This window comes from Herbidospora galbida, assembly GCF_005233835.1.
GTDB lineage: Bacteria > Actinomycetota > Actinomycetes > Streptosporangiales > Streptosporangiaceae > Herbidospora > Herbidospora galbida.
Genome location: NZ_SZQA01000009.1, coordinates 111,297 through 200,631 on the forward strand (window position 1 = coordinate 111,297; position 89,335 = coordinate 200,631).

Below are 89,335 nucleotides of genomic sequence, written 5' to 3' on the forward strand. Positions count from 1 at the left end.
ATCCCGCTCGCCGGCCACCTTCACACCCCCGACACGCCGGCATCGGGTCCGCGGCCGGCGCTCGTGGTCGGTCACCCCGGCACCGGCGTAAAGGAACAGACCTCCGGCACATACGCCCGGCTGATGGCCGAGCGCGGTTTCGTCGCCCTCGCCTTCGACGCCGCCTACCAGGGCGAGTCCGGCGGTCTGCCGCGTGGCCTGGAGGACCCCGCCCAGCGGGTGGAGGACTTCAAGGCCGCCGTCTCCTACCTCACCACGCTCGACGAGGTCGACGCCGACCGGATCGGCCTGCTGGGCATCTGCGCCTCCGGCAGCTACTCGCTGGCCGCCACCGGCGGTGACCACCGCGTCAAGGCCGTGGCCACCGTGTCCACCGCCGAGCCCGCTCGCCAGTTTCGTCTGGGCGCCGACGGCACCCAGGATCCGGCTGTCTTCCAGGCACTGCTGGACGCAGCCGCAACGGCCCGCAGCGCCGCCGCACGTGGCGAGGACCCCGGCACGATGACCATGTTCCCGGAGACCGCCGAGCAGGCCCGCGCGCTCGGCGGCCAGCACGGTGCCGAAGGCTTCGAGTACTACTGCACCCCGCGCGGCCACCACGAGCGCTCCGCGAAGACCCTCGCTTGGGAGAGCATCGACAGGATGGCCTTCCATGACGCCTTCTTCGCCGTTCCGTTGATCGGCCCCCGCCCCATCCTTCAGATCATCGGCGAACGCGCCGTCACCGCCTGGATGGCCGTCGAGGCCCACCAGCGCGCCACCGGCCCCAAGGAGATCCACTGGATCAAGGACGCCAGCCACGTCGACCTCTACGACAGGAAGGAGTGCATCGACCCCGTCGTCGACAAGCTCACCGACTTTTTCACCACCCACCTCACCATCGACTGATGAGCGTCGGGGGGTGTTCACACCGCAGGCCGGTGGTTGGGACAGGGCCGCCGAACGGTGCATCAACCAGATCAAAGCCTGGCGCGGCCCGGCCTTCCGCTTCGACAAGACCCCGGCCGGCTACCTGGCCGGACTCCATCTACGCGGAGCCATCCTGTGGATCCGAAGTCTCCCAACCCCGCTGAAGATCTGAACTCCGTACCGGCCCCTAGGAGCCCAGGACGAACCAGACGATCTTGCCGCCGCGCGCCCCCGGCGCGTGACCCCACGACGCGGCCAGGGTGTCCACGATCAGCAGGCCCCGGCCGTCGGTGGCGTCGGGGCGCGGTTCGCGCGGGCGCGGCGGGGTGGCGCCGGTGTCGAAGACCTCGCCGTAGACCCATTCGCGGGTGCCGCGCAACCGGAGCGCGAAGGCGGTGCCCGCGTGCCGGACGGCGTTGGTGACCAGCTCGCTGACGATCAGCTGGCAGTCGTCGACGAAGGAGGAGCAGCCCCGGCTGCTCAGTTCACGCCGGACCAGCCGGCGGGCCTCGGCGACGCTGGCGCCGACGGCCGGGAGGAGGCATTCGGCCGACCAGGTCTCGAAGTCGTCGAGCCCGTCGAGTGCCGTGACGGCGAAAGGGACACTCATGCCCGCGTCCTCCTTCACCGTCCAGATTGGGAGCGCTCCCACTCCTTTACCACGGTACGGCACCCCACCGCTCATGTGAACCAGCGGCGTCGAACTTGTTACATGCCACGACGATCTACCGCTGGACAGGCGAATTGGACGGTGTCCAATCAGATCCGGTTCCCTCGAAAGATTGTGATCTGGGTCACAGTTATAACGACCTGGGGGTTCTATCCGAATCGTCACATGTAACGTCCTTGCCAATCCATTTACTGACGGATGGGGCGCGAGTGACGTCCCACGGCAGAGCAAGGGAGACCCCGCAGTGCAGCGCACCCTCCTCATCGGCAGCACCTTCGCCGGATCCATCGGACTGCTGGCCGCAGCGCTGGTCGCGAGCCCCGCCGCAGCCGCCCCCCAGTACATCGAGAAGGAGGTGCTGGCCGGTTCCAGCGAGGCGCAGGCCATCGCCTACTTCTGGGACAAGGCGCAGCTCCAGGATGCGACCCCCTACAACGTCGAGACGACGGTCGGGGCCAAGCACATCTCCACGGGCGGGCCCACCGCCGACACCAAGGCGGGCACCGTCCCCGCGATCGGCGACGAGAAGAAGTCGACCTCCACCTCGAAGAACGTGAACCTGCCCCGGACGAGCGGCAAGGTCTTCTTCATGGGCGCCGACGGCAAGCCCCACTGGTGCTCGGGCACCTCGCTGCAGTCGAAGTACCGCAACCTCGTGGCCACCGCCGGCCAGTGTGTGTACGACACCGAGAGCAACAAGCCGGTCCTGAACAACTGGGTCTTCGTGCCCGGCTACTACCAGGGCAAGACCCCCTGGGGCATCTACGTCGGCAAGACCGCCTACACCCACTACGACTACGACGTCTACGAGGACGGCGACCGCAACTACGCGTTCGTCACCGTCTACAACGGCGTCAAGCTCACGGGTGACAAGGAGGTCGACAAAAAGGCCTACGACAAGTGGAAAGGCCAGAAGAAGATCCTCTCCGAGGTCGTCACCAAGGAGGAGTTCGAGGCCAAGTACACCGAGGGCGGCCCCTACTGGAAGAAGACCCTCGCGCCCGTGACGGCCCCGGTCGACCCGCCGAAGGCGTCGTTCACCCAGGCCGAGGCCGAGAAGTACTACACCGACGGCGTCGACGGCGTGAAGCTGACCACCGAGTCGGTCACCCAGGCCGCCTACAACGCCGCCCCCACCGGCACCAACGCCATGAAGAACGGCGAGAAGTGCCCGACCTGGTGCGGCCCCGACTCGGGCAAGGAATACCCGATCGACGAGGCCACCTACAACAAGCTGAAGGCCGACACCGCCTTCAAGGGTGTGCTGCGCAAGACCGAGCAGAACCAGTTCTTCAAGAAGGAATGGTTCGTGAAGAAGTGGGTCAAGACCTCGGTGGCCGAGGCCTACTACAAGGACCACTACATCGTCCGCGGCGTCGAGAACGTCGGCCGTCTCGGCGACAACGTCGGTGGTCAGGGCCTGGCCTACAACCAGAAGCTCGGCAAGGCCCACTACGTGTTCGGCTACCCGAGCGGCGCCCACCCCGACGGCAACCGCGTCTTCTCCGGCAACACCCTCAAGTGGTCGTACGGCAAGACCTTCGCCGCCTCCGCGTCGGCGATCAAGGCCCAGGAACTCGTCGGCATCAAGTCGTCGTTCACCGGCCAGGGCGCCATCGGCTCCTCGTGGCTGGCCGGCTACAAGAACACCCGCCGCCTCGGCTACCTGAACGGCGTGACGATCGCGGTCTCCGACCGCGACGGCAACAAGCGCATCGACACGTCGGTGTCGGCCTACTTCGACGGCGAGACCTACGGCGTCTACAAGCAGGCGGCCAACGTCTGGTCCGGCTCCATCCTCTAGCCGCGTTTTAGGGAGCGCCCGTATCCAGGGGGATGCGGGCGCCTCTCGTTTTTGTGACTTCGCATCTCAGGCGGGATCGTGAAGTATGGTCGCAAGCGCGTACCAGACGGGATTAGAGGGGATTCGCCGGATGCCGTTGCGCCTCACCGGGCCGTTCCGTCCGGGCAACGGGCGGCGCCGGGCGGCCGGGGCCCGCACGGCGCTCGCTCTGGCGGTGCTGCCCTTCCTGATGATGCTCCTCGTGTCGGTGCTCGATCTGAGCACGGGCCCCGAGATCGGCTTCCTTCCCCTGCTCGCGGTCGGGCCGGCCTTCGCCTCGCTCACCGGCGGGATCCGGCGGACCATGCTCGTCGGGGTGACGGCGCTGGTGCTGGCGATGGGGCTGGCGGCGTACAACCATCTGGAGTTGCGCAGGGCGTACATCACCATGGGCTCGATCGCCGGCGTGACGGCGGCGAGCGCCCTGGCGACGGTCGGCCGCCGACGCAGAGAACGGGAACTGGCCCAGGTCAGGTCGGTGGCCGAGGTCGCGCAGCGGGTGTTGCTGCGGCCGGTGCCCCGCCGCGCCGGGCACATGCGCGTGGCCGTCTCCTACACCTCGGCCATGGCCGAGGCGCACATCGGCGGCGATCTGTACGAGGTCGTCACCGCCCCCACCGGAGTCAGGGTCATCGTGGGCGACGTCCAGGGCAAGGGCCTGGAGGCGGTCGAGACGGCGGCGCTGGTCCTGGGGGCGTTCCGTGAGGCCGCCCACGACGAGAAGGACCTCGAAGGGGTCAGCGCCCGGTTGGAGAAGGCGCTCAACCGGCGCCTTTCCGGCGAGGAGTTCGTCACCGCCGTGCTGGCCGAGTTCAGCATCGAGGAGACGACCATGACGCTCCTCAACTACGGCCACCCCGCGCCGCTGGTGCTCAGGGCGGGCGGGGAGATCGAGTTCGCCGACCCCGACGAACACGTGCCCCCGCTGGGGCTGGCGGTCCTGGGGCCCGAGGGGCCGGCGCCCTATTCGATCACCTTCGAACCGGGCGACCAGATCCTCTTCTACACCGACGGTGTCATCGAGGCCCGCGACGCCCTGGGCCGGTTCTATCCGCTGGCCGACCGGGTCCCGCTGCTCAAGGACGACGACCCGGAGGCGGCGCTGGAGTCCCTGCGCCGCGACCTGATCGCCCACATCGACGGCCCGCCGACCGACGACGCGGCCATGCTGCTGATGCGCTGCCGGGAACCCGGCCTCGACCTGCTGTAGGGCCGTGGTCCCGCCGAGGAGGACCCCCAACCTCGGCGGGACCACGACGTTCGGGGGCTAGCTGATGGGCGGGTAGGCGTTGGCCAGCAGCTGACGGAACTGGGCCGAGAACCAGTGACCCGACAGCGGAGCATTCGCCAGAGCACCACTCGGGTTGTTCCCGTTACGGTCGTTGCCGCCGTAGGTCGGGTCACACATCCGGTCGAAGCCCTTGCCCTCGTTGTTCGGGATCTCGGTCGAGGAACCGTCGGACTCGCCCGGAGGCTTGACCCACACGTAGGCGTCGATACCGGTGGCCGGGTTGGCCTGCGGACGCTCACCCAGACCCGCGCCGCTCTGGTTGCACCAGTTGCCGGCGTGGACGCGTCGGTCGACCTTGGAGTTGTTGACGAAGGTGTTCAGGTCGGTCGAGGTGCTCGGCGCGGTCGGCCGGTTCGGGCCGCCCCAGCCGTTACGCGAGGTGTCGATCAGCATGCCGATGTTGGAGGAGAAGCCCTCCTGCACCAGCCGCTGACGGAAGGCCTGCGCGAAGGACAACTCGTCGATGTAGAAGTTCCAGTCGACCCACCGCGAAGAGCGGATCTGCTGGCCGTTGACGGTGCCGTTCACGGTGAAGTGCGGCTCCACCAGCGCCGAGTAGTTGGCGGTGTTGGTGATGAAGCCGTGGACGGTGGCCTTGCCGCCGGTGGCCAGGTCGGCGGTGGAGCCGAACAGGTCGGCCGACGGACCGAAGTTGGAGTCCCAGCCCAGCCAGCCGTGGTGACCGGCGTCGACGTAGTTGTACACGTTCGGGATCGCGTACAGCTTGGACAGCGCGTAGGCCACACCCTGCTCATAAGCGCCGGAGTTCTTCGCCTCCTGGCAGGCGGCCAGGTTGAGGTTGGTGACCAGGTTCGGCAGCGAGTCGATCTCGATGATGGCGACGATGCGCAGGTTCCGGTACGCGGTGTCGGACATGATCGAGGCGATCGGGTCGATGTACTCGGTCTTGTACCGGTTGATGCCGTCCTGGGCGACCTTGAGCTCACCGTTGGAGGCCAGGGCCGAGCAGTCGCGGTTGGGCAGGTTGTAGATCACGACCTGGATCACGACCGGGGCGGAACCGTTGGCCGCGTCCTGCTGGACGGCCAGGTCCAGGTGGTCGCGCAGGCCCTTGCTGTTGTTGCCGGCCGAACCGCTGGTGATGGCCGCGATCCGGTCCAGCCAGATGGCCGTGGAGGTGTTGGCGACGGCCGAACCGCCCGGCTCGGAGGCCGCGCTGGCCGACCAGTCGGGGTTCACGTAACCGGTCGCGCCCGCGTAGGGGTTGTCGACGCGGCCCGGGTTGACGATGTCGTCGTCGCCCTCGGTCGCGGTGACGGTGACGCTGGTCAGGCCGGAGGAGGCGACGGTGATCGGCCGGGTGCCGGCCGTCTGGTCGCTGTCCTGCGCCGCCGCCAGGGTGACGGTCTGCGGGGTCTGCCAGTTCGAGGTGGTGAACGTCAGGCTGGCGCCCGAGCTGACGGTGATGTTGGTGTCACCGGAGCCGGCCGTGTTGGTCACGGTCACGTTGCCGCTCGGCGCGGCCTGGAGGCGGACCGTGTAGGAGGCGGTGCCGCCCTCGGGCACGGTGACGGCGGTCGAGGAGACGACCAGCGCCTGGGTCTGCGTCCCGTCGTCGTCGGCCTCGGTGGCGGTGACGTTGACGCTGGTCAGCCCGCTGGAGGCGACCGTGAAGGTGCGCGAGCCGTTGGTCGTGTCGCCGTCCTGCGCCGCGGCGAGGGTCACGTTCTGCGCGGTCGACCAGTTGCTGCTGGTGAACGTGAGGCTGGCGCCCGAACTCACCGACAGGTTGGTGTCACCCGAACCGGCGCTCGTGGTCACGGTCACGTTGGAGCTGGGCTGCGACTGCAGGCGCACCGAGTAGGTGGCGGTGCCGCCCTCGGGGACGCTCACGCTGGTCGGGGTCACGATGAGGGCCTGCTGCGACGGGCTCGGCGACGGCGACGGCGAGGGGTTCGGGCCGTTGCAGACGGTGCCGTTCAGGGAGAACGAGGTCGGGTTGGTGTTGGTCCCGCTGAACTGGCCGTTGAAGCCGATCTGCACCGACTGGCCGGTGTTCAGGGCGCCGGCCCACGAGGGGGCCACGACGGTCACGTTCTGGCCCGACTGGCTCCAGGTGCCGTTCCAACCCTGCTGCACAGTCTGGTTCCCCGGCCACGTGTACGTGAGCCGCCACGGATTCACCGCGTCACCGAGGTTGTTGATCGTGATGTTGGCGCCGAAACCGCTGCCGTTGTCCCACTGCTTGGCGTACGTGACCTGGCAGGCGACCGCTGCGCCCGCCGGGGCCTGCATGACGGCGAGCCCGGTGACGGCCAGCAGCATGGCCGCCGCCGTCATGGCGGCTCTGCGCCAGGAACTCAATCGGGGTCCCATAGCTTTCTCTTCTCCTCGGCATACACGATTGGGAGCGCTCCCAACATGAGTTCGTTTCGCCGAGGTGTACAGCATGTTTCCTGCTTCGACGAGATACGGCCAGGATGCCTATGAAAGATTCAGGGTCCGGGCGGCCAGCCGGTGGAGGTGCCGCCGAAACCGGGCGAGCACCTCGGGGTTCTCCGCTCCCAGACGGTCGCCCGACTCGTCGAGCACCCCGCCCTGGACGAACCCGTGGACGCACCAGATCAGCGTCCACACGCAGTACTCCATGTCGGCCGTGTCGTCGATGTATCCGGCTTCGGCGGCCTGTTCGAGCACGGAGGTCGTCATGGTGATCAGCGGCTGGGAGTACTGCCGCTCCAGCCCGGTGAGGTCGGCCGCGTCGTACAGCCACCGGTGGATCCACAGGGCCGGGAACTCGGGATTGTCGACGCAGAAGTCGATGTAGCGGTCGACGATCTCGTGCACCGCCCCCGCCGCCGTGACGTGGTCGGCCGACATCATGTCGTTGACGACGCCTTCGAGCGCCTCGGTCTCGATCCGGGCGGCCCGCTCGATGACGGCCAGGTAGAGGTCCCGCTTGGACCCTCCGAAACCCTCCTTGGCCGGGTCGAGCCCGGTCGCCTCGACGATCTGCTTCAAGGTCGTGGCGTCGTACCCGAGCGCGGCGAACAGCCGCGTGGCCCCCTGCAGCAGGCTTTCCATCCAGGGCTCCCGATCCCTTGCGTCCTTACCGTCACCAAGTCCAACACCTGACCGGTCACGGGAGGGCAAACGGCACGCTTGACCACGGAATCCCCTTATTTATGGGCGTTTCATGGCTATCTGAGATGTTTTACTGTCTTAGGTTTGCCATGTCATGGTTTGGTGGCTAGTGTCGATTTCGTTGCCAAGTGCTGACCAACCCACGGGACAGCACTTGACCATCGGATCCGGCAGCGGCCCGAGGGGCCCACCGGACACGCCACCCCTGATGACTCGCGTGGCAGTCCTGTCGTCGTACGGAAAGATCTCCCTTTTTCATGTACGCCCTCAAAGGCATCCTGAAGAACAAGACCGCGACCACCGCGCTCACCGCCGTCGGCCTGGCCGTCGTGGGACTGGGCACCACCGGCGCCACCACCGCCCTGGCCGCACCTCCGCACGCGAACCACGTCCGGATCCACACCAAGCCGGCCGCCATCGTCAAGCCCCTGGCGAAGGCTCCCGCGGTGGCCAAGCCCGCGATCAAGGAGCCCTCGTTCGTCAAGCCGGCCGTGCTGACCGGCAAGACGACCGCCTCCTACTTCTGGGACGACTCCTCCGGCCGCGCGGGCGACACGGGTCTGCCCGCCAGCGGCAAGCCGATGCAAAAGGGCATGGCCGCCTCCCCGAGCTGGCCCCTCGGCACCGAGGGCTACGTGGTCTACAAGGGCGTCAAGAAGCCGTTCTTCGTCGGCGACCGAGGCCCCGGGAACCCGTCGTCGCGCGGCGTCATGCTCGACCTCGACGGGCAGACCTTCGCCGAGCTGACCGGCGGCACCTTCGACATGCACACCCTGGCCGTGAAGGACAACGGCGGCGCCGGGCACATCCCGATCGAGTACCACATCACCAAGTGGGGCGACGGGACGGGCCTCAAGGCCGCGCCGGTTCCGTTCTCGGCCGGCGCGTGGAGGCACTGAGCCTTATCGATGTGCGATGGAGGGCTTGGAGCTGCTAAAGTCTTCCTCGCGGGCGCCGCTAGCTCAGTTGGTTAGAGCAGCTGACTCTTAATCAGCGGGTCCGGGGTTCGAGTCCCTGGCGGCGCACCAAGCAGAAGCCCAGATCAGCAAACTGATCTGGGCTTCTTCCGTCTCCGGCTCGTGCCGTTATTTCCCGCCCGTAATTCGGGCCACCATTCCCGGTGAATCGAATAACGTCCTGACACGGTCAGGCATGCGTTCTATCCTGTGGGCCGGTGGCGGATACGGGAGATGAATGTGCACATCACCATGAACGCACCATTGGCTGATCGCGATATCGAGAATTTCATTGCGGCGATGCGGCCTCACATCGAAGAAGACGCCGAAACGATCGGTGTTCCCGCGCGGACGTTCGAGATTCAGGTGCGGCTCCACTTACCGCGCCTCGACCGGGCGGCGCTGGGTTCCCCCGAGAAGGCCTATGAGGCGATCCGCGTACACGCGATCATCAGGGCCGCCGAGGAGCAGCAGTCGGCACGGGAGGCGGCGTACCAGGCGCACGCGTCGGTGCTGCTCAACGTCGACAAGGTGCGCAGGGACCTCAGCCTGTCGTTCACCGACGACTACCGCACCACGCTCCGGTTCGACGACGTGAAGCCCGCCGTCGGCCACCAGATCCAGTCGCGGCTCCACTACCTGCGCAGTGAACGGGCCGACACCCTCTACCAGTTCGGGCTCCACCTGCCCGGGGCCACCATGCCCCTCACCTACGTGGCGTTCTCCCGCTGCGACCGGCAGTACATCATGGACGCCCTGGCCGGGCACGGCCTGAAGGCCCACCACGACGAGATCCTCGTCCTCACCCGCATGCACGGCCTGGCCGGCATCCCGGCCAACCTGATGAGCCTCACCATCGGCAGGGCGGTGCGCGCCATCAAGGAGAGGTCGGACACCCGGTTCGTCATCACGGCCTTCAACCCGATGCTGGGCTTCGAGGGCACGTCGTTCCGGGCCGCCGGATTCCGCGCCATCGCGTCGTCGCCGGTGACCTACGCCTACGACCGGAGAGGCTTCTTCCAGACCCGGCGGATCTCCCGGAAGCTGTTCCCGCAACGGCTCGACACCCCGAACAACGTGCTGATGATCCTGGGCGTGCCGACAGCGGCCAAAACCGAGGTCGCGGCCTTGGACGGGCTGGTCGAAATCCCACCGGAAGTCCATTCACGTGTCGACCCCGTTCACCCTTCCTCGATCGATTTCTCGTCGACCGAATGGCACGAATGGCTGAGCGGCCAACGGGCCCTGCTGGAGAATCACTGGTCGGATTCGACGGCCCATCCGAAGTACTTCGAGATTCCGCGCGAAGAGGCCGATCCGCGTGGCCAGTGCGGAGTGGCGTCGGTGTGGCTGGCGCGGAAACTCCGCACCGATCTGCGCGTCGAACCCACGTACTGTTTCGGTCGGCTCAGCTTCGACGCGGCCGGCGTCGGCGACGTCGACCACCACTGCTGGGTCGAGATCGGCGACGGCGCCGATCCTCGGCGAACGGTCATCGACCTCACCGGCGACCAGGCCCGGGGAAACGACGTCAGGGTGATCACGGGTCCTCATGAAGAACTACGATCCCGGGGGATCCACTACGAGCCCACGTCGCGGCTGCCGCTCGACGCGTTACCGACCGATCGGGTATGGCCGCGATTCCTGGTTCTCGATGACAGGCTCGGGCCGCGGCGTTAGGGTATCGCCGCCCCTTTCAGGATCAACATGAGGAAATCGCGAATGCCCGGCGTCCGCCCCGAGGTGCTCCTGCTGTCGTCGAACCAGAGGCGGAGATACGCCGAGGACATCCTCAGCGCGCTGGCGCTGCCGAGGGGCGCGGTCATCCAGTTCCGTTACGACGCCGAGTACGTCGCCCCCCGGCTGCGCGAGAAGATCGCCGGGCAGACGGTGATGGGCACCCGCTGCCTGATCGCGTTCGTGGCCGACGTCGAGACCGACGATCCCTTCCTGGTGCCCGTGCGGTTCGCGACCGTGGTGAGCGCCGAATCGGTCGCCGACGTGGTGCTGTTCCGGCTGCAGGTCGAGGACTACCCGTGTCTCGACGAGTTCCCCTCGGGCGCCGCCGAGATCAGGGCCGCGGGCAAGCGGTTCGTCGACACGCTGATCCAGCGCAACGCCAAGCACTACTTCCCGGCGGCCAACCAGTTCGCCGACCTCCGCTGCCACGAACCGGCCCAGCCCGAACCCCAGTCGTGGCTGGGAGTGGCCCGACGGCTGGCGCAGCACGACGAGTTCGCGAAGTCCTACTTCGTCCGGGTCGAACCGCCGCGGACCCCCGGCGGGAAGACGATCAAGTTCGACGCCTCGGGGCAGCTGAGCGTGAGTGACCGGCAGCCGGTGAAGATCCGGGTGAACTTCTTCTCCGCCGACTACTCCGAGACGCCCAAGCAGCTCACCTGCGCCACCGACGGCACCTACCTGCGGATCTCCTCCGACGACTCCTACGACGTCGCGCTGCGCTACGACTCGGTGGAGTTCTGGCTGCAGCCGGCCGTGCTCAGCTTCGACGCGCTCGCGCGGGTGACGGTCAAGCTCTCGGCCGACCGGCTGACGACCAACGCCGGGTTCCCGGTGGTCGTGCGGCGGTCGCGGTCGCGGCTGGCCCTGCGGCTCGGGGCCAGCGGGCTGGGGGCGATCCTGGTGGCGCTGCCGGCCGTGCTGGGCAGCACCGTCGCGCTGCAATGGCGGCTGATCCCGGCGATCGCCGGGGCGGTGCTGCTGGCGCTGTCGACCGTGGTCATCTCGCGTGGGGAGAAGTGATCTCACCGGCGAAGAACTCGGGGCGCAGGGCGAACTCGGCGCACAGTTCCTCGAAGAGCGGCAGCAGGGCCGGGAAGGTCGCCCCGATCTTGCCTCTGGCCACCTGCTCGGTGACCTTGTAGGCCTCCCAGGTCGGCTTCACCGGGTGGCGGTCGCCCAGCAGCGTGGTCATGTGGGGAAGCAGCTTGTCGAGGGCGTAGACGAACCTGCTCTCGGGGTCGTCGAGCCTCTTGTAGCGGTAGAGGTCGTCGATCAGCCAGGGGAAACGGTCGCCGAACTCGGCCCGGATGCGCTCCCTGGCCTCCTCTTCGCGTAGTTCCTTCTTCTCCAGGTCGCCCGCGTCGGCGTAGACCGACACGTCGCCGGAGTAGATCTCCGGCAGGTCGTGGATGAGGGCGTACTTGGCGAGCAGGCCCTGGTCGAGGGTCGGGTCGACCAGGGGGGCGACGACGACGGCGACCAGGCCCAGCGCGAAGGAGTGTTCGGCGTCGTTCTCGCGGCGGTCGACCGTTTCGGGGACGACCGACACCCTCGACACGTGGTAGGGCGGAACCGCCAGCTCACGCACGACGAGCCGCAGGATACCGATGTCCATGGCCACGGCTCCACCCTAGACGACGTTGATCGAGGTCAGCGGCCGAACGCGATCGTGCGGCCGTTCCTGACCTGCTCCTTCTTGTACGTCACCGTGTCGATCACCACGTCGTTCGGCCCGACCAGCATGATCGAGTCGCCGCCGTTGTCGAGCCGGCTCACCTTGACGACCTTGACGTCGCCCGCCTCGACCGCGCCCGACAGGCCCGTGCGGTTGCCCGAGGTGTCGCGCAGGTGCCAGCCGTCGAGTTTGATCGGGTCGGGGGTCACGTTCAGCAGGGTGATCTTCTCGGCGCCCGCGTCGGCCCCGGCCGGGTTGGGCAGGGCGGCCACGATGACCAGGTCGCCGGTGACCGCCGAGGGCGGGGTCGTCGGGCCGGTCGCCGGGTCGGGGGCGATGACGAAGTCCTCGGGCCAGACCGTCAGCTCGATCGTGTCGCCCGAGGCGCGCACGACGTCGTGGAGGTTGCCGCGCTCCTGTCTCCCGATCAGCCAGACCGCGTCGTCGCGATGGACCGGGTCGGCGCGCAGCCACGTGTCGAACTGGTCGAAGTTCGAAAAGCCGGCCGCGAAGTAGGGCACCAGCCGCCGGAACAGCTTCGGCCAGATGACCGTCTCGTCGAGGTTCTCCGGGGTGACGGTCGCGGGCCGCCCCGGGTGGCCGTCGGCGGAGGGCCAGAAGCCCGTGGCCGGGCGGACCGCCCGGGAGACGACGGCCAGGTGGTCGCGCAGTTCCGCGGGGAGGGTGGCGTAGTAGGCCGGGTAGGCCAGGCCCTCGGCGAGCAGCGCCCGGTTGGCCGACGCGCCGGCCAGCGTCGGGGTCAGGAACACGGGGGCGCCGTCGGGGGTGTCGGTGCCGCCCGCGTAGACGAACGCGATCAGGCGGCCGTTCGCGTCGACGCCGTTCGAGAGCACGTAGCCGCGGATCGCGTCCTGGTCGGCTCGCCTGACCTTGTTCGGGAGGTCGTCGAAGAACTCCACTCCGGTGAAGCCCAGGAGCGCCAGCAGCCGGTCGCGGGCGGCCCAGGCCCATTCCAGGCGCTGGTGGGTCTCCTCGAAGTGGGTCTCCAGGGCGTCGATCGCCTCCAGGCGGACCGAGATGCCGCGCCGGTTCAGGTCGGGCGACGTGCCCGAAGGGCGCGGGAGCGCCTCGACCAGCGCCGGTGTGTCGGGAAGGAACTTGATCGTGTCACCGTCTGGTTCCGGACCCTGGCGCGGGAGATCGGGATATCTGATCACGAAATTTCCGCGCAATAGCGTATAAGTCATCGCCTATCACCCCGTGGCGAGAATAACCGGGGCTGGAATTCAGATCCAGCCCGCTTCCGTGGCTATGCGTATCGCGTCCACGCGATTCCGGGCGTTCAACTTGGTGACGATTTTGGTCAGATAGTTGCGTACCGTTCCGACCGAAACGTGCATTTGGGCGGCGATCTCCGGGGGTTCCGCTCCCCCGGCCGCCAGGCGGAGCACCTGGATCTCGCGGCCCGACAGGGGGATGTCGCCGACGTCCCACGCGGTCAGCGCCAGCTGCGGGTCGATGATCCTTCTGCCTGCCGCCACTTCCCGTACGGCCTGCGCCAGCCGCTCCGACGGGGTGTCCTTCAGCAGGAAGCCCGACACCGAGACCGACAGCGCGCGCCGCAGCGTGCCGGGGCGGCCCAGGCCCGTGAGGATCAGGGTGCGGCACGAGGGGAGCTTGGCGTGCAGTTCCTCGGCCGCCGACAGTCCGTCGATGACGGGAAGGTCGACGTCGAGGACAGCCACGTCGGGGCGGTGTTCCAGGGCCGCCGGGACGATGTCGGCGCCGCTGCCCACCTGGGCCACGACGGTGAGGTCGGGCTCCATCTCCAGCAGGGCGGCCAGGGCGCCCCGGACGATGCGCACGTCCTCGGCGAGGAGGATCCGTAACGTCAGCACGTCGATTCCCCCGGCCCGTCCAAAAGGTCAAAATGAATCTTGTACCGAGGTTACGCAAATAGGCAATGCCGACATTCTTGACAGAACGTCATTATGGGATGTCGGCTTTTAGCCGGAACGTTCCGGCACTTCGTTCATATTTCAACGAACCCCCGACGGATTCCAGGCGTACGGCCAGGTCATCCAGGGCGGTGCCGGGCTCCGCGGGGGTCAGCAGGGGAATGACGCCGTCGTTCCAGACGGTCAGCGAGCCGTCGGAGAAGGTGATCTCGCAGTGGGCGGCGGCGCTGTGCCGCAGCACGTTCGTCACTGCCTCGCGGAGCACGACCGCCAGGATCGCGTCGAACTCCGGCGGGACGTCGCGGGCTTCGGCCCGGACGCACACCCCGGCCGCCGCCAGGGTCGCGCGGGCGGAGTCGAGTTCGGCGGTGAAGGACATGTGGCGGTAGCCGCTGGCCACCGATCTGACGTCGGCGACGGCGCGGCGGGCCACGTCCAGGACGTCGGCGAGTTCGGCGCGGGCCCGGTCGCCCGAGCCGGGGAGCAGGCGGTAGGCGCGTTCGCTCTTGACCGTCATGGCGGCCAGGTCGTGGCCGAGCAGGTCGTGCAGCTCGCGGGCGACCCGTAATCGCTCCCGGGTGACCGCGCCGCGCGCCAGGTCGTCGCGGGCCTGGTCGACCTGGGCGACGAGGCCGGAGAGTTCGCCGATGCCGTACACGACCAGGCCGGTCAGCAGGGTCGAGAGGGTGAGGTAGGCGGTCCACTCCCCCGCGTCGCCGTGCAGGACCGACAGGGCCGACACGCTGACGCCGACGGCGGCGTAGCAGCCCCAGCGCCAGACGCCCGGCAGGACCATCAGCGCCGTGCCGGCCAGGAAGCCGCCCATGGAACCCCACGGCGCGCCGATCCACAGCAGCGGCAGGTAGGTGGCGACCGCCTGGATCGGCAACGCGGCGCGGCGGAGGAAGCCCAGGGAGAGGGCGATCTGGACGCCGACCAGCACGGCCGCGCAGAGGGCCGACTCCAGCAGGCTCAGCGCCCCCGGGTGCTGACCGAGCACGTTCACGACCATCAGCACTCCGTAGCCGAGCAGCACGACCACCGCGATCGTGCGGGCCACCCGCAGGTGCCAGGGCTGGCCGGTGATCTGCGCGACCGTCCACGTCACCGGGTCGTCGGCGACCGGCGGGGCCGTTCCCTCCGCCGGGACCTCGGCGGTGAAGGTGAACCACTCGCCGTCGAGGCTCGTGGTGCTGACGCCGCCGGCGGCCTCGACGCGGGCCGACAGGTTGTCCAGGCCCGCTCCTCCGCCGGGCGCCGGGCCGCCGACGTCGGCGGCGTCGTTGACCACTCGCAGCACGATGTGGTCGCCCTCCCGCGAGGTCTCGACCAGGCAGTACTGCGCCTTGCTGTGCCGCAGCACGTTGGTCACCGCCTCGCGCAGCACGATGGCCAGAACCGTGTCGACCTCCTCCGGCAAGGGGCCGGGCGCCAGCCGCACCTCGACGTCCATGTCGGCGGCGATCAGCATCGACTCGGCCGAGCGGGCCTCGGCGGCCAGCGACATCGGGCGGCTGCCGCCCGCGACCACCCGCACGTCGCCGAGCGCCTGGCGCGACAGCGTCAGCACGTCGCGCAGCTCGCGGCGGGCGCGTTCGGCCGAGCCGGGCAGCAGGCGGTAGGCCAGTTCGCTCTTGAGGGTGAGCGCGGAGACGTTGTAGCCGAGCAGGTCGTGCAGGTCACGGGCGACCCGCAGGCGTTCCTGGGCGACGGCCACCCCGGCCAGTTCGCCCCGGGCGGCGTGGACGGTCAGCGCCAGTGACGCCAGCGAGCTCACGCCGTAGACCATCAACCCGGTCAGCGCGGTGAAGTAAGCGCCGTAGACGACGTCGACGGTGGCCATGCCCATCCACGTGAGCGCGAGTGACATGGCGGCGGGGACGGCGGCGTACAGGGCCCAGCGCAGCGGACCCGCGACGGCGAGGAGCATCGAGCCGGCCAGGAACCCGGCGAGGGAACCGGCCTGGGGACCGGCCCAGGCGAACGGCGCGAACGTGACGACGGCCTGCGCCGACAGCGTCACCGCCTTGCGTGGCGCGGGCCACGACAGGACGTCGCGGGTCGAGTGGACGAGCTGGAGCCCGAACCCCGCGAGGAGACAGGCCGCGAAGGCGACGAGGGACCAGTCGCGCAGTCCCTCGCCCCAGACGAACATCAGGGAGTTGAAGGTGTACCCGAACAGCACGGCGCCGATGACGGCACGCGCCATCAGTCCGGGCCGTATCCCTAACGACACCACGGGCCCTCACTAACCAGGAAATATCGCCTTATGCGAGAAGGGCGGCGGCCAGCATCGGCCAGTCGGCGTCGTTGACCGGATAGCCGTCGTCCGCCGAGCCGTTTTCTGGGTGGCCGACGGCGTAGCCGCACACGCTCGACTCGGTCCGCCAGTCGAGCCCGAACACGTGCGCCGACGCCTCGATGTCGGGCCCGTCGAGACGGCGTCCGGCGAGCCCCAAGGCCGTCGCGACCAGCGACAGCGTCTGCACCAGCGCACCCGCGTCGGTGAGCACGAGCGAGTAGCCGAGCCCGTTGTACTTCCACGACAGCCGCCGGAACCGCGCGGTGACCATCAGCAGCACCGGCGGAGGGGAGGGCAGGTTGGCCGAGACGAGCAGCTCGTCGGGATCGCCGTCGAGCGGGGTGAGGCCGTGGTGATAGGGGTCGTAGTGGTAGACCCCGCGCGCCAGCCCGGCGCACCGGTCGACGACGGCGTACAGCTCCAGCTCGTGGCAGTCGCCGCTGGTCGGATGGGGGCGGTCGCTCGTGGTGGCCGTCGCCTCGGTCGACGGCGAGCCGGTCAGCGACCGGACCCGGGCGGTGCGATAGAGCAGCGCCCCCAGGTCGGTGAGGGTCATCTCCTCGCCGGAGAACGACCGGGCCGGCCGGTGGGCCTCGACGACGGCGGAGAAGGGCGGGTCGGCGGCCAGGTCGTCCCACGACGGCCGGGGCAGCGGAATGCCCTCGGCCGCCTCCTTCACGACCGGTTCGACGCTGCCGTGCTCGCCGAGCGGATAGGTCACGCCGAAGTCCTGGTCGTGGCGGCCCAGCGTGGAGCGGGTGTGGAACATCAGGTCGATCGGGGTCCACGCGGTCAGCGCGGGATCGCGGTCTTCGGCGAACTCGACCCGCTGGAACGGGTCGCCGGGCACCGCCTCGACGACCATCCCGGCCGCCATCAGGTAGGAGATCACCGACCTGGTCTCCGGCCCCGCCTCCGAGGCCGTGGTCGGGCGCATCAGCGCGCCCAGGTGACCGATCGCGTCGGCGCGGTGCAGGATCACCCGATGCTGCGACAGCGGCGACTCCAGCAGGTAGTTGCCGCCGTCGGTGGTGAGGACGGCGAAGCGCGACAGGCGTACCGGCTGGACCGGCGGCCGCTCCGGCAGGTGGAAGCCCGCCTGCGGGGTGAGCGGCACGACCGAGATCAGCGGCTGCTCCCGGTCGACGCCGAACGACCGCACGACCAGGTGCCCCAGCCGGTCGAGCAGCGCGCCGAGGGCCCGCCGCTCCGCGCCCGACCTGATGACGTTGCCGAGCGAGATCGGCCCCAGGCTCATCCGGCGCATGGCCGCGACGACGGCCGGGGCGGGCATCGGGAGGACGGTGTCCTCCCAGCGCGAGTGCACGACGATCACACCCTGGTCCGGGTCGGGTTCGACGAGGACGTCCTCGCGGAAGGACCACAGGGGAAACGGGGGGAGCGTGTCGTGCATGTCGGCTCCTCTCACATGAACAGGGCGACCGGGTTCAGGTCGTCGTAGGCGGTCGGCCGGTCGAGCCGGCCCAGCGCGACGGGGACGTCGAACAGCCGGCCCGGGGCGAACCTCGGCCAGAAATGCCGCAGCCCCGGCACGACGACCTTGACCACCGGCACCCCGATGTCGGGCCGGGTCTGGTCGAGGATCAACGGGTCGAAGGGCCTGATCAGGTCGATGTCGTCGTTGAGGTCGTCGTTCGGGGTGTACGCACGGGGCGCCGCCACCCCCTCGGGCAGCAGGCACGGATGGCTGGCGGCCGACACGCGCCCCCACCACGGGCGCATGTCGATGTCCTGGGCGGCGGGCAGCAGCTGGCCGAGCTCCGTCAGCGCGCGGCGGGCGGCCGTCGCGGGGTCGAAGTGGGCGCCGAACCCCAGCATGACCTCTTCGCCGCCCTTCGTGGAGACGGCGGCCATGGCCGGGATCCCCAGGTCGGTCGTCAGGTCGAGGACGCGCACGTCACGGCCCAGCCCCGCGTAGTCGGCGCGCAGCTCGGCGGTCCACGGGTCGTCGAGGACGACCTCCGGCTGGCGGGTCCGGTTGTACCACCAGATCCCGACGGCGTCCCGTTCGACCAGTTCGAGGAAGCCCTGGAGGATCGCGTCCTCGATCGACGACCCGGCGGCGTTGCCGTTGGAGTCGGCCTGGCCGCCCTCGGAGAAGTAGAGCAGGTCGGTGGGCAGGTAGCGCCTGCGGCCGTCGAGGGTGAACAGGGGCGTCCACTCCGTCTCGGCGCCCTCGTCGAAGGGGGCGCGCTGGCGCGGGTCGTAGAGCAGGACGTCGTCGGGGTGGACGGCCGCCGCGCCCAGCCCCCGGTAGGAGTCGCGCACGACGTGCTCCTCGCCCAGACGGGAACCGCAGTAGCGTTCGACCGCCTCGCAGAGCGCCCCCACCTTCGCCTCGATCGGGGTGCCGCCCTTGCCGCCGCTGTCGGCCCGCAGGCCGGAGACCGGCAGGGCCAGGTTGCGGCCGGACAGGTAGCTGTTGAGGAATGCGGGCGCGCGCGGATCGCGGCGGACCCGGTCGACGACGCCGGTGACGGGGTCGGTGAGGTGGACGTACCGGTCCCAGGTCTCCTGCGGCCCGGCCGACCGGTGGGCGTGCGCCTTGCGCCTGGACGTGACCTCGACCGGAGCCGGCCGGGTCCGAGGGTCGCCGCAGGCCGGGCACTGCGGCCTCCTGGTGACCCGGTGGTGTGCGGCCTCCAGGGTGAGCGGGTCGAACGTCCAGAGCGTGTCGAGCTCCCGGCCCGCCAGCCACCGCGCCACCTGCAGGGCCGCCAGCTGCGCCCCGATCGACGTCGTCTGCGGCAGGGCGGCGGGCGGCGCGAGCGCGAGCGGGGCCTGCCGCCTGATCCGCAACCGGGCCGCCAGGCACTCCCAGCAGGCCGACTCCCCCGGGCGGAACCCCGGCCCGATCCACAGGTCGGGCCCGTCGACCGCCACGGGCAGCCAGGGCCGGCCGTCGGCCAGGCGATCGGCGTTCACCGACGCGAGCGCCGGATCGAGGTAGTCGTCGCAGACGACCAGCACCGGCCCCTGGTCACCGACGCGCAACCCCAGGTCACGGAGGATCGGACCGATCAGCGACGCGTCGCCGATCACCTCGACCGTGCCGTGCGGCACCCCGAGCCCGGCCAGGTCCCAGTACGCGGCGACCTCGGGCGACGTCTTCTCGTCGGTCTGCGGCGCGACCAGGTCGGCCTCGGCCAGCCGCCCGAGCAGCCGCCCCAGGTCGGCCGCGCCGAGCCCGGTCCGCTCGTGCAGGCCGGCCAGGTCGTGGCTGCCGTCGAGCAGGGGCGCGACCTCTTCGATGTGGTCGCCGTGCAGCGCGACCGTGGCCCGCGCCGAGGTCAGGTAGACCCCGTCACCGGGCACGGTCACCGCACGCCAGTGCCGCTTGAATCCGACCCTCATCCGCAATACGTCCATTTCGCCGACATGAGGGACGGCTTGGTCAGGTCGGCGATCTGCAGGGGGTCACCGCCCGCCGAGAGCGGGGGCGCGTCGTCGGCGCCCAGGTCGATGCCGAACTGGGCCAGGGTGGCGGCCGGGTCGTCTTCGTAGCGGGCGGCCAGGTCGGGTTCCGTCCACGCCCGCATCACCAGTTCGGCGAAACGCCAGTCTTCGTCCGCGTGAGTCATCGTGGTCATGCATTCGATTCTGCGGAGGCGGGCCGGGCGGCCATAGTCATCGATTCACGAGCCGGGTGTGAGATTTTCACATCGGGATCGTGAAACCGGATGAAGACCGTGCGATGTAAGCGCTTCTAGGCTGAGCCGCGTGAATCGCATTCGAATACGCCGGCCCAAGCGGCCGCGGCCCGGGACGGTCCGGGACATCGACACGCGTACGCCGTCAGGCGTCCATCTGCCTTATTGAGGGAAACGCATGTATCACGATCTGCAAATCAATCGGCTGAGGGCTTTGGTGACCGTGGTCGAGCTCGGCGGGTTCCGGAAGGCGGCCGAGGCGCTGCACGTGACCCAGCCGGCGGTGAGCCAGCAGATCCGTCAGCTCGGCGGTCTCGTCAAGGGGCCCATCTTCACCTCGACCGGCCGCAGCCTGGAGCTCAGCACCGAGGGCGAGGAGCTGCTCGGGTACGCGCGCCGGATCGTCGCCCTCAACGACGAGGCGGTGGGCCGGTTCGTGCCGCCGTCGGGCACCGCCCGGCTGACGATCGGCGTGGTCAACCAGCTCGCCGAGGCGCTGCCGGAGATCCTGCGGCTGCTGAACCGGGGGCTGCCGCACGTGCAGGTCGGGGTGCAGACGGGGTTGAGCGAGTCGCTGGAGAACCAGGTGTCGTCGGGGCAGCTCGACCTGGCGCTGCTGCTCCAGTCGGAGCCGGTCGCCGCGCCCGCCCACCAGCTGGGCGAGATGCGCATGGACTGGTTCGGCCGCCCCGCCCACGGCGAGGGCGCGGCGCTCCCGCTGACCCTCTTCACCGAGCCGTGCACGCTGCGGCGGCGCATCGTCGACGCGCTCGACGCGTCAGAGGTGCCGTGGCGGGTGGCCTACGAAGGGCCGGAGCTCGTCGGGCTGCGCGCCGCCGCGAAGGCCGGCCTCGGGGTCGCCTGCCTGGTGGCCAACGGCGACGAGTTGTGGGGGCTGCCGCGCGCGGCGCGCAACGCGCTCCCTTCGGCCCCTGGGCCGCTGCCGGTGACCGTGGCCCTTTCCGCGAACGCGACCGATTCCGAGTATGTGCCGATCGCCGAGAGGGCCTTCCAGCAGGCGTTGCGCGATTATCCGTTCGCCTGATCCGTCGGTACGTGCTGCGATCATGCGGCTCATGTATCGAGAACTGGCCCAATATGCCGAGAGCGCCACTTTCACCTATGTCCGGGGCCTGGCCCCTGCCGACCTCGTCGCCCGCTGGGGTGGCGACATCGCGACCTTCTCTCCCAGAACCTTCGACGATCTGGCATTCACCGGCAGCTATGGAAGGACCACGGCGTTTCTGGCCGTGGCCTCCATCGGTGACTGGACGCTGGCCGTCGACGACCGCGCGATCGGCGTCGACACCGAGATGATCAGGCCCTTGTCGGCGGGCACCCGGGTGGTCTCCCACTATCTGCAGGAGATCACGGGGATCTACGACTTCCGCTGGGCCGAAGACGGCCGGATCGAGTTCGGCTTCTACAGTGAGGACGGCTTCATCAGCGGCGACCCTGACCCGGACCCGGAGAGTGGAGAGCCGCCGACGGGGTGGGGCGTGGTGCCCGAGGCGTTCGCCTCGATCCTGGCCCGCTCCGACGCCCTGTTCCCAGACGGGCCGGAGATCAACGACGGCCCGGTCTTCACGTGGACCGAAGACCTGACCGGCATCACGCTGACTCCCCCGATGCTCTTCGAGCTGCCGTTCGTCGTCGGCCGCATCCCCGTCCCGTCAAATGCCTGAAGTGGCCCGACGGAAGTGGTTCAGCACGTATCAGCAGGTCACGGCGGTGATCGGGCGGTGCGGTCGCCGGATGTCAAGCCGGTCGCAAGCCGACCGGCCGACCGTGCGGGCATGACCTCCTTCAAGAGCGCGGCCGCCGCATTCGGCGTCGCCGTGATCGCCCTCACCACCCCCGCCCTGGCGGCGGACGAACCCGGCAAGCTGACCGCCCGGCTGACCATCACGGGGAGCGGCACCGAGTGCCGGGTCCTCACCGTCGGCAAGATCGGCATGACCAACGCCCAGGCGCGGTATCTGGTCGACAACGGCGCGACGGCCCGCGTCGAGGTCTGGGCCGAGGACGCCGTCTTCGACAACCGCGTCTACAAGGCGCCCAAGGCGACCCTGAGCGCGATCTCCGACCGGAACGGCGGCGGCCTCTTCATCCTCTCCGACCTGAAGCTGTCCTGCGTCAACTACCTCGACGAGGACGACAAGCCCCCGTACGACTACGGCGACGAGATCTACACGAAGATCATTTTCGACGGGCCCGGCTATCCGCGCATGACCAAGAAGTCGAACGTGGTCCACGACAACTTCGGCTTCGGCGAGCCCTGATCGGTCCGGACATTTTTACGTTTTCTTGACGCCCCGCATCCGTGGCATCGACCTGTGTCGTCAGTAGCGTGACCACTCGTCTGATTTGCCCGGATAGCGGAGGTACCTGGTGACCGGCACGCTCCGGCGATGGCTGCTGAAGGGGCTCAAGCGCCCCGAAGGACTGGTCGGCGGGACGCACGACGAGGAGCCGCCCGAGCACCAGCACACCTGGTGGCAGGTCATGTGCCTGACCGGCGTCGACTACTTCTCCACCCTCGGCTACCAGCCGGGCATCGCCGCGCTGGCCGCCGGCGCGCTCAGCCCCATAGCCACGCTGGTGCTGGTGGCGCTGACGCTGTTCGGCGCGCTGCCGACCTACCGGGCGGTGGCCGAGCAGAGCCCGCACGGGCTCGGCTCGCTGTCGATGCTGGAGCGGCTGCTGCCCGGCTGGCGCGGCAAGCTGCTGGTGCTGTTCCTGCTCGGGTTCGTCGCCACGGCCTTCGTCGTCACCATCACCCTGTCGGCCGCCGACGCGACCGCGCACATCCTGCACAACCCGTTCGTGCCCGAGATGCTGGCGGGCTGGCAGGTGCCGGTGACGCTGCTGCTCATCGCCGCCCTGGGCGGGGTGTTCCTGGCCGGGTTCAGCGAGGCGATCTCCGTCGCGGTCGTTCTGGTTGCGGTCTATCTGCTGCTCAACGTGGTCGTCGTGGGGACCGCCGTCGAACACGCGCTGACCTCGCCCGAGAAACTGGTCGGCTGGCAGAACGCGCTGGACTCCGACTACGCCAGCCCGCTGGCGATGGTCGCCGTCGCGCTCTACGTGATGCCGAAGCTCGCCCTGGGGCTGTCCGGCTTCGAGACGGGCGTGGCCGTCATGCCGCTGGTCCGGGGCGACATCGCCGAACGGGTCAGGGGCACCCGCAAGCTGCTGACCACGGCCGCGCTCATCATGAGCGTCTTCCTCATCGCCTCCAGCCTCGCCACCACCGTGCTCATCCCGCCGGCGGAGTTCGCCGAGGGCGGCTCGGCCAACGGCCGGGCCCTGGCCTACCTGGCCCACCTCTATCTCGGCGACTGGTTCGGCACCGCCTACGACCTGTCGACCATCGCGATCCTGTGGTTCGCCGGGGCGTCGGCGCTGGCCGGGCTGCTCAACATCGTGCCGCGCTACCTCCCCCGCTACGGGATGGCCCCCGACTGGACCCGCGCCTCGCGGCCCATGGTGCTGGTCTTCACCGCCATCGCCTTCCTCATCACGGTGGTCTTCGGCGCCGAGGTCGAGTCACAGGGCGGCGCGTACGCGACCGGCGTGCTGGCGCTCATCCTCTCGGCGGCCGTGGCCGTCACCCTGGCGGCGTGGACGAAGGGCCGCACCCGCCCCGCGCTCTTCTTCGGCGTGGTCACCCTGTTCTTCGGGTACGCCACCGTCGCCAACATCATCGAACGCCCCGACGGCCTGGTCATCGCGCTGCTGTTCGTGCTGGCCATCGTGGTCGTCTCGCTCGTCTCCCGGGCCACCCGCTCCACCGAACTGCGGGTCACCCGCATCAGCCTCGACGACGCCGCGCGCCGTTTCGTCAACGAGGCGGGCGAGATCCACCTCATCGCCAACGAGCCGAACAGCCGCGACGCCAAGGAGTACGTCGACAAGGCGCGCGAGGCGTGGGAGCTGCACCGCCTGCGCACCCGGGAGGGCCTGCTGTTCCTGGAGGTGACCGTCCCGGACGCCTCGGAGTTCGCCGGGGAGCTGCGCGTGGTCGGTGAGGAGCGGCACGGGTTCCGCGTCCTGACCATGCAGAGCACGACCGTCGCCAACTCCATCGCGGCGCTGCTGCTGCACCTGCGCGACCTGACCGGCAAGACGCCGCAGGTCTACTTCCACTGGGCCGCGGAGGGCAACCCGATCGGCGCGCTGCTGCGCTACCTGGTCTTCGGCGGCGGCGACATCCCGCCCCTGACCCGCGAGGTCCTGCGCCAGGCCGAGCCCGACCCGTCGCGCCGCCCGGTCGTGCACGTCGGCTGACCTCTTGCCACTCCTCTAACGGTATACGTATGCTTATGCGTATACCGGTCAGGTACTTGCGCCGCCGCTATTCAGCGTTACTATGTACCAGTAGTCAGCATTGCTGAGTAGTCGAGGAGCACACCATGGGCAAGCAGCTCACCGAGATGCTCAAGGGCACGCTGGAGGGCATCGTGCTCGCGATCCTGGCCGGTCGGTCCGCGTACGGCTACGAGATCACGGCGTGGCTGCGCGACCAGGGCTTCTCCGACATCGCCGAAGGCACCATCTACGCGCTGCTCGTCCGGATCGAGCAGCGCGGCTTCGTCGACGTGGAGAAGGTCCCCTCCGAGAAGGGGCCGCCGCGCAAGGTGTACTCCCTCAACGCCCAGGGCCGGGAGTACCTGCAGGAGTTCTGGCGGAACTGGGCCTTCCTCGCCGAACGTCTCGACCACCTCCACAAGGGAGACCGATCGACATGACCCCCGAAACCCCCGAGTCAACCGAAGAGAAGAGCCGCTACCGGCGCTATCTGGAGCTCCTCACCGGCTCTCTCGACGACAAGAAGCGCTACCGGCAGGTCAAGGCCCGCATGGAGCGCCTTCCCGAGAACTACCGCACCGCGTTCGACGCGCTGGAGCGTTACATCATGTACTTCGGCCGGGCCGACGGCCCCGGCGCGCTGGAGATGTACGAGGACCTCGCCGACCTGTTCGAGCAGAGCGCGGCGAACGCGACCCCCATCCGCGACGTGTTCGGCGACGACCCGATCGAGTTCGTCGAGACCTTCATCCAGAACTACCCGGTCGGGCGGTGGATGGCCCGGGAGCGCGAGCGCTTCACCCGCGCCGTCGCCCGCGCCGCCGGCGAAGAAGACCGGAGGGCCTCATGATCCGCGTGCAGGCGCTGGAGAAGTCGTACAAGGACCTGAAGGTTCTTCGAGGCGTCGACTTCGAGGTGGCGCGGGGCAGCATCTTCGCCCTGCTCGGCTCGAACGGGGCGGGCAAGACCACGGTCGTGCGCATCCTGTCGACGCTGCTCAAGGCCGACGCGGGCAGCGCCGGCGTCAACGGGTTCGACGTCGCGGCCCAGCCCGCGCGGGTGCGCGAGTCGATCAGCCTGACCGGCCAGTTCGCGGCCGTCGACGAGATCCTCACCGGGCGCGAGAACCTCGCGCTGGTCGCCCGGCTGCGTCACCTCAAGGACCCGGGGAAGATCGCCGACGACCTGCTCGACCGCTTCTCGCTGACCGACGCGGGCGGCCGGAAGGTGGCCACCTACTCGGGCGGCATGCGCCGCCGGCTCGACATCGCGATGAGCCTCATCGGCGACCCGCCGGTCATCTTCCTCGACGAGCCGACGACCGGCCTCGACCCGGAGGCCCGCATCGAGGTGTGGCAGGCGGTCAGGGAACTCGCCGCCCGGGGCACGACGGTGCTGCTCACCACGCAGTACTTGGACGAGGCCGAACAACTCGCCGACCGCATCGCCATCCTCCACGAGGGCCGGATCATCGTGAACGGCACCCTCACCGAACTCAAGCAACTGCTCCCGCCCGCCAAGGTCGAGTACGTCGAGAAGCAGCCGACCCTGGAGGACGTCTTCCTCACCCTCGTCGGCAAGGACAAACGATGACCAGGCATTTCTTCGGCGACACCACGGCCCTGCTGGGCCGGTCCCTGCGGCACATCACCCGCAGCATGGACACCATCATCACGACCACCGTCATGCCGATCATGTTCATGCTGCTGTTCGTGTACGTCTTCGGCGGCGCGATCCAGTCGGGATCCGACTCCTATGTGACCTACCTGCTGCCCGGCATCCTGCTCATCACGGTCGCCTCGGGCATCTCCTACACCGCCTACCGGCTCTTCCTCGACATGCAGAGCGGCATCTTCGAACGGTTCCAGTCGATGCCGATCGCCCGGTCGGCCGTGCTGTGGGCCCACGTGCTGACCTCGCTGGTCGCCAACCTGATCTCGCTGGCGGTGGTCGTCGTCGTCGCCCTGATCATGGGCTTCCGCTCCTCGGCGGGGATCGGGGCCTGGCTCGGCGTCCTCGGCCTGCTGGTGCTGTTCACGCTGGCGCTGACCTGGCTGGCCGTCATCCCCGGCCTGACCGCCAAGACCATCGACGGCGCGAGCGCCTTCTCCTACCCGCTGGTCTTCCTGCCCTTCCTCAGCTCGGCCTTCGTCCCGACCGACACCATGCCGGGGCCGGTCCGCGCGTTCGCCGAGAACCAGCCGGTGACCTCCATCGTCAACGCCATCCGCGACCTGTTCACCCAGCAGCCGGTCGGCTCGGGGATCTGGGTGGCCATCGCGTGGTGCGTCGGGCTCCTCGTCGTGGCCTACGCCTTCGCGATGTCGACCTACCGCCGCAGGATCGCCTGACCCGTCAGACCGGGAAGGCGCCGCGACGCCACCGCCAGTGGCGGCCGGCCTTCAGATGATCGATGATCGCGCGCTGCAGCACGGTGCCGCGCGGCAGCCGGTCGAGCGGCGTGGTCAGCGAACGGAACGCGAACCGCAGCACCTCGACGTCGGCGTCGATCCCTTCGGACTCCTCATAGGGCTCCAGCTCGAACCTGCGCTGGAACCGGACGATGTTGGAGTCGTCGGGCAGATACTCCGCCAGCTGCGGGTCGAGCAGCCACGAACCGCAGGCGAACGCCGTGTACGTCTCGCCGGGGAAATGGCGCGGGAAGAACGCACGGGCCCGGTCGAGCGAGGCGTCGACCGCCTCAGGGGTCATCGGCCCCGTCTCGGGGATGTGCAGGTCGAGGGTGGCGCCGCCACGGTGGAACTGGAGCCGGCCCAGTTCGTAGACGGCGCCGCGGACGTGCAGCGTCAGCCAGCTCTGCATGACCGGCCAGCCCTCACGGTTCATCCGCCGGTCGATCGCGAGGTTGCGGCCCAGGTCGGACAGGCTCAGCCACGTCACGTCGTCGGGGACGCCGTGGTCGCGGTGGAACTTCAGCGCGACGTCGACCAGGGCCAGGTAGGCGTACACATAGAGGTGCCGCCAGGCGGGCCCGCGGTCGCGGGCCAGTTCCGGGCCGGGCGGGAGCCAGACGTGGCCCCCCAGATCGGCGCGGACCAGGGCGATGGAGCGGTCGAGCAGCCAGCGCAGCTCCGGAGTCCACAGCGGGGAGCCGGGGTCGGGCCAGCCCTCCATGATCTCGGCGGCGTCATCGGGCCGGACGGCGAGCCGGTCGAGGAGCTCCGGCGCGTCGGACGCGGCGGGCAGCGGGGCCGACGGCAGGTCACCGGCGAGCCGGTGCACGCGTTCGACCTCGTCGACGGAAACTCCGAGCCGGGCGGCGATGGCGTCCAGGTCCACGCGGATGATCCTAGGCGAACGACGAGATATGAGATCGAACCATGACTTGACCGCAGCTCAACCTCAATCGCCCGGGGCCCCGAAGGGGGCTACTGGCCGGCCCGCTCGCCGGAGCAGATCTCGGTCGCCGACGTCATCCGGGTGACGGAGGGGGTCGAGCCCCCGCCGCACTTCCCCGGCGTGTCCGGCCCGCCGACCGAGATCCTGGAGAAGGTGCGCGACCGGGAGCAGGCCCAGCTCCGGGAGATCACGCTTGCCGCCGTCGTAGCCTCCTCCCGGCCGCCCGCGCCCGTGGCGTCCGCCCGCTCCCCGGCTGTCGGAATGACCTCGCGGGTCAGCGGAACTGCACGAAGACGGGGTTGGAGTAGAACCAGAGGTCGTCCCAGGGGCTCTCCTTGCCGTCGGCCAGCGGCTCCGCCTCGTCGGTGCTCGTACCGCGGACCCGGGCGTACAGGTCGGTCTGGACGTCGCGCAGGGTGTGGCGGATGACGTACTCCTGGCCCTGGCGGCGCCAGTCGCGGGGGCCGAATCGGGCCTCGACCCTGGTGGTGGGGTTGGTGTCGGAGTCGCGGTCGGTGGCCGGGCCGGTGATCTGGCCGACGATCAGGTCGACGCGGCGGACCTCGGGGCGGTCGCCGTTGCCGTTGACGCCCTGCGGCGGGCGGAACCTGATCTCGATCTCGACGTCGCCGCGGTTGCGGCGGCTGAGCGTGATGGTCTCGCCCATCGCCGCCTCGCGGCCCTGGCCGCGCGCCGTCAGGTCGAGGCTGGTGATCAGGTCGCCGGTGGTGACCCAGATGCGGCCGGCGCGCAGGCCGTCCATGATGTCGGCGTAGTCCTGGCGGGCGTGGACGTAGGTCTTGCTGTACTCGCCGGGCCAGAAGTCGGCGCCGCCGCGCGTCCAGTGGACGTGGGAGTCGGAGGTGGCGGTGATCCACCAGCGGCGTCCCTCGCCGAGCAGCGCGTCCCACAGGCCGCCCACGCGGGCCGTCATCTGGTCGAAGCCGCCGTAGGTGGGGTGGTTGCCGTAACCGCCGCGCGCGCCGCCGAGCAGCGGGGCGGCCTGGTGGCCGGGCGCGCCCTCGAAGCCGACGTAGACGTCGGGGGCGACGTCGTTGCCGTTGCGGAACTCGCGCGGGGTGTCCTGGCCGTAGACGCCCAGGCCGGTCGCGGAGCGCGAGGCGTGGTGGGCGATCACCAGGGGCTTGTGGGGCATGCCCTTGGCGGCCTTGAGGAACTCGATCATCTTGGCTTCGGTGTCGCGCCCGGGGTCGGCGGGGAAGGCGTCGTGCTTGGCGAAGCGCTGCTCCAGCTCGAACAGCTGCTGCGCCTCGTCGCGGTGGTGCGGGATCATCAGCGTGTGGTGGTCCTGCGCGGGCGCGTCGAACTCCATGCCCCAGAACTGCAGGACCTCGGGCACCAGGATGCGCGAGCGCAGCAGGTCGGGGTAGGCCTGCTCGAGGTTCACCTTCGAGTGCGTCGGGCCGCCGTGGTCGGTGCACATGGCCCAGGTGAGGCCGAAGTGCTTGGCCATGATCGCGTTCGTCACGATCGGGTAGACGGCGTCCGCGCCCTTGCGGAACCTGGGCGGGCTGACGGAGGTGTCGAACTCGCCGCTGTACTCCGAGTGGATGTGGTGGTCGCCGGCGCGCCAGATCCGGCCGTTGGGGGTGGCGGGCCGGTCGTGGCCGCGCGCGGCGTCGTCGTCGGCGGCGGCCGTGCCCGTGGTCGCCAGCGGGCTCGCGGCGACCAGGGTCGCGCCGATTCCGGCGTACCTGACCAGCTGGCGGCGGGAGATCGCCCCGCCCTCGGACTCTTCGCTGTGCTTGTCTGTCACGTTCGAGCCTTCCGGTCACTGTTGAGAAGGGTGCGACAGACGAGTCTCAGGCGACCGGCTGAACAGGACACAAATATTGATCAGGCTCATAGAGAACAGAAACCGCCATCATGGACTTCATGGACATCGGGCTGGCGATCGTCGCCGCCCTCGCCCTCACCTGGCTCACGCTGATCGCCGCGCTGGCGGTCCTGCGGCCACGCGGCGGCCTGCTGCGTGAGGCGCTGCGGGTGCTGCCCGACGTGCTCCGGCTCATCCGCCGTCTGGCCGCCGACCGCGACCTGCCGCGCGGGGTGCGGATCAGGCTGGGGCTGCTGCTGGTCTACCTGGCCGTCCCCATCGACCTGATCCCCGACTTCATCCCGGTCCTCGGCTACGCCGACGACGCGATCGTGGTCGTCGCGGTGCTGCGGTCGGTCGTCCGGCGCGCGGGCCTGCCCGCCGTCCGGGCCCACTGGCCGGGCACCGACGACGGGTTCGAGGTGGTGAAGCGCCTCACCGGCATGGGCGCAGCCCGTCCATGAGGAGGTCGAGCAGGCGGCCGGCCTGGGCGCGCTGGTCGGGCTCGCCGGCGATGAGGGAGATGCCGCCCAGCGCCATCAGCACGTCGAGGGCCGCGACGTCGTCGCGGATCGCGCCTTCGGCGGCGGCGGTGTCGAGGAGTGATCCGAGCGCGCCGGTGATCCGGGCACGGACGGCCAGCCGTCGCTCCTCGTCGCCGGCGAGCACGACCTTCAGCGCGTCGGCCATGGCGCGCTTGGCCGCCAGGAAGTCGAGGAAGGTCTCCATCCAGGCGCGCGGGTGCGGGGCCGAGGTCTCGGCCTCCTCGCAGATGCGGTCGACCTCGCCGCTGTAGACGGCCCAGACCAGGTCCTCGCGGGTCGGGAAGCGGCGGTAGAGGGTGCCGATGCCCACGCCCGCCTCCTTCGCGATCTCCCGCAGCGAGGCGTCGGCGCCGCCGTCGCGGGCGAAGGCCCGGCGGGCGGCGGCGAGCACCAGATCCTGGTTGGCCTTCGCGTCGGCGCGCAGGCGGTCGGCCACCTGACCTCCTCGGACTTGCTAAACGGAGCATGCTCCGTTTATGGTCGGACGTATGCGGACGGCGCTCCGCTTATCGCAAGTGTACGAGGAGGACCCATGACGGCATCACTGAGGCAGACCGTCGCCCTGGTGACGGGCGCGAGCAGCGGGATCGGCGCGGCCACGGCGCGCGCCCTGGCGGAGGAGGGGGCCTCGGTGGCGCTGGTGGCCCGGCGCGCCGACCGGCTCGACGAGCTCGCGGCGGAGATCCGGGCGGCCGGCGGCGCCGCGACGGTCGTTCCGGCCGACATCGCCGACCGCGTCCAGGCGCGCGAGGCGGTCGGCCGGGTCGTCGAGGAGCTCGGCCGCCTCGACACCGTGGTCAACAACGCCGGCGTGTGCCTCGTCGGCCCGGCCGAGGCGGCCCCCGAGCACGAGTGGGACCGCATGCTCGCGGTCAACGTCGAGGGCCTCCTGCACGTCACCCGGGCCGCGCTCCCCCACCTCGTCAGGGCGGCGGAGAGCTCGCCCCGGCGGGTCGCCGACCTGGTCACGATCAGCTCCACCGCCGGACGGGTGGCCCGCGCCGGCCAGGCCGTCTACAGCCTGACCAAGTCGGGCGTGAACGCCTTCTCCGAGTCGCTCCGGCAGGAGCTGCAGCCCAAGCGGGTCCGCGTCGGCGTCGTCGGGCCCGGCACGGTCGACACCGAACTCGCCTCCCACCTGCGCGACGGCGTACGCGAGGCCGTCGCCGGCCAGATCGGCGCCATGGAACTCCTGCGCCCGGACGACGTCGCCGACGCCGTCCGCTACATGGTCACCCGCGAGAGGCGGGTCGCGGTCAACGAGATGCTGGTCAGGGCCGGCGAGCAGAGCTGGTGACCGGTCAGGCGACCGAGATCATGCCCGCCGACCGGGTCGCGCCGTCGCCCGGGTCGATCAGCAGGCAGGCGCCCGTGATCCGGCTCTCGGCGTAGTCGTCGACCGCCAGGTCCGACGCGGTGCGCACCACCACGTCGCCGATGTCGTTGACGCCCAGCGGGCCGCCCGTCCCGATCTCCTCCACCACCGCGTGGACGGTCCGGGTGGTGTGCTTGACCAGCACCTTCTCGCCGACCGTGAGGGCCTTCTCGTGCAGGTGGCAGACCGTCGCGCGCAGTTCGCGGGTGGTCTCGGGCGCGGTGGCCGCCGGTGAGATGAGGGCGCCGCGCGACACGTCGAGGTCGTCGGCCAGCCGGACCGCGATCGACTGCGGCGCCCAGGCCGTCGCCACCGGCTCCCCCAGCACGTCGATGCCGGCCACGGTCGTCGTGTGGCCGCCGGGCTGGACGACCACCCGTTCGCCGACGTGCAGGATGCCGCCCGTGAGCTGGCCGGCGTAGGCGCGGCGGCCCCGCGTCTTGATGACGTACTGGACCGGGAGCCGCGCGGGCAGCCCGGTCAGGTCCTCGCCGGCCTCGGCCGTCTCGAGGAACTCCAGCACGGTCGGCCCGGTGTACCAGTCCATGTGCGCCGACGGGGTCACCACGTTGTCGCCGCTCAGGGCCGAGATCGGGATGGCCGTCACCTCGCCGGGGTGGTCGAGGTCGTCGGCGATCGACGCGAAGACCTCCTCCGACCAGCCGACCAGGTCCATCTTGTTGACCGCGAGGACCAGCGAAGGCACCCGCAGCAGCGCGGCCACGGCGGCGTGGCGGCGGGTCTGCTCGGTCACGCCCCTGCGGGCGTCGACCACGAGCACGACGAGCTCGGCCGTCGACGCGCCGGTCACCATGTTCCGCGTGTACTGCACGTGGCCCGGGGTGTCGGCCAGGACGAACCGCCGGCGGGGGGTGGCGAAGTAGCGGTAGGCGACGTCGATCGTGATGCCCTGCTCCCGCTCGGCGCGCAGGCCGTCGGTGAGGAGGGCCAGGTCGCCGGGCGAGGCGATCTTCTCCAGCTGGTCGGACATGACCGACTTGGAGTCGTGCAGAAGACGCCCGACCAGCGTCGACTTGCCGTCGTCGACGGAGCCGGCGGTGGCCAGCCTGAGCAGTGTGGACATCAGAAGTACCCTTCTCGTTTGCGGTCCTCCATGGCGGCCTCGGCCAGCCGGTCGTCGGCGCGGGTCGCGCCGCGCTCGGTGATCCGCGAGGCCGCGATCTCCTCGACGACCTCGCCGGGGGTGCGGGCGGTCGACTCGACCGCGCCGGTGCAGGACATGTCGCCGACCGTGCGGTAGCGGACCGTCCGGCGGACCAGCCGCTCCGACCGCCCGCCCCACGCGCCGGGGCACAGCCACATCCCGCGCCGGTCGAACACCTCGCGTTCGTGGGCGTAGTAGATCGACGGCAGCGCGATGTCCTCGGCCGCGATGTACTGCCAGACGTCCAGCTCGGTCCAGTTCGACAGCGGGAAGACGCGGACGTGCTCCCCCGGGCAGTGGCGGCCGTTGTAGAGGTTCCAGAGCTCCGGGCGCTGGCGGCGCGGGTCCCAGCCGCCGAACTCGTCGCGGAGGGAGAAGACGCGCTCCTTCGCGCGGGCCTTCTCCTCGTCGCGCCGCCCGCCGCCGAAGACGGCGTCGTAGCCGCCGGCCTCGATGGCGTCCAGCAGGGGCGTGGTCTGCAGGCCGTTCCGCTCCGGTACGTCCGGCAGCGCGCCCCGGTCGATGTAGTCCTGCACCGAGGCGACCTCCAGCCGCAGGCCCGCCGTCACCCGGTCGCGGAACTCGATGACCTCGGGGAAGTTGTGGCCGGTGTCGACGTGCAGGAGCGGGAAGGGCACCGGCGCGGGGGCGAAGGCCTTGACGGCCACGTGCAGCATGACGATGGAGTCCTTGCCGCCGGAGAACAGCAGCACCGGGCGGTCGAACTCGCCGGCGGTCTCGCGCATGATGTGCGCGGCCTCGGCCTCCAGCGCCTCCAGATGGGTGGTGGTCGTCATCACGCCGCCCTCCCGACGATCCGGGTCTCGGCGGCGATCCATTCGGCGACCGCCCGCGACAGCACCGCGCGGGCCCGCCGGTATTCGACGGCGTCGAGGTGCTCGTCGGGGGTGTGGTCGAGCTTGGCGTCGCCGGGGCCGTACGCCACCATCGGCACGCCCTGCCACGTCGTGGCCAGCGTGTTCATGTCGCTGCTGCCCTTCTTGGCCAGGAACCGGTTGACCACCCCCTCGGCGCGGAAGGCCCGCGAGAAGGCCTTGACCAGGGGGCTGGTGCGCGCGGTGAGGTGCCCGGGGGTGGCCCGCAGCACCTCGACCTCGACGGGATGGGCGACCTGGCCGATCAGCCGGGTCAGGTCGTCGACCGACAGGTCGGCGGGCACCCGGACGTCCACGACCGCCTCGCCGCGCTGCTCGTCGCCGCCGTTGACGGCGTGGATGCCGAGCACGGCCAGCAGGGCGTCGGGCCCCGCCTCGGCCAGGGCCGCGCGCAGCCGGGCGAGCACGTCGACCATCTGGTCGGCCGCCGTGGTGACGCCCTGGCCCGCGGTGTGCCCGACGGGGTCGGCGACGGCCACCCGGACCTTCAGCAGGCCGTAGTAGCCGATGGTCAGCGCGCCCGCGCCGGACGGCTCGCCGATGACGACGGCGTCGGCCCGGTAGTGGTCGCGGACGAAGAACGCGCCCGCCGAGGTGATCTCCTCCTCGACCGCGCCGACCACCCTGACCTGGGCGTCGGGCGGTACGTCGAGGTCGTGCAGCGTCTCCAGGTAGGCCACCAGGCTGCCCTTGGCGTCGACGCAGCCCCGGCCGGTGATGGTGCCGCCGTCCCAGCGGACCGGCCAGCGGTGCGGGACGGTGTCGAGGTGGCCGAGCATGAGGAGGCGGCGGCGGCCGGAGCCCTTGGAGGCCACGAGGTTGCCTGCCTCGTCGATCTCGGCGTCGATGCCGCGGTCGCGGCACCACGAGACCAGGTATTCGGCCAGCTCGCGCTCGTCGCGGGAGACCGAGGAGATCTCCACGGCCCGCGACAGCAGCGTGAGGTCGTCGGCGGGCGCGGGGGCCCGCCAGAAGCGGGTGCCGACCTCCAGGGAGTGCGGACCGGTGATGGCCACGTCGGCGCTGCCGTCGAGGGCGATCTCGGCCGCCCGCACCTTCTGCCGCATGCGGCCCCGGGCGTGGCGCAGCCCTTCGCCTCGGCCGATGTCGGAGATGCCGGACGTCGGGTCTTCCGCATCCGCAAGTAGCCCGGCCGTCCCCGTCACCAGCCGCAGATGGTCGGCGTCGAGCGCGTTGGCCAGCTCGGCGGCCAGCACGTCGGCGTCGACGTTCAGCGGCGACCCGCCGTCGGAGGCGGCGGCAGGAGGGGCCAGGCAGACGACGTCGAACGCGTCGAGCAACTGCGACAGGCACTCGGTCGCGACCTCCGAGACGGTCCCCGCCCGGTGGTCCCTGACGATGACCGGCCGGTCGCCGGACACGGCGCGCAGCGGCGGGTTGGGCCGGGCCGTCACCAGCGAGCCCGCCTGGGCGGTCGAGGTGAAACCGGTCAGCCCGCGCGCGGCCAGCGCGGCGTGCACCCGGGGCAGGGTGACCCGCTCGTAGGCGGCCACGATGTGGGCCATCTCCTCCGGCGGGCAGTAGCGCGCCGTCGAACCGTTCTTCAACGTGAGCGAGCGCACCGGACGGCCGATGGCCTCGTAGTGGGCCGCGATGCCGGCCGCGCCGCCCGCCACCAGGAGGATCTTCGCGCCGCGCCCGCGCAGGCGGGCCACTTCGTCGAAGACCGTCTCGTGGGCGAGGCTGGCGCTGCCGATCTTGACAACGTAGAGGGCCGCCGTGTGGGTGGTGGCGACCTCACCGAGAACAGACACGATTCACACTCCTCTGGTGTTGCCGCCGTCGGCCACGACGACCGTGCCGGTGACGTAGGCGGCCTGGTCGCTGGCGAGGAAGGCGGCCAGCGCGCCGAAGTCGTCGACGTCGCCGATCCGGCCCAGCGGGATCCGGCTCGCGACGGCGGCGAGTTCCTCCTCCACGGAGGCGCCGAACTGCTCGTCGAGGATCGGGGTGCGGTGGAAGCCGGGGGCCAGCACGTTCACCGTCACCCCGCTCGCGCCCAGCACCGAGACCAGGCCCTTCATGTAGCCGAGCAGCCCGAGCCGGGCCACCGACGACAGGCCGCTCTCGGGGTGCGGCTGCCGGACCGACTCGGAGGCGATCATCAGCAGGCGTCCCCAGCCGTCCTTCTTCACGTAGGGCAGGGCGGCCAGCGTCACGGCGATGTGCGGGATCAGGTTGGCGTCGATGGCGGCCCGGTAGTCGGCCACGCCGAACGCGTCGACGGGGCCGAACGGCACGCCGCCGGAGTTGGTCACCACGATGTCGATGCCGCCGAGCGTGGCGGCGGTGTCGCGGACCCAGGCGGCGGCGGCGTTCTCGTCGCACAGGTCGACCGGGACGCTCAGCACGTCGCCGTCGCCCATGGCGCTCACCTCGACGTGGGCGCGGGCGAGCTTGCCGGGGTCGCGGCCGCAGATGGCCACGCTGGCCCCCTCGGCGGCCAGGGCCTTGGCGACGCCCAGGCCGAGGCCGCTGCTGGAGCAGGCCACCAGGGCGACCCGCCCTTTCAGGCGCAGATCCATGGGATGTCCCCCTCAGGTCAGAATCGGGTAGCCGTAGCGGCCCAGCAGGGGCAGGGCCGGGGCCGTGGCGGCGGCGCGGGCGCGGGCGGAAAGGCCGGTGCGCCAGCGTTCGTCGGCGCGGATGCGCGCCGGGCCGGCCGACAGCCGGTCGGGGTTGCCGGTGACCGTGTGGTTCACGCCGAGCGTGACGTTGCCGTCGGCGTCGGCGGGCGGGGCGTCGTCCAGACCGGCGAACCGCAGCACCCGCGCGAGCGTGCCGCGCGGGTCGCGGCACAGGTCCTCGTGGCGGACCCGCAGGTAGCGGTCGGGGGCGGCGTGGCCGGACAGTTCGGAGGCCAGGTTGAAGCCGGTCCAGAAGCCGCTGCTGCGGGCCGGGCTCATCGGGTCGATGTAGTCCTTGGCCTTCGCGTAGGAGAACGCGGTGGCGCGCGGATCGCGCACCATGTGCAGCACCCGCACGTCGAGGTCGGCGCGGCCCAGCAGGGCCGCCGCCTCAGCCGGGAACTTCGAGCCGTCGACGACGAGCCGCTCGCCGCCGTGCGCGGCGAGCGTCCGGTAGATCCCGGCGGTACGCCCGACCGCCTCGGCCACCCCGGGCGCCGTCGCGACCCGGCCGGTCGACTCGGCGATCCGGTCGCGCGTGTGGCGGGTGCGCAGCAGCGCCCGCTGCTGGAGCGTCATCAGCCGGGCCTCGCCCAGCCGATCGCCACCGGTCGACGTGACGACCTTCGACCACAGGTCGCAGGCCGTGACGTCGGCGCCGCAGCCGCAGGTCGAGTTGGTGCCGGCCTTCAGGATGCCGTTCTGCCACAGGTAGTGCAGCTCGCCGGCGTGCAGCACGCCGGGCAGTTCGCCCAGCACGTTGCCGAGCATGGTGCTGCCGCTGCGCAGCCAGCCGGTGATGTAGAGGACGCGCGGCTCACCCATGCCACTTCACCGCCATCAGGTGCTGCGGCAGGTGCACCGCCAGCCCGATCCTGGACGTGGCCCGCACGGCCCCCGGCAGCAGTTCGATCGACGCGACGCCCGGCATGAGCAGCGTGCAGGCGGCCCGGAAGTCGCCCATGAGCAGGGTGTCCTTCGGCATCATCCGGGTGCGCGAGACGGTGATGCCGGCGTTCTGGAACCGCACCAGCAGGTCGTCGCGGACCATCTTCCAGTACGTCTCCGGGTGCGCCACCACGCCGTCGCACGACCCGCCGGTCTCCTCGATCTCCCCGGCGGCCCGGGTGACCGTGGTCGCCAGGTCGTCGTGGCTCTCGGCCGAGCGGCTGCCCGGCAGGCCCAGCAGTCCGGTGATCGCGCCGTCGGCGGTGCCGTGCAGCAGCGACTCGTTCTCGACGACGGACAGGCGTACCAGCACCCGGTAGTCCACGTACGCGGCGAGCAGCGCCGGGTCGGCGGCGACGCCGTCGGGCAGCGGCACCTCGACGGACAGGTCGGTCAGCGGCGCCTTCATCAGCCGGGGCGCGAACGCGGCCTCCGGGGTGGCGCCGTAGGCGGTGCCGGCCGCCCCGATCCGGCCCTTGGGCGGCTCGTGGACGTAGGACACCGACCCGTCGGCCACGTCGGCGGTCTTCAGCAGGTGGCGGACCGTGTAGCGCGGCCGGGACGCGAACAGGGGGAACGCGGCCGGCAGGTGCAGGCCGAACGGGACCTCACGGGCCCCCGCGGCCACCTCGGCGGCGAACCGCTCCCCCGGCGACGCTTCGTATGACGCTTCGTGCAGGGCTGTCGCTCGCATGAGCCCTCCTCAGGGATATACGACTCCAATAGAGCCTATGAATTCGGCGAATGAATTTCCGCACCAAATCGAGTAGCGCCGCTTATGCTCGGGGAATCACCTGTTTATATGGCCCCCGATAAGCGCGGGAATTCACTTCGATCGGCAAGCCTTATTGGCGGTTCGACGCCGATTCTGGTTACGGTTGAAACGCCGATATTTCCCCGACGACATAGGGACGAGCCATGCAGAAGGTTATGAACGCCCCCGAGTGTCCCGAGTGCGCGGCGCCGGTCTCCATCGACGCCGACGCCCGGGTGAGCGAGATCGTCGAATGCCTCGACTGCCGCAGTGAGCTGGAGATCTCCTCCGTCACGCCGCCGTCCCTCACCCTCGCCCCCGAGGTCGAAGAGGACTGGGGGGAGTAATGCGCTCCGACCACCGTCTCGCCGTGCTCGCGTCACGGGTGCGGTTCGAGGAGAAGCAGATCATGGCCGCGCTGGACCGGCGCGGCGCGACGTTCGTCCACCTCGATCCCCGTTCTCTGGTCGTGGCCGACGGCGTTTCCCGGAAGGATTTCGTGCTGAACCGCGAGGTCGGCCACTACCGGGCCCTCTACGCCGCGAGCGCGCTGGAGTCGGCGGGGGCGACGGTGCTGAACACCGCCGCCGCCACCCATGTCAGCGGCGACAAGTGGCTGACCACCGCGGCGCTCCTGGCCGCGGGCCTGCCGACCCCCCGCACCGCCCTGGCCATGACGCCCGAGGCGGCCGTCGACGCCCTCGACCAGATCGGCTACCCGGCGGTCGTCAAACCGCTGGTCGGCTCGTGGGGGCGCCTGGTCACCGCGATCCCCGACCGGCCCACCGCGACCGCCGTGCTCGAACACGTCGCGGCCCTGCCCTCGCCCCAGCAGCACGTCGTCTACGTGCAGGAACTCGTCGAGAAGGCCGACCGGGACATCCGGGTGCTGGTCGTCGGCGGGCAGGCGCTGGGCGCGACCTACCGGCGCGGCGACGAGTGGCGCACCAACGTTGCCCGGGGCGCCGTCTCGACCCGGTGCGAGCTGACCGACGTCCACGCGAAGCTCGCGGTCGCCGCCGCCGAGGCGGTGGGCGCCGAGATCGCCGGGGTCGACCTGCTCGAGGACGCCGACGGGCACCTGACCGTGCTGGAGGTCAACGACCGCGTGGAGTTCCGCGGCTTCCAGGACGCCCACGAGATCGACGTCGCCGACGTCGTGGCGTCTCACGTCCTAGGGAGGGCACGAGCATGATCCGATGCGCCGTCGTGGGAGGCGCCGGCTACATCGGCGGCGAACTCCTGCGCATCCTCACCGGGCACCCATCGGCCGACCTGGTGGCCACCACCTCACGGCGGCTGCGCGGCCGGCAGATCGACGGCGCCCACCCCAACCTGCGCGGCCGCACCCGGCTGGCCTTCGTCTCCGACGAGGAGCTCGACCAGGACGGCCCCTACGACGTGCTGTTCCTGGCCACGCCCCACCGCGAGACCATGCGGCGGATGCCCGAGTTCCTCGGGCTGGCCGCGACCGTGGTCGACCTGTCGGGCGACTTCCGGCTGCGCGACCCGGCGGTCTACGCCGACTACTACGGCGTCGACCACGCCGCGCCCGACCTCATCGGGAGCTTCACGACCGGCGTACCGGAGCTGCACCGCGAGGAACTCCAGGTCGCGAGCCGCATCAGCGTGCCCGGGTGCATGGCCAACGCCGGCATCCTGGCGCTGACCCCGCTGGCCGAGGCCGGGCTGATCCACGGCGTACTGACCGTGGACGCCCGCACCGGCTCCAGCGGCGCCGGCGCGACCGCCGGGGCCGAGAACCTGCACGCCGAACGCAGCGGCGCCCTCCGGGTGTTCGCGCCCACCCGGCACCGCCACGAGGCCGAGATCGCCCAGGCCACCGGCCTGCCGGTCCGGATGACGGCGACCGGCGTCGAGGCCGTGCGCGGGGTGCAGCTGCTCTGCAAGGCCCGGCTGGCCGAGGGCGCCGACGAGCGCGCGATCCGGTCGGCCTACCGCGACCGCTACGCCGACGAGCACTTCGTGCGGGTGGTCGCCCACCGGCGCGGCCTGCACCGGTTCCCGGACGCCAAGATCCTCTCCGGCTCCAACTTCTGCGACGTCGGCTTCGCCCTCGACGCCGGATCGACCACGGTCACCGTGATCGCGGCCCTCGACAACCTCGTCAAGGGCGGCGCCGGCAACGCCGTGCAGTGCATGAACATCCGCCACGGCCGCCCCGAGCGCGAGGGCCTGGAGTTCGTCGGCCTGCACCCGAACTAGGAGAACCGATGACCACCACCATCGACGCCCCGCCGGCGGCCGGGACGGCCGCCCGGATCAGGGAGCACGTCGTCAACCTGTGCGCCAGCCCCGAGGGCGGCCACCTGGGCGGCTCGATGTCGCTCGCGGAGATCCTCGCCACCCTGTACACGCGGGTGCTGCGGGTCGACCCCCTCGACCCGGCGCGCCCCGACCGGGACGTGCTGCTGCTCAGCAAGGGCCACGGCGGCCTGGCGCTCTACGCCGCGCTGACCGAGGCCGGGTTCTTCCCGGCCGACCGGCTCGACGAGTACGCCCGGCCCGGCAGCGAGTTCACGGCCCACCCCCACGCCGAGATCCCCGGCGTCGAGATGCCCTCGGGCTCGCTCGGCCACGGGCTCGCGCTGGCGGTCGGGTTCGCGCTGGGGTTCCGGCTCGACGGCGCCGACCGGCGCTGCTTCGTCGTCATGGGCGACGGCGAGCTCCAGGAGGGCTCGGTCTGGGAGGCCGCCTCGGTGGCCGCCGCCCAGCGGCTCGACAGCGTCGTCGCGATCGTCGACCGCAACCGGCTCCAGATCACCGGCGCGACCGAGACGATCGACGCGCTCGAACCGCTGGCCGATCGGTGGTCGGCCTTCGGCTGGACGGTACGCCAGGTCGACGGCCACTCCTGCGAGGAGCTGGAGGCCGCCCTCACCGAGGCGCCCGTGGACGGCCGTCCGACGGTCGTGATCGCCCACACCGTGAAGGGCAAGGGCATCCCGTTCGTCGAGGACCAGCCGCGCAGCCACTACGCCAAGCTCGGCGAACGCCAGCACGCCAAGGCCCTCGCCGCGCTGCGAAGGGGGGCCGCCTCATGACCGCCTCCTCACGCGAGGTCTACCGCGACGCCGTGCTCGACCTGCTCCCGCAGGACGAACGGCTGGTCTGCCTCGACTCCGACACCGGCCTGTTCGACGCGGCCGCCTTCCCCGAGCGCTACGTCAACCTCGGCATCGCCGAGCACACGCTGATGGGCGCGGCGGCCGGGCTGGCCAAGTCGGGCCGGATGCCGCTGGTCAACACGATGGCGGCGTTCGCGTCGTCGCGGGCCAACGAGGCCGTGAAGATCGACATCGCGCTCAACGACCTGCCGGTGCGGATCGCCGCGACCCACTCGGGCGTGTCCGCCGGCCACCTCGGGCCGACCCACCACGCGCTGGAGGACCTGGCCGTGATGCGGACCCTGCCCAACATGACCGTGGTCGTGCCGGCCGACGGCCCGCAGACCGGGACGCTGTTCCGGCAGTCGCTCCACGTCAGGGGCCCGGTCTACCTGCGGCTCGGCCGCAACGCGACCCCCGAGTTGCCCGACGCGCCGCCGGTCACGCTCGGCCTGGCCCAGGTGCTCAGAGACGGCCCCGACGTCACGCTCGCGGCCTGTGGGCCCTATCCCGTGCTGGCCGCGCTCGACGCCGCCGACGCGCTCGCCGAAGAGGGCGTCCGCGCGTCGGTGCTGAACGTGCACACCGTGAAGCCCCTCGACGTCGCCACGATCGCCGCGCACGCCGAACGCTCCGGCGTCGTCGTGACCGTCGAGGAGCACTGGCGAAACGCCGGGTTCGGCGCCGCCGTCGCCGAGTCGCTCGCCGAGATCGCGCCCAGCCTGGTGCTCCGGGTTGCGATGCCGGACGCGTTCGTCCCCGTCTCCGGTGGGCAGCGGTATCTGGCCGAACGCGGAGGCGTCACCTCGGCCGCGGTCGCCGCCAAGGCTCGTCTCGCGCTTCGGAGGGATCCGCGATGACCATCATGGACGACCTGCGCGGACATCCGCCCGGCAAGCTCGCCCTGGTCTGCCACCAGGACGGCGGGGCGGTGGAGCTGACGTACGGAGAGCTGCTCGACCGCGTCGACCGGATGGCCACGCTGCTGCGCCGGCTCGGCGTCGGCAGGGGCCAGGTGGTGACGTTGCAGCTGCCCAACTCGTGGCAGCTGGCCGCGCTGATCCTGGCGTGTCACCGGATCGGGGCGATCCCCGGGCCGGTGGTGCCGATCATGCGGCGGCGGGAGGTCCGGTTCATGTTGAACCTGACCGAGAGCCCGGTCTACGTCGCGCGCGCGGAGTTCCGCGGATTCTCGTACCGGGACATGATCGCCTCCGTGGACGCGCCGCACCTGCGCCACGCCCTGTTCGTCGACGACCTCGAACTGCCCCCGGCCGACCTCGACGGGGTCGAGGAGCCGGGTCCCGGCGATCCGGCGCAGGTGGCGTTCACCTCCGGCACGACCGGCGAGCCGAAGGGGGTCGTGCACACCCACGACACCCTCCGGGCGATGAACCGGGCGCAGGCCGAGGTGCTCCACCTGACCTCCGGCGTCGTCACGGCCATGGGGTCGCCGACGACGCACCAGGCCGGGTTCACCTGGAACCTGTTCATGCCGCTGCTGCTCGGCGGGACCGCCGTCCACGTCGAGTCGTGGGACGCCGACCGGATGCTCGACATCCTCCAGGAGCGCGGCGTGACCTTCTTCATGGGTGCCCCGACGTTCCTGTCCGACCTCATCGAGGCGCAGGCCGAGCGTCCGCGGGATCTGCGCAGGCTGGAGACCTTCGCGACCGGCAGCGCGCCGATCGCGCCCTACCTGGTCGAACGCGCCCGCGACGTACTCGGCTGCCGCCTCTACGCCCTGTGGGGCATGACCGAGAACGGCTGCGTCACCATCACCCGGCCGGAGGACCCGCCGATGCGGGCCGCCGAGAGCGACGGGACCGCCGTGCCCGGCATGGAGGTGCGGATCACCGCCGAGGGCCGGTTACAGGTCAGGGGCGCGTCGCAGTGCGCCGGCTACTTCCGGCGCGAGCACGTCTACCGGGCCTGTCTCACCGACGACGGCTGGTTCGACACCGGCGACCTGGCCCGCGACGACGGCCACGGCGGCATCCGGATCACCGGGCGCGCCAAGGACGTCATCATGCGCGGCGCCGAGAACATCCCGGTCGTCGAGGTCGAGGCGGCCCTGCTCCGGCACTCCTCCGTCCGGGACGTCGCGGTCGTCGGCTACCCCGACGAGCGGCTCGGCGAGCGGGCCTGCGCGGTGCTGGTGGCCTCCCCCGGCGTGACGCTCGACGATCTGCGCGTGCACCTGGCCGGGCTCGGGATGGCCAAGCAGTACTGGCCGGAACGGCTGGAACTGGTGCCGTCGCTGCCGCGCACGCCGTCCGGGAAGATCCAGAAATTCGCCCTGCGGGAGGGGCTGCGATGAACCTCGACTTCACACCGCAGCAGGAGACGCTGGCCAAACGGGTCCGCGAGTTCGCCGCCGACCGCGTCGCGCCCTTCCGGGCCGAGAGCGACCGGCGGGCCGAATACCGTCCGGGCCTGCTGGCCGAGATGGCCGCCGAAGGTCTGTTCGGCGTCCGCGTCCCCGAGGAGTTCGGCGGTCAGGCGCTCGACGCGGTCAGCGCCGGCATCGTGCTCGAAGAGCTCGCCGCGGCCGACCTGTCGGTCTGCTACCCGGTGCTCAACGCGGCACTGGTGGGCGGCGTGCTGGCCGCGAACGGCACCCCCGCCCAGCTGGCCCGCTGGCTTCCCGGGATCGCGGCCGGTACGTCGATCGTCGCCCTCGGCCTCACCGAGGCCGGCCACGGGACCGACGCGGCGGCCATCGAGACCGCCGGGGAGCACTTCGCCGACGGCTGGCGGCTGACGGGCGAGAAGACGTCCATCATGGCCACCGCCTACGCCACCCACGGGCTGCTGTTCGCCCGGACCGGCGCGGCCGGGGCCCGTGGCATCAGCGCCTTCTACACCCCGTTGCACGGCGTGCGCCGCGAGCTGCACACCGACCTGGGCTGCCGCTCGGGCGGCCGGGGCCGCTTCTCCCTCGACGGCCTGCGGGTCGCCGACGACGACCTCGTCGGCCGGCCGGGCGCCGGATTCGTGGAGGTGATGCGCGGCTTCGGGGTCTCCCGGGCGCTGATCTCCCTGATGGCCATCGCCGTGGGGCAGGCCGCCCTGGACGAGGCCATGGCCTACGCCGGACGGCGCGAGGCCTTCGGCCGGCCCATCGGGAAATTCCAGTCGGTCGCGTTCCCCCTGGTCGAACACGCGACCATGCTGCACGCGGCGCGCCTGGTCTCCTACGAGGCCCTGGCCGCCGCCGACGCCGGCCGCGATCCTCGGTTACCCGCGAACATGGCGAAGTGGTGGGCCCCCAAGGCCGCCATGGAGGCCGTCCACCAGTCGCTTCTCACGATGGGCCACGTCGGCTGGTCGGAGGACGGGCCGGTGGCCCAGCGCCTCAGAGACGTCATCGGCCTGCAACTCGCCGACGGCACCGCCGCCGCGACCAAGCTGGTCGTCGCACGCCACCTGCTGGGACGGGAGGCGGCACCATGACCTGCGAGATCGCCTCAGGCTCGGACCGGTTCCGCATCGGCGCCATCGCCCACGCGGACGGCGGATCCGCCGGGTGCCGCGTTGGCCGGCCCGGCGGCCGTGCCCCGGCGGTAGGTGCGCATCTTCGCGCGGGCGCCGCAGACGGCCATCGAGCACCAGCGGCTGCCCCGGTTGCGGGAGCGGTCGTAGAAGGCCCATTCGCAGCGGTGCTCCCGGCAGGCCTTGAGCCGCGACCACGAGCCGTCGGCCACGGCGGCGGCGACCGCGCCGAGCAGCGTGGCGAACACGCCGCGCAGGTCGGACTGGACCGGGCGCAGGCCGAGAGTCTCGCCCGACAGGACCAAGGGGCAGTCGCGCGCGACGTGGCCGATCGTCAGCCGGGCCTCGGGGTCGGGGGCGGCGCCGTTGTTCTCGCGGAGCACGGCGCGCAGCGCCTCCCGCAGGGTGACGGCGTCGCGCCGGTCGAGCTCGGCCACCTCCAGCGTGAAGCCGTGGCGGGCCAGCCAGCGCTCGACCCCCTCGGCCGTCGCGAACTCGTCGGGCCCGAACTCCACGTTGACGCTGTTCACGAACGACTGAACGAGCGCCAGCGGGCCCGGCGCGATCTCCCTGTCTCCCGGCTGACCTTTCATGCTTACCAGTAAACGAGTTTCACTGGTAACAAATCAAGTATGAGGAGGAAATCCCATGTTCCAGGAGAACCGCAAGCCGGCCCTGGCACTGCTGTGCATGGCCCAGTTCGTGCTGGTCCTGGACTTCGCGATCGTCAACGTCGCACTGCCCTCCATCCAGCGTGACCTCGGCTTCACCGACAGCGCCCTGCAGTGGGTCGTCGGCGCGTACGCGTTGTTCTTCGGCGGGTTCCTGCTGATCGGCGGGCGGCTCGGCGACATCGTGGGACGCAAGAGGATGTTCGTCGGCGGGCTGGCCGTCTTCACGGCGGCCTCCCTGGTGGGCGGGCTCGCGACCGAGCCGATCGTGCTCGTCGTCGCCCGCGCGCTGCAGGGCCTCTCGGCGGCGGCCGTGTCGCCGGCCGTGCTGGCGCTGATCGCGGCGGGCTACCCCGAAGGGAAGGAACGCGCGAAGGCCATGGGCATCTTCGGCGCGGTCGCCTCGGCCGGGTTCACCGGCGGGGTGCTCTTCGGCGGCATCCTCACCGAGCTGTTCGGCTGGCGGGCGGTCATGTTCGTGAACGTCCCGGTCGGCGTCGCGCTGGTGCTCCGGGCGGTCAAGCGCCTGGACGCCGACCACGTCACCCACCGCACCCAGCGGATCGACGTCCCCGGCGCCATCCTGGTCACGGCCGGCATGTGCGCGCTGACCTACGCCCTCACCACCGCCACCGACCATGGCTGGTCGGCCCCCGGCGTCGTCTACCCGTTGATCGGGGCGGCGGTGCTGCTGGTCGCGTTCTTCGTTCTCCAGACCCGGTCGCGCAACCCGCTGGTGCCGCTGTCGATCTTCAAGATCCGCGGCGTGGTCGCGGGCGACTCGATCGCGTTCCTGTCGGGCGGCGTCATGTCGATCTCGACGTACTTCCTGACCCTCTACATGCAGCACGGCCTCGGTTACTCCGCCATCCAGACCGGCGTCGCGTTCTTCCCGCAGGCGGTCGTCACCGTGCTATCGGCCAAGTTCGTGGCCGACCTGACCGGGCGGGTCGGGCCCCGGCCGGTGCTCATCGGCGGCGCGGCGTTCCTGACCGCCGGTTCGGCCTGGCTGCTCACGGTGCCCGTGGGCGGGAGCTATTGGCTGCACGTGCTGCCCGGCGGCGTCCTGATCGGGCTCGGCGTCACCGTCATGATGATCTCCACCGCGGTGGCCGCCACGACCGGGGTGGACGGGCCGAGAATGGGCCTGGCCAGCGGCCTCTACAACTCGCTGCGCCAACTCGGCGTCGGGCTGCTGCTGGCCGTCGCGGTGACGGCGGCGGTGCCGACCACCGACCCGCAGAACATCGGCAGCTACCACGTCGCGTTCGGGATCAGCACGGTCCTGTCGGTGCTGATCGCGCTGATCGCGGCGGCCGTGCTGCCGTCAGGGAAGCCCGCGCCGGCCAAGCACAAGGAAAAGGTCGACGCCTGAGAAAAGCACGGAAAGGCCGGTCTCCTTTATCGGGAGGCCGGCCCTTTTTATTGCATAACAAGCGCTAATCGAGACGCCATTGTTCGGCCGTAGTTACCGCCATAGCGTGGTAAGCGGTAACAGCGAAAGGACGGACATGGCGAACACACTGATCGCCGGCGGCGGGATCGGCGGCCTGGCGGCCGCGCTCTCGATCGCCCGAGAGGGCAATCGCGTGACCGTGCTCGAACGCGGTGACCGGTTCGCCGAACTCGGCGCCGGGATCCAGCTCGCGCCCAACGCGTTCCGCGCCCTCGACCTGCTCGGCGTGGGCGACCGGGTGCGCGACCGCGCGGTCTTCATCGACGAACTGCGCTTCATGGACGGCACCACGGGCGACCGCGTCGCCGGGCTGCCCCTCACCGGCGCCTACCGGGAGCGCTTCGGCAACCCCTACGCCGTCGTCTCAAGGGGCGACCTCTACCAGCCGCTGCTGGACGCCTGCCGCGCCGACGGCCGCATCGAGCTCCTGCCGGGCCACACGGTCACCGGCTACACGCAGAGCGCCGCCGAGGTCGCCGCCGAGGTCGTCGTGACCGGCCGGGCCGCCGACGGCGTCACGGCGACGAGCTTCGAGGCCGACTACCTGATCGGCGCCGACGGCATCCGCTCGGCGGTCCGGGCCCAGCTCGTCGGCGACGGCCGCCCCCGGGTCTCCGGCCACACGATCTACCGGTCGGTCATCCCGATGGACCGGGTCCCCGCCGAACTGCGGTGGAACGTCGTCACCCTGTGGGCCGGGCCCAAGTGGCACTTCGTGCACTATCCGATCGGCGGCGGCGCGTTCCTCAACCTGGCCGCCACCCGCGACGACGGAGCCGCCCGGGAGGTCGCGGGCGAGCCGGTCGCGCGAGACCGCGTACGGAAGGAGTTCCCCGGTCTGAGCGACACGGCCAGAGCTCTGCTGGAGCTCGGCGACGAGTGGCGGACCTGGGTGCTCTGCGACCGCGACCCCGTCGCGAACTGGGTCGACGGCCGGGTGGCCCTGCTGGGCGACGCGGCCCATCCCATGCTCCAGTACGCCGCCCAGGGCGCCTGCACGGCCCTGGAGGACGCGGTCGTCATCGGCGGGGTCTTCCCCGACCTCGACACCTACGCCGGGCTGCGGCGGGAGCGCACCGCGAGGGCGACGCTGACCGCCCGATGGCTCGGCGAGCACCTCTACCACCCGGCGGGCGAGGCCGCCCGCGACCGGAACGCCACGCTGGCCGCGCTGTCCGGCACGGACCTGCACGACCACGTGGCCTGGTTACACGCCTTCGATCTAGCAGAAAGGATCCCGAGCGATGCGGTTCGATGACATCTGGGTCGCCGGAACCGGCGGCACGCTCGGCGAACGGGTGCCGGTCGAGCGGGCCGTCGCCTCCGGCGACTACTCGGCCGACGCCGCGAAGAGCACCGGGCAGGTCTCGGTCGCCATGTCGCGGCAGGCCCCGCCCGAGATGGCGGTCGCCGCCGGGCGCCGCGCGGTCAAGTCGGCCGAGGACGGCGGCGCGCACGTCGGCCCCGACACCCTCTACCTGCACAGCCACAGCCACTTCCAGGGCGTCGACATGTGGCCGGCCGCCTGCTGGATCGCCGGGGAGCTCCTCGGCACCGAGCTGCGCGGCATGCCGATGTCGGTCCAGGCGGCCTCCAACGGGTCCCTGGGCAGCCTGGAGATCGCGGCCACCATGCTCACGGCCCGGCCCGAGACCCCCTCGGCGCTGATCACCGTCGCCGACCGGTTCGCGCCGCCCGCCGACCGGTGGTACCTGTCGCCCGGCATGGTGTTCGGCGACGGGGCCGCCGCGGCCGTGCTGACGCGCGGAAGCGGGCAGCTCCGGCTCCGCAGCCTGGTGTCGGAGACCGACGCCACGCTCGAGGGACTGTCGCGGGGGGACGAACCGTTCCGCACCGCGCCCCAGCCGGGAGCCGACATGCGCGGCCGGACCCGCGCGTTCCTCGCCCACGGCGGCCTCTCGCTGAAGGACGTGCGGCGGCGGTCGGCCGAGCGCACCCACAGCGTCGTCACCCGGGCGCTCGACGAGGCCGGCAAGAGCCTCGACGAGGTCGACTGGTTCGTCACCCCCTTCGTGGGGCGGGCCCTCCACCACGACAGCTTCATCCGCCCGTTCGACGGCCACACGCCCAGGAACACCCTGCTCGACCTGGGCCTGACCACCGGGCATCTCGGCCCGGCCGACGGCCTCTACGCGCTGCACCATCTGATCCGCGACGACCTGCTCGCGCCCGGAGCCACGGTGCTGGTGCTCGGCACCGGCATGGGCTTCACCTTCTCCGCGGCAGTGCTTACCAGGGAGGACACGCCATGCGTCCGGTGAACGCCCGCATCTCCGCGGTCGAGCCGCTGCTCACCCCGGCCGAACTGCGCGCCGAGGTCCCGGTGACCGACCTGGCCGCCCGCACCCTGCGCAAGGGCCGCGAGGAGGTCGCCCGGGTGCTCGACGGCACCGACGACCGCCTGCTGGTCGTGACGGGCCCGTGCTCGGTGCACGACCCGGCCGCCGCGCTCACCTACGCCGAGCGCCTGGCTCACCTGGCCGAGGAGGTGTCCGACACGCTGCTGCTCGTCATGCGGGTCTACGTGGAGAAGCCCCGCACCCGGCTGGGCTGGAAGGGCCTGGTCAGCGACCCGCACCTCGACGGCAGCGACGACGTCAACGAAGGACTCCGGCTCTCGCGCGAGCTGCTGACGAAGGTGCTGGAACTCGGCCTGCCCACCGGATGCGAGTTCCTCGACCCGACCGTGGCCCGCTACCTGTCCGACGCGGTCTGCTGGGGCGCGATCGGCGCCCGGACCGTGCAGAGCCAGACGCACCGGCAGCTGACCAGCGGCCTGGCGATGCCGGTCGGCATGAAGAACACCACCACCGGCGCGGTCGGCGACGCCATCGACGCGATCGTCTGCGCCTCCCACGGCCACGTGTTCCCCGGCATCGACGACGACGGCCTCGCCTCGGTCATCCAGACCAGCGGCAACCCCGACTGCCACGTCGTGCTGCGCGGCGGCGCGTCCGGGCCGAACTACGGGCCGCTCGACGTCGCCCGCGCGCTCGACGCCCTCGGCGGCGCCGGCCTGCCGCGCCGGCTCGTCATCGACGCCAGCCACGGCAACAGCGGCAAGGACCACGAACGCCAGCCCGTCGTCGTCGCCGACGTCGCCCGCCGCATCGCCGCGGGTGAACGCGGCATCGCCGGGCTGATGGTCGAGAGCTTCCTGGCCTCCGGCCGGCAGGAGCTCGTCCTCGGCGAACCGGGCCGTCTGGTCTTCGGCCAGAGCGTCACCGACGCCTGCGTCGGCTGGGACCGCACGACCCGCATGGTCGCCCAGCTCGCCGACGCCGTCACCGCCGGCCGCGCTACGACGGTTGCCGCCTGAAGCGAGACGCGGACGGCCGAAGGCCGGCCGTGGCTCGCGCTGTGAATCTGCCCAACAGACAGGACTGATCATGGAAACCGCACCGCCTTTTGAAACGACACTGCCCCTGGCCCGTCCCGGCGGTGACCCGGCCGTCACGCACGAGCGCCGGGTCGAGGCCCCGGGCCGCGCCCTCGTCGCGCTGCTGCACCGCTACACCGGCGAGACCGAGATCGCCGGCTCCCACGTCACGGGCGACATGACCGTCGGCGAGATCGCCGCGGACCTGCCGATCACGATCGGCCCGCTGTCGTTCGACGGGACCACTCTGCGGATGCGGGGCTCCGACTTCGACGCCGACGCCGCCGACCAGTACGCCGCCCACCTGGCCCGCTGCACCGACCCTTCGGCGACGGTCCGCGACATGGAGATCCTCACCGCCGAGGAGACCGAGCGCATGCTCGTCGCCTGGAACCAGACCGATGAGCCGGTCCCGGCGCCCTACTTCCACGAACGCGTCGCCGAGATCGCCGAGGCCACCCCGGACGCCCCGGCCGTCGTCTGGCCGGGCGGCACGATCACCTTCCGGGAGCTCGACGCCGACGCCAACCGGCTCGCGAACCGCCTGACCAGGCTCGGCGTGCGGCGCGGCGACCGGGTCGGCACCTGCTTCCCGCGCGGGCCCGAGAGCCTGATCGCCCAGCTGGCCTGCTTCAAGACCGGCGCGGCGGCGATCCTGCTCGACCCCGACTTCCCCGCCGACCGGGTCCAGTTCATGATCGTGGACGGCGAGGCGAAGCTGACCCTGACCATGGACGCCCACCGCGACATGGTCACCGGTCATGTGGTCACCCTCGACGGCGACGACTGGCGGCTGGAGCCCCCGGCCCCGATCAACTCGGTCGTCGGCCCCGACGACCTGATCCACATCTGCTACACCTCCGGCTCGACCGGCAAGCCGAAGGCCGTCATGGTCCGCCACGGCGCGGCCCGGAACCTGATCTACTCCATGCGCACCATCTGCGGCGTCACCCCGTCGTCGCGGGGCACCTGGCTGGCCGCGCCCGGCTACGGCATGGTCGAGGTCGAGTGCTTCTCGGTGCTGGCCGCCGGGGCCCCCGTCCACATCCCCGAGCCGTCGGTCGTGACCAGCCCCGAGTGGCTGCGCGACTGGCTCGTCGGCAGCCGGATCACCCACACGCTGCTCATGAAGGCCATGTGCGAGCGCCTGTGGAGCCTGGACTGGCCGGCCGAGACCGCCCTGCGGAACATCCGCATCTGCGGCGAGCGGGTCCAGTCGTGGCCGCTCGACCTGCCCTTCCACGTCTTCAACCTCTACGGCTCCGCCGAGGCCACCGTCGTGGCGACCTGCGACATCACCGAACTGGGGCAGCAGCTCGGCGAGCGCGAGCGGGCCAGGCGCCTGCCGCCCATCGGCCGCCCGACCCCGAACGTCCGGACCTACGTCCTGGACGAGTCGCTGAAGCCGGTCCCGCCGGGCGTGGTCGGCGAGCTGTGCGTGGCCGGGGAGAGCCTGTCGTCCGGCTACCTGAACCGGCCCGAGGCGACCGCCGAGAAGTGGGTCTCCCACGAGGTGGGCACCCTCTACCGGACCGGCGACCTGGCCCGGTTCTGGACCGACGGCAGCATCGAGATCGTCGGCCGGACCGACAACCAGGTGAAGGTGCGCGGCAACCGGGTGCACCTCGGCGAGATCGAGGTCGTCATCGCCGCCCAGCCCGGGGTCGGCCAGGCGGCCGTGCTGGCCAAGAAGGACGCGTCCGGCGACACCCGCCTGGTCGCCTACGTCGAGGGCGACCCCTCGATCCGCGACCTGCGGCGGACCCTGGCGAAGCTGCTCCCCTCGTTCATGGTCCCCTCGGCCTACGTCGTCGGCCGGTTCCCGCTGACGACCAACGGCAAGATCGACCGCAACGCGCTGCCCGAGCCGCCCAAGGAGCGCCCCGACGTCGACAGCCCCTACGAGGAGCCGCGCACCGACGTCGAGCACACGCTGCGCGAGATGTGGTCGACCACGCTCGACCTCGACGGCATCGGCGTGAAGGACAACTTCTTCGACCTGGGCGGCGACTCGATGCGCGCCGCCGCGCTGACCGACCGCATCAGGGCCAGGTTCGCCACGGACGCCGACATCGACGACCTCTTCGACGACCCGACGATCGAGCGCATGGCCGTGGCCATCGCCGCGAAATGAGGACGGCATGCATTACTTCGAGACCCAGGTCCCCCTCACCGAGGACGCGGTCGAGGTCGCGGCCCGGCTCGCCGGCTCCGGCCTGTTCGCCGACCACGTCGTCTACGAGAACGGCGGCGTCTGGTCCTACGCCGGCGGCGCCCGCGCCGAACTGACCCTCGACCGGTCCGGGGCGCTGCTGCGGCACGAGGGCCGCGCCGACGTCTTCCAGCCGTGGAACGGCGACCCGCTGCACCAGGTCGCCGGGCTGCTCGACACCGTGTCGATCCCCGAATGGCGGGCCTACGGGTGGGCGGCGTTCGAGCTGTCGTACACCGAGGAGCACGTGGGCGACGGGCGGCTGCTGCACCTGGTGGTGCCGCAGGCCGAGGCGCGGCTCTCCGAGGGGCACGCCCGGCTGCGGGCGGCCGACACCGCGACGCTGACGTCGCTGCTGAACGCGATCAACCAGGAGCCGCCGCGGCGGCCGACGCGGCCGACCCCGCTCGACGTCTGGGGCACCGGCGAGGACGCCTACCGCGAGGCCGTGAAGCTGGCCGTCGAGTCGATCAACGCCGGTGAGCTGCACAAGGTCATCCTGTCGCGGGTGGTCGAGGTGCCCGACGAGGTCGACCTGACCGCCACCTACCTGGCCGGCCGGCGCGGCAACAACCCGGCCCGCTCGTTCCTGCTCGACCTGGGCGGGCTGGAGGCGACCGGGTTCAGCCCCGAGATCGTCGTCCAGGTCTCCGCGGACGGGCACGTGGTGTCGCAGCCGCTGGCCGGGACCCGCGCGCTGACCCCCGACGAGGCGGTGAACGCGGCCCTGCGGGCCGACCTCTACGGGTCGGCCAAAGAGGTCTACGAGCACGCCATCTCCGTCAAGGTCGGCACCGACGAGCTGGTCGGCGTGTGCGAGCCCGACTCGGTCGAGGTGCCGGAGTTCATGGCGATCCGCGAGCGCGGCAGCGTCCAGCACCTGGCCTCCCGCGTCTCCGGCCGGCTGTCCCCCGGGATGCGGGCCTGGGACGCCTTCGGCGCCGTCTTCCCGGCCGTCACCGCGTCGGGGGTGCCGAAGAAGGCCGCGTACGAGGCGATCAGGGCGCACGAGCCGGAGGCCCGCGGCCTCTACAGCGGCGCCGTCATGACCGTCGACCACACCGGCGCGATGGACGCCGCGCTGGTCCTGCGGTCGGCCTACCGCCGCGACGGCCGGACCTGGCTGCGCGCCGGGGCCGGGATCGTCGGCCAGTCGACGCCGGAACGCGAGTTCGAGGAGACGTGCGAGAAGCTGGAAAGCGTCGCGCGGCACCTGGTGAGGAGCGCGGCATGAGATTCGAGAACCTCTACCTGGCCGGGGTGGGCTCCCATCTGCCGGAGACGGTCCCCGCACCCGACGACGGCTCCGGCATGGTCAGCGTGATGGTGGCGGGTGACACACCCGCCGTCGACCTGGCGGCCCAGGCCGGAGACATCGCGATGAAGCGCTCCGGCCACGAGCCTGACGACTTCGTCGCCCTGCTGCACAGCGGCAGCTACCACCAGGGCCCCGACGGCTGGTCGGCGCCCCACTACGTCCTGCGCAACACGATCGACCGCCCGATCACCGCCCTCGAAGTCCGCCAGGGCTGCCTCGGCATGCTGTCCGGCCTGCGCCTCGCCGCCGGCCTGCTGCACGACGAGGACGACGCCGTGCTGCTGACCACGGGCGACAACTACGGCACCCCGCTGGTCGACCGGTGGCGGGCCTCCCGGATGTTCCTGCTCGCCGACGGCGGCGCGGCCGTGGTCGCGTCGCGGCGGGGCGGGTTCGCCAAGGTCCTGGCCGCCGGGGCGGTGTCCCACCCCGAGATGGAGGAGCTCCACCGGGGCGGCGAGACGCTGTTCCCGCCCGACCTGTCGCGCGGCCTCAACTTCGAGGAGCGCGTCGCCTGGTGGCGCGACCAGTGGGCCGCCGGGGTCACCCCGCCCATGGGCCACCTGGGCGAACTCGTCAGTGAGGTCGCCTTCCGGACCCTGGAGGAGGCCGGCAGCTCGATCGACCGCGTCAAGCGGGTCTGCCACGTCGGCTTCACCGAGGGCCCGCTGACCGACATCTACCTCGACCCGCTCGGCATCGACGCCGCCAAGGGCACCTGGGAGCTCACCCGGACGACCGGCCACGCCGGCGCCGCCGACCCCTTCATCGGCCTGGAGTGGCTGTGGACGCGGGGCGAGGTCGAACCCGGCGACCACGTGCTGCTCATCGGCACGGCCCCCGGCATGGAGTCGGGCTGCGCGGTCGTCGAGATCACCGAGAGGAGCGCGTGATGTTGCCCGGTTGCACCCCGTGGCCGGAGGACCTGGCCGCGTACTACCGATCCCAGCAGGTCTGGCAGGGGGTCGCCCTGGGCGACCTCCCGTCGGAGTGGGCCGCCCGCTACGGCGACGCCACCGCCCTGGTCTGGCACGACGAGCGCATCTCGTACCGGGACCTGGCGATCAGGGTCGCCCGGACGGCCGCCGGGTTCGCCCGGCACGGCATCCAGCCCGGTGACCGGGTGGTGCTGCAGCTGCCGAACACGCCCGACTTCGTGGTCGTCGCGTTCGCGATGTTCAAGGCGGGGGTGAAGGCGGTCTTCTCGCTGGCCTCGCATCGCTCGAACGAGGTCGGCCACCTGTCCGACACGTCCGGGGCCGTCGGATACGTCGGCCCGAACCACGACATCGCCCACGGGCTGCGGATCAAGCACGTCCTGTCGCCGGAGGACCTCGACGGCACCCCCGTCGCGCATCCGGAGATCGATCCGTCGGACGTCGCGTTCTTCCTGCTCTCCGGCGGGACGACCGCGCTGCCGAAGCTGATCCCGCGAACCCACGACGACTACGCCTACCAGACCAGGACCGTCGCCGACCTGTGCCAGGTGACGTCCGACGACGTCTACCTGGCCGCGCTCCCGGTCGAGTTCAACTTCACCTGGGGCTGCCCAGGCGTCATCGGGACCCTGCACCAGGGCGGCACGGTCGTGCTGGCCGACGACCCCGGCGCCGACGACTGCTTCGCGCTGATCGCCCGGGAGAAGGTCACCGTCACCTCGGTCGTGCCGACGGTCGCGCACCTGTGGCTGGAGGCCCGCGAGTACCTCGACGACGACCTGTCCTCGCTCCGCCTGATGCAGATCGGCGGCGCCCGGCTCCAGCCGGAGCTCGCGGCCCGGATCGAACCGGAGCTCGGCTGCCGGCTCCAGCAGGTGTTCGGCATGGCCGAGGGGCTGCTGTCGATGTCCCGCCTCGACGACCCCGCCGAGCGCGTGATCGCCACCCAGGGCCGGCCGGTGAGCCCGTTCGACGAGATCCAGATCGTCGACGGCGAACTGCTGGCGCGGGGGCCGTACACGCTGCGCGGCTACTACAACGCGCCCGAGCACAACGCGAAGGCGTTCACCCCCGACGGGTTCTACAAGACCGGCGACCTGGCCTCGGTCACCCCCGACGGCGACCTCGTCATCGAGGGGCGGATCAAGGACGTGGTCATCCGGGGCGGCGACAAGATCGCCGCCGGCGAGGTCGAGGGCCATCTGCTGGCCCATCCCGACGTCGACCGGGCGGCCGTCGTGCCGGTGCCCGACGAGTTCCTCGGCGAGCGCATCTACGCGTTCCTGGTCAGCCGCCACGGCAGGCCGTCGCTGCCGGAGCTCAAGCGGTCGCTGCACGAGCGCGGCCTGGCCGACTTCAAGCTGCCCGACCGGGTCGAGTTCGTGGACGCCTTCCCGCTCACCCCCCTTGGCAAGGTCGACAAGAAAGTCCTGGCCGCCGCGGCGGCCGACCCGATGACGGCCCGCGATTGGAAGGAGCGGTCATGACCGTCAAGGAGGAACTCCGCACCACCGTCGCCGGGCTCGTCGGCGCCGACCCGGCGACCGTGTCCGACGACGACAACCTCGTCTTCCTCGGCCTGGGGTCGCTGGAGATGATGCGCCTGGTCACCAAGTGGCGGCGGGCCGGCCTGAAGGTCGAGTTCCGTGAGCTCGCGGCGACGCCCACGATCTCGGCCTGGGCCGCGCAGCTCGAGAAGCTGGAGGAGGCGAGCGCATGAGCCGCCTGCTGGTCAAGGGCGGGACCGTCTACACCGCCGACCCCGCGCACCGGATCACCTCCGGCGTGCTGATCGACGACGGCCTGATCGCCGGATTCCCCGACGAGGCCGCCGACGCCGAGGTGATCGACGCCACCGGCATGCTGGTGCTGCCCGGGTTCGTCAACCCGCACTGGCACGAGATGTTCGCCCTGCGCTACCCGTTCAAGGGGGCCCTGCGGCCCCCGTCCGACCGGGACGACAAGCCGGCCTTCATGGCCCACGGCGGCGACATCCCGGCCATCTCCATGGCGTTCGACCGCTTCCACGGCCTGGTCGACGCCCTCACCGACGACGAGGCCCTGGCCGTCGCCCGCTATTCGCTGTGGACGCAGCTGCGCTCCGGCGTCACGACGCTCGGCGACGTCGGGTCGGTCAACAAGCCGGCCGCGCTGGCCCAGGCCGCCCGCGAGCTCGGGATGCGGCTGTCGGTGTCGGCGTGGGTCAGCGACGCGGTCTGCGGCCGCCGCAGCCGCGACGCCGCCGAGGCGCTCGCGCGCGTCGAAGGGCTCATGGCGCTCCAGGACGCACACGTCCAGGTCAGACCCACCGCCGTGTACGCCACCAACATGACCGACGAGCTCGGATCAGGCCTGCGTGACCTCTGCGAGCGGCACGACCTGCCGTTCGCCGCCCACGTGGGCGCGCTGCGGAACGAGGCGCGGGCCATGGAGGCCTACTTCGGGGTCACCCCGGTACGCCGGTTCGCCGACCTCGGGCTCCTCGACGAGCGGTTCACGGCCGTGCACTGCGCGTTCGCCACCCCCGAGGAGCGGGACCTGCTCGTGCGGGCGGGGGCGCACATCACCCACTCCCCCGCCAAGTACGGCCCCGCCGGGGAGTCGACCCTGACGGAGACCCGGCAGATCCCGGGGCTGCGGGCCGCCGGGCTCGACGTGTCGCTGTCGACCGACGGGGCCTCGCTGCCCGTCCCGGGGATGGCGGAGAACATGACGGCGGCGTGGCAGGCGTACACGGAGATGGCGGCCGACCCGACCGCCCTGCTGCCGACCGACGCCCTCGCGATGGCCACGCGGATCGCCGCGAAGGGGCTCGGGTTCGCCGACGTCGGGTCGCTGGAGGTCGGCAAGCGCGCCGACCTGGTGCTGATCCGCGCCGACGACTGGCGGTACCTGCTCAACCCGCGTCCGCTGGAGGCGTTCCTGACCCTCGGCGGGTCGGCCGACGTCGAGACCGTCATCGTGAACGGGCGGGTCGTCAAGGCCGACGAGGAGACGCTCCGGAACGACTACCTGGAGGCGCTCCGGTCGTTCTCGGTCCGGTGCCTGGGGGTGGAGCTGCCATGATCGCCCTGGTCACCGGGTCGGCGGGCGGAATCGGCTCGGCCGTGTGCAAGCGCCTGACCGACGACGGCTACACCGTGGCCGGCCTGGACGCCGACGTCGACGTCACCTCCTCCGAGCAGGTCGAGGCCTTCGTCGAGCTGGTGGAGGCCTCGGGGCCCATCGGCGCGCTGGTCAACGCGGCGGGAGTGCTGCGGACCGGCCGGGCCGTCGAGCTCTCCGACGCCGACTGGGCCGCCACGCTGGCGGTCAACGCCTCGGGCGTCTTCCACGTGTCGCGGGCGGTCGCCCGGCGGATGATCCCCCGGCGTGCGGGCGCGATCGTGACCGTGGCCTCGAACGCGTCGAAGACCGCCCGCCAGAACATGGCCGCCTACGCCGCCTCCAAGGCCGCGGCCACCGCGTTCACCAAGTGCCTCGGGCTGGAGCTGGCCGAGTTCGGCATCCGGTGCAACGTCGTCGCGCCCGGCTCCACCGACACCCCCATGCTGACCGGCCTCTGGGACGGCTCCGACGCGCTCCGCACCTCGGTCGAGGGGGCGCCCGGGGCGTACCGGGTGGGCATTCCGCTGGGCCGGGTGGCCAGTCCCTCGGACGTGGCCGACGCGGTCGCGTTCCTGCTCTCCGACCGGGCCGCCCACATCACCATGCAGGACCTGACGGTCGACGGAGGCGCCTGTCTGGGCGTCTGAAGCGAGATGCGGACGGCCGAAGGCCGGCCGTGGCCCGCGCCGTGAATCTGCCTGATCGAAAGGAGTTGAACCATGGCGATCCCCGCGATCGAGCCGTACCCGATGCCGACCGAACTCCCCGAGAACATCGCCCCGTGGCGGGTGGATCCCCGGAGGGCGGCGCTGCTCGTCCACGACATGCAGAACTACTTCCTCAGCCCGTTCACCGACCCCTCGGCGCTGCTGGAGAACGTCGCGGCGCTGAAAGACCGGTTCACGGCCTGCGGCGCGCCGGTCTTCTACACCGCCCAGCCCGGCGGCATGAGCACCGAGGACCGGGGCCTGCTGATGGACTTCTGGGGCCCCGGCATGACCGCCGACCCCGCCCACCGGGCCATCGTCCCGCCGCTGGAGCCCTCCCCTGACGACGTGGTGCTGACCAAGTGGCGGCCGAGCGCGTTCTGCCGCACCGACCTGCTGCGCCTGCTCCGCGAGCAGGGCCGCGACCAGCTCGTCATCTGCGGCGTGTACGCCCACGTGGGCATCCTGATGACCGCCCACGAGAGCTTCTCCCACGACATCCAGACCTTCGTCGTGGCCGACGCGATCGCCGACTTCACGCCGGACTTCCACCGCCTGGCCCTCGACTACGCCGCCGCCCGCTGCGCCGTGACGATCCCGACGGCCGGCGTGCTCGACGCTCTGGAGGCGACATGCTGACCCGGCTGCTGGGCGCCGACCCGCCCCCGTTCGCGCTGCTGCACCGCCCGGGCTCGGGCGTGGCCGACATCGACGTGCTGTTCGGCGACGTCGTGCCGCTGGACCGGATCGCCGACATCCCCCTGTCCGACGAGGGCCCTGCGGGCCACGAGACACTGGTGGTGCTCCCCTACCGCCAGATCCGGGAGCGTGGCTACGCCTGCCCCGACGACGCCGCGCCCCTGCTGGCGATGACCGTGACCGACCAGTCGACGCTGTCGGTCGGCGACGCCATGCAGGTCCTCCCCGACGACCCCGTCGAGCTGAGAGACGGCTCCTTCGACACCTCCGACGAGGAGTACGAAGCGGTGGTCCGCCGCGTCCTGGCCGAGGAGATCGGCGAGGGCACCGGCGCCAACTTCGTCATCAAACGCACCTACCAGGCGTCGGTAGATGGCTGGTCCCCCCGCACCGCCCTGTCGTGCTTCCGCCGTCTCCTGGGCCGCGACCCCGGCGCCCACTGGACCTTCGTGATCTGGACCGGCGCCCGGACGTTCGTCGGCTCCTCCCCCGAACGCCACATCACCCTCGACGCCGGCACCGTCGTGATGAACCCCATCAGCGGCACCTACCGCTACCCGCGCGGCGGTCCGGAGCTGCCCGGCGTGCTCGACTTCCTGGACGACGAGAAGGAGGCCGGCGAGCTCTACATGGTCCTCGACGAGGAACTCAAGATGATGGGCCGCGTCTGCGACCAGGGCGGCCGCGCCGTCGGCCCGCACCTGAAACAGCTGGCCCGCATCGCCCACACCGAGTACCTGATCGAGGGCCGCAGCTCCCTCGACGTCAGAGACATCCTCCGCGAGACCCTGTTCGCCCCGACCGTGACCGGCGGCCCGCTGGAGAGCGCCTGCCGCGTGATCTCCAAGTTCGAACCGGAAGGACGCGACTACTACGCCGGCATGGTCGCCCTGATCGGCCGCGACCGCGGCGGGGCCCGCGCCCTCGACTCGGCGATCCTGATCCGCACCGCCGACGTCTCCGCGACGGGCGACCTGCGCGTCTCGGTCGGCGCGACCCTGGTCCGCGACAGCGACCCGGCCTCGGAGGCGGCCGAGACCCGGGCCAAGGCCGCCGGCCTGCTGGAGGCCCTCCGCGGCGGCGCCTGCCGCGACGCCCCCGCCGACGTGGGCGGCCACCCGGCGATCTACCAGGCGCTGATGTCCCGCAACGAGCCCCTGGCCGGTTTCTGGTTCGAGGGCCCGGAGTGCCGCGACCGCCGCATCCCCGAGCTGTGCGGCCGGAAGGTGCTGGTCATCGACGCGGAGGACACCTTCACGGCGATGGCCCGCCACATCATCCGCGCCCTGGGCTGCGAGGTGACGGTGACCCGCTACTCCGACTCCTTCGACGTGGGGGCGTACGACCTGGTGATCGTCGGCCCCGGCCCCGGCGACCCCCGCGACGTCACCCACCCGAAGATCGCCCGCCTCCGGTCGACCACCCGGGAACTCCTCGACCGCCGGATCCCCTTCCTGTCGGTCTGCCTGGGCCACCAGGTCCTGTGCACTCTCCTCGGCCTGGACATCACCCGCAACCCGTTCCCGAACCAGGGCGTCCAGCGGACGATCCCGTTCTTCGGCCGCACGGAACAGGCCGGCTTCTACAACACCTTCGCCGCCCGCTGCCCCACCGACGCCCTCGGTGACATCGCCGTCTCCCGGGAAGGAGACGAGGTCCACGCCCTGATGGGCCCCGGCTTCGCGTCGGTGCAGTTCCACCCGGCGTCGGTGCTGACGAGAAACGGCGTCGAGATCCTGGCCGACCTGCTCACGACCCTGACGAGAGAGGAAGCCACATGCTGAACGTCCGCGAATGGGGCACCGGCCCGAAGACGGCCGTCCTGGTCCACGGGATCCTCTCGGATTCGGGCTGCTGGTGGCGGGTGGGCCCCGACCTGGCCTCACGCGGCTACCGCGTGGTGGCCGTCGACCTGCCCGGCCACGGGCACAGCGCCCGGATGCCCGATGCGACGGTCGAACGGATGGCCGACGAGCTACGCCTGGCGGTGCCGGGCGAGATCGACCTGGCGGTGGCGCACTCAATGGGGTCGTTCATCGCGGGGGCGGCGCTGACGCCTGACCGGGTGGTCTACGTGGACGCCCCCACCGGGGCGGGGCATCGCATGCCGGCGGAGGCGTGGCGGGGGACGTACGAGAAGGCCAAGTCCCGGCGGACGCCGGAGGCCCTGGCGGAGAACCACCCGGGGTGGGACGCCTTCGACCGCGAGGCGGAGGCCGAGGCGGCGAAGCACTTCGACGTCGAGACGGCGGTGGCGTTGCTGGTGGCGTCCGGGGGGAGGGATTACACGCCGGCGCAGCGGGGGCTCGTGATCCGGGCTGAGGGGAGCCGCTTCGTACCCGAGGACACTCCGGGGGCCGTCACGATCAAGGGAGCGGACCACCACGTCTGGTACGGCCACCACGACGAGTTCATGGCCGCCCTCCGCGAGTCCGGACAAAAAAATAGCCCCGCCAATCCAATGGATGGCGGGGAACATTGATTGCAACGTTACCACAAGTGTCCGGGCTGTCGCAGCCCGCTGCGAGCTAAGGCTGGCTCCCGTAGTCCATCGAGTCCCTGACCACGTCATAGCAGGACTTGTCCAGCCAGTGACACCAGATGTTGCCTTCTGGGAGTGTCAGGCGTCGCTTCCGTTTTCCGGGCCTGTACCAGGAGGCGACTTCGACACGAGGACCGCCATCGGAACGCATCTCATGCACCACCTCCAGGGCTGGCGTGAGGTCGGTGTCGGTGGACATGAGGATGCCGACGTCGTAGCGGTCTTCGATTGCCAACCTCACGTAGTCGATGGCCAGTGCGACGTCGATGCCTTTCTCCTGAGGCCTTTCCCCAGGCCCGCATCGGTCGGGCCAGCCTCGCGGATATCGCAGACCGCGAGAGACGAGAGTGACCCGAGGGTCGGCGATCCAGGCCTGTCGCTGCCGGGAGAAGGCACCATGACTTCTGGGATCCCTGCTTGGGTGAGGTTGCCCCCGATAGACGCGGACCTCGGCGAGTGCGCGAGGAAAACTGCCGCTCTCAACGAACCACTGGCCGAGCAGCAAGGGGTTGATGCCGCCGTTGGCGTTGGGGGAGGTCTCCTCTTCGTGGAACGTCGCTCGTGCCGCTTTGTAGACGTTCTGGTAGTCGATGAAGAGGATCACGCGATCGGGCATGGGGGGATGCCTCACATGAATAAGTCCCCGCCGATCCAGCCGCTGAGCCGGATGACGGGGAGCATTGGCTCATTTCTGCCACGCTACCAGCAGTAGCGACGATGTCGCCCAGAGTCGCGACGACCTTCGAACATACGTCGGGGCCGACGCAGTCCCCCAACTGCGCCGGCCCCGACTCCAAGCGGTGCCGCCGAGGCGCCCTCCCCCAAAGGCGTCTGGACGGCTTCCCCCGCTCTCGGGCGCGGTTCCCCCTCCGCGCCCTTATGGGAAAAAGGCTTGTGTGGTGGCTTTCCAGCCCCCTTGACCTGCTTCCACGTTACTGAACCGACCTTAAGGACCACGCAATGGCACTGCCGGTTGTTGGTCTAAGTCTCAGGAGTGCGGCAGGTCGAGCTTGACCTCGGTCCCGGCTTCCAGGGATCGGCTCACGATGCAGTGTCTGTCGTGTACACGCTGGGCTATTTCGTGGAACTTGGCCATCGGCATGCCCTCGGGCAGCTCGATTTCGTAGCTGACCGTCACTTTGCCCAGCAGGGTCGGAGCAGACCTTTCCGCGCTGATCGTCACAGAAAGCTCGGGTAGCCGGAGGCCGCGCTGGGCGGTCAACGGCTCGACGGTCATGGCGTTGCAGGCCCCCACGGCGACCTGGAGCAGTTCGACCGCGCCGAACTCGCCCTCACCGTGACCCAGGGCCACCTGGGCGCCCCTGTCGTTGGTCGCCACGAAACCGGATTCGGTCCGGGTAACCCGTACATCTCCCATGAAAAGCACCCTACGGGAAGGCCAGCTTCACCAGCGTGCCGCCGCCGGGAGCGGGACCTGCGGAAACCGATCCGCCGTGGCTGTCGACGACCTGGCGGACGATGGCCAGGCCCAGGCCGGAGCCGGGCATGGCGCGGGCGGCGGAGGCGCGGTAGAAGCGGTCGAAGACGTGCGGGAGGTCTTCCACCGCGATGCCGGGGCCGTGGTCGCGGACGGTCAGGACGCCCTCGCGCAGCAGGACCTCCACGTTCGCGCCGGCGGGGCTGTACTTCGCGGCGTTGTCCAGGACGTTGCCGACCGCGCGGGAGAGCCGGTCGGCGACGCCCAGGACCATGACCGGCTCCAGGTCGGAGGTGTATCTGGTCAGGGGCCAGTGGGAGGAGGCGCGGGCGATCTCCCGGGAGACGATCTCGTCGAGGCGCAGCGGTTCCACCAGCGCCTGGGGTTCCTCGTCGCGGGCGAGTTCGACGATGTCGGAGACCAGGCCGGTCAGCTCCTCCAGGCCGCTGATCATCGCCGCGGCGACCTCCTCGCGCTCTCCGGCGGGCAGCCGGCCGCGCTGGAGGAGTTCGGCGTTGGTGCGGACCGCCGTCAGGGGTGTGCGCAGTTCGTGCGACGCGTCGGCCACCAGGCGTTTCTGGGCCTTGGCCGAGCGTTCCAGGGCGTCGAGCATGGTGTTGAAGCTGCGGGCCAGGCTGCCGAGTTCGTCGTCGCCGCTGACGTCGATCCGGGTGGTCAGGTCTCTGGTGTCGGTGACCCGCCGGGCGGCGTCCTTGAACTTGCCGACCGGGCGCAGGCCCGTCCAGGCGGCGATCCAGCCCAGGGCCCCCGACAGGCAGAGGCCGCCGAGGGCGATGGCGAAGAAGGGCCAGCCGAGGTCGGTCACCTCGGCGAGGCCGGCCAGCACGCCCGACGGCGGGCGGTAGCCGTAGCTGCCCATGGCCGACTCGAAGCGGTTGCAGGTGATCCGGTAGGCCGCGTAGATGACGACGATCACGCTCACCGCCCCGGCGAGCGCCGAGGCCAGGGCCATCCGCCAGTGCAGTTTCACGAGCGCTCCCGCAGCGCGTAGCCCAGGCCGTGGACGGTCTGGATGAGGCGGGGTTCCCCGTCGGCCTCCGTCTTGCGGCGCAGGTAGCGGATGTAGACCTCAAGGGAGTTCGACCCGGGCGTGAACTCGTAGCCCCAGATCCGCTCCAGGATGAGCTCCCGCGCCAGGACCTGGCCGCCGTTGCGGATCAGCAGCTCCAGCAGGGCGTACTCGGTGCGGGTCAGGTCGAAGACGCGGGTGCCGCGCCGGGCCTGGCGGCGGTCGGGCAGCAGGTGCAGGTCGGCGAAGGAGGTCTCCGGGGGCGGGGCCGCCCGCCGCAGCAGCGCGCGGACGCGGGCGAAGAGCTCCTCCAGGGCGAACGGCTTGACCAGATAGTCGTCGGCGCCGGCGTCCAGACCGGCCACCCGGTCGCCCACGCCGTCGAGCGCGGTCAGCATCAGCACCGGGGTGCGGTCGCCGTTCTTGCGCAGGCGGCGGCAGACCTCCAGGCCGTCCATGTCGGGCATCATCACGTCCAGGACGACCACGTCGGGAGCGTTCCCGGCGATGGCGGCGAGGGCGGTCACGCCGTCGACGGCGCTGGCCACGCGGTGGCCCTCGACGCGGAGCGCGCGGGCGATGGCGGTCCGCACTTCGGGCTCGTCGTCCACGACGAGCACTCGGGTCTCTGGCACAGCGGACATTCTGCCGCCGGTTCATGAAAAGTCGCTGAGTAAAGTAAAGAATCCGACATACCACTTAAAAGGGACGAACGTTCTGAGATTGAATCGTTATCGGGCTTGAACGCGTCCCTGCTCCGGCGCGTATCTCAGCTCGGAGATGAAGGAGTGCGATGACTACCTCTACGGACACCACCACCCGCCGCATCGACCGCTTCCCCGGTGCTCACCGAGCTGAGGACCTGATGGGATCGCATGTCGGGATCGACATCCGTACGGCTCTCCCGCAGCGGGAGCTGCGCCCGCTCCTCGACGACGCGTTCACGTGGCTGCGCTGGGTCGAAGAAACGTTCAGCACCCGGCGGCCCGACAGCCAGCTCAACCGGCTGGCGCGCAAGGAGATCACGCCCGAGGAGGCGGCGCCCGAGCTGACCGAGGTCCTCCAGCGGATCGCCGAACTCGACCGGATCACCGACGGCTTCTTCGGCGGCTCGACCGGCGAGACGGCCGGGGCCGGATACGTGCGCGACTGGGCCCTCGAACGGGTCTCCCGCGCGCTGGCCGCCGCCGGGGCGGTGGACCACTGCGTCAGCGCCGACGGCGACGTCCGCGTCCGGGGATCGGCCCGCCCGGGGGTGCCCTGGCGGGTCGGGCTCAAGGACCCCAGGGAAGGGGCCGTGTCACGGGTCGTGTTCGCCCACGACCTGGCGGTCGCCACCGCGGAGCGGCCGAAGGGCGCGGGCACGCAGGGCGACCTGGCCTCCGTCACCGTCGTCGGTCCCGACCTCGCGACGGCAGGGGCGTACGCCACGGCGCTGCACGCCATGGGCTCGGTCCGGGCCCGCCGGTTCGCCCGGGAGATCGCCCTGCCCAAGGACACGCAGGCGACGCCCTACGACGTGATGCTCACCGGGCTCGACGGCCGGGTGACCAGCACGCCGGGGTTCCTCGTCTACGGGCCCGACGTCAAGGCGAGCTAGTCGTCGAGGTCGTTGTTGTGTTTGGAGAGGTACTCGATGTAGACCGGGCGCAGTGCCTCTCCCAGCTTGCCCTCGCCTGCGGCCATGGCGTCGCTCAGCAGCGCGGAGACCCTGCTCAGATCGTTGGCGGTCTCCTCCTCGTGGCCGCTGGCGCCCTGGGCGGCCGGGATGACCTTCAGCAGGTCCCACAGGAACCCGAAGTCGCCGTGACGCACGGCATACCGGACCGCGCGGTCGTGCAGTTCCTTCGCGGAGAGCTGTTCGAGCTGGTCGACGTTCATGATCTGGCCCACCCCCAAGCGGTGATTTCCCGGGACGATCACCACCTATGCCCAACAACGGGTCAGAGTCACGCGACCTTCGCCCCGACCGGCCCGGACATGCGAGGATCACCCCGTGAAATACATCGTCAAGATCCTCGTGGTCGCGGCGGCCCTGTGGGTGTCGACCCGCGTCGTCGACGGCATCACGGTCGGCGGCGAGTCGACCGCCAAAGAGGTCGGCACGCTGCTCGCGGTGGCGCTGATCTTCGGGGTGATCAACGCCCTCCTCAAGCCGATCATCAAGACGATCGGCTGCGCCTTCTATGTCCTGACGCTGGGTCTGTTCGCGCTGGTCGTGAACGCCGGCCTGCTCCTCCTGACCAGCTGGATCGCCGATCAGCTGACACTCCCGTTCGAGGTCGTCGGATTCTGGGCGGCCTTCTGGGGAGCGATCATCATCGGCGTGATCTCCTGGCTGCTCGACCTGATCTTCGGAATTGACGACTAGGACTGTCCTGCTCGACGGCTCGACCCTGACCTGTGACGAGGTCAGGGCGGTCGGCTACGGCACGGCCAAGGTCGAACTGGGCTCACCGGCCCGGGCCGAAGACGCCTTCGCCGCCGCCCGTGAGCAGACCGGCCCGGTCTACGGCCGCACCACCGGCGTGGGGGCCAACAAAGACGTCGAGGTCCACGAACCGGGCCTCGACCTGCTGCGCAGCCACGCCGGGGGCGCCGGGCCGCTCATCGAACCGGCCCGCGCGACCGCCATGCTGACGGTCCGCCTCAACCAGCTCCTCCGTGGAGGTTCCGGGATCAACCCGGCGCTGCTCCCCGTCTTGGCCGAGGCGATCAACGGTGGGGCCGCCCCGCCGATCAGGCTCTACGGCGCGATCGGCACCGGCGACCTCACCGCCCTGTCGACCACGGCGCTCTGCCTGCTCGGCGAGACGCCTTGGGACGGCCCCCGCTTCCGGCTGGCCTCCGCCGACGCCCTGCCGTTCATCAGCTCCAACGCGCTCACCCTGGCCGACGCCGCGCTGGCCTGCGCCGATCTGGCCCGGCTGCTGGAGGCGTCGGTGCGGGTCGCCGCCCGCACGTGGCGGGCCGCCGGCGCGTCGGTCGAACCGCTCGCGTACGAGGTCCAGCGCGCCCGCCGCCACCCCGGTCAGGCCAGGGTCGCCGCCGCGCTGAGCGCCCTGCTCGACGACCACTCCCCCGCCGGCCGCCTCCAGGACCCCTACGGCTACCGCGCGCTGCCGCAGGTCCACGGCGCGGCGTTCGACGCTCTCGACGTCGCCCGCCGCGCGGTCACCATCGACATGAACTCGGCCGCCGAGAACCCGCTGATCGCCGGCGAGGCGGCCTGGCACAACGGCAACTTCCACACCGCCCCGGTCGCGCTGGCCCTCGACGCCCTGCGGGCCGCGCTGGTGCAGACCGCGTCGCTGTCGACGGCCCGCCTGGCCACGCTGATGGAACCGGCCTACACCGGCCTGCTCCCCTTCCTCGCCGGGTCGCCCGGGAAGTCGGGCGCGCTGATCCTCGAGTACGTCGCCCACGACGCCCTCGCCTCCCTGCGCCAGCTGGCCGCTCCGGTGACCCTGGGCGGCGCGGTCCTGTCGCGCAGCGTGGAAGACCACGCGGGCTTCGGCACCCAGGCGGCCCGCGCCTGCCTGGCGGCACGGGAGCCCTACGAGATCATCCTGGCCTGCGAGCTGGTGGCCGCCGACCGCGCCCTGGCCATCCAGAGCGGCGAGAGGCCGGAAGACCGGTCGCTGGAGGCCGAGGTCGAGGCGGCCCGGTCAGCGCTGGCCGACTGACCCGCGCTCGCGCAGCGTGGGCTTCTGGACGACGCGGCGGCGGCGCAGGGTGCCGTCGGCGGCCCCGAGCACCAGCCGGACCGCCGACCGGACGATCCCTTCGAGATCCCAGCTCACGGTGGTCAGGCCGAGCAGTTCCGACATCGGATGGTCGTCGTAGCCCATGACCGAGACGTCGCCGGGAACCGAGAGACCCAGGTCGCCGGCGGCCTTGAGCACCCCGTACGCGATCGAGTCGGAGAAGCAGAACACCGCGCTCGGCCGGTCCCTGAGCACGGCGCGGGCCGCCTCGGCGGCCGGGCCGAGGCCCTGCGGGCAGGTCTGGACGCTCACCTCGAGGCCGAGCCGCGCGGCCTCGGCGGTGACCAGGCGGTCGGCGGGCCGGTCGGGCGTCTCGGCCAGGGTCGGGGTCAGCACCGCGACCCGCCGGTGCCCGCGACCGGCCAGGTATTCGAGGGCGAGCGTGACCCCGCTCTGGTTGTCGAAGACCACCTCGGCGGCGGTGCGGGCCTCTTTCAGCGCGTCGCCGATCGTCACGAGCGGGATGTTCTCCGCGATTCCCGCCCAGAACGGCGCGGCCGGGTCGACCGGCTGCACGATCAGCCCGTCGACCCCCCGGAGCTGGCGGGCCAGGGTGCGCTCGCGATCGGGGTCGCCGGCGGCGTCGAGGATCAGCCCGTAGTGGTCCTTCTCCCGCAGCGACCGGCCGATGCCGACGGCCAGCGACTGCTGCCAGAGGTCCTCCAGCGAGCCGCAGAGCACGCCGATCATCCCGGTACGCCCGCTGGCCAGCGCCCGCGCGTTGGGATCGGCCTCGTAGCCGAGTTCGGCCGCGGCGCGGCGGACCCGGTGCATGGTCTCCTCGGAGACCTGGAGCCCCCGTAGCGCGTAGCTGACGGCGGCGGTGGACAGGCCGGTCGCCTGAGCCACCTCACGGATCGTCGCTCGCTTCCGTTGGGGCATCGATCCAGCCTACTTGACACATATGGGGTGAAACGGTTCACTGAAGCGAATCAGTGAAGCGGTTCACTAGCCTCAGATCGATATACCTGTATTATGAGTAGGGAATTCGGGTTGGAGGAGGCGGAGATGGCTGTGGACGTGCACCAGCACCTCTGGCCTGCGCCTTTTCTCGACGCCCTCCGCGCCCGGACCGTCAACCCCCGCCTCGACGGCTGGACCCTGCTGCTCGACGGCGAACCGGCCTACGAAGTGAACCCGGCCGACCACGACCCGGCCGCACGGGCCAAGCTGAACTCCACGCTCGATCTCGCGCTCGTCTCGCTGTCGAGCCCGCTGGGCATCGAGCACCTCCCGCCCGATGAGGCGTGGCCGCTGATCGACGCCTTCCACGAGGGCGCGGCGGCCCTCCCCCAGCCCTTCGGCTTCTGGGCGTCGGCGCCGGTGACCGGCATCTCCGTGCCGAAGCTCGAAGAGGCTCTCGCCGCCGGGGCGCTGGGCCTGCAGCTCCCGGCCACGGCGGTCCAGGACGAACAGGGGTTCGCCCACGTCGCGCCGCTGCTCGACGCCCTGGGAGAGCGCCCGCTCTTCATCCACCCCGGACCGGCCTCGGCGCCCGGCACCCCGTCATGGTGGCCCGCCGTCGTGCCCTACGTGCAGCAGATGCACGCCTCCTGGTACGCCTTCCAGGCGTTCGGCCGGGCCCGGCACCCCCGGCTCAAAGTCTGTTTCGCGCTGCTGGCCGGCCTCGCGCCGCTGCACGCCGAACGCCAGATCACCCGCGGCGGCTCGGGCCGCGGCCTGGTCGATCCGTCCGTGTTCGTGGAGACCTCGTCCTACGGCCCCCGGGCCGTCGACGCGGTCGTCCGGGAACTCGGCATCGACGTGGTCGTCAACGGGTCCGACCGCCCCTACGCCGAAGCGCCCGTCCTCGACTTCGGACCGGCCGCCCGGCACGCCATCACCGTGGCGAATCCCGCCAGATTGCTGACACGAAAGGAGCCGTCCTCATGAGCACGCCCACCATCCCGGTGCCCGCGACCTGTCCCACGGCCCCTTTCGAGACGCTGCCACCCAGGGCACTCGACCGGCGTGAACTGCGCGAACTCGTCGACGACCTGGCCGTCAAGCCGGAGCTCTGGCAGGAGCACCTGTCGTTCGAGGGCTCGGAGGACGGCGGCCGCCACTACGCCTCGCTCTACCGCGACGCCTACGTCGACGTCTGGCTGCTGTGCTGGCGGCCCGAAGACGACACGGGCTGGCACGACCACGACGTCTCGTCGGGCGCGGTCAACGTGGTCCGGGGCACGCTGGTGGAGGCCAACCCGCGCATCGGCGGCGAGCACCTGGAGACCAGCGTGAGCGCCGGGACCTCGTTCAGCTTCGGTCCCGACCACATCCACCGCCTCACAGGGGCAGAGCACGGCAGCGTGTCGATCCACGCCTACTCCCCGCCCCTGTGGCGGCTCGGTCAGTACTCGATCAGCGACGACGGCATGATGCGCCGCCAGTCGGTGAGCTACGCCGACGAGCTGCGCCCGCTCGACTAGCCGGGGCTACTTGTCCGAGCTGAGCACCGCGCGGGGCATCGAGGGGTCGTCGGCGAAGATGCCGTCGATCTCCTGCTCGAACAGCGCCGCCGCGAAGCCCATGACGTTCCCGACCGCGCGGGGGAACGCCGGGCTGGCCGGGTTGCCGAACTGGTAGTCGGCCGGGAGCTGCGAGTTCTCGTTGCGCAGCGTCCAGGCGTGCACGATCAGGTCCTCGCGGTGGGCGTCGCGCACCAGCGTGGTCGGCGGCAGGGTGCGGTTGTCGGGACCGACCGGGAGGATCCGGCGGGTGTTGACGCCGATGCCGTTGGCGTAGGTGCGGATCTCGCGCAGGCCCTCACGGGTGACCATCTGGTCGTAGGTGAGGGTCGCGGTGTCGAACGGCTTGCCCGCGGCGTCGATGAGCTGGGCCAGCTTGAGCTTGGTCTTCGGGCGCAGCGCCTTCAGGTTGCCGACCTCGAACGACTGGATGACGACCGGGTCGCCGGAGCGCCGCCAGCCGTACTCGTCGAGGGTGGCCAGGAGCGGCTCCTCCAGCGAGAGGCCGATGGAGTCGAAGTACGTGGGGTGCTTCGTTTCCGGGTAGATGCCGACCTCGTGGCGCTGCGCCAGCTGGATCACCTCCTCCAGGGTGGGGATCTCGGCCAGGCCGTTGAAGGCGGCGTTGTTCGGCCGCAGGTCGGGGATGCGCTCGGTGGCCCGCAGGGTCTTCAGCTCGGCGAGGGTGAAGTCCTCGGTGAACCAGCCGGTGATCGGGCGGCCATCGATGATCTTGGTGGTGCGACGGCCCGCGAACTCGGCGCGGGTGGAGACGTCGGTGGTGCCGCCGATCTCGTTCTCGTGCCGGGCGACGAGCACGCCGTCCTTGGTGGAGACGAGGTCGGGCTCGATGTAGTCGGCCCCCAGGGCGATGGCCGCCTCGTACGAGAGCAGGGTGTGCTCCGGACGGACGGCGCTGGCGCCCCGGTGGCCGATCACGGTGACGTCGCCGAAGCGGCGCTTGGCGGACGCGGGGGTGGTGCCCATCAGGGCGCCGGCGGCCGTTCCGGCCGCGAGCACGGTGATCGCGCCTCTGCGCGTGAGACTCATGGGCCGGACGGTAAAGCGGTGAAGTGAAGATCAGGTGCCGTGCGGTTGACGTGCGGCGAGATAACCCAACACCAATTGCACTCCGCAGACGCCGAGCCCCACGACCAGGGGAACCGTCCAGTTTCCGCTGACCTGGTAGATGGCCCCGATCACGACCGGGCCGATGGCGGCCAGGGTGTAGCCGGTCGACTGGGCGACCGCCGACAGGGCGGTGACCGAGCGGGGGTCGGGGGCGCGCAGCGTGATGATCAGCAGCGCGAGCGCGATCGAGGCGCCCTGCCCGAGGCCGAGCACGATCATCCACAGCCACGGGACGGTGGTCGGCCAGAACAGCACGCCGACGTACCCGACGATGGTGATCACGGCCGCGCCCACGACGTGCGGAACCTGGGACTTCGCCTTCCCCGCGTGAATCGGCACGGTCAGGGTGGCGGCGATCTGGGCGAGGTTGGTGAGCCCGAGCAGGTATCCGGCGTCGTCGGCGCTGAGCCCGGCGTCGGTGAAGATCGTGGGCAGCCAGGCCAGCATGATGTAGAAGCTCATCGACTGGACGCCCATGTACGTGGCGACGTACCAGGTCACCCGGCGCTTCATCAGGGCGCGGAAGGGCCGCGGCGCCTGCGGAGGGGGCGGGGTCGGCGGACGCAGCACCTGCGGCAGCCAGACGATCGCGGAGATCAGGGCGAAGATCGCCGTCGTGGCGGCGGCCCAGCGCCAGCCCAGCTCGTGGGCGAGCGGCACCATCACGGCCGAGCCGAGGGCGGCGCCGCTGACCAGGCTGGTGACGTAGAGGCCGGTGAACAGGCCGACCCGGTCGGGGAAGTGCTGTTTGACCAGGCCGGGCATGATCACGTTCATGAACGCGATGGCGGTGCCGGCCATCGCCGCACCCAGGTAGAGCGTGACGACGCCGCCGGAGCTGCGGATCACGACTCCGGCGATGAGCAGCAGCATGCCCGCCATGAGGGTGCGGTCGAGACCGAGGCGGGAGGACAGGATCGGGCCCAGCGGGCCCAGGAGGCCGAGACACAGCAACATGATGGTGGTGATGGCCCCGGCCGCCGCGGGGGAGAGGGACAAATCGGACATGATCTCGCCCAGAAGCGGCGAGACTCCGGCGAGCGCCGGTCGCAGGTTGAGGGCGGCCAGGACGAACCCGGCGACCAGCAACAACCAGCCGTTCTTTCTCATGACCCCCGAACCTACAAGATCGGTCAAAACGGATAAACGGCGATGTCACCCTGGACGGTCACCCACTGGGTGTGGGTGAACGCGTCGGCGTTCGCGCGGGGCCCGCCGAACCGCGATCCGGTGCCCGAGGCGCCGAGCCCGCCGAAGGGCGCGACCGCCTCGTCGTCGACGGTCTGGTCGTTGATGTGCACGATTCCCGTGGGGATCTGCTCGGCCAGGTGCATCGCCTTCATGACGTCCCGGCTGAGGATGCCGAGCGAGAGGCCGTACTCGCTGTCGCCCGCCAGGGCCACCGCCTCCTCGATCGTGTGGAAGGGCATGACCGGGGCGACCGGCCCGAACACCTCGTTGTCGTAGGCGGGTCCCGCTCCGGCCAGCACCGTCGGGCGGTAGAAGAGGTCCTCGTACGTGCCGCCCGCCGCGAGCCGCGCGCCCGCTTCGACGCTGCCGGTGACCAGGGCGTGCACCTTGTCCCGCTGGCCCTCGGAGATCAGGGGACCGAGGGCGACCTGCCCGGTGAACGGGTCGCCCACGGGCAGGTGGTCGGCCTTGGCGGCGAGGCGTTCGACGTACTCGTCGGCCAGGGAGGCGTGCACGAGGTGGCGGCCGGTGGTCATGCAGATCTGGCCCTGGTGCAGGAAGGAGCCCCACGCCCCGGCCGCGGCGGCGAGGTCGAGGTCGGCGTCGTCGAGCACGATCAGCGCCGAGTTGCCGCCGAGCTCCAGGTGGGCGCGCTTGAGCAGGCGTCCGCAGGCCTCGCCGACCTTGCGCCCGGCGGCGGTCGATCCGGTGAACGAGATGACCGGCACCAGCGGGTCGGCGACCAGCGCCTCCCCCGCCTCCGGCCCGCCGGGCAGCACGTGCAGCAGCCCCTCGGGCAGCCCGGCCTCCTCCAGCACCCGGGCGATCACCACGCCGCCGGAGACGGCGGTCCGGGGGTCGGGCTTGAGCACGACGGCGTTGCCCAGCGCCAGCGCGGGCGCGACCGAGCGGATGCCCAGGATCAGCGGCACGTTGAACGGCGCGATCACGCCGACCACCCCGACCGGGATCCGGCGGGCCAGGCTGAGCCGCTTGCGGTTGGTCGGCAGGATCTCCCCGGTCGTCCCGGAGGCCAGCGCGGCCGCCTCGAAGCACTCCTGCGCGGCGACGTGGGTCTCCAGGCCGGCTTTCGGCGGTACGGATCCGGTCTCCCGGATGATCCACTGGTGGATCTCGTCGGCGTACTGCTCGAAGAGGGCGCCCGCGCGGCGGAGCACGGCGGCGCGCTCCTCGAAGTTGGTCGCCGCCCACTCCTTCTGCGCCTGGGCGGCCTTGCGGGCGGCGGCCCGCACGTCGTCGGCGCCGGCGACGCCGATCCGGCCGAGCTCGCCGCCGGTGGCGGGCTCGACCACGGGCGCGTCACCCGCTTGGGAGGTGACCCACCCGTCGCTGAAGATCCGGCCGGTCCAGAGTTTGGGGTCCAGCAAGGACATCTGACCTCCTAAGGGGTGACTGCTATGTCGAGGAGAAGAGGTTCTGACCGTTCTGTCAGGGTGGGGATGACCCCGTCAAGGGTGTCGACGAGGGTGGCCCGGTCGGTGATCTCGATGGCGTCGCAGCCCTGGGCCCGCGCCAGGCCCGCCAGGCTGATGTCGGGGAAGTTCGAGAGCACCACGAACAGCGCCCCCACGCCGTAGTGGGCGGCGCTCCAGAGGGCCTGGACGCCGTACATGGCCGACCGGTCGCCGACGACAGCCACCACCGGACGGGCCGGGAGCGCCATCCGCAGCCCGGCGGCCGCCGGGAGCGCGAACCCGGGCCCGCCCGTCGCGGCCGAGACCAGCCCGAGCGGACGGCGGGCCGGCAGCAGCCGGTGCAGGTCGGGCCGCGACGACGGGGTCTCCTCGACCACGACCGTCTCCGGGGGCAGCCGTTCGGCCAGCGCGGCGAGCACGTGGGCGGCCCGGAACCCCTCGCCGGGCTCCGGGACGACCCTGTCGACCGGGCGGGAGTCGCGCGGCCGGACCAGCTCGGCCAGCCGCCGGGCGGCCACCCCCGGATCGGCCCGCAACGCGACCTCCGCCCAGCTGCGGTGCAGTTCGGCGGCGTCGTCGGAGACGACCGCGACGGTGGTGCCCGGCTGGGCGAACGGCCCCTCCCGGTAGGGGTGCTGGCAGAAGGCCGCCGCCCCCACCACCAGAACCACGTCGTGGCCGCCGAGCGCGCGGCGCAGCGCCGGGCGGTCGGCCGGCAGCACCCCGGCGAACAGCCGGTGGTCCTGCGGGAACCCGGCGCGGGCGCCGGACGAGTCCTGGAAGACCGGCGACCCGAGGCGTTCGGCCAGCGCGACCAGCCCGGCCCAGGCCGCCGGGGAGTCGGCGCCCGCACCGGCCACCAGCGCCGGTGACCGGGCGCCGTCGAGGAGCCGGGCCAGCGGGGCGAGCTCCCCGTCGCCCACCGCCCTGGTCCTGACGATCTGCTTCGGGGCCGAGACGCCGAGGCCGGAGCCGGGCGCGTCCCAGTCGTCCTCCGGCACGACGACCAGCGCCGGGCCGCGCCCGGTCACCGCCTCGTGGCGGGCCCGCGCGACGGCGCTCGGCACGTCCTGCGCCCGCGCCGGGGTGGTCACCCACACGGCGTGCTCGCCGGGGAGGAACGGTTCGTCCACCAGGTGGCGGCGGCCCGGCCGGCTGACCAGCACGACCAGCGGCGCCCGGCTGACCCGGGCGATGGCCAGCGCGCCGGCCGCGTTGCCGAGCCCGGCCGTGGCGTGCAGCAGCACCAGCGCGGGGGCGTCGCGGGCGATGGCCCAGCCCGTGGCCATGCCGACGACCGCGCCCTCGTGCAGGGCCAGCACGAACCGCAGGTCCTCGGGCCAGCCGGGTGGCCGCGCGGCCCCGGGGGCGGCGCCGTTGGCGAAGACCGTGGTCAGCCCGGTCTCCCTGAGCAGCGCGACGACCTCCTCGCGGACTCCGCGCGGTGATCTGTTCAGGATCAGGTCCTCCAGTCCGGCTCCGACGACCCTGACGACGGTTCGCTATCCGAACGATGGTTCTTCTGGCGAACGATGGCACATTGTTCGCATAGAGAACAATAGTTCGTTATGGGAACGATACGAGGCGCTAGAGTGCCGGACTATGGCTGAGGAATTCGTGCAGTCGCTGGCGCGCGGCCTGGCGGTGATCCGCGCGTTCGACGGGTCCTCGCCCGAGCTGACCCTGAGCGAGGTCGCCAAGAAGACCGAGCTCACGCGGGCGGCGGCACGCCGGTTCCTGCTGACGCTGGTCGACCTCGGCTACGTCCGCACCGACGGCCGGCTGTTCTCGCTGTCGCCCCGTGTGCTCGAACTCGGCTACGCCTACCTGTCGAACCTGTCGCTGCCCGACGTCGCCTTCCCCCACCTCGAACAGCTCGTCAGTGAGGTGCACGAGTCGGCGTCGGTGTCGGTGCTCGACGACACCGACATCATCTACGTCGCCCGGGTGCCCACCACCCGCATCATGCGGGTCACCATCGCGATCGGCACCCGCTTCCCGGCCCACTGCACGTCGATGGGCCGCGTCCTGCTCGCCGGGCTGTCACCCTGCGACCTCGACGCCTACTTCGCCAAGGCCGACCTGGTCCGGATGACCGACCGCACTCTCACCTCGGAAGAGGAACTCCGCGCGGTGCTGGCCGAGGTCCGCGAGCAGGGGTACGCCCTGGTCGACCAGGAGCTCGAAGACGGCCTGCGGTCCCTCGCGGTCCCCGTCCGCGACCGGGCCGGCCGGGTCGTCGCGGCCGTCAACCTGTCGTCGCACGCCAGCCGCACGTCTCTGGAGTCGGCCCGGCGCGACCTGCTGCCCCCGCTGCGCGCCGGGGTGGCCAAGATCGAGACCGACCTCCACGCCACCCAGCGGTGAACTACCGCGCCGGAGTGAGCGGCCGCCAGAGCAGCGCGCCCGACACCAGCACCAGCCCCCCGCACAGGGCGATGGCGTGGTGCACGTCGACCAGTTCGGCGAGGCCGCCCGCCACCACTCCGCCGAGTCCCTGGACGGTCATCATCCCCGACCCCTGCAACCCGAACGCGAGCCCGCGCCGCTCCTCCGGCACCGCGTCGACGAACGGCCGCTGCAGCATCAGCTGGTAGGCCAGCCCGTTCCCCGCGAGGAACGCCAGGATCCCGGCCCACCACGGACCCGGCGCGGTGACGAACCCGATGAGCGGCACGCCCATCAGCGCGACCAGCGGCAGCCCGAGCCGGGCCCGGTTCGCCGGCGACACGAACCGGCCGACGACGAACTCCCCGAAGCCCATCCCGGCGGCCGTCGCGGCCAGCACGAACCCGGCCGCCCCGGCCTGCCCCATCTCGGTCAGATAGGGGATGAAGACGGCCTCGGAGCCGACCATGAACATCAGCGGCAGCCACCCGGCCAGCAGCAGCCCTCGGACGGTCCGGTCGGTCAGCAGCTCCCAGTTGCCGCGCAGCGTGGCGCGGACCGCGCCGGTGCCGTCCTTGACCGCGCGGGCCGGCCGGTTCGCGATCCCGAACCGGATGAGCGGGACGGCGGCCAGCGAAAGCCCGGCCGTGATCAGCAGCGCCCCCTCGGGCCCGGTCAGCGCGAGCATGGCCCCGCCGACCGCGAGCCCGGCGATCTGCGCCCCGGCGCCCGTCATGGTGAACAGGGCCCGCCCGAGCACGAACCGGTCGCCGTCGAGGATGTCGGGCAGCACCGCGTTGCGGGCCGCCATGAACACGGCGGTGGGCACGCCGGTGACCAGCACGAGCGCGAACATCGCCCAGACCGGCAGCCCGGCGAACGCCAGGACCAGGCACACCACGACCCGCGTGAGCTCCCCGGTGACCATCAGCACCCGGGGCCGGACGCGGTCGGCCATCGACGACAGGAACAGGCCGCCGAGCATCATCGGCAGGAAGCCGATCATCCACGAGATGGCCGACAGCCCGGCCGACTCGGTCCGGTCGTAGACGATGACGGAGAACGCCAGCATCTTGACCGACTCGCTCAGCGTCAGCAGCAGCTGGCTGCCGAACAGCGCGCGGAACTCACCGATCCGGAACAGTTCGCCGAAGGTCGCGCCCCGGTCGTCCACCACATTCACCGGGCGATGTTATGACAAACCGGTCTATTGGCCACTGTTTTTCGCGGCCAGCACGAGAGCCCGCTGCAGCTCGGCGACGTCCGGGTTCTCCATGAAGATGCCGACCGCGTCGTTGATGGCCGCCCGCCAGCCGTCGTTGGCGACGACGCCGTGCTGGATCGACCCGGCCAGCTCGTCGCGCGACCACTCGTTCAGGTTCCAGGCCAGATAGTCCTTGTAGAGGGAGGTGTCGACGTCGCGGCGGGCCGGGATCGAGCCCTTCGGCGGGTTGAACGCGTCCTGCCCGGCCTTGCTGGCGGCCACCTTGAGCCAGGCCACCGCGCCCTCGCGGTTCGGGGCGCCGCGCGGCAGCGTGAAGCTGTCGGACAGCCACATGAAGGTGCCCTCGGTGCCCGGCGAGGCGGCCCAGTCGAAGTCGGTCTTCGACTTCTTGCCGAGGCCGCCGTCGGGCTCGTTGTGGAAGTAGCCGTAGGCCCAGTCGCCCATGACGGTGAACGCGGCCTCGCCGTCGGCCACCTGCTTGGCGGCCGGCTGCCAGTCGGCCTGCGGCGGCCCGGTCATCGACAGGATGGCGGCGAAGTCGGTCAGCGCCTTCTTCACCGCCGCGCTGCTCCAGTCGGCGTCGGCGGTCCACAGCTTGTTGTACGCCCGAGTCCCCAGCGACCCCAGCAGCACCGACTCGAAGAGGTGGACCACGGTCCACTGCGGCCCGATGGCCAGCGGAATCCGTCCGGTGTCGCGGACCTTGCCGAGCGCGTCGAGGAACTGCGGGAGGGTCCGCGGGACGCCGTTCACCCCCGCGGCCCTGAGCACGCCGGGGTTGAACCACATCACGTTCGAGCGGTGGATGTTCACCGGGACGGAGTAGATCTCACCGTGGACGGAGATCTGCTCGACGAGCTGGGGCGGGAAGGCGTCGCGCAGCTTCAGTTCGTCGTACAGGAAGTTGAGGGGTTCCAGCTTGCCGGCGGTGATGTAGCCCTGGAGCTCGGCGCCCGCGTGGCCCTGGAAGGTGTCGGGGGGCTGGTTGGCCTGGAGCTTGCTCGCTAACAGGGCGCGGGCCTGGTCGCCCGACCCGCCCTCCACGGCCGCGTCGACGAAGGTGAAGCCGGGGTTCTGCTTCTCGAACAGGGTGCGCATCGCCTTGAGGCCGTCGGCCTCGCCCAGGCCCGTCCACCACGAGAACACCTCGACGCGCTGCTTCGCGGAGGGCTCGGGGGTCTCCGCCGCCTCGCCCGTGCATGACGACGTCACCAATACGAGCAGCGCCGCGGCGACCGCGGTCCATCGTCGCCTCATCGCGGCCGACCTCCGGGTGTGAAATGGCAGCCCATCAACCCACCACCTGAGGCGCCCCGTCAAGCAACGGTTCTATATACGGCGCAGCCCGCGCTTTCCGCACTCGACCACGGCCGCCACCGTCACCCCCAGCTCCCGCCCGCCGCCCGTCACCAGCATCGCGCCCTTGGCGAACGCCAGCCCGCCCAGCACGGCCAGGTCGGCCGAGCCCGACGGCGGCCAGTCGACCAGCACGACGTCGCGTTCGTCGAGGCTGACGTGCCCGTCGAGCAGCGCCATCGCCTCCGCGAAGCCGTCGTGGCTGAGCTCGCCCTCCTCGGCGACGACCGCGGCGCTGCGCGCGTCGGCCACCGGCAGCGGCAGCGGGTCGAGCCCGAGCAGCACGTCGAACTCGGTCGCGCCGTGCCCGCCGCCGAACGAGACGACCTGCCGCACCCGCGACGCCTCGGCCGCCGAGACCGCCTCGGCGGCCAGCCGCTCGCCGGTGAACATCAGCCGCACGTCGTGGGCGAGCAGCTCGGCCGGGTCGGGCACACTCAGCGGCAGCGCCACCCCGCCGGCCGCGACGACGGCGAAAACCGCGGTCAGATACCCGGTCACGCCGTCGGTGCAGACGGCGGCGGTCTGCCCGGGGCGGGTCCCCCTCCTGACCAGCCCCGTGGCAGCCCTCCTCACCGTCGCGGCGAGTGTCTCGTGGCTGACGGCCCGGCCTTCGCCGAAATCGATCAGCGCCGGCCGGTCGGCCCACAGCGCGGATCGGCCGAACACCGCGCCGGTGACCCCTGACTCCATGTCCGTGACCGTACGGGCCGGGCTCCCGGCCCGGAATCCGCATAACTGTGTAGTGGGATGTGTAAGCGAGACGCGCACGCGCATGGGCGGGCCCGGGTCCTGCGCGACCCGGGCCCGCGGGCCACGTGCCCCCGGTCTCGGTCTCCACCCCTCCGAGGTGACCTCGACCGGCGTGACGGACACGCGGCCGTTTCCAGATGCCCCCCCTGACGTCCGGCTTCAGTAGGCATCCGCCCGTGCTGGCCCGGTGACGGCCACGGAGTCGCCGTACCGGACCACGGACTCACCGTAGATCGGCGGGGGTGGCCCTCACATCGGCGAATGTGCGCACGTGGGTGTGTAGAAGGGAGGCCGCCCGGCGGCTGGAGAGCGTCTACACACCGTGCTCGACGACCCAGGTGGCGACCTGGGTGCGCGAGGTGAAACCGAGTTTGGCCAGGATGTTGGCGACGTGGCGGGCCACGGTGGCCTGGCTGATGACGAGCTCGTCGGCGATGGCCCGGTTGCTGAGACCCCGCGCGACCAGCTCGGCGATCTCGCGTTCGCGGGCGGTCAGCGTGCTCTGCGGGACGACCGGGACGGGCGCGACGACGAGCGGCGGGCTGCCGGCCGACTCCTCCAGCGCGAGCGTGACGGCGACGTCGAACGGCAGGCCGAGCCCTTCGGCCCACAGCGCCGCCACGACGGGCTCGCCCAGCGCCTCGCGGGCGGGGGTCAGCACGCTCTCGACGCGGGCCCCCGGCCGTCCGTCGCGCAGCCCGGCGGAGGCGGCGGCCAGCAGCACGGCCCGGCGCGGGTCGCCCTGCTTCAGGTAGAGCGCGGCGAAGGTCTCCAGACGGCGGGCCGACTGCATGCGCAGCCCGGCGTCGCGGCCGAGGCGCAGCGCCTCGCCCAGGCGGCGGCGGGCCTCGGTCAGGTCGCCCGCGTCGAGCGCCACCGACCCCAGTCCGGCCAGGCACGAAATGAGCCACTGCCGGGCGTCGAAGGTGCGCACGATGCGCAGCGCCCGGGTGAAGTGGTGGCGGGCGGCCTGCAGGTCGCCGCGCCGGCGGGCGGTCTGGCCCAGCCCCGACAGGCCGATGACCAGCGCCAGGTGGTTGTCGAGTTCGGTGGCCAGCGCCACCAGCCGTTCGGCCGACCGCTGCGCCTCGCGCAGCCGCCCCTGGGCCAGCGCGAGGAACGCGCGGGTGCCATGGCCCTCGGCCTCCAGCACCCGCTCGCCGATCGCGCGGGCGATCGAGATGGACTCCTCCAGCCGGGTCTCGGCCGGTACTGACCCGTCGCTGATGGCGAGCACGAGCAGCGCCTGCCCCTCGCCGACCCGGTCGCCGGCCTGCCGGCACAGGTCGAGCGCCTGCCGCGCCCGCTCGCGGGCCCCGGCGAAGTCGGCCGTGTTCGACAGCAGGTTGGCGGTGAACGCCAGCGCCCGGCCGTGGGTGGCCGGGTCGATCTCGGGCAGCGCGAGCTCCACCAGCCGGTCGGCCCACCGGGTCAGCTCGGCCTGGAACCGGCCGCTGCCGAGCAGCATCCACCGCAGCCCGAGCAGCGCCCGCAGCATCGGCGCGGCGTCTCCCGTGGTGAGCGACCACTCGACCGCCGCCCGCAGGTCGCTCTGCAGCCGTTCCAGCCGTTCGGTACGCCGGTGCACCGCCGGCCACGACCCCGCGTCGACCGCGATCTCCCAGTCGCGGGCGAAGGTGACAAAGTAGTCGCGGTGCCGCCGCCGGGTGGCCTCTTCGTCGGGGCCGTCGAACTGCTCGGCGGCGTACTGGCGGATGGTGTCGAGCAGGCGGTAGCGGGCCTCGCCGGCGAGTTCGCCGTCGACCACGACCAGGGACTTGTCGACCAGGGCGGTCAGGTGGCCCAGGACGTCGGGCCCCTCGACCGGGCCGCCCGCGCAGACGAGTTCGGCCATCGGGAGCGTCCAGCCGGAGCGGAACACGGTGGCCCGGCGCAGCAGCACCCGCTCGGGCTCGGTCAGCAGGTCGTAGCTCCAGTCGACGGTGGCCCGCAGGGTGCGCTGGCGGGGCGGTGCGGTGCGGTCGCCGGCCGACAGTAGCCGGAACCGGTCGCCGAGCCGGGCCACGATCTGCGGGATCGACAGCACCCGGGTCATGCCGGCGGCCAGTTCGAGCGCCAGCGGCATGCCGTCGAGCGCGTGGCACAGCCGCGACACGTCGGGCGCGTTGTCGTCGGTCAGCGTGAACCCGGGCCGGGCCGAGGCCGCGCGGTCCTGGAACAGGCGGACCGCCTCGTAGCCGCCGACGACGGCCGCGCCCGCGTTGTGGTCGGGCGGCAGCGCCAGCGGCGGCACCCGCCAGACGGTCTCGCCCGGCACCCGCAGCGGCTCGCGGCTGGTGGCCAGCACCCGCATCTCGGGGCAGTGCTCGGCCAGCCGCCGGGTGAGCAGGGCGCACTCCTCGACCACCGTCTCGCAGTTGTCGAGCAGGATCACCGCCTTGCGCCCGGCGAACACCTCGGCGACGGCCAGGGCCAGATCGCGCCCCGGCTCCCCCTCGACTCCCAGCACCGACGCGATGCGGCGGATGGTCTCCTTGGGCCGGGTGCCCTCGGGGAACTCCACCAGCCACGCGCCGTCGGGTAGGTCGCGGGCGAGCTCGGCGGCGACCCGCAGGCCGAGCCGGCTCTTCCCGATCCCGCCCACGCCGCAGAGGGTGACCACCCGGGTGGCCGTCATCAGTTGCAGGAGTTCCTCGACGTCGGGCTCGCGTCCCACGAACGCGTTGGGTTCCAGGGGGAGGTTGCCCTCGACGGCGATCGAGTGGGAGATCTCAGTGGTCATCGGCCCTCGGGAGTCGCCTTCGGGTGAGCTTCGGGGGGTGGATCGTCACAGGAAGTGTCGCATCAATTCCGGAACGTGCCCAGATCGCATTCCGGTTTGGCCCATGACATCCTCGGTGCCGCTTTGTCGGTGGGCGCGCGCACACTACAGGCATGACCGTCACCCGAATCGATAGGGACGACCCATCAGAAAGCGATGACCTTCCGGATTTCTCCGATCTGACCCAGCACAACTGGCACGCCCACGACGACAAGATGAGCAACGTGGGCTTCTTCACCGTCGCCCGCCGGTTACCCGCCCTCTTCGTCCAGTCCTTCCGCATGGCCTGGCAGGCCAGCCCCCGCGACACCGTCGCCACCATCACCCTCAACCTGCTGAGCGGGGTCTTCACCGCGTTCGGCCTGCTGGCCACCACGGGGGTGCTGGAGGCTCTCTTCGCCGCCGGCCCGACCCCCGAGCGGGTCCGGGACGCCCTCCCGTCCCTGCTGCTGGTCGGCGCGGCCGCGGTGCTGCGTTCCCTGTTCTCGGCCGGCGCCGGCTGGGCGCAGTCGCGGCTGCAGCCCCAGGTGCTCCGCATCGCCGAGGAGCGGCTCTACGGGCTGACCTCCAGCGTCGACCTCGTCCGGTTCGACGACCCGGAGTTCCACGACACGCTGGAGCGGGTCCGCATGCGCGGCGTCAACGCCTCCGACGACGTGGTCGGCTCGGCGATCGACGTGCTGACGGCGTCGATCGGTTTGATCGCGGTCGGCGGCGTGCTGGGCGTGCTTCATCCGGTGCTGCTGCCGCTGCTGTTCCTCGCGGTGCTGCCCGACGCGTGGTCGACCGTCCGGTCGGCCCGGATGAGCTACACCACGATGCTGTCGCTGCTGCCGACGTACCGGCGCAAGTGGATCGTCAGCGAACTGCTGGCCGACCGCGACACGGCGGCCGAGGTGCGCTCGTTCACGATGCGGGGCTTCCTGCTGCGCGTCTACGACATGGTGGCCCGCACGCAGCAGGACGCCCTGGTCGACCTGGCCCGCCGCCAGACCGTCGCCCGGCTGATCGGCGAGGCGCTCGGCGGCGTCGGCACCGCGCTGGTCTTCGTCGCCCTCGGCCTGCTGCTGGCCTCGGGCTCGGTGCCGCTCGCCGTCGCGGGCACCGCCGTGCTGGCCGTGCGCACCGGGCAGGGCGCGCTCCAGCAGCTCCTGTACGCCGTCAACCGCAGCTACGAGAACGGCCTCTACTTCACCGACTTCATCGACTTCTGCAGCGCCACCGAGAAGACGCCGGTCATGACGGGCTCGGGCGCCCCGCCCGACGGCTTCGCCCGGATCACGGCCGACAACGTGGTGTTCGGCTACCCGGGCAAGGACACCCCGGCGCTGAAGGGCGTGTCCATCCACCTCGACCGAGGCGAGGTGGTCGCCCTCGTCGGCGAGAACGGCTCGGGCAAGACCACCCTCGCGAAGATCCTGGCCGGGCTCTACCAGCCCGACTCGGGCAGCGTGCGCTGGGACGACGTCGAGCTGGCCACGGTCGACGCGCACGCCCTGCGCGGCCGCATCGCGGTCATCGCCCAAGACCACACCCGCTGGCCGCTGTCGGCCCGCCACAACATCACCATGGGCCTGAACAAGGGCGAGCCGGCCGTGGTGAAGGCGGCCGGGGTCGCCGGGGCCGACGAGGTCATCGACGAACTCCCCCACGGCTACCGCACCCTCCTCGACCGCCGCTTCAAAGACGGCCAGGAGCTGTCGGGCGGCCAGTGGCAGCGCATCGCGGTGGCGCGGGGCTTCTACCGCGACGCCCCGCTGCTCATCTGCGACGAACCGACGGCGGCCCTCGACGCGCGCGCCGAGCACGCCCTGTTCGAACGCATCCGCGCCCACGCCGACGGGCGCACCGTCCTGCTCATCACCCACCGCCTGGCCAGCGTCCGCTACGCCGACCGGGTCTACGTCCTCGACCACGGCCTCGTCGTCGAGGAGGGCACCCACGACGAACTGATCGACCGCCAGGGCATCTACGCCGACCTCTACGGGCTCCAGGCCAGCGCCTACCAGTCCTAGAACAGGCCTAGAGCAGTGCGCGGATGACCGCGCGGGCGATGGGGGCGGCCACCCGGCCGCCGGAGCCGCCGTGTTCGACCAGCACGCCGACGGCCACCACCGGGTCGTCGGCGGGCGCGAAGGCGGTGAAGATCGCGTGGTCGGAGCCCTCGTTCTCGGCGGTGCCGGTCTTGGCCGCGACCTTCACGCCCGGGATCGCGGCGGCGGTGCCGGTGCCGCCGGGGCCGGTGACGGCGACCATCATCTCGGTCAGCCGGTCGGCCACGGCCGCCGGCATCGCGTCGCGATATTCGGCGGGGTCGGTCGAGCGCACGATCGCGCCGTCGCGCAGGCGCACCTCGTCGACCAGGTAGGGCCGCATCAGGCTGCCCCCGTTGGCCACCGCCGCCGAGATCATGGCGATGCTCAGGGGGGTGGCGCGGTCGTCGTACTGGCCGATGGCGCTCATCGCGGTCTGGGCGCGGTCGAGGCCCGTCGGGTAGACGCTCGCGGCGACGGCCAGCGGCACCTTCAGGCCGGCGTCGCCGAAGCCGAAGGCCGATGCCCAGCGGCTCAGCTCCTCCTCGCCGAGTTCGAGGCCGAGGTCGGCGAAGGCGGTGTTGCACGACATGACGAAGGCGTCGAGGAGCGCGGGGGTGCCGTCGCCGCACTCCGCGCCGCCGGAGTTGCGCAGCCACGTCTGGGTGCCGGGGAGCTTCATCCGGGCGGGGGCCCGCACCTCGGTCTCGGGGTCGTAGTCGCCCGACGCGAGGGCCGCGGCCGCCGTGATGACCTTGAACGTCGAGCCGGGCGGGTAGTTCTCCCCGATCGCGCGGTTCAGCAGCGGCCGCGCGGGGTCCCGCTGCAGTTCCCGGTCGTACGCCGCCAGCTCCTCCGCCGAGAAGGTGGCGAACCCGTTGGGGTCGTAGGAGGGCAGCGAGACCATGGCGAGGATCGCGCCCGTGCGGGGGTCGAGGGCGACCACGGCGCCGCGCTTGCCCGTGGCGGCCAGGCCGTCGTAGGCGGCCTTCTGGGCGCGGGAGTCGAGCGTCAGCGTCACGGTGGCGCCGCGGTCGATGTCCTTGAGGAGCGCGCGGACCCGGACCCGCGGATCCTCCCCGGTCAGGGAGGCGTCTTCGGCGCCCTCGATGCCGGTCGTCCGGTAGAGGGAGGCGTAGCCGGTGGCGGCGGCGTAGAGAGGACCCTGGGGATAGACGCGGCGGTAGCCGAACCGCTGGTCGGTGACGCGTTCGCTGGCCGCGACCACGGTGCCGTCGCGCAGCCGCACCTCGCCCCGGGGTTCGTCGAACCGCAGGATCATGGTCCGGTTGTTGCGCGGATCGGCGGTCAGGGCGTCGTACCGGAACGCCTGGATGTAGGTGACGTTGCCCAGCAGTGCGAACAGCATCAGACCGGACACCGCCGCGACACCGCGCAGCGGCACGTTCATGCGCCCGGCGCGCGGACCCGCCATGTCGCCCCCTCCCCCGGAGTCCGTTCTAACGGCCGGACCGGAAAGAGGGGGCTCGCGGTGGGTAAAGCGGGGAACTAGATCGCTTCGGGGACGATCACATGGTCCTTGTAGTAGTCGATTTTGCGCTGGATCGCGCCCTGCTTGTGGCGCAGGTCGGCGACCTGCTCCTCGACCTGGCGGTCGTGCGCCTCGAGCAGGCGGATGCGCTCGGGGATGGTGTGGTCGCCCGCGCGGGTCAGTTCGGCGAACCGCAGCATCTCGGCGATCGGCATGCCGGTGTCGCGCAGGCAGCGGATCATGCCGAGCCAGCCGACGTCGCCGTCGGTGAACCGGCGCTGACCGGCCGAGTTGCGGCCGACGTTGCCGAGAAGCCCGATCCGTTCGTAGTACCTGAGCGTGTCGAGGCTGAATCCCGTCTCCTCGACGACCTGTCCGGGTGTGTAAACGGCCATGCACGGCATCATCACACCTGGAGTCGGCTCCAGGTCAAGCTAGCCGAGGTGGTCGGACAGGTAGCGGCGGACCAGCCGCTTGCACTCGGCGATCAGGTCGGGGTCGCCGTCGGGGCAGGCCCGGAAGGCCAGCTTGAGCACGGCGTCGGCCGCCTCCACGGCCACCACGAACGCGCGCGCCTGGACCTCGCCCGCCGGCACCCCGATCAGGTCGATCAGCAGCCCGCGCAGCCGGTCGGCGACGACGAGGTTGTCTTCGAGCGCCTCGTCGAGCATCCGGGAGGAGCCGGGCTCGGCCAGCGCGAGACCGAAGTCGAAGACGCTGAAGCCGGGCGTCGACCGCTTCATCCACACGAACTCGTCGATGACGAGGTCGGTCGCCTCGGTCCAGTCGTTGATTGTGGTGTGCGCCAGGGTGGCGGTGATCCGGGCCAGGTAGGCCTCGAGGTTGCGGTAGGCCAGCGCGCGGACCAGCCCTTGCTTGTCGGGGAAGAACTGGTAGAAGGTGCCGATCGGGACCTCGGCCCTGCGGGCGACCTCTTTGGTGGTCAGGCCCTCGTAACCCACCTCGTCGAGCAGCCGGGCGCACTCGTCGAGCATGCGCTCCACCCTCTCGGCGCTCCTGCGCTGGGCGGGTTTGCGGCGCAGGGTGCCGGTGGCGGTGTTTGTCATGACCCCATTTTCTCCCGATTCGATTGCCAACGAGTTAACCTGAGTCGCACTCGTGTTCTAGGGGGGACCGCTGATGTTCCTGTGGGGCGCGGCCACGGCCGCCTTCCAGATCGAAGGAGCGCTGTCGGACGACGGCCGGGGGCCCTCGATCTGGGACTCCTTCGGCCCGATCCGCGACGGCCACACCGCCGAGACCGCCTGCGACAGCTACCGCCGCTGGGCCGACGACGTGGCTCTGCTGGCCGATCTCGGGGTGAACGCCTACCGCTTCTCGGTGTCCTGGCCCCGCGTCCAGCCCGACGGGACCGGCCCGGCCAACCCGAAGGGCCTCGACCACTACGAACGGCTGGTCGACGCCCTCCTGGCGGCCGGGATCACCCCCGCGCTGACGCTGTTCCACTGGGACCTCCCGGCGGCGCTCCCCGGCTGGCTCGACCGCGACACCGCCCACCGGTTCGCCGACTACGCCGCCCTGGTGGCCGACCGGCTCGCCGACCGGGTCGGCCTGTGGATCACCCTGAACGAGCCGTTCGTGCACACCGTCTACGGCCACGCGCTCGGCCTCCACGCCCCTGGGCAGGCGCTCTTCCTCGACGCCCTGCCCGCCGCCCACCACCAGCTGCTCGGCCACGGCCTGGCCGTCGACGCGCTGCGCGCGGCGGGCGCCTCGTCGGTGTTGATCACCAACAACCTGTCCCCCGTGTGGCCGGCGTCGGACTCCCCCGACGACCGGGCGGCGGCCGACGCCTACGACACCCTGCACAACCGGATGTTCAACGACCCGGTGTTCCTCGGCGAATATCCCGATCTGCGCGCCTTCGGCCTCGACGCGATGCCCGGCCTCCGCGACGGCGACCTCGCGATCATCAACCGGCCGATCGACGGCCTGGGGGTCAACTACTACAACCCGACCCGGATCTCCGCGCCGCAGTCGCCCGAGCTCCCTTTCACCGACGCGGGCGTCGAGGGCTATCCGACCACCGCGTTCGGTTGGCCCGTCGTCCCCGACGGCCTGCGCGAACTCCTCACCGGCCTGCACGAGCGCTACCGGGTGCCCCTCTACGTCACGGAGAACGGCTGCTCGTACGAGGGGATCGACGACCCCGGCCGCATCGCCTACCTCGACGGGCACATCGACGCGGCGCTCCGGGCCGACGCCGACGTGCGGGGCTACTTCGTCTGGTCGCTGCTCGACAACTTCGAGTGGGCCGAGGGCTACCACCAGCGCTTCGGGCTGGTCCACGTCGACTTCACGACGGGCGAGCGCACGCCGAAGGCGTCGTACCGGTGGTACCGGGAGCGGATCGCCCGGGGTGCCTGACCTCCACCACGAGTGGCTCGACCGCTGTTCGGGCGGCCGCTTCGCCGCCGCCGATCCGGAGACCCGCGCGTGGGTGGCGGCCGTGCACGCCGCCCGCCTGGGGGCGGTCCGGCCGGAGCAGCCCGACGGCGGCTGGCGGATCGTCTGGGCCGGCGGGATCCAGGAGAACCGGCACGTCCGCGCCCCCTGGAACAACCAGACCGGCGCCGTCACCGCCGTGTCGGCGGGCCTGCTCGGCGGCGTGCCGGTGGCCGTCACCGGCTCCGACCACGGGGTGCTGCGCGCCTGGGACCTGCGCACCGGCCTGCCGCTCGGCGAACAGCGGGTCGACGCCCACGACATCGGCTCGATCGCGGTCATGGACGAGGTCGTCGTGGCCACCGACTGGGCCCACCTGTTCACCTGGCGCCCGCGCACCGGCGAGACGACGCGGGAGCGCCACTGGGGCGTCGGGAAGGCCACGACGGTCCGGGACGCGGGGACATGGCATGTGCTGCTCGGCCAGCAGGGGCGCGTGCGGATCCGCGGCCCACGCGGGCCGTGGCGGAGGATCGGCCATCCCGGCGACACCTCCGCCGCCACGATTCGCGTGGACGGCCGCCGACGCGTCGTCGTCGGAGGCGAGACGACCCGCGTCTACGACCTGCGGACCGGCGAGCCCTGCGGCGGCCCGATGGGCGGCCCCACGCGCGCCGTGGCCACCGCCCATGTGTCGGGGCGTCCGGTCGCGGTGGTCGCCGGGCACGACGACACGGTCAGGCTGTGGGACCTGCGCACCGGCGCCCCGCGCGGCCGGCCCCGGCGCGCACCCCTGACCACACTCGCGACGGCCGAGGTCGACGGCCGGGCCGTCGCGGTCG

Annotated in this window: 84 protein-coding genes, 1 tRNA gene and 1 pseudogene (1 of these 86 running past the window's edge); 48 read left to right on the top strand and 38 right to left on the bottom strand. The window is 71.4% G+C overall.

From position 1 onward, the window contains the following. Positions 1-888, top strand: the 3' portion of a protein-coding gene (locus FDA94_RS12145; protein WP_137247166.1) for an alpha/beta hydrolase. Its footprint begins 36 nt before the window's first position; the window shows 888 of its 924 coding nt (coding positions 37-924); the start codon falls outside the window, past its left edge; it ends in the stop codon at positions 886-888. A 52-nt stretch (positions 889-940) separates the two neighbouring features. Next, positions 941-1,081, top strand: a pseudogene (locus tag FDA94_RS12150) (IS5/IS1182 family transposase); the annotation flags it as partial. Positions 1,082-1,096: 15 nt separating this feature from the next. On the opposite strand, the gene FDA94_RS39090 reads toward FDA94_RS12150, so the two are convergent. Further along, positions 1,097-1,519 (bottom strand): ATP-binding protein, encoded by a 423-nt coding sequence (locus tag FDA94_RS39090; RefSeq protein WP_170990899.1) that lies wholly within the window; start codon positions 1,517-1,519, stop codon positions 1,097-1,099. Positions 1,520-1,823: 304 nt separating this feature from the next. Between FDA94_RS39090 and FDA94_RS39870 the strand changes: the two genes are divergently transcribed. Continuing rightward, a complete protein-coding gene (locus tag FDA94_RS39870) occupies positions 1,824-3,383 on the top strand; it encodes a trypsin-like serine peptidase (RefSeq protein ID WP_212735294.1) in 1,560 nt (519 codons plus the stop codon). Positions 3,384-3,513: 130 nt separating this feature from the next. After that, the gene (locus FDA94_RS12165; RefSeq protein WP_212735295.1) at positions 3,514-4,632 is read left to right on the top strand and encodes a PP2C family protein-serine/threonine phosphatase; all 1,119 of its coding nucleotides are present in this window, start codon (positions 3,514-3,516) and stop codon (positions 4,630-4,632) included. A 57-nt stretch (positions 4,633-4,689) separates the two neighbouring features. Here the strand turns inward: FDA94_RS12165 and FDA94_RS41340 are convergent, their stop codons facing one another. After that, positions 4,690-7,050 (bottom strand): glycoside hydrolase family 6 protein, encoded by a 2,361-nt coding sequence (locus tag FDA94_RS41340; protein WP_342778466.1) that lies wholly within the window; start codon positions 7,048-7,050, stop codon positions 4,690-4,692. Between the two features lie 108 nt (positions 7,051-7,158). Then, a complete protein-coding gene (locus tag FDA94_RS12175; protein WP_137247169.1) occupies positions 7,159-7,758 on the bottom strand; it encodes a TetR/AcrR family transcriptional regulator in 600 nt (199 codons plus the stop codon). Between the two features lie 317 nt (positions 7,759-8,075). Here FDA94_RS12175 and FDA94_RS40455 point away from each other — a divergent pair, with 317 nt between their 5' ends. The 4 genes from FDA94_RS40455 to FDA94_RS12195 all read left to right on the top strand — a co-directional run bounded on the left by FDA94_RS40455 (position 8,076) and on the right by FDA94_RS12195 (position 11,537). Further along, positions 8,076-8,717 (top strand): hypothetical protein, encoded by a 642-nt coding sequence (locus FDA94_RS40455; RefSeq protein WP_246059790.1) that lies wholly within the window; start codon positions 8,076-8,078, stop codon positions 8,715-8,717. A gap of 52 nt (positions 8,718-8,769) precedes the next feature. Beyond that, positions 8,770-8,846, top strand: a tRNA-Lys gene (locus tag FDA94_RS12185). A 228-nt stretch (positions 8,847-9,074) separates the two neighbouring features. Further along, a complete protein-coding gene (locus FDA94_RS12190) occupies positions 9,075-10,454 on the top strand; it encodes a Mom family adenine methylcarbamoylation protein (protein WP_137247170.1) in 1,380 nt (459 codons plus the stop codon). A gap of 27 nt (positions 10,455-10,481) precedes the next feature. Further along, positions 10,482-11,537, top strand: a complete 1,056-nt coding sequence (locus tag FDA94_RS12195; protein ID WP_170990900.1) for a hypothetical protein — start codon at positions 10,482-10,484, stop codon at positions 11,535-11,537. On the opposite strand, the gene FDA94_RS12200 is transcribed toward FDA94_RS12195, so the two are convergent. From FDA94_RS12200 to FDA94_RS12230, 7 genes are all read right to left on the bottom strand, one after another. Next, positions 11,515-12,132 (bottom strand): HD domain-containing protein, encoded by a 618-nt coding sequence (locus FDA94_RS12200; protein ID WP_137247172.1) that lies wholly within the window; start codon positions 12,130-12,132, stop codon positions 11,515-11,517. The genes FDA94_RS12195 and FDA94_RS12200 overlap by 23 nt on opposite strands. A 35-nt stretch (positions 12,133-12,167) precedes the next feature. Continuing rightward, positions 12,168-13,370 carry a lamin tail domain-containing protein gene (locus FDA94_RS12205; protein ID WP_246059792.1) on the bottom strand — a complete coding sequence of 401 codons (1,203 nt, stop codon included), beginning with the start codon at positions 13,368-13,370 and terminating at the stop codon, positions 12,168-12,170. Positions 13,371-13,439: 69 nt separating this feature from the next. Then, positions 13,440-14,051, bottom strand: coding sequence for a response regulator transcription factor (locus tag FDA94_RS12210; RefSeq protein ID WP_137247174.1), 612 nt, complete (start codon positions 14,049-14,051; stop codon positions 13,440-13,442). 91 nt (positions 14,052-14,142) lie between these two features. Further along, positions 14,143-16,320, bottom strand: coding sequence for a sensor histidine kinase (locus tag FDA94_RS12215; protein WP_137247175.1), 2,178 nt, complete (start codon positions 16,318-16,320; stop codon positions 14,143-14,145). A gap of 58 nt (positions 16,321-16,378) precedes the next feature. Next, entirely contained in the window at positions 16,379-17,827 is a 1,449-nt protein-coding gene (locus FDA94_RS12220; RefSeq protein WP_137247176.1) for a SagB family peptide dehydrogenase, read from the bottom strand. 11 nt (positions 17,828-17,838) lie between these two features. Next, positions 17,839-19,788 (bottom strand): TOMM precursor leader peptide-binding protein, encoded by a 1,950-nt coding sequence (locus FDA94_RS12225; RefSeq protein WP_212735296.1) that lies wholly within the window; start codon positions 19,786-19,788, stop codon positions 17,839-17,841. Then, on the bottom strand, positions 19,785-20,024 hold the full coding sequence (locus FDA94_RS12230) for a hypothetical protein (RefSeq protein WP_137247178.1): 240 nt from the start codon (positions 20,022-20,024) through the stop codon (positions 19,785-19,787). The genes FDA94_RS12225 and FDA94_RS12230 overlap by 4 nt, the downstream gene beginning before the upstream one ends. A gap of 238 nt (positions 20,025-20,262) precedes the next feature. On the opposite strand from FDA94_RS12230, the gene FDA94_RS12235 reads away from it, so the two are divergent. The 8 genes from FDA94_RS12235 (at position 20,263) to FDA94_RS12270 (ending at position 26,746) form a co-directional block, all read left to right on the top strand. Then, the gene (locus tag FDA94_RS12235) at positions 20,263-21,129 is read left to right on the top strand and encodes a LysR substrate-binding domain-containing protein (protein ID WP_137247179.1); all 867 of its coding nucleotides are present in this window, start codon (positions 20,263-20,265) and stop codon (positions 21,127-21,129) included. A 31-nt stretch (positions 21,130-21,160) separates the two neighbouring features. Continuing rightward, entirely contained in the window at positions 21,161-21,769 is a 609-nt protein-coding gene (locus FDA94_RS12240) for a DUF6461 domain-containing protein (RefSeq protein WP_137247180.1), read from the top strand. A gap of 111 nt (positions 21,770-21,880) precedes the next feature. Further along, positions 21,881-22,366: a hypothetical protein gene (locus FDA94_RS12245; protein ID WP_137247181.1), complete on the top strand. Its 486-nt coding sequence runs from the start codon at positions 21,881-21,883 to the stop codon at positions 22,364-22,366. Positions 22,367-22,475: 109 nt separating this feature from the next. Next, entirely contained in the window at positions 22,476-24,374 is a 1,899-nt protein-coding gene (locus FDA94_RS12250; RefSeq protein ID WP_246059794.1) for an APC family permease, read from the top strand. Positions 24,375-24,499: 125 nt separating this feature from the next. After that, a complete protein-coding gene (locus FDA94_RS12255; RefSeq protein WP_137247183.1) occupies positions 24,500-24,835 on the top strand; it encodes a PadR family transcriptional regulator in 336 nt (111 codons plus the stop codon). Then, positions 24,832-25,245: a DUF1048 domain-containing protein gene (locus FDA94_RS12260; RefSeq protein ID WP_137247184.1), complete on the top strand. Its 414-nt coding sequence runs from the start codon at positions 24,832-24,834 to the stop codon at positions 25,243-25,245. Before FDA94_RS12255 ends, FDA94_RS12260 begins: the two co-directional genes overlap by 4 nt. Then, a complete protein-coding gene (locus FDA94_RS12265; protein ID WP_137247185.1) occupies positions 25,242-25,988 on the top strand; it encodes an ABC transporter ATP-binding protein in 747 nt (248 codons plus the stop codon). The genes FDA94_RS12260 and FDA94_RS12265 overlap by 4 nt, the downstream gene beginning before the upstream one ends. Beyond that, positions 25,985-26,746, top strand: coding sequence for an ABC transporter permease (locus tag FDA94_RS12270; protein ID WP_137247186.1), 762 nt, complete (start codon positions 25,985-25,987; stop codon positions 26,744-26,746). The genes FDA94_RS12265 and FDA94_RS12270 overlap by 4 nt, the downstream gene beginning before the upstream one ends. 4 nt (positions 26,747-26,750) lie before the next feature. Here FDA94_RS12270 and FDA94_RS12275 read toward each other — a convergent pair whose 3' ends face one another. The 3 genes from FDA94_RS12275 to FDA94_RS12285 form a co-directional block, all read right to left on the bottom strand. Then, complete coding sequence (locus FDA94_RS12275) at positions 26,751-27,695, bottom strand: acyltransferase domain-containing protein (protein ID WP_137247187.1); 945 nt, start codon at positions 27,693-27,695, stop codon at positions 26,751-26,753. An 89-nt stretch (positions 27,696-27,784) separates the two neighbouring features. Next, positions 27,785-27,946 carry a hypothetical protein gene (locus tag FDA94_RS40460; RefSeq protein WP_246059796.1) on the bottom strand — a complete coding sequence of 54 codons (162 nt, stop codon included), beginning with the start codon at positions 27,944-27,946 and terminating at the stop codon, positions 27,785-27,787. An 83-nt stretch (positions 27,947-28,029) separates the two neighbouring features. Further along, a complete protein-coding gene (locus FDA94_RS12285) occupies positions 28,030-29,532 on the bottom strand; it encodes a CehA/McbA family metallohydrolase domain-containing protein (RefSeq protein ID WP_137247188.1) in 1,503 nt (500 codons plus the stop codon). Positions 29,533-29,651: 119 nt separating this feature from the next. On the opposite strand from FDA94_RS12285, the gene FDA94_RS12290 reads away from it, so the two are divergent. Continuing rightward, positions 29,652-30,056, top strand: coding sequence for a YkvA family protein (locus FDA94_RS12290; protein ID WP_246059798.1), 405 nt, complete (start codon positions 29,652-29,654; stop codon positions 30,054-30,056). On the opposite strand, the gene FDA94_RS12295 is transcribed toward FDA94_RS12290, so the two are convergent. Beyond that, entirely contained in the window at positions 30,028-30,573 is a 546-nt protein-coding gene (locus FDA94_RS12295) for a TetR/AcrR family transcriptional regulator (protein WP_137247190.1), read from the bottom strand. The genes FDA94_RS12290 and FDA94_RS12295 overlap by 29 nt on opposite strands. Positions 30,574-30,669: 96 nt before the next feature. Here FDA94_RS12295 and FDA94_RS12300 point away from each other — a divergent pair, with 96 nt between their 5' ends. Beyond that, positions 30,670-31,434 (top strand): SDR family NAD(P)-dependent oxidoreductase, encoded by a 765-nt coding sequence (locus tag FDA94_RS12300; RefSeq protein ID WP_137247191.1) that lies wholly within the window; start codon positions 30,670-30,672, stop codon positions 31,432-31,434. 4 nt (positions 31,435-31,438) lie between these two features. Here the strand turns inward: FDA94_RS12300 and FDA94_RS12305 are convergent, their stop codons facing one another. The 6 genes from FDA94_RS12305 to FDA94_RS12330 are packed head-to-tail and all read right to left on the bottom strand — an operon-like array spanning position 31,439 to position 37,863. Then, positions 31,439-32,596, bottom strand: coding sequence for a sulfate adenylyltransferase subunit 1 (locus tag FDA94_RS12305; RefSeq protein ID WP_137247192.1), 1,158 nt, complete (start codon positions 32,594-32,596; stop codon positions 31,439-31,441). Next, a complete protein-coding gene (gene cysD, locus FDA94_RS12310) occupies positions 32,596-33,474 on the bottom strand; it encodes a sulfate adenylyltransferase subunit CysD (RefSeq protein WP_170990904.1) in 879 nt (292 codons plus the stop codon). Before cysD ends, FDA94_RS12305 begins: the two co-directional genes overlap by 1 nt. After that, positions 33,474-35,348: a M20/M25/M40 family metallo-hydrolase gene (locus FDA94_RS12315; protein ID WP_137247194.1), complete on the bottom strand. Its 1,875-nt coding sequence runs from the start codon at positions 35,346-35,348 to the stop codon at positions 33,474-33,476. The genes cysD and FDA94_RS12315 overlap by 1 nt, the downstream gene beginning before the upstream one ends. 3 nt (positions 35,349-35,351) lie before the next feature. Continuing rightward, a complete protein-coding gene (locus FDA94_RS12320; protein WP_137247195.1) occupies positions 35,352-36,119 on the bottom strand; it encodes an SDR family NAD(P)-dependent oxidoreductase in 768 nt (255 codons plus the stop codon). Between the two features lie 12 nt (positions 36,120-36,131). Further along, the gene (locus FDA94_RS12325; protein WP_137247196.1) at positions 36,132-37,046 is read right to left on the bottom strand and encodes a sulfotransferase family protein; all 915 of its coding nucleotides are present in this window, start codon (positions 37,044-37,046) and stop codon (positions 36,132-36,134) included. After that, positions 37,039-37,863, bottom strand: coding sequence for a family 3 encapsulin nanocompartment shell protein (locus tag FDA94_RS12330; protein ID WP_212735298.1), 825 nt, complete (start codon positions 37,861-37,863; stop codon positions 37,039-37,041). Before FDA94_RS12330 ends, FDA94_RS12325 begins: the two co-directional genes overlap by 8 nt. Before the next feature lie 224 nt (positions 37,864-38,087). Here FDA94_RS12330 and FDA94_RS12335 point away from each other — a divergent pair, with 224 nt between their 5' ends. The 7 genes from FDA94_RS12335 to FDA94_RS12365 are packed head-to-tail and all read left to right on the top strand — an operon-like array spanning position 38,088 to position 44,507. Beyond that, positions 38,088-38,270, top strand: a complete 183-nt coding sequence (locus FDA94_RS12335; protein ID WP_232320225.1) for a lysine biosynthesis protein LysW — start codon at positions 38,088-38,090, stop codon at positions 38,268-38,270. Beyond that, a complete protein-coding gene (locus FDA94_RS12340; protein WP_137247197.1) occupies positions 38,270-39,118 on the top strand; it encodes a RimK family alpha-L-glutamate ligase in 849 nt (282 codons plus the stop codon). Before FDA94_RS12335 ends, FDA94_RS12340 begins: the two co-directional genes overlap by 1 nt. After that, the gene (gene argC / locus FDA94_RS12345) at positions 39,115-40,149 is read left to right on the top strand and encodes an N-acetyl-gamma-glutamyl-phosphate reductase (protein WP_137247198.1); all 1,035 of its coding nucleotides are present in this window, start codon (positions 39,115-39,117) and stop codon (positions 40,147-40,149) included. The genes FDA94_RS12340 and argC overlap by 4 nt, the downstream gene beginning before the upstream one ends. Positions 40,150-40,157: 8 nt before the next feature. Further along, a complete protein-coding gene (locus tag FDA94_RS12350) occupies positions 40,158-40,988 on the top strand; it encodes a transketolase (RefSeq protein WP_137247199.1) in 831 nt (276 codons plus the stop codon). Continuing rightward, complete coding sequence (locus FDA94_RS12355; protein ID WP_137247200.1) at positions 40,985-41,911, top strand: transketolase family protein; 927 nt, start codon at positions 40,985-40,987, stop codon at positions 41,909-41,911. The genes FDA94_RS12350 and FDA94_RS12355 overlap by 4 nt, the downstream gene beginning before the upstream one ends. Then, positions 41,908-43,371 (top strand): AMP-binding protein, encoded by a 1,464-nt coding sequence (locus FDA94_RS12360; protein ID WP_137247201.1) that lies wholly within the window; start codon positions 41,908-41,910, stop codon positions 43,369-43,371. The genes FDA94_RS12355 and FDA94_RS12360 overlap by 4 nt, the downstream gene beginning before the upstream one ends. Continuing rightward, a complete protein-coding gene (locus FDA94_RS12365) occupies positions 43,368-44,507 on the top strand; it encodes an acyl-CoA dehydrogenase family protein (protein WP_137247202.1) in 1,140 nt (379 codons plus the stop codon). Before FDA94_RS12360 ends, FDA94_RS12365 begins: the two co-directional genes overlap by 4 nt. 14 nt (positions 44,508-44,521) lie before the next feature. Here the strand turns inward: FDA94_RS12365 and FDA94_RS12370 are convergent, their stop codons facing one another. Further along, entirely contained in the window at positions 44,522-45,139 is a 618-nt protein-coding gene (locus FDA94_RS12370) for a CGNR zinc finger domain-containing protein (RefSeq protein ID WP_137247203.1), read from the bottom strand. 55 nt (positions 45,140-45,194) lie between these two features. Between FDA94_RS12370 and FDA94_RS12375 the strand changes: the two genes are divergently transcribed. From FDA94_RS12375 to FDA94_RS12440, 14 genes are all read left to right on the top strand, one after another. After that, a complete protein-coding gene (locus tag FDA94_RS12375; protein WP_137247204.1) occupies positions 45,195-46,592 on the top strand; it encodes an MFS transporter in 1,398 nt (465 codons plus the stop codon). Between the two features lie 136 nt (positions 46,593-46,728). After that, positions 46,729-47,931, top strand: coding sequence for an FAD-dependent monooxygenase (locus FDA94_RS12380; RefSeq protein ID WP_137247205.1), 1,203 nt, complete (start codon positions 46,729-46,731; stop codon positions 47,929-47,931). Next, positions 47,918-48,955 carry a ketoacyl-ACP synthase III family protein gene (locus tag FDA94_RS12385; protein WP_137247206.1) on the top strand — a complete coding sequence of 346 codons (1,038 nt, stop codon included), beginning with the start codon at positions 47,918-47,920 and terminating at the stop codon, positions 48,953-48,955. Before FDA94_RS12380 ends, FDA94_RS12385 begins: the two co-directional genes overlap by 14 nt. After that, complete coding sequence (locus FDA94_RS12390; protein ID WP_137247207.1) at positions 48,943-50,013, top strand: 3-deoxy-7-phosphoheptulonate synthase; 1,071 nt, start codon at positions 48,943-48,945, stop codon at positions 50,011-50,013. The genes FDA94_RS12385 and FDA94_RS12390 overlap by 13 nt, the downstream gene beginning before the upstream one ends. Before the next feature lie 70 nt (positions 50,014-50,083). Beyond that, positions 50,084-52,207, top strand: coding sequence for a non-ribosomal peptide synthetase (locus tag FDA94_RS12395; RefSeq protein WP_137247208.1), 2,124 nt, complete (start codon positions 50,084-50,086; stop codon positions 52,205-52,207). Between the two features lie 7 nt (positions 52,208-52,214). Next, positions 52,215-53,519 carry a salicylate synthase gene (locus FDA94_RS12400; protein WP_137247209.1) on the top strand — a complete coding sequence of 435 codons (1,305 nt, stop codon included), beginning with the start codon at positions 52,215-52,217 and terminating at the stop codon, positions 53,517-53,519. After that, a complete protein-coding gene (locus FDA94_RS12405) occupies positions 53,516-54,496 on the top strand; it encodes a ketoacyl-ACP synthase III family protein (RefSeq protein ID WP_137247210.1) in 981 nt (326 codons plus the stop codon). The genes FDA94_RS12400 and FDA94_RS12405 overlap by 4 nt, the downstream gene beginning before the upstream one ends. Then, complete coding sequence (locus FDA94_RS12410) at positions 54,496-56,028, top strand: (2,3-dihydroxybenzoyl)adenylate synthase (RefSeq protein ID WP_170990901.1); 1,533 nt, start codon at positions 54,496-54,498, stop codon at positions 56,026-56,028. Before FDA94_RS12405 ends, FDA94_RS12410 begins: the two co-directional genes overlap by 1 nt. Further along, positions 56,025-56,261, top strand: coding sequence for a phosphopantetheine-binding protein (locus FDA94_RS12415; protein ID WP_137247212.1), 237 nt, complete (start codon positions 56,025-56,027; stop codon positions 56,259-56,261). The genes FDA94_RS12410 and FDA94_RS12415 overlap by 4 nt, the downstream gene beginning before the upstream one ends. Next, positions 56,258-57,607 (top strand): amidohydrolase family protein, encoded by a 1,350-nt coding sequence (locus FDA94_RS12420; protein WP_137247213.1) that lies wholly within the window; start codon positions 56,258-56,260, stop codon positions 57,605-57,607. The genes FDA94_RS12415 and FDA94_RS12420 overlap by 4 nt, the downstream gene beginning before the upstream one ends. Next, entirely contained in the window at positions 57,604-58,296 is a 693-nt protein-coding gene (locus tag FDA94_RS12425) for an SDR family oxidoreductase (protein ID WP_137247214.1), read from the top strand. The genes FDA94_RS12420 and FDA94_RS12425 overlap by 4 nt, the downstream gene beginning before the upstream one ends. 72 nt (positions 58,297-58,368) lie before the next feature. Further along, a complete protein-coding gene (locus tag FDA94_RS12430) occupies positions 58,369-58,995 on the top strand; it encodes an isochorismatase family protein (RefSeq protein ID WP_137247215.1) in 627 nt (208 codons plus the stop codon). Next, on the top strand, positions 58,989-60,839 hold the full coding sequence (locus tag FDA94_RS12435; RefSeq protein ID WP_137247216.1) for an anthranilate synthase family protein: 1,851 nt from the start codon (positions 58,989-58,991) through the stop codon (positions 60,837-60,839). Before FDA94_RS12430 ends, FDA94_RS12435 begins: the two co-directional genes overlap by 7 nt. Further along, the gene (locus FDA94_RS12440; protein WP_137247217.1) at positions 60,833-61,537 is read left to right on the top strand and encodes an alpha/beta fold hydrolase; all 705 of its coding nucleotides are present in this window, start codon (positions 60,833-60,835) and stop codon (positions 61,535-61,537) included. The genes FDA94_RS12435 and FDA94_RS12440 overlap by 7 nt, the downstream gene beginning before the upstream one ends. Positions 61,538-61,583: 46 nt before the next feature. Here the strand turns inward: FDA94_RS12440 and FDA94_RS12445 are convergent, their stop codons facing one another. The 4 genes from FDA94_RS12445 to FDA94_RS12460 form a co-directional block, all read right to left on the bottom strand. Continuing rightward, the gene (locus FDA94_RS12445) at positions 61,584-62,213 is read right to left on the bottom strand and encodes an NYN domain-containing protein (RefSeq protein WP_137247218.1); all 630 of its coding nucleotides are present in this window, start codon (positions 62,211-62,213) and stop codon (positions 61,584-61,586) included. Between the two features lie 372 nt (positions 62,214-62,585). Continuing rightward, on the bottom strand, positions 62,586-62,975 hold the full coding sequence (locus tag FDA94_RS12450) for an OsmC family protein (RefSeq protein ID WP_137247219.1): 390 nt from the start codon (positions 62,973-62,975) through the stop codon (positions 62,586-62,588). A 10-nt stretch (positions 62,976-62,985) separates the two neighbouring features. Beyond that, on the bottom strand, positions 62,986-64,026 hold the full coding sequence (locus tag FDA94_RS12455; protein ID WP_137247220.1) for a sensor histidine kinase: 1,041 nt from the start codon (positions 64,024-64,026) through the stop codon (positions 62,986-62,988). Further along, a complete protein-coding gene (locus tag FDA94_RS12460; protein ID WP_137247221.1) occupies positions 64,023-64,709 on the bottom strand; it encodes a response regulator transcription factor in 687 nt (228 codons plus the stop codon). The genes FDA94_RS12455 and FDA94_RS12460 overlap by 4 nt, the downstream gene beginning before the upstream one ends. 149 nt (positions 64,710-64,858) lie before the next feature. Here FDA94_RS12460 and FDA94_RS12465 point away from each other — a divergent pair, with 149 nt between their 5' ends. After that, positions 64,859-65,665 (top strand): FAD:protein FMN transferase, encoded by an 807-nt coding sequence (locus FDA94_RS12465; protein WP_137247222.1) that lies wholly within the window; start codon positions 64,859-64,861, stop codon positions 65,663-65,665. Here the strand turns inward: FDA94_RS12465 and FDA94_RS12470 are convergent. Then, the gene (locus tag FDA94_RS12470; protein ID WP_137247223.1) at positions 65,662-65,946 is read right to left on the bottom strand and encodes a hypothetical protein; all 285 of its coding nucleotides are present in this window, start codon (positions 65,944-65,946) and stop codon (positions 65,662-65,664) included. The genes FDA94_RS12465 and FDA94_RS12470 overlap by 4 nt on opposite strands. A gap of 115 nt (positions 65,947-66,061) precedes the next feature. Here FDA94_RS12470 and FDA94_RS12475 point away from each other — a divergent pair, with 115 nt between their 5' ends. Then, entirely contained in the window at positions 66,062-66,436 is a 375-nt protein-coding gene (locus FDA94_RS12475; protein WP_137247224.1) for a phage holin family protein, read from the top strand. After that, a complete protein-coding gene (locus tag FDA94_RS12480) occupies positions 66,426-67,751 on the top strand; it encodes an aromatic amino acid lyase (protein ID WP_137247225.1) in 1,326 nt (441 codons plus the stop codon). Before FDA94_RS12475 ends, FDA94_RS12480 begins: the two co-directional genes overlap by 11 nt. On the opposite strand, the gene FDA94_RS12485 is transcribed toward FDA94_RS12480, so the two are convergent. After that, positions 67,734-68,681 carry a LacI family DNA-binding transcriptional regulator gene (locus tag FDA94_RS12485; RefSeq protein WP_246059800.1) on the bottom strand — a complete coding sequence of 316 codons (948 nt, stop codon included), beginning with the start codon at positions 68,679-68,681 and terminating at the stop codon, positions 67,734-67,736. The two genes, FDA94_RS12480 and FDA94_RS12485, sit on opposite strands and share 18 nt — an antisense overlap. A gap of 159 nt (positions 68,682-68,840) precedes the next feature. Here FDA94_RS12485 and FDA94_RS12490 point away from each other — a divergent pair, with 159 nt between their 5' ends. Together FDA94_RS12490 and FDA94_RS12495 are read left to right on the top strand one after the other, a co-directional pair. Further along, complete coding sequence (locus FDA94_RS12490) at positions 68,841-69,725, top strand: amidohydrolase family protein (RefSeq protein WP_137247227.1); 885 nt, start codon at positions 68,841-68,843, stop codon at positions 69,723-69,725. Then, positions 69,722-70,261, top strand: coding sequence for a cysteine dioxygenase (locus tag FDA94_RS12495; protein WP_137247228.1), 540 nt, complete (start codon positions 69,722-69,724; stop codon positions 70,259-70,261). Before FDA94_RS12490 ends, FDA94_RS12495 begins: the two co-directional genes overlap by 4 nt. Before the next feature lie 6 nt (positions 70,262-70,267). Here the strand turns inward: FDA94_RS12495 and FDA94_RS12500 are convergent, their stop codons facing one another. Genes FDA94_RS12500 through FDA94_RS12515 form a run of 4 tightly spaced genes read right to left on the bottom strand, consistent with a single transcriptional unit; the run spans position 70,268 to position 75,530 of the window. Next, positions 70,268-71,350, bottom strand: a complete 1,083-nt coding sequence (locus FDA94_RS12500; protein ID WP_137247229.1) for a glycerophosphodiester phosphodiesterase — start codon at positions 71,348-71,350, stop codon at positions 70,268-70,270. A gap of 30 nt (positions 71,351-71,380) precedes the next feature. After that, on the bottom strand, positions 71,381-72,541 hold the full coding sequence (locus FDA94_RS12505) for a CynX/NimT family MFS transporter (protein WP_137247230.1): 1,161 nt from the start codon (positions 72,539-72,541) through the stop codon (positions 71,381-71,383). A 23-nt stretch (positions 72,542-72,564) separates the two neighbouring features. Further along, on the bottom strand, positions 72,565-74,016 hold the full coding sequence (locus tag FDA94_RS12510) for a benzaldehyde dehydrogenase (protein WP_137247231.1): 1,452 nt from the start codon (positions 74,014-74,016) through the stop codon (positions 72,565-72,567). A gap of 8 nt (positions 74,017-74,024) precedes the next feature. Then, a complete protein-coding gene (locus FDA94_RS12515) occupies positions 74,025-75,530 on the bottom strand; it encodes a thiamine pyrophosphate-binding protein (protein ID WP_342778469.1) in 1,506 nt (501 codons plus the stop codon). A 130-nt stretch (positions 75,531-75,660) separates the two neighbouring features. Between FDA94_RS12515 and FDA94_RS12520 the strand changes: the two genes are divergently transcribed. After that, the gene (locus tag FDA94_RS12520; RefSeq protein ID WP_137247233.1) at positions 75,661-76,425 is read left to right on the top strand and encodes an IclR family transcriptional regulator domain-containing protein; all 765 of its coding nucleotides are present in this window, start codon (positions 75,661-75,663) and stop codon (positions 76,423-76,425) included. Between the two features lies 1 nt (position 76,426). Here FDA94_RS12520 and FDA94_RS12525 read toward each other — a convergent pair whose 3' ends face one another. The 4 genes from FDA94_RS12525 to FDA94_RS12540 form a co-directional block, all read right to left on the bottom strand. Next, positions 76,427-77,629, bottom strand: coding sequence for an MFS transporter (locus tag FDA94_RS12525; protein ID WP_137247234.1), 1,203 nt, complete (start codon positions 77,627-77,629; stop codon positions 76,427-76,429). Between the two features lie 24 nt (positions 77,630-77,653). Next, positions 77,654-78,928 (bottom strand): ABC transporter substrate-binding protein, encoded by a 1,275-nt coding sequence (locus FDA94_RS12530; RefSeq protein WP_137247235.1) that lies wholly within the window; start codon positions 78,926-78,928, stop codon positions 77,654-77,656. A gap of 72 nt (positions 78,929-79,000) precedes the next feature. Then, positions 79,001-79,720 carry an AMP-binding protein gene (locus FDA94_RS12535; RefSeq protein WP_170990902.1) on the bottom strand — a complete coding sequence of 240 codons (720 nt, stop codon included), beginning with the start codon at positions 79,718-79,720 and terminating at the stop codon, positions 79,001-79,003. A 373-nt stretch (positions 79,721-80,093) separates the two neighbouring features. Then, positions 80,094-82,523: an ATP-binding protein gene (locus FDA94_RS12540; RefSeq protein ID WP_137247237.1), complete on the bottom strand. Its 2,430-nt coding sequence runs from the start codon at positions 82,521-82,523 to the stop codon at positions 80,094-80,096. Positions 82,524-82,675: 152 nt separating this feature from the next. On the opposite strand from FDA94_RS12540, the gene FDA94_RS12545 reads away from it, so the two are divergent. Continuing rightward, positions 82,676-84,577 carry an ABC transporter ATP-binding protein gene (locus FDA94_RS12545; RefSeq protein ID WP_137247238.1) on the top strand — a complete coding sequence of 634 codons (1,902 nt, stop codon included), beginning with the start codon at positions 82,676-82,678 and terminating at the stop codon, positions 84,575-84,577. 7 nt (positions 84,578-84,584) lie between these two features. On the opposite strand, the gene FDA94_RS12550 is transcribed toward FDA94_RS12545, so the two are convergent. From FDA94_RS12550 to FDA94_RS12560, 3 genes are all read right to left on the bottom strand, one after another. Beyond that, positions 84,585-86,030, bottom strand: a complete 1,446-nt coding sequence (locus FDA94_RS12550; RefSeq protein WP_137247239.1) for a peptidoglycan D,D-transpeptidase FtsI family protein — start codon at positions 86,028-86,030, stop codon at positions 84,585-84,587. A gap of 74 nt (positions 86,031-86,104) precedes the next feature. Beyond that, positions 86,105-86,482 (bottom strand): MerR family transcriptional regulator, encoded by a 378-nt coding sequence (locus tag FDA94_RS12555; RefSeq protein ID WP_030456635.1) that lies wholly within the window; start codon positions 86,480-86,482, stop codon positions 86,105-86,107. Between the two features lie 39 nt (positions 86,483-86,521). Next, entirely contained in the window at positions 86,522-87,154 is a 633-nt protein-coding gene (locus tag FDA94_RS12560; RefSeq protein WP_137247241.1) for a TetR/AcrR family transcriptional regulator, read from the bottom strand. A 73-nt stretch (positions 87,155-87,227) separates the two neighbouring features. On the opposite strand from FDA94_RS12560, the gene FDA94_RS12565 reads away from it, so the two are divergent. Both FDA94_RS12565 and FDA94_RS12570 read left to right on the top strand, forming a co-directional pair. Continuing rightward, on the top strand, positions 87,228-88,475 hold the full coding sequence (locus tag FDA94_RS12565) for a GH1 family beta-glucosidase (protein WP_137247242.1): 1,248 nt from the start codon (positions 87,228-87,230) through the stop codon (positions 88,473-88,475). After that, on the top strand, positions 88,468-89,335 hold an 868-nt coding region (locus FDA94_RS12570; RefSeq protein ID WP_212735299.1), incomplete at its 3' end, for a WD40 repeat domain-containing protein. The genes FDA94_RS12565 and FDA94_RS12570, both read left to right, overlap by 8 nt.

Coding starts and splice junctions, on each gene's coding strand:
- FDA94_RS12545 (WP_137247238.1), top strand. CDS start 82,676: ATGACCGTCACCCGAATCGATAGGGACGACCCATCAGAAAGCGATGAC.
- FDA94_RS12380 (WP_137247205.1), top strand. CDS start 46,729: ATGGCGAACACACTGATCGCCGGCGGCGGGATCGGCGGCCTGGCGGCC.
- FDA94_RS12320 (WP_137247195.1), bottom strand. CDS start 36,119: ATGGATCTGCGCCTGAAAGGGCGGGTCGCCCTGGTGGCCTGCTCCAGC.
- FDA94_RS12350 (WP_137247199.1), top strand. CDS start 40,158: ATGACCACCACCATCGACGCCCCGCCGGCGGCCGGGACGGCCGCCCGG.
- FDA94_RS12200 (WP_137247172.1), bottom strand. CDS start 12,132: ATGGACATCGGTATCCTGCGGCTCGTCGTGCGTGAGCTGGCGGTTCCG.
- FDA94_RS12415 (WP_137247212.1), top strand. CDS start 56,025: ATGACCGTCAAGGAGGAACTCCGCACCACCGTCGCCGGGCTCGTCGGC.
- FDA94_RS12365 (WP_137247202.1), top strand. CDS start 43,368: ATGAACCTCGACTTCACACCGCAGCAGGAGACGCTGGCCAAACGGGTC.
- FDA94_RS12195 (WP_170990900.1), top strand. CDS start 10,482: ATGAGGAAATCGCGAATGCCCGGCGTCCGCCCCGAGGTGCTCCTGCTG.
- FDA94_RS12225 (WP_212735296.1), bottom strand. CDS start 19,788: ATGAGGGTCGGATTCAAGCGGCACTGGCGTGCGGTGACCGTGCCCGGT.
- FDA94_RS12405 (WP_137247210.1), top strand. CDS start 53,516: ATGAGATTCGAGAACCTCTACCTGGCCGGGGTGGGCTCCCATCTGCCG.
- FDA94_RS12510 (WP_137247231.1), bottom strand. CDS start 74,016: ATGTCCTTGCTGGACCCCAAACTCTGGACCGGCCGGATCTTCAGCGAC.
- FDA94_RS12325 (WP_137247196.1), bottom strand. CDS start 37,046: ATGGGTGAGCCGCGCGTCCTCTACATCACCGGCTGGCTGCGCAGCGGC.
- FDA94_RS12300 (WP_137247191.1), top strand. CDS start 30,670: ATGACGGCATCACTGAGGCAGACCGTCGCCCTGGTGACGGGCGCGAGC.
- FDA94_RS12385 (WP_137247206.1), top strand. CDS start 47,918: ATGCGGTTCGATGACATCTGGGTCGCCGGAACCGGCGGCACGCTCGGC.
- FDA94_RS12400 (WP_137247209.1), top strand. CDS start 52,215: ATGCATTACTTCGAGACCCAGGTCCCCCTCACCGAGGACGCGGTCGAG.
- FDA94_RS12495 (WP_137247228.1), top strand. CDS start 69,722: ATGAGCACGCCCACCATCCCGGTGCCCGCGACCTGTCCCACGGCCCCT.
- FDA94_RS12190 (WP_137247170.1), top strand. CDS start 9,075: ATGCGGCCTCACATCGAAGAAGACGCCGAAACGATCGGTGTTCCCGCG.
- FDA94_RS12215 (WP_137247175.1), bottom strand. CDS start 16,320: ATGGCGCGTGCCGTCATCGGCGCCGTGCTGTTCGGGTACACCTTCAAC.
- FDA94_RS12235 (WP_137247179.1), top strand. CDS start 20,263: ATGTATCACGATCTGCAAATCAATCGGCTGAGGGCTTTGGTGACCGTG.
- FDA94_RS12530 (WP_137247235.1), bottom strand. CDS start 78,928: ATGAGGCGACGATGGACCGCGGTCGCCGCGGCGCTGCTCGTATTGGTG.
- FDA94_RS12425 (WP_137247214.1), top strand. CDS start 57,604: ATGATCGCCCTGGTCACCGGGTCGGCGGGCGGAATCGGCTCGGCCGTG.
- FDA94_RS12555 (WP_030456635.1), bottom strand. CDS start 86,482: ATGGCCGTTTACACACCCGGACAGGTCGTCGAGGAGACGGGATTCAGC.
- FDA94_RS12390 (WP_137247207.1), top strand. CDS start 48,943: ATGCGTCCGGTGAACGCCCGCATCTCCGCGGTCGAGCCGCTGCTCACC.
- FDA94_RS12335 (WP_232320225.1), top strand. CDS start 38,088: ATGCAGAAGGTTATGAACGCCCCCGAGTGTCCCGAGTGCGCGGCGCCG.
- FDA94_RS12500 (WP_137247229.1), bottom strand. CDS start 71,350: ATGAGTCTCACGCGCAGAGGCGCGATCACCGTGCTCGCGGCCGGAACG.
- FDA94_RS12490 (WP_137247227.1), top strand. CDS start 68,841: ATGGCTGTGGACGTGCACCAGCACCTCTGGCCTGCGCCTTTTCTCGAC.
- FDA94_RS12255 (WP_137247183.1), top strand. CDS start 24,500: ATGGGCAAGCAGCTCACCGAGATGCTCAAGGGCACGCTGGAGGGCATC.
- FDA94_RS12540 (WP_137247237.1), bottom strand. CDS start 82,523: ATGACCACTGAGATCTCCCACTCGATCGCCGTCGAGGGCAACCTCCCC.
- FDA94_RS41340 (WP_342778466.1), bottom strand. CDS start 7,050: ATGGGACCCCGATTGAGTTCCTGGCGCAGAGCCGCCATGACGGCGGCG.
- FDA94_RS12375 (WP_137247204.1), top strand. CDS start 45,195: ATGTTCCAGGAGAACCGCAAGCCGGCCCTGGCACTGCTGTGCATGGCC.
- FDA94_RS12565 (WP_137247242.1), top strand. CDS start 87,228: ATGTTCCTGTGGGGCGCGGCCACGGCCGCCTTCCAGATCGAAGGAGCG.
- FDA94_RS12220 (WP_137247176.1), bottom strand. CDS start 17,827: ATGCACGACACGCTCCCCCCGTTTCCCCTGTGGTCCTTCCGCGAGGAC.
- FDA94_RS12420 (WP_137247213.1), top strand. CDS start 56,258: ATGAGCCGCCTGCTGGTCAAGGGCGGGACCGTCTACACCGCCGACCCC.
- FDA94_RS12355 (WP_137247200.1), top strand. CDS start 40,985: ATGACCGCCTCCTCACGCGAGGTCTACCGCGACGCCGTGCTCGACCTG.
- FDA94_RS12370 (WP_137247203.1), bottom strand. CDS start 45,139: ATGAAAGGTCAGCCGGGAGACAGGGAGATCGCGCCGGGCCCGCTGGCG.
- FDA94_RS39090 (WP_170990899.1), bottom strand. CDS start 1,519: ATGAGTGTCCCTTTCGCCGTCACGGCACTCGACGGGCTCGACGACTTC.
- FDA94_RS12330 (WP_212735298.1), bottom strand. CDS start 37,863: ATGCGAGCGACAGCCCTGCACGAAGCGTCATACGAAGCGTCGCCGGGG.
- FDA94_RS12435 (WP_137247216.1), top strand. CDS start 58,989: ATGCTGACCCGGCTGCTGGGCGCCGACCCGCCCCCGTTCGCGCTGCTG.
- FDA94_RS12260 (WP_137247184.1), top strand. CDS start 24,832: ATGACCCCCGAAACCCCCGAGTCAACCGAAGAGAAGAGCCGCTACCGG.
- FDA94_RS12440 (WP_137247217.1), top strand. CDS start 60,833: ATGCTGAACGTCCGCGAATGGGGCACCGGCCCGAAGACGGCCGTCCTG.
- FDA94_RS12245 (WP_137247181.1), top strand. CDS start 21,881: ATGACCTCCTTCAAGAGCGCGGCCGCCGCATTCGGCGTCGCCGTGATC.
- FDA94_RS12165 (WP_212735295.1), top strand. CDS start 3,514: ATGCCGTTGCGCCTCACCGGGCCGTTCCGTCCGGGCAACGGGCGGCGC.
- FDA94_RS12550 (WP_137247239.1), bottom strand. CDS start 86,030: ATGGCGGGTCCGCGCGCCGGGCGCATGAACGTGCCGCTGCGCGGTGTC.
- FDA94_RS12560 (WP_137247241.1), bottom strand. CDS start 87,154: ATGACAAACACCGCCACCGGCACCCTGCGCCGCAAACCCGCCCAGCGC.
- FDA94_RS12520 (WP_137247233.1), top strand. CDS start 75,661: ATGGCTGAGGAATTCGTGCAGTCGCTGGCGCGCGGCCTGGCGGTGATC.
- FDA94_RS12290 (WP_246059798.1), top strand. CDS start 29,652: ATGGACATCGGGCTGGCGATCGTCGCCGCCCTCGCCCTCACCTGGCTC.
- FDA94_RS12270 (WP_137247186.1), top strand. CDS start 25,985: ATGACCAGGCATTTCTTCGGCGACACCACGGCCCTGCTGGGCCGGTCC.
- FDA94_RS12430 (WP_137247215.1), top strand. CDS start 58,369: ATGGCGATCCCCGCGATCGAGCCGTACCCGATGCCGACCGAACTCCCC.
- FDA94_RS12505 (WP_137247230.1), bottom strand. CDS start 72,541: ATGAGAAAGAACGGCTGGTTGTTGCTGGTCGCCGGGTTCGTCCTGGCC.
- FDA94_RS12240 (WP_137247180.1), top strand. CDS start 21,161: ATGTATCGAGAACTGGCCCAATATGCCGAGAGCGCCACTTTCACCTAT.
- FDA94_RS12410 (WP_170990901.1), top strand. CDS start 54,496: ATGTTGCCCGGTTGCACCCCGTGGCCGGAGGACCTGGCCGCGTACTAC.
- FDA94_RS12465 (WP_137247222.1), top strand. CDS start 64,859: ATGACTACCTCTACGGACACCACCACCCGCCGCATCGACCGCTTCCCC.
- cysD (WP_170990904.1), bottom strand. CDS start 33,474: ATGACGACCACCACCCATCTGGAGGCGCTGGAGGCCGAGGCCGCGCAC.
- FDA94_RS12265 (WP_137247185.1), top strand. CDS start 25,242: ATGATCCGCGTGCAGGCGCTGGAGAAGTCGTACAAGGACCTGAAGGTT.
- argC (WP_137247198.1), top strand. CDS start 39,115: ATGATCCGATGCGCCGTCGTGGGAGGCGCCGGCTACATCGGCGGCGAA.
- FDA94_RS12340 (WP_137247197.1), top strand. CDS start 38,270: ATGCGCTCCGACCACCGTCTCGCCGTGCTCGCGTCACGGGTGCGGTTC.
- FDA94_RS12305 (WP_137247192.1), bottom strand. CDS start 32,596: ATGTCCACACTGCTCAGGCTGGCCACCGCCGGCTCCGTCGACGACGGC.
- FDA94_RS12470 (WP_137247223.1), bottom strand. CDS start 65,946: ATGAACGTCGACCAGCTCGAACAGCTCTCCGCGAAGGAACTGCACGAC.
- FDA94_RS12445 (WP_137247218.1), bottom strand. CDS start 62,213: ATGCCCGATCGCGTGATCCTCTTCATCGACTACCAGAACGTCTACAAA.
- FDA94_RS12230 (WP_137247178.1), bottom strand. CDS start 20,024: ATGACCACGATGACTCACGCGGACGAAGACTGGCGTTTCGCCGAACTG.
- FDA94_RS12175 (WP_137247169.1), bottom strand. CDS start 7,758: ATGGAAAGCCTGCTGCAGGGGGCCACGCGGCTGTTCGCCGCGCTCGGG.
- FDA94_RS12460 (WP_137247221.1), bottom strand. CDS start 64,709: ATGTCCGCTGTGCCAGAGACCCGAGTGCTCGTCGTGGACGACGAGCCC.
- FDA94_RS12535 (WP_170990902.1), bottom strand. CDS start 79,720: ATGGAGTCAGGGGTCACCGGCGCGGTGTTCGGCCGATCCGCGCTGTGG.
- FDA94_RS12360 (WP_137247201.1), top strand. CDS start 41,908: ATGACCATCATGGACGACCTGCGCGGACATCCGCCCGGCAAGCTCGCC.
- FDA94_RS12450 (WP_137247219.1), bottom strand. CDS start 62,975: ATGGGAGATGTACGGGTTACCCGGACCGAATCCGGTTTCGTGGCGACC.
- FDA94_RS12395 (WP_137247208.1), top strand. CDS start 50,084: ATGGAAACCGCACCGCCTTTTGAAACGACACTGCCCCTGGCCCGTCCC.
- FDA94_RS40455 (WP_246059790.1), top strand. CDS start 8,076: ATGTACGCCCTCAAAGGCATCCTGAAGAACAAGACCGCGACCACCGCG.